This is a genomic window from Niveispirillum sp. FG148 (genome assembly GCF_057809655.1).
On record NZ_JBMDKJ010000008.1, the window covers coordinates 56,593 to 167,688 of the forward strand.

108 protein-coding genes, 1 tRNA gene and 2 pseudogenes (2 of these 111 cut by a window edge) are annotated in these 111,096 nt (G+C 65.4%); 56 read left to right on the forward strand and 55 right to left on the reverse strand.

The window, feature by feature from the left end; translation table 11 throughout:
* Nucleotides 1–279: the 5' end (the start) of an EI24 domain-containing protein gene (locus ACODTW_RS11020; RefSeq protein ID WP_488946046.1), read on the reverse strand. The gene continues 402 nt to the left of window position 1, outside the view; 279 of the gene's 681 nt are visible here — the first part of the coding sequence; its start codon is at nt 277–279; its stop codon lies off the left edge, out of view.
* A 186-nt stretch (nt 280–465) separates the two neighbouring features.
* On the opposite strand from ACODTW_RS11020, the gene ACODTW_RS11025 reads away from it, so the two are divergent.
* Nucleotides 466–1,425, forward strand: a complete 960-nt coding sequence (locus ACODTW_RS11025; RefSeq protein WP_488946206.1) for an adenosine kinase — start codon at nt 466–468, stop codon at nt 1,423–1,425.
* Between the two features lie 68 nt (nt 1,426–1,493).
* Here ACODTW_RS11025 and ACODTW_RS11030 read toward each other — a convergent pair whose 3' ends face one another.
* Nucleotides 1,494–1,847 carry a hypothetical protein gene (locus ACODTW_RS11030; protein ID WP_488946047.1) on the reverse strand — a complete coding sequence of 118 codons (354 nt, stop codon included), beginning with the start codon at nt 1,845–1,847 and terminating at the stop codon, nt 1,494–1,496.
* Nucleotides 1,848–1,960: 113 nt separating this feature from the next.
* Nucleotides 1,961–2,036 (reverse strand) — tRNA-Ala (locus tag ACODTW_RS11035).
* A gap of 303 nt (nt 2,037–2,339) precedes the next feature.
* On the opposite strand from ACODTW_RS11035, the gene htpG reads away from it, so the two are divergent.
* Nucleotides 2,340–4,220, forward strand: coding sequence for a molecular chaperone HtpG (gene htpG / locus ACODTW_RS11040; RefSeq protein WP_488946049.1), 1,881 nt, complete (start codon nt 2,340–2,342; stop codon nt 4,218–4,220).
* 40 nt (nt 4,221–4,260) lie between these two features.
* Here htpG and ACODTW_RS11045 read toward each other — a convergent pair whose 3' ends face one another.
* Nucleotides 4,261–4,860 (reverse strand): LysE/ArgO family amino acid transporter, encoded by a 600-nt coding sequence (locus ACODTW_RS11045; protein WP_488946050.1) that lies wholly within the window; start codon nt 4,858–4,860, stop codon nt 4,261–4,263.
* 104 nt (nt 4,861–4,964) lie between these two features.
* On the opposite strand from ACODTW_RS11045, the gene ACODTW_RS11050 reads away from it, so the two are divergent.
* Nucleotides 4,965–5,849: a LysR family transcriptional regulator ArgP gene (locus ACODTW_RS11050; RefSeq protein WP_488946051.1), complete on the forward strand. Its 885-nt coding sequence runs from the start codon at nt 4,965–4,967 to the stop codon at nt 5,847–5,849.
* A gap of 4 nt (nt 5,850–5,853) precedes the next feature.
* Here the strand turns inward: ACODTW_RS11050 and ACODTW_RS11055 are convergent, their stop codons facing one another.
* Nucleotides 5,854–6,303 (reverse strand): DUF488 domain-containing protein, encoded by a 450-nt coding sequence (locus ACODTW_RS11055; RefSeq protein WP_488946052.1) that lies wholly within the window; start codon nt 6,301–6,303, stop codon nt 5,854–5,856.
* Between the two features lie 154 nt (nt 6,304–6,457).
* Between ACODTW_RS11055 and rpmI the strand changes: the two genes are divergently transcribed.
* From rpmI to ACODTW_RS11115, 12 genes are all read left to right on the forward strand, one after another.
* The gene (gene rpmI, locus ACODTW_RS11060) at nt 6,458–6,658 is read left to right on the forward strand and encodes a 50S ribosomal protein L35 (protein WP_488946053.1); all 201 of its coding nucleotides are present in this window, start codon (nt 6,458–6,460) and stop codon (nt 6,656–6,658) included.
* A 12-nt stretch (nt 6,659–6,670) separates the two neighbouring features.
* Nucleotides 6,671–7,033: a 50S ribosomal protein L20 gene (gene rplT, locus ACODTW_RS11065; protein WP_488946054.1), complete on the forward strand. Its 363-nt coding sequence runs from the start codon at nt 6,671–6,673 to the stop codon at nt 7,031–7,033.
* Between the two features lie 129 nt (nt 7,034–7,162).
* Nucleotides 7,163–7,408: a hypothetical protein gene (locus ACODTW_RS11070; RefSeq protein ID WP_488946055.1), complete on the forward strand. Its 246-nt coding sequence runs from the start codon at nt 7,163–7,165 to the stop codon at nt 7,406–7,408.
* Nucleotides 7,405–7,857, forward strand: a complete 453-nt coding sequence (locus tag ACODTW_RS11075; RefSeq protein ID WP_488946056.1) for a type II toxin-antitoxin system VapC family toxin — start codon at nt 7,405–7,407, stop codon at nt 7,855–7,857. Before ACODTW_RS11070 ends, ACODTW_RS11075 begins: the two co-directional genes overlap by 4 nt.
* 12 nt (nt 7,858–7,869) lie before the next feature.
* Nucleotides 7,870–8,946: a phenylalanine--tRNA ligase subunit alpha gene (pheS, locus tag ACODTW_RS11080; protein ID WP_488946057.1), complete on the forward strand. Its 1,077-nt coding sequence runs from the start codon at nt 7,870–7,872 to the stop codon at nt 8,944–8,946.
* Between the two features lies 1 nt (nt 8,947).
* Nucleotides 8,948–9,196, forward strand: a complete 249-nt coding sequence (locus ACODTW_RS11085) for a DUF4160 domain-containing protein (RefSeq protein WP_488946058.1) — start codon at nt 8,948–8,950, stop codon at nt 9,194–9,196.
* 10 nt (nt 9,197–9,206) lie between these two features.
* Nucleotides 9,207–9,500 (forward strand): DUF2442 domain-containing protein, encoded by a 294-nt coding sequence (locus tag ACODTW_RS11090; RefSeq protein ID WP_488946059.1) that lies wholly within the window; start codon nt 9,207–9,209, stop codon nt 9,498–9,500.
* Nucleotides 9,501–9,537: 37 nt separating this feature from the next.
* Nucleotides 9,538–9,687, forward strand: a complete 150-nt coding sequence (locus ACODTW_RS11095; RefSeq protein WP_488946060.1) for a hypothetical protein — start codon at nt 9,538–9,540, stop codon at nt 9,685–9,687.
* 267 nt (nt 9,688–9,954) lie between these two features.
* Nucleotides 9,955–12,348, forward strand: a complete 2,394-nt coding sequence (pheT, locus tag ACODTW_RS11100) for a phenylalanine--tRNA ligase subunit beta (protein ID WP_488946061.1) — start codon at nt 9,955–9,957, stop codon at nt 12,346–12,348.
* 494 nt (nt 12,349–12,842) lie between these two features.
* On the forward strand, nt 12,843–14,528 hold the full coding sequence (locus ACODTW_RS11105) for a methyl-accepting chemotaxis protein (RefSeq protein ID WP_488946062.1): 1,686 nt from the start codon (nt 12,843–12,845) through the stop codon (nt 14,526–14,528).
* A 77-nt stretch (nt 14,529–14,605) separates the two neighbouring features.
* A complete protein-coding gene (locus ACODTW_RS11110) occupies nt 14,606–15,160 on the forward strand; it encodes a YceI family protein (RefSeq protein WP_488946063.1) in 555 nt (184 codons plus the stop codon).
* Nucleotides 15,161–15,266: 106 nt separating this feature from the next.
* Complete coding sequence (locus ACODTW_RS11115) at nt 15,267–18,626, forward strand: SIS domain-containing protein (RefSeq protein ID WP_488946064.1); 3,360 nt, start codon at nt 15,267–15,269, stop codon at nt 18,624–18,626.
* 268 nt (nt 18,627–18,894) lie between these two features.
* Here the strand turns inward: ACODTW_RS11115 and ACODTW_RS11120 are convergent, their stop codons facing one another.
* The 3 genes from ACODTW_RS11120 to ACODTW_RS11130 all read right to left on the reverse strand — a co-directional run bounded on the left by ACODTW_RS11120 (nt 18,895) and on the right by ACODTW_RS11130 (nt 19,969).
* On the reverse strand, nt 18,895–19,056 hold the full coding sequence (locus ACODTW_RS11120; RefSeq protein ID WP_488946066.1) for a hypothetical protein: 162 nt from the start codon (nt 19,054–19,056) through the stop codon (nt 18,895–18,897).
* Nucleotides 19,057–19,145: 89 nt separating this feature from the next.
* Nucleotides 19,146–19,586, reverse strand: coding sequence for a hypothetical protein (locus tag ACODTW_RS11125; protein ID WP_488946067.1), 441 nt, complete (start codon nt 19,584–19,586; stop codon nt 19,146–19,148).
* A 44-nt stretch (nt 19,587–19,630) separates the two neighbouring features.
* Nucleotides 19,631–19,969: a group III truncated hemoglobin gene (locus ACODTW_RS11130; RefSeq protein WP_488946068.1), complete on the reverse strand. Its 339-nt coding sequence runs from the start codon at nt 19,967–19,969 to the stop codon at nt 19,631–19,633.
* A 172-nt stretch (nt 19,970–20,141) separates the two neighbouring features.
* Between ACODTW_RS11130 and pip the strand changes: the two genes are divergently transcribed.
* From pip to ACODTW_RS11145, 3 genes are all read left to right on the forward strand, one after another.
* A complete protein-coding gene (gene pip, locus ACODTW_RS11135; protein ID WP_488946069.1) occupies nt 20,142–21,092 on the forward strand; it encodes a prolyl aminopeptidase in 951 nt (316 codons plus the stop codon).
* Nucleotides 21,093–21,197: 105 nt separating this feature from the next.
* Nucleotides 21,198–22,025: an SGNH/GDSL hydrolase family protein gene (locus ACODTW_RS11140; RefSeq protein WP_488946070.1), complete on the forward strand. Its 828-nt coding sequence runs from the start codon at nt 21,198–21,200 to the stop codon at nt 22,023–22,025.
* Between the two features lie 60 nt (nt 22,026–22,085).
* On the forward strand, nt 22,086–24,944 hold the full coding sequence (locus ACODTW_RS11145; protein WP_488946071.1) for an ATP-dependent DNA helicase: 2,859 nt from the start codon (nt 22,086–22,088) through the stop codon (nt 24,942–24,944).
* A gap of 195 nt (nt 24,945–25,139) precedes the next feature.
* Here the strand turns inward: ACODTW_RS11145 and ACODTW_RS11150 are convergent, their stop codons facing one another.
* Nucleotides 25,140–25,304: a hypothetical protein gene (locus ACODTW_RS11150; protein WP_488946072.1), complete on the reverse strand. Its 165-nt coding sequence runs from the start codon at nt 25,302–25,304 to the stop codon at nt 25,140–25,142.
* A gap of 269 nt (nt 25,305–25,573) precedes the next feature.
* Here ACODTW_RS11150 and ahcY point away from each other — a divergent pair, with 269 nt between their 5' ends.
* Nucleotides 25,574–26,869 carry an adenosylhomocysteinase gene (gene ahcY / locus ACODTW_RS11155; protein ID WP_488946073.1) on the forward strand — a complete coding sequence of 432 codons (1,296 nt, stop codon included), beginning with the start codon at nt 25,574–25,576 and terminating at the stop codon, nt 26,867–26,869.
* Between the two features lie 99 nt (nt 26,870–26,968).
* Here ahcY and ACODTW_RS11160 read toward each other — a convergent pair whose 3' ends face one another.
* Entirely contained in the window at nt 26,969–31,153 is a 4,185-nt protein-coding gene (locus ACODTW_RS11160) for an SIR2 family protein (RefSeq protein ID WP_488946074.1), read from the reverse strand.
* Between the two features lie 980 nt (nt 31,154–32,133).
* On the opposite strand from ACODTW_RS11160, the gene ACODTW_RS11165 reads away from it, so the two are divergent.
* On the forward strand, nt 32,134–34,572 hold the full coding sequence (locus ACODTW_RS11165) for a PAS domain-containing sensor histidine kinase (RefSeq protein WP_488946076.1): 2,439 nt from the start codon (nt 32,134–32,136) through the stop codon (nt 34,570–34,572).
* Nucleotides 34,573–34,852: 280 nt separating this feature from the next.
* On the opposite strand, the gene ACODTW_RS11170 is transcribed toward ACODTW_RS11165, so the two are convergent.
* Nucleotides 34,853–35,752, reverse strand: a complete 900-nt coding sequence (locus ACODTW_RS11170; protein ID WP_488946077.1) for an NAD(P)/FAD-dependent oxidoreductase — start codon at nt 35,750–35,752, stop codon at nt 34,853–34,855.
* A 90-nt stretch (nt 35,753–35,842) separates the two neighbouring features.
* Between ACODTW_RS11170 and ACODTW_RS11175 the strand changes: the two genes are divergently transcribed.
* Together ACODTW_RS11175 and ACODTW_RS11180 are read left to right on the forward strand one after the other, a co-directional pair.
* Nucleotides 35,843–36,319, forward strand: a complete 477-nt coding sequence (locus ACODTW_RS11175; RefSeq protein WP_488946078.1) for an Rrf2 family transcriptional regulator — start codon at nt 35,843–35,845, stop codon at nt 36,317–36,319.
* A gap of 215 nt (nt 36,320–36,534) precedes the next feature.
* Nucleotides 36,535–37,164: a Smr/MutS family protein gene (locus tag ACODTW_RS11180; protein ID WP_488946079.1), complete on the forward strand. Its 630-nt coding sequence runs from the start codon at nt 36,535–36,537 to the stop codon at nt 37,162–37,164.
* Nucleotides 37,165–37,193: 29 nt separating this feature from the next.
* Here ACODTW_RS11180 and ACODTW_RS11185 read toward each other — a convergent pair whose 3' ends face one another.
* The 3 genes from ACODTW_RS11185 to ACODTW_RS11195 all read right to left on the reverse strand — a co-directional run bounded on the left by ACODTW_RS11185 (nt 37,194) and on the right by ACODTW_RS11195 (nt 39,625).
* Nucleotides 37,194–37,988: a lysophospholipid acyltransferase family protein gene (locus ACODTW_RS11185; RefSeq protein WP_488946080.1), complete on the reverse strand. Its 795-nt coding sequence runs from the start codon at nt 37,986–37,988 to the stop codon at nt 37,194–37,196.
* Between the two features lie 34 nt (nt 37,989–38,022).
* A complete protein-coding gene (locus ACODTW_RS11190) occupies nt 38,023–38,841 on the reverse strand; it encodes a GNAT family N-acetyltransferase (RefSeq protein ID WP_488946081.1) in 819 nt (272 codons plus the stop codon).
* A gap of 364 nt (nt 38,842–39,205) precedes the next feature.
* The gene (locus ACODTW_RS11195) at nt 39,206–39,625 is read right to left on the reverse strand and encodes a Ros/MucR family transcriptional regulator (protein ID WP_488946083.1); all 420 of its coding nucleotides are present in this window, start codon (nt 39,623–39,625) and stop codon (nt 39,206–39,208) included.
* 106 nt (nt 39,626–39,731) lie between these two features.
* Between ACODTW_RS11195 and ACODTW_RS11200 the strand changes: the two genes are divergently transcribed.
* Nucleotides 39,732–39,971, forward strand: coding sequence for a sulfurtransferase TusA family protein (locus ACODTW_RS11200; protein ID WP_488946207.1), 240 nt, complete (start codon nt 39,732–39,734; stop codon nt 39,969–39,971).
* Here ACODTW_RS11200 and ACODTW_RS11205 read toward each other — a convergent pair whose 3' ends face one another.
* Both ACODTW_RS11205 and tsaB read right to left on the reverse strand, forming a co-directional pair.
* Nucleotides 39,972–40,457, reverse strand: coding sequence for a GNAT family N-acetyltransferase (locus tag ACODTW_RS11205; RefSeq protein ID WP_488946084.1), 486 nt, complete (start codon nt 40,455–40,457; stop codon nt 39,972–39,974).
* A 4-nt stretch (nt 40,458–40,461) separates the two neighbouring features.
* Nucleotides 40,462–41,154: a tRNA (adenosine(37)-N6)-threonylcarbamoyltransferase complex dimerization subunit type 1 TsaB gene (gene tsaB, locus ACODTW_RS11210; protein ID WP_488946085.1), complete on the reverse strand. Its 693-nt coding sequence runs from the start codon at nt 41,152–41,154 to the stop codon at nt 40,462–40,464.
* A 67-nt stretch (nt 41,155–41,221) separates the two neighbouring features.
* On the opposite strand from tsaB, the gene ddpX reads away from it, so the two are divergent.
* Nucleotides 41,222–41,773: a D-alanyl-D-alanine dipeptidase gene (gene ddpX, locus ACODTW_RS11215; protein ID WP_488946086.1), complete on the forward strand. Its 552-nt coding sequence runs from the start codon at nt 41,222–41,224 to the stop codon at nt 41,771–41,773.
* Here ddpX and truA read toward each other — a convergent pair.
* Nucleotides 41,766–42,536 (reverse strand): tRNA pseudouridine(38-40) synthase TruA, encoded by a 771-nt coding sequence (gene truA, locus ACODTW_RS11220; protein ID WP_488946087.1) that lies wholly within the window; start codon nt 42,534–42,536, stop codon nt 41,766–41,768. The two genes, ddpX and truA, sit on opposite strands and share 8 nt — an antisense overlap.
* Before the next feature lie 156 nt (nt 42,537–42,692).
* Between truA and ACODTW_RS11225 the strand changes: the two genes are divergently transcribed.
* On the forward strand, nt 42,693–43,346 hold the full coding sequence (locus tag ACODTW_RS11225) for a calcium-binding protein (protein WP_488946088.1): 654 nt from the start codon (nt 42,693–42,695) through the stop codon (nt 43,344–43,346).
* A gap of 12 nt (nt 43,347–43,358) precedes the next feature.
* Here the strand turns inward: ACODTW_RS11225 and ACODTW_RS11230 are convergent, their stop codons facing one another.
* The 3 genes from ACODTW_RS11230 to ACODTW_RS11240 all read right to left on the reverse strand — a co-directional run bounded on the left by ACODTW_RS11230 (nt 43,359) and on the right by ACODTW_RS11240 (nt 45,394).
* Nucleotides 43,359–44,198, reverse strand: coding sequence for a carbon-nitrogen hydrolase family protein (locus ACODTW_RS11230; RefSeq protein WP_488946089.1), 840 nt, complete (start codon nt 44,196–44,198; stop codon nt 43,359–43,361).
* 3 nt (nt 44,199–44,201) lie between these two features.
* A complete protein-coding gene (grxC, locus tag ACODTW_RS11235) occupies nt 44,202–44,471 on the reverse strand; it encodes a glutaredoxin 3 (RefSeq protein WP_488946090.1) in 270 nt (89 codons plus the stop codon).
* A 101-nt stretch (nt 44,472–44,572) separates the two neighbouring features.
* Complete coding sequence (locus ACODTW_RS11240) at nt 44,573–45,394, reverse strand: double zinc ribbon domain-containing protein (protein WP_488946091.1); 822 nt, start codon at nt 45,392–45,394, stop codon at nt 44,573–44,575.
* 207 nt (nt 45,395–45,601) lie between these two features.
* Between ACODTW_RS11240 and ACODTW_RS11245 the strand changes: the two genes are divergently transcribed.
* Entirely contained in the window at nt 45,602–45,877 is a 276-nt protein-coding gene (locus ACODTW_RS11245; protein WP_488946092.1) for an usg protein, read from the forward strand.
* A gap of 8 nt (nt 45,878–45,885) precedes the next feature.
* On the opposite strand, the gene ACODTW_RS11250 is transcribed toward ACODTW_RS11245, so the two are convergent.
* The 6 genes and pseudogenes from ACODTW_RS11250 to ACODTW_RS11275 all read right to left on the reverse strand — a co-directional run.
* Entirely contained in the window at nt 45,886–46,806 is a 921-nt protein-coding gene (locus tag ACODTW_RS11250; RefSeq protein ID WP_488946093.1) for a hypothetical protein, read from the reverse strand.
* Between the two features lie 66 nt (nt 46,807–46,872).
* Nucleotides 46,873–49,062 (reverse strand): xanthine dehydrogenase family protein molybdopterin-binding subunit, encoded by a 2,190-nt coding sequence (locus tag ACODTW_RS11255; RefSeq protein WP_488946094.1) that lies wholly within the window; start codon nt 49,060–49,062, stop codon nt 46,873–46,875.
* 14 nt (nt 49,063–49,076) lie between these two features.
* Nucleotides 49,077–49,535 (reverse strand): (2Fe-2S)-binding protein, encoded by a 459-nt coding sequence (locus ACODTW_RS11260; RefSeq protein ID WP_488946095.1) that lies wholly within the window; start codon nt 49,533–49,535, stop codon nt 49,077–49,079.
* A 143-nt stretch (nt 49,536–49,678) separates the two neighbouring features.
* The gene (locus ACODTW_RS11265; protein ID WP_488946096.1) at nt 49,679–50,545 is read right to left on the reverse strand and encodes a hypothetical protein; all 867 of its coding nucleotides are present in this window, start codon (nt 50,543–50,545) and stop codon (nt 49,679–49,681) included.
* A 667-nt stretch (nt 50,546–51,212) separates the two neighbouring features.
* Nucleotides 51,213–52,784, reverse strand: a complete 1,572-nt coding sequence (locus tag ACODTW_RS11270) for a hypothetical protein (RefSeq protein ID WP_488946097.1) — start codon at nt 52,782–52,784, stop codon at nt 51,213–51,215.
* A gap of 225 nt (nt 52,785–53,009) precedes the next feature.
* Nucleotides 53,010–53,315: pseudogene (locus tag ACODTW_RS11275) on the reverse strand (winged helix-turn-helix domain-containing protein); the annotation flags it as partial.
* A 217-nt stretch (nt 53,316–53,532) separates the two neighbouring features.
* Between ACODTW_RS11275 and ACODTW_RS11280 the strand changes: the two are divergent.
* A complete protein-coding gene (locus ACODTW_RS11280; protein ID WP_488946098.1) occupies nt 53,533–55,356 on the forward strand; it encodes a DUF885 domain-containing protein in 1,824 nt (607 codons plus the stop codon).
* Here ACODTW_RS11280 and ACODTW_RS11285 read toward each other — a convergent pair.
* From ACODTW_RS11285 to cmk, 4 genes are all read right to left on the reverse strand, one after another.
* Nucleotides 55,346–55,738 carry a nucleotidyltransferase domain-containing protein gene (locus tag ACODTW_RS11285; RefSeq protein WP_488946099.1) on the reverse strand — a complete coding sequence of 131 codons (393 nt, stop codon included), beginning with the start codon at nt 55,736–55,738 and terminating at the stop codon, nt 55,346–55,348. The two genes, ACODTW_RS11280 and ACODTW_RS11285, sit on opposite strands and share 11 nt — an antisense overlap.
* Nucleotides 55,728–56,129: a HEPN domain-containing protein gene (locus ACODTW_RS11290; protein WP_488946100.1), complete on the reverse strand. Its 402-nt coding sequence runs from the start codon at nt 56,127–56,129 to the stop codon at nt 55,728–55,730. Before ACODTW_RS11290 ends, ACODTW_RS11285 begins: the two co-directional genes overlap by 11 nt.
* Nucleotides 56,130–56,255: 126 nt before the next feature.
* On the reverse strand, nt 56,256–57,950 hold the full coding sequence (gene rpsA, locus ACODTW_RS11295) for a 30S ribosomal protein S1 (protein WP_488946101.1): 1,695 nt from the start codon (nt 57,948–57,950) through the stop codon (nt 56,256–56,258).
* Between the two features lie 417 nt (nt 57,951–58,367).
* Nucleotides 58,368–59,033 (reverse strand): (d)CMP kinase, encoded by a 666-nt coding sequence (gene cmk / locus ACODTW_RS11300; protein ID WP_488946102.1) that lies wholly within the window; start codon nt 59,031–59,033, stop codon nt 58,368–58,370.
* A 232-nt stretch (nt 59,034–59,265) separates the two neighbouring features.
* Between cmk and ACODTW_RS11305 the strand changes: the two genes are divergently transcribed.
* Nucleotides 59,266–60,204 carry an alpha/beta fold hydrolase gene (locus ACODTW_RS11305; RefSeq protein WP_488946103.1) on the forward strand — a complete coding sequence of 313 codons (939 nt, stop codon included), beginning with the start codon at nt 59,266–59,268 and terminating at the stop codon, nt 60,202–60,204.
* 166 nt (nt 60,205–60,370) lie between these two features.
* Here the strand turns inward: ACODTW_RS11305 and ACODTW_RS11310 are convergent, their stop codons facing one another.
* On the reverse strand, nt 60,371–62,143 hold the full coding sequence (locus ACODTW_RS11310; protein ID WP_488946104.1) for an ATP-binding protein: 1,773 nt from the start codon (nt 62,141–62,143) through the stop codon (nt 60,371–60,373).
* Nucleotides 62,144–62,522: 379 nt separating this feature from the next.
* Here ACODTW_RS11310 and ACODTW_RS11315 point away from each other — a divergent pair, with 379 nt between their 5' ends.
* The 5 genes from ACODTW_RS11315 (at nt 62,523) to prfA (ending at nt 66,529) form a co-directional block, all read left to right on the forward strand.
* Nucleotides 62,523–63,284: a class I SAM-dependent methyltransferase gene (locus ACODTW_RS11315; protein ID WP_488946105.1), complete on the forward strand. Its 762-nt coding sequence runs from the start codon at nt 62,523–62,525 to the stop codon at nt 63,282–63,284.
* Nucleotides 63,285–63,750: 466 nt separating this feature from the next.
* Nucleotides 63,751–63,969, forward strand: a complete 219-nt coding sequence (locus ACODTW_RS11320; protein WP_488946106.1) for a hypothetical protein — start codon at nt 63,751–63,753, stop codon at nt 63,967–63,969.
* A 41-nt stretch (nt 63,970–64,010) separates the two neighbouring features.
* Nucleotides 64,011–64,472, forward strand: a complete 462-nt coding sequence (locus ACODTW_RS11325; RefSeq protein WP_488946107.1) for a spore coat protein U domain-containing protein — start codon at nt 64,011–64,013, stop codon at nt 64,470–64,472.
* A gap of 369 nt (nt 64,473–64,841) precedes the next feature.
* Entirely contained in the window at nt 64,842–65,303 is a 462-nt protein-coding gene (locus ACODTW_RS11330; protein WP_488946109.1) for a spore coat protein U domain-containing protein, read from the forward strand.
* A 143-nt stretch (nt 65,304–65,446) separates the two neighbouring features.
* A complete protein-coding gene (prfA, locus tag ACODTW_RS11335) occupies nt 65,447–66,529 on the forward strand; it encodes a peptide chain release factor 1 (protein ID WP_488946110.1) in 1,083 nt (360 codons plus the stop codon).
* 9 nt (nt 66,530–66,538) lie between these two features.
* Here prfA and ACODTW_RS11340 read toward each other — a convergent pair whose 3' ends face one another.
* Nucleotides 66,539–67,576 carry a DUF2125 domain-containing protein gene (locus ACODTW_RS11340; protein WP_488946111.1) on the reverse strand — a complete coding sequence of 346 codons (1,038 nt, stop codon included), beginning with the start codon at nt 67,574–67,576 and terminating at the stop codon, nt 66,539–66,541.
* A gap of 106 nt (nt 67,577–67,682) precedes the next feature.
* Here ACODTW_RS11340 and ACODTW_RS11345 point away from each other — a divergent pair, with 106 nt between their 5' ends.
* From ACODTW_RS11345 to ACODTW_RS11355, 3 genes are read left to right on the forward strand one after another with little or no spacing between them, the layout of a single operon-like run.
* Nucleotides 67,683–68,252 (forward strand): gamma-glutamylcyclotransferase, encoded by a 570-nt coding sequence (locus tag ACODTW_RS11345; RefSeq protein ID WP_488946112.1) that lies wholly within the window; start codon nt 67,683–67,685, stop codon nt 68,250–68,252.
* Nucleotides 68,253–68,263: 11 nt separating this feature from the next.
* Nucleotides 68,264–68,860 (forward strand): hypothetical protein, encoded by a 597-nt coding sequence (locus ACODTW_RS11350; RefSeq protein ID WP_488946113.1) that lies wholly within the window; start codon nt 68,264–68,266, stop codon nt 68,858–68,860.
* 4 nt (nt 68,861–68,864) lie between these two features.
* The gene (locus tag ACODTW_RS11355) at nt 68,865–69,536 is read left to right on the forward strand and encodes an MBL fold metallo-hydrolase (protein WP_488946114.1); all 672 of its coding nucleotides are present in this window, start codon (nt 68,865–68,867) and stop codon (nt 69,534–69,536) included.
* Between the two features lie 146 nt (nt 69,537–69,682).
* Here the strand turns inward: ACODTW_RS11355 and ACODTW_RS11360 are convergent, their stop codons facing one another.
* Nucleotides 69,683–70,276, reverse strand: a complete 594-nt coding sequence (locus tag ACODTW_RS11360) for an outer membrane protein (protein WP_488946115.1) — start codon at nt 70,274–70,276, stop codon at nt 69,683–69,685.
* A gap of 745 nt (nt 70,277–71,021) precedes the next feature.
* On the opposite strand from ACODTW_RS11360, the gene ACODTW_RS11365 reads away from it, so the two are divergent.
* The 6 genes from ACODTW_RS11365 (at nt 71,022) to leuC (ending at nt 76,992) form a co-directional block, all read left to right on the forward strand.
* On the forward strand, nt 71,022–72,398 hold the full coding sequence (locus ACODTW_RS11365; protein ID WP_488946116.1) for a peptidoglycan DD-metalloendopeptidase family protein: 1,377 nt from the start codon (nt 71,022–71,024) through the stop codon (nt 72,396–72,398).
* Between the two features lie 149 nt (nt 72,399–72,547).
* Nucleotides 72,548–73,120 (forward strand): NUDIX hydrolase, encoded by a 573-nt coding sequence (locus ACODTW_RS11370; RefSeq protein WP_488946117.1) that lies wholly within the window; start codon nt 72,548–72,550, stop codon nt 73,118–73,120.
* 81 nt (nt 73,121–73,201) lie between these two features.
* Nucleotides 73,202–74,212, forward strand: a complete 1,011-nt coding sequence (locus ACODTW_RS11375) for an alpha/beta hydrolase (protein ID WP_488946118.1) — start codon at nt 73,202–73,204, stop codon at nt 74,210–74,212.
* Nucleotides 74,213–74,216: 4 nt separating this feature from the next.
* Entirely contained in the window at nt 74,217–74,561 is a 345-nt protein-coding gene (locus tag ACODTW_RS11380) for an RNA-binding S4 domain-containing protein (protein WP_488946119.1), read from the forward strand.
* 29 nt (nt 74,562–74,590) lie between these two features.
* Entirely contained in the window at nt 74,591–75,358 is a 768-nt protein-coding gene (locus ACODTW_RS11385; protein ID WP_488946120.1) for a hypothetical protein, read from the forward strand.
* A 224-nt stretch (nt 75,359–75,582) separates the two neighbouring features.
* On the forward strand, nt 75,583–76,992 hold the full coding sequence (gene leuC / locus ACODTW_RS11390) for a 3-isopropylmalate dehydratase large subunit (protein ID WP_488946121.1): 1,410 nt from the start codon (nt 75,583–75,585) through the stop codon (nt 76,990–76,992).
* A 97-nt stretch (nt 76,993–77,089) separates the two neighbouring features.
* Here leuC and ACODTW_RS11395 read toward each other — a convergent pair whose 3' ends face one another.
* The 7 genes and pseudogenes from ACODTW_RS11395 to rph form a co-directional block, all read right to left on the reverse strand.
* A complete protein-coding gene (locus ACODTW_RS11395; protein ID WP_488946122.1) occupies nt 77,090–77,860 on the reverse strand; it encodes a heavy metal-binding domain-containing protein in 771 nt (256 codons plus the stop codon).
* The gene (locus ACODTW_RS11400; RefSeq protein WP_488946124.1) at nt 77,857–78,270 is read right to left on the reverse strand and encodes a YbjQ family protein; all 414 of its coding nucleotides are present in this window, start codon (nt 78,268–78,270) and stop codon (nt 77,857–77,859) included. Before ACODTW_RS11400 ends, ACODTW_RS11395 begins: the two co-directional genes overlap by 4 nt.
* A 57-nt stretch (nt 78,271–78,327) precedes the next feature.
* Nucleotides 78,328–78,705, reverse strand: a complete 378-nt coding sequence (locus tag ACODTW_RS11405) for a VOC family protein (protein ID WP_488946125.1) — start codon at nt 78,703–78,705, stop codon at nt 78,328–78,330.
* A 76-nt stretch (nt 78,706–78,781) separates the two neighbouring features.
* Nucleotides 78,782–79,405, reverse strand: a complete 624-nt coding sequence (rdgB, locus tag ACODTW_RS11410; RefSeq protein ID WP_488946126.1) for an RdgB/HAM1 family non-canonical purine NTP pyrophosphatase — start codon at nt 79,403–79,405, stop codon at nt 78,782–78,784.
* A gap of 11 nt (nt 79,406–79,416) precedes the next feature.
* Nucleotides 79,417–79,716: pseudogene (locus tag ACODTW_RS11415) on the reverse strand (CcdB family protein).
* Entirely contained in the window at nt 79,716–79,883 is a 168-nt protein-coding gene (locus ACODTW_RS11420) for a type II toxin-antitoxin system CcdA family antitoxin (protein WP_488946127.1), read from the reverse strand. Before ACODTW_RS11420 ends, ACODTW_RS11415 begins: the two are co-directional and overlap by 1 nt.
* A gap of 189 nt (nt 79,884–80,072) precedes the next feature.
* Nucleotides 80,073–80,792, reverse strand: coding sequence for a ribonuclease PH (gene rph / locus ACODTW_RS11425; RefSeq protein ID WP_488946128.1), 720 nt, complete (start codon nt 80,790–80,792; stop codon nt 80,073–80,075).
* A 161-nt stretch (nt 80,793–80,953) separates the two neighbouring features.
* Between rph and hrcA the strand changes: the two genes are divergently transcribed.
* A complete protein-coding gene (gene hrcA, locus ACODTW_RS11430; protein WP_488946129.1) occupies nt 80,954–81,991 on the forward strand; it encodes a heat-inducible transcriptional repressor HrcA in 1,038 nt (345 codons plus the stop codon).
* Nucleotides 81,992–82,136: 145 nt separating this feature from the next.
* Nucleotides 82,137–82,718 carry a nucleotide exchange factor GrpE gene (grpE, locus tag ACODTW_RS11435; RefSeq protein ID WP_488946130.1) on the forward strand — a complete coding sequence of 194 codons (582 nt, stop codon included), beginning with the start codon at nt 82,137–82,139 and terminating at the stop codon, nt 82,716–82,718.
* 170 nt (nt 82,719–82,888) lie between these two features.
* On the opposite strand, the gene ACODTW_RS11440 is transcribed toward grpE, so the two are convergent.
* Nucleotides 82,889–83,686: a substrate-binding periplasmic protein gene (locus tag ACODTW_RS11440; protein WP_488946131.1), complete on the reverse strand. Its 798-nt coding sequence runs from the start codon at nt 83,684–83,686 to the stop codon at nt 82,889–82,891.
* 328 nt (nt 83,687–84,014) lie between these two features.
* On the opposite strand from ACODTW_RS11440, the gene ACODTW_RS11445 reads away from it, so the two are divergent.
* Entirely contained in the window at nt 84,015–84,689 is a 675-nt protein-coding gene (locus ACODTW_RS11445) for a RibD family protein (protein ID WP_488946132.1), read from the forward strand.
* On the opposite strand, the gene ACODTW_RS11450 is transcribed toward ACODTW_RS11445, so the two are convergent.
* Nucleotides 84,655–85,224: a hypothetical protein gene (locus ACODTW_RS11450; RefSeq protein WP_488946133.1), complete on the reverse strand. Its 570-nt coding sequence runs from the start codon at nt 85,222–85,224 to the stop codon at nt 84,655–84,657. The genes ACODTW_RS11445 and ACODTW_RS11450 overlap by 35 nt on opposite strands.
* A 224-nt stretch (nt 85,225–85,448) precedes the next feature.
* Between ACODTW_RS11450 and ACODTW_RS11455 the strand changes: the two genes are divergently transcribed.
* The gene (locus ACODTW_RS11455; protein WP_488946134.1) at nt 85,449–86,507 is read left to right on the forward strand and encodes a Fe(3+) ABC transporter substrate-binding protein; all 1,059 of its coding nucleotides are present in this window, start codon (nt 85,449–85,451) and stop codon (nt 86,505–86,507) included.
* A gap of 58 nt (nt 86,508–86,565) precedes the next feature.
* Here the strand turns inward: ACODTW_RS11455 and ACODTW_RS11460 are convergent, their stop codons facing one another.
* Both ACODTW_RS11460 and ACODTW_RS11465 read right to left on the reverse strand, forming a co-directional pair.
* Nucleotides 86,566–87,804 (reverse strand): alginate export family protein, encoded by a 1,239-nt coding sequence (locus tag ACODTW_RS11460; RefSeq protein WP_488946135.1) that lies wholly within the window; start codon nt 87,802–87,804, stop codon nt 86,566–86,568.
* A gap of 247 nt (nt 87,805–88,051) precedes the next feature.
* Complete coding sequence (locus ACODTW_RS11465) at nt 88,052–88,438, reverse strand: VOC family protein (protein ID WP_488946136.1); 387 nt, start codon at nt 88,436–88,438, stop codon at nt 88,052–88,054.
* A gap of 104 nt (nt 88,439–88,542) precedes the next feature.
* Between ACODTW_RS11465 and ACODTW_RS11470 the strand changes: the two genes are divergently transcribed.
* Genes ACODTW_RS11470 through ACODTW_RS11480 form a run of 3 tightly spaced genes read left to right on the forward strand, consistent with a single transcriptional unit; the run spans nt 88,543 to nt 94,032 of the window.
* Complete coding sequence (locus ACODTW_RS11470; RefSeq protein ID WP_488946137.1) at nt 88,543–89,280, forward strand: ImuA family protein; 738 nt, start codon at nt 88,543–88,545, stop codon at nt 89,278–89,280.
* Nucleotides 89,213–90,832, forward strand: coding sequence for a Y-family DNA polymerase (locus ACODTW_RS11475; protein ID WP_488946138.1), 1,620 nt, complete (start codon nt 89,213–89,215; stop codon nt 90,830–90,832). Before ACODTW_RS11470 ends, ACODTW_RS11475 begins: the two co-directional genes overlap by 68 nt.
* Nucleotides 90,829–94,032 (forward strand): error-prone DNA polymerase, encoded by a 3,204-nt coding sequence (locus ACODTW_RS11480; protein ID WP_488946139.1) that lies wholly within the window; start codon nt 90,829–90,831, stop codon nt 94,030–94,032. The genes ACODTW_RS11475 and ACODTW_RS11480 overlap by 4 nt, the downstream gene beginning before the upstream one ends.
* A 14-nt stretch (nt 94,033–94,046) precedes the next feature.
* Here the strand turns inward: ACODTW_RS11480 and ACODTW_RS11485 are convergent, their stop codons facing one another.
* Nucleotides 94,047–94,955 (reverse strand): LysR family transcriptional regulator, encoded by a 909-nt coding sequence (locus ACODTW_RS11485; protein ID WP_488946140.1) that lies wholly within the window; start codon nt 94,953–94,955, stop codon nt 94,047–94,049.
* A 117-nt stretch (nt 94,956–95,072) separates the two neighbouring features.
* Here ACODTW_RS11485 and ACODTW_RS11490 point away from each other — a divergent pair, with 117 nt between their 5' ends.
* Entirely contained in the window at nt 95,073–95,867 is a 795-nt protein-coding gene (locus ACODTW_RS11490) for a DODA-type extradiol aromatic ring-opening family dioxygenase (protein ID WP_488946141.1), read from the forward strand.
* 82 nt (nt 95,868–95,949) lie between these two features.
* Here the strand turns inward: ACODTW_RS11490 and ACODTW_RS11495 are convergent, their stop codons facing one another.
* The 3 genes from ACODTW_RS11495 to ACODTW_RS11505 form a co-directional block, all read right to left on the reverse strand.
* Nucleotides 95,950–96,903, reverse strand: a complete 954-nt coding sequence (locus tag ACODTW_RS11495) for an acetyl-CoA carboxylase carboxyltransferase subunit alpha (RefSeq protein ID WP_488946142.1) — start codon at nt 96,901–96,903, stop codon at nt 95,950–95,952.
* A gap of 131 nt (nt 96,904–97,034) precedes the next feature.
* Nucleotides 97,035–97,808 (reverse strand): MOSC domain-containing protein, encoded by a 774-nt coding sequence (locus ACODTW_RS11500; RefSeq protein WP_488946143.1) that lies wholly within the window; start codon nt 97,806–97,808, stop codon nt 97,035–97,037.
* Between the two features lie 90 nt (nt 97,809–97,898).
* Nucleotides 97,899–98,465 (reverse strand): methylated-DNA--[protein]-cysteine S-methyltransferase, encoded by a 567-nt coding sequence (locus tag ACODTW_RS11505; protein WP_488946144.1) that lies wholly within the window; start codon nt 98,463–98,465, stop codon nt 97,899–97,901.
* Between the two features lie 164 nt (nt 98,466–98,629).
* Between ACODTW_RS11505 and clpB the strand changes: the two genes are divergently transcribed.
* Nucleotides 98,630–101,269: an ATP-dependent chaperone ClpB gene (gene clpB / locus ACODTW_RS11510; protein ID WP_488946208.1), complete on the forward strand. Its 2,640-nt coding sequence runs from the start codon at nt 98,630–98,632 to the stop codon at nt 101,267–101,269.
* Between the two features lie 107 nt (nt 101,270–101,376).
* Here the strand turns inward: clpB and ACODTW_RS11515 are convergent, their stop codons facing one another.
* The 7 genes from ACODTW_RS11515 to coaBC all read right to left on the reverse strand — a co-directional run bounded on the left by ACODTW_RS11515 (nt 101,377) and on the right by coaBC (nt 106,745).
* The gene (locus ACODTW_RS11515; RefSeq protein WP_488946145.1) at nt 101,377–101,526 is read right to left on the reverse strand and encodes an entericidin A/B family lipoprotein; all 150 of its coding nucleotides are present in this window, start codon (nt 101,524–101,526) and stop codon (nt 101,377–101,379) included.
* A gap of 75 nt (nt 101,527–101,601) precedes the next feature.
* Nucleotides 101,602–102,147 carry a nucleotidyltransferase family protein gene (locus ACODTW_RS11520; RefSeq protein WP_488946146.1) on the reverse strand — a complete coding sequence of 182 codons (546 nt, stop codon included), beginning with the start codon at nt 102,145–102,147 and terminating at the stop codon, nt 101,602–101,604.
* A 54-nt stretch (nt 102,148–102,201) separates the two neighbouring features.
* Nucleotides 102,202–103,356: an energy transducer TonB gene (locus ACODTW_RS11525; protein WP_488946147.1), complete on the reverse strand. Its 1,155-nt coding sequence runs from the start codon at nt 103,354–103,356 to the stop codon at nt 102,202–102,204.
* Nucleotides 103,357–103,405: 49 nt separating this feature from the next.
* Nucleotides 103,406–104,368, reverse strand: a complete 963-nt coding sequence (gene cysK / locus ACODTW_RS11530) for a cysteine synthase A (protein ID WP_488946148.1) — start codon at nt 104,366–104,368, stop codon at nt 103,406–103,408.
* A gap of 206 nt (nt 104,369–104,574) precedes the next feature.
* Complete coding sequence (locus ACODTW_RS11535) at nt 104,575–105,030, reverse strand: RrF2 family transcriptional regulator (RefSeq protein WP_416574738.1); 456 nt, start codon at nt 105,028–105,030, stop codon at nt 104,575–104,577.
* Between the two features lie 9 nt (nt 105,031–105,039).
* Complete coding sequence (dut, locus tag ACODTW_RS11540; RefSeq protein WP_488946149.1) at nt 105,040–105,510, reverse strand: dUTP diphosphatase; 471 nt, start codon at nt 105,508–105,510, stop codon at nt 105,040–105,042.
* A 2-nt stretch (nt 105,511–105,512) separates the two neighbouring features.
* A complete protein-coding gene (gene coaBC / locus ACODTW_RS11545; RefSeq protein ID WP_488946150.1) occupies nt 105,513–106,745 on the reverse strand; it encodes a bifunctional phosphopantothenoylcysteine decarboxylase/phosphopantothenate--cysteine ligase CoaBC in 1,233 nt (410 codons plus the stop codon).
* 489 nt (nt 106,746–107,234) lie between these two features.
* Between coaBC and petA the strand changes: the two genes are divergently transcribed.
* The 5 genes from petA to ACODTW_RS11570 form a co-directional block, all read left to right on the forward strand.
* A complete protein-coding gene (gene petA / locus ACODTW_RS11550) occupies nt 107,235–107,780 on the forward strand; it encodes a ubiquinol-cytochrome c reductase iron-sulfur subunit (RefSeq protein WP_488946151.1) in 546 nt (181 codons plus the stop codon).
* Nucleotides 107,781–107,806: 26 nt separating this feature from the next.
* On the forward strand, nt 107,807–109,090 hold the full coding sequence (locus tag ACODTW_RS11555) for a cytochrome b (RefSeq protein ID WP_488946152.1): 1,284 nt from the start codon (nt 107,807–107,809) through the stop codon (nt 109,088–109,090).
* A gap of 13 nt (nt 109,091–109,103) precedes the next feature.
* Nucleotides 109,104–109,886 (forward strand): cytochrome c1, encoded by a 783-nt coding sequence (locus tag ACODTW_RS11560; RefSeq protein WP_488946153.1) that lies wholly within the window; start codon nt 109,104–109,106, stop codon nt 109,884–109,886.
* 265 nt (nt 109,887–110,151) lie between these two features.
* On the forward strand, nt 110,152–110,445 hold the full coding sequence (locus tag ACODTW_RS11565) for a DUF2798 domain-containing protein (protein ID WP_488946154.1): 294 nt from the start codon (nt 110,152–110,154) through the stop codon (nt 110,443–110,445).
* A gap of 72 nt (nt 110,446–110,517) precedes the next feature.
* A protein-coding gene (locus ACODTW_RS11570; RefSeq protein ID WP_488946155.1) for an RluA family pseudouridine synthase crosses the window boundary here: on the forward strand, nt 110,518–111,096 show its 5' portion. Its footprint extends 198 nt past the window's final position; the window shows 579 of its 777 coding nt (coding positions 1–579); its start codon is at nt 110,518–110,520; the stop codon falls past the right edge of the window.

Consider the following 111,096-nt stretch of genomic DNA (forward strand, 5'->3'; position numbering starts at 1 on the left):
CACGGCATCGATGATGCCGTCCAGCATGGTGGCGGAAACAGCCACCATCACGGCCGGAAACATCAGCCAGGACAAAGCCAGCGTCGCCAGCCCGCCCAGCAGATCAATGCCGGTATCGACCCAGGCGATGTCGAACAGCGCCGTATGGGTCAGCAGCCAGCCGAACCCCGACAGCAGGCCCGCAAACAGCAGCAGCGTGCCCAGCGCCGATCCGATCAGCACGCGCAGGAAGGACGGGTCGGGCATTTGCGCCATGGCGCGCGCCAGATGCCGGATCATGATTTCTACCAGCCTCCCATGCCTGCTGCCGCCAGAAGGCGACGGCGCTGCCGCGACCCATGCGCGGCGCTGCATCATATGGGGATATCAGCGCACTTGCCGCAAGGCGCCGCCTGCCTATACTCCCGGCCAATTCCTTTTGCTTGGTGGAGGCCATTCGTGGCGGCTGTTTACGATGTAGTGGGTATGGGCAATGCGATTGTCGATGTGATCGCCAAGGCCAGTGAAGAGTTTCTGACCGCCAACGGCCTGTTGAAGAACGCCATGCGGCTGATCAGCGCCGAAGAGGCGGATGATCTCTACAACAAGATGGCCCCCGGCCTGGAAATGTCCGGCGGATCGGCCGGCAACACCATGGCTGCCCTGGCGTCGCTGGGCGGCAAGGGCGTGTTCGTGGGCAAGGTCGCGCATGATCAGCTGGGCAAGGTCTATCGCCACGACATCCGCGCCGCCGGCGTGCGTTTCGACACGCCCGACCTGACCGACGGCAAGCCGACCGGGTCCTGCCTGATCCTGGTGACGCCGGATGGCCACCGCACCATGAACACCTTCCTGGGCGCCTGCCTGGACCTGACGCCCGGCGATATCGACGCGGAAATCATCCAGTCGTCCAAGGTCGTCTATCTGGAAGGCTATCTGTGGGATCCGCCGGCCGCCAAGGAAGCCTTCCTGAAGGCGGCTTCCCTGGCCCATGCTGCCGGCCGCAAGGTGGCGCTGTCGCTGTCCGACCCGTTCTGCGTCAACCGCCACCTGGACAGCTTCCGCGACCTGGTCAAGAACCATGTCGACATCCTGTTCGCCAATGAAAGCGAGATCATCGCCCTGTTCGGTGGCGATTTCGACAGCGCCGCCGCCGAAGCGGCCAGGAATGTGGAAGTGGCCGTGCTGACCCGCGGCGAACAGGGCGCCACCGTCCTGACCGGCGGACAGGCCTATAACGTCCCGGCGGAGAAGGTCGAAGCCGTGGTCGACACCACGGGGGCGGGCGATCTGTTCGCCGCCGGTTTCCTCTACGGCTACACGCAGGGCCGCGACCCGGCCACCTGTGCCCGTCTGGGCGCCATCTGCGCGGGTGAAATCATCGGCCATTACGGCGCCCGGTCGGAAGTGAACCTGGCCGAGCTGGTGAAGTCCAAGGGGCTGTGAGATGTCCCGGCATCGGGATTGAGGGGGAAAGGGCGGGGGCGACTCCGCCCTTTCTTCTTTCCCGATCTTCAGCCCACGCGCGCGCCGGGGCGGTCGGTCTGAGCCGTCTTGTGGACGACCAGGGCCACCTTGTCGTTCATCATGGTCAACTGCTTGGCCGATTTGGTCGGCAGCGGGATGCGCTGGTTGATGCAGAAGAAGATCAGGCAGGCGGCCAGGGTCGGGTTGTCCACCCAATGCACCTGCCGCGCCCCGTCATCCAGCCCGATATGCAGGGCGCAGCGCACCATGGGTTCGGTGATCAGCTCCAGCCGGATGATGCTGCCCGACGGCAAGGGGCTGCCCGACCGGCGGTGATAATCCACCACGGCCCGGATCACCTCTTCATTGCTGAAGATGATATGACGGATTTCAGTCGGCATGGTTAACCATACCCGTCCGCAGGACACCCGTCACCAGGGTCACGAGCGTACGTGGGGCGATGTTGGTCATCGGCCGACCCTGGACCCGACATGTTCGATTGGGAATGGAGGAATGGTGGAGCCGAGGAGGATCGAACTCCCGACCTACGCATTGCGAACGCGTCGCTCTCCCAGCTGAGCTACGGCCCCACACCATCGATATCCACCAGAGCGGCGGACCTCCGAAGTGGCGCGGATAATGCTGATCCGACCCGGCCCTGTCAAGCATGGCATCGCACCCCTGGGTTCGATCCTGTGCATGGACCGGTGCTGCGTCACCATTCCGCCCGATGCCCCTATCGGCGACGCATCGCGGTGATCAGGGTCGACGGTTGCAACGACCCGGCAGCCCGTCAAGCCAGACACTTGCGCAACTTCTCGCCTTGCCCCATATCCGTCACCGGCTTTCAACAAGCCCGTGACGGACCCCGAATTCATTGAATGGTGAGAGAGATGAGTGAGGAACGGCTCAGTTTCCAGGCCGAGGTCAGCCGCCTGCTGGATATCGTGGCGCATAGCCTCTACTCGGAGAAGGAAGTCTTCCTGCGGGAACTGATCTCCAACGCGTCGGACGCCTGCGACAAGCTGCGCTATGCCGCGCAGACCGATGCGTCGCTGATGGAAGGCGACCCCAATTTCAAGATCAGCCTGATCATCGACAAGGATGCCGGCACCCTGACCGTGACCGATAATGGCATCGGCATGAACCGGCAGGATCTGGTCGACAATCTGGGCACCATCGCCCGGTCGGGCACGTCGGCCTTCGTCAAGAACCTGTCGGGCGACAGTAAGAAGGATGTCAGCCTGATCGGCCAGTTCGGCGTCGGCTTCTATTCCGCCTTCATGATCGCCGACAAGGTGGAGGTCTATTCCAGCCGTGCGGGGGAAAAGCATGGCTGGCTGTGGGTCAGCGATGGCAAGGGCAGCTTCACGGTGGCCGAAAGCACCGACGCGCCGGCCCGCGGCACCCGCATCGTCCTGCATGTGAAGGCGGACGAGAAGGATTTCCTGGAGGAACACCGCCTGCGCACGGTCGTGAAGAAATATTCCGACCATATCGCCGTGCCCATCCATCTGGGCGCCGACAGCGCCGAATCGGTGAACGCGGCCAGTGCGCTGTGGACCCGGTCCAAGTCGGAAGTGACCGAGGAGCAGTACAAGGAATTCTATCATCATGTCGGGCACAGCTTTGACGAGCCGTGGCTGACCCTGCATTGGCGCGCCGAGGGCGTGATCGAATATACGGGCCTGCTGTTCGTGCCGCAGCAGCGGCCCTTCGACCTGTTCGATCCGCGCCGTGCCCATCATGTGAAGCTGTATGTCCGCCGCGTCTTCATCACCGACGAGGCGGAGGGGCTGGTGCCCCCCTATCTGCGCTTCCTGCGCGGCGTGGTCGACAGCGAGGATCTGCCGCTGAATGTCAGCCGCGAGATGCTGCAGCACAACCCCGTACTGGCCAAGCTGAAGGCCGGCGTGGTCAAGCGCGTGCTGGGCGAGTTGAACAAGAAGGCCGCCGATCCGGAGCAAGCCGCCGATTACGCCCGCTTCTGGGACGCGTTCGGGGCCGTGCTGAAGGAAGGGCTGTACGAGGACTTCACCCACCGCGACGATCTGCTGAAGCTGCTGCGCTTCCGCACGACGGAGAGCAAGGGCGAGCTGGTCAGCCTGGCGACCTATGTCGGCCGCATGAAGGAAGGCCAGGACGCCATCTACTACATCACGGGTGACGAGAAATCGGCCCTGGAGAAAAGCCCGCAGGTCGAAGGTTTCCGCGCCAAGGGCGTGGAGGTCATCCTGCTGACCGACCCGGTGGACGAATTCTGGCTGGGTTCCGTGCGCGAGGCGGAAGGCAAGCCGTTCAAGTCCGTCACCCGCGGCGGGGCCGACCTGTCCAAGATCAAGGGCGAGGAGAAGCCGGAGGAGGCACAGAAGGACAAGGCCGCCGATGGCGACCTGTCCTCCCTGACGGCCCTGCTGAAGCTGACCCTGGGCGACACGGTGAAGGATGTGCGCCGGTCCGAACGCCTGACCGACAGTGCCGTCTGTCTGGTGGCCGATGATGGCGACATGGATATCCACCTGCAGCGCCTGCTGAAGCAGCATGGTCAGCTGGGGGCGGATGACACCGCCAAGCGCGTGCTGGAGATCAATGCCAGCCACCCGCTGATCCGTCGTCTGGCCGAAAAGGCCGGGCAGGACGGGGCCGCCACGGCGCTGGAGGATGCGGCCTGGCTGCTGCTGGATCAGGCGCGGATCGTGGAAGGGGAAGCCCTGCCCGATCCCATCGCCTTTGCCCGCCGCATGGCCGCCTTTGTCGAGAAGGGCCTGGGCTGATCACTCCCTGGATGACGCCGGCGGTCTTGGATCGCCGGCGTCACATCACCAAACCCACCGCCAGACCCCACATGGTGATGGCCACCCCGCCATCCAGCACGCGCCAGGACAGGGGCCGCGCGAATAGGGGCCGCAGCAGCCGCGCCCCATAGCCGAGCGCGAAGAAGAAGCTGAAGGAAGCGGCAATCGCGCCCAGCGCGAACAGGAACCGCGCCTCACCGAATCGGCCGGCCACGGAGCCGACCAGCAGCACGCTGTCCAGATAGACATGCGGGTTCAGCCAGGTCAGCGCCAGACAGACGCCCAGCGTCGCCACCAGCCCCTTGCCCGCCCCGGCCGCCGGATCCAGCACCCCGCCCCCGCGCCAGGCCGACGCCAGACTGCGCAGCCCATAGGCCGCCAGGAACAGGGCGCCGCCATAGCGCAGCCCGCCGGCCAGCCCCGGCAGCCAGCCTTCCAGCCGGGACAGGGCGAACACGCCCGCCAGCATCAGCACGGCATCGGACAGGGCACAGGCCAGACAGACCGCCCAGACATGTTCCCCCCGCAGCCCCTGGCGCAGGACAAAGGCGTTCTGCGCTCCGATAGCGGTGATCAGCCCCAGGCAGAGCAGATAGCCGGAGAGGAAGGCGGTTTGCATGGGCGGGCGGCTCCAAAAATGGCACAAAGGCCCCATCCAGCTATCACCCGGCATCGGATTAACGTAGTTAAAGAACTTAAATCTGATTAAGAAATGCTAATTCCATGCTGGATTATTCCCTGTTGGAAGCCCTGGCCGCCGTCATCCGCAGCGGCAGTTTCGAACGGGCAGCAAGAGAGCTGCACGTAACGCCCTCGGCGGTGTCGCAGCGGATCAAACTGCTGGAGGAACGGGTGGGCACGGTGCTGGTGCTGCGCGGACAGCCCTGCACGGCCACGCTGGCCGGCCAGACCCTGTGCCAGCATGTCGAGCAGGTTGCCCTGCTGGAAAGCGAACTGCCGGCAGCACTACCCGGCCTGGGGCCGGTGGCGACACGCCCGACCCTGCGAATCGCCGTGAATGCTGACAGTCTGGCCGGCTGGTTCATCCCGGTCATGGCAGCCCATCCCGACCTGCTGTTCGATCTGGTGCTGGATGATCAGGACCACAGCGCCGACTGGCTGCGGCAAGGTGAGGTGTTGGCCGCCATCACCGCCAGCGACCGGCCGGTGACGGGGTGCGACTGCTTTGCGCTGGGGTCGTTGCGCTATGTCGCGGTCGCCAGCCCTGCCTACAGGCGCCAGCATTTCCCCGATGGCGTCACGGCCGCCGCGCTGACCGATGCCCCGTGCCTGACCTTCAACCGCAAGGACGGGCTGCAGGCTGAATGGCTGCGCCGCCTGCTGGGACGGGACCTGGACGTGCCGACCCATTGGCTGCCCTCCTCCCAGGCCTTCTTGGATGCGGCCCTGGCCGGTATCGGCTGGGGCATGAATATCGCCGATGTGACGGCCCCATGCCTGGCGGATGGTCGGCTGCTGCCGCTGGTGCCCGGTACGGAGCTGGACGTGCCGCTCTATTGGCAGCGCAGCCGAATCGCCAGCAAAGCGCTGGCGGCTTTGACCACAACCGTGCGGCGCGTGGCGGCTGCCCATCTGCGGGCAGGGTGATCCGTCAAAACCCCGGATCGGGCCGCAGGTGCGTCACATCCATTCCGTGCGTCGCCACCAGCCTGTCCGCCACGGTCAGCCGGTGGCACTGCGTATGGTCGGCCTCAAAACACAGCAGGCAGGCCGGTTTCTCCAGCACCAGACCACCGGCCAGTGCCAGTTCATATTGTGCCTCCGGCCGTGCCAGCCCCTCCTCCACGATTGACCAGAATTCCGCCATCCGCCCGGCGCGGTTGGCCAGCCGCCCTTCCTTGGGTGTGCCCAGCTTCTTCAGGTGCAGATAGTCGATCCCTTCGGCCTCCAGGCTGGCACGCAGCGGCGATTTGGAAAAGCCGGCACGGCGGGAGGAGGGCAGTTCGCGCACATCCAGCAGCAGCCGGACCCCCGCCGCCTTCAGGGCCGCGATCACCGCCCCTTGCGACGCGCCCTCATATCCGATGGTGAACAGGGTCATGCAACCTCCTTCGCCGGGCCGCCATGCCGGCCGCGCGGGCCTGCGGCCTTGCCAACCCGTGCCCACTCCACTATACACACCCGCTCTATCGAACGGTGAGGCCGGGCGTGATGCCCGGGGCATGCCCGCCGTTCATATGTTAGAAGGACCGAAAATGCCCAAGTTGAAAAACCATTCTGGCTCGAAGAAGCGGTTCAAGTTCACCGCTTCGGGTAAGGTCAAGGCCCAGGCCGCCGGCAAGCGCCACGGCATGAGCAAGCGTCCTCAGAAGATGAAGCGTACCGCGCGCGGCACGTTTGTCATGTTCAAGGCCGATGGCGAGAAGATCGCCGAGAATTTCCTGCGGGTTAAGTGAGGAGGCTGACCTATGGCACGCGTTAAGCGGGGCGTCACCACCCACGCCCGTCACAAGAAGATCCTGAAGCTCGCCAAGGGCTACCGTGGTCGCGGTTCCAAGTGCTATCGCGTTGCGATTGAAAAGGTCGAGAAGGCGCTTCGTTACGCCTATCGCGACCGTCGCAACAAGAAGCGCGATTTCCGCGGCCTGTGGATCCAGCGTATCAACGCCGGTGCGCGTCTGCACGGGCTGAAGTACAGCACGCTGATCCACGGCCTGAAGCGCGCCGGCGTCGAGCTGGACCGTAAGGTCCTGTCCGACATCGCCGCCCGCGAGCCGGAGAGCTTTAAGAGCCTGTGCGAAACCGCCCAGGCTGCTCTCAAGGCCGCCTGATTTCCGGTAACGGATTTCAGACCGGTTGCAAGTTGAAGGGGGAGCAGGCCCGGCGGGCCCGCTCCCCCTTTTGCTTATGCGCCTGGCATCTGTGCTATCATCGGAACCCGACCGGAACCGGAGAACGCCATGGGATCGCTGACCATCCGCATCGACGACGAAGCCCTGATCAAGGGTTTGGAAGACCGCGCCCTGCGTTCCGGCCGGACGGTCGAAGAAGAGGCGACGGCTGTCCTGGCGGCGCAGGTGAGTTGCATCGGCCAATCGCCGGAACTGATCGCGCGTCTGGCATCCCTGCGGGCCGCCAGTGCCGGCATGTGCCATACACCATCGGAGGTGCTGTTGCGGGAAGACCGCGACAGCGACCACCGATGAGATATGTGCTGGATGCGTCCGTTGCCATCAAGCTGGCCCTTGCCGAACCGGATTCGCCGCTGGCCGAGCCATTGCTCCACGCCGAACTGCATGCACCCGACCTGATGTTCGCCGAAGTGGCGAATATCCTGTGGAAGAAGCTGGTGCGTGGTGAGGCAACTGAACCCATCGCGGCGCAGGCTCTGGAGGCCATCGGTCAATTGAAACTGGCCGTGACACCCTCAAAGTCGCTGCTGACGGATGCGATGTGGCTGGCGCGGGCGACCGGGCATCCGGCATACGACATGTTCTATGTCGCGTTGGCGCAAAAATTGCCGGCTCCGCTGGTGACGGCAGATCGGCGACTGGCCGAGAAGGTACGACAGATCAAACCCTTGCCGCCCTGGGCCAGCCTCATCATCCCGCTCACCGAATTCCAACCGGGCGCTTGCGCCCCCACCCCTTCCTGATCCGGATCCATCATGGACACGCTCGATACGCTCAAGGCCGAAACCCTGGCCACAATCGCCTCTGCCAATGACAGCGCCGCCCTGGAAGAGGTGCGGGTTGCCGTCATGGGCAAGAAGGGCAAGATCACGGCCCTGATGGGCGATATGCGCAACCTGACCCCGGACGAGCGCAAGGCCCGCGGGGCGGCGCTGAACGCCGTGAAGACCGCCGTGGAAGCTGCGATCGAGGCCCGCCGGGGTGAGCTGAAGAAGATCGAGCTGGAGGCCCGCCTGGCGGCCGAGCGCATCGACGTCACCCTGCCGGCGCGTCCCGAGGTCCAGGGCCGCATCCACCCGATCAGCCAGACGGTGGACGAGATGGTGGCGATCTTCGCCGCCATGGGCTTCACGGTGGCCGAGGGGCCGGATATCGAGACGGACTTCAATAATTTCACGGCGCTGAACATCCCGCCGGAACATCCCGCGCGCCAGATGCACGACACCTTCTATCTGCCACCATCGGCAGAAGGCGCGGCGCGGGTGCTGCGCACCCATACCAGCCCGGTGCAGATCCGCACCATGCTGAAGCAGAAGCCGCCGATCCGCATCATTGCGCCCGGCCGCACCTATCGGTCCGACTATGACCAGACCCACACGCCCGTCTTCCATCAGATCGAAGGTCTGGTGATTGGCGAGGATATCCATATGGGCCATCTGAAGGGCTGCATCCTGGAATTCTGCCGCGCCTTCTTCCAGATTGATGACCTGCCCATCCGCTTCCGCCCCAGCTTCTTCCCCTTCACGGAGCCGTCGGCCGAGGTGGATATCGGCTGTTCGCGCAAGGGTGGGGAACTGAAGCTGGGCAACCATGGCGATTGGCTGGAAATCATGGGGTCGGGCATGGTCCATCCCAAGGTGCTGGAAAATTGCGGCATCGACAGCAGCAAATACCAGGGCTTTGCCTTCGGCATGGGGATCGAGCGCGTGGCGATGCTGAAATATGGCATCCCCGACCTGCGTTCCTTCTTCGACGCCGACCTGCGCTGGCTGCGCCATTACGGCTTCGTGCCGCTGGACCAGCCGAATCTGGCCCAGGGCCTTACCCGCTGAGATGCCGCTGATCGCGGAATTCGACGGGATCAAGGTTCTGATGTATTATCGGGACCATGATCCTCCCCATTTCCATGTGGAGTATGGGGAGGAGGAGGCATTGCTGCGAATTGCGGATATGCAGGTCATTGCCGGGCAACTGCCCGCCCGTGTGTTGCGCCAGGTGATCGGCTGGGCGCAACCGCGACAGCCGGCCCTGGCACTGAACTGGGTGAAATGCCGCAGCCATGCCGTCCCGGACCGCTTGTGAGGTTTGTCCCATGCCTGGATTGCTGCTGAACCGGATTGTTGATGTGCAGGTTGCCAGCGGGGCGCCTTGCCTGACCCTGACCTGGGAGAATGGGCAATCGACCCGCTTCGACATGGCCCCGGTCATTGCGCAGGGGGGCGTGTTTGCGGCCTTGTCCAGGCCCGAATCGTTGGCGAATGTGGCGGTCGGACCGCGCGGTCGCTCCCTGGTCTGGCCCGGGGAGATCGACATGGATGCCGATGCCCTGTGGTTCGATGCCCACCCCGCCGACAATCCCTTCAACCAGCCGGTAGCGGCGGAGTGAGCAGGCTTCTGAAGCGGTGCAAGGAGGCCCGGGCGACATGACCGACGATCAGGGCATGACTGTCGACGGAAGTGAAGGCGGAAAGCCTGACCGTGAGAAGGACTTAAGGCATTCGCTCCTTTCCCGCCTTGAACAGCAGCCGATCAAGATCGGTGCTCCCTGGTCCAGGGAGGAACTATATGACTGATGTCCTCTCTGGCTATTGCTCAATCAGCACGTATAGCTCCCGATAAACGGGACATGGTCGATGTTGGGGGCGGCGGGTGACGTTTGGGAGCCAATATGTCGTCCACATTCTCGACGCTATGGCCACCTACGATATCCTGTCATCCTCGGCATCCTGAGCGTACCACCCGCGCAGGCGCGGGCGTTGATCACCTGCGCCTAAGCCGCTAATCATACAGCCCCTGGCGGGGTACCGCCGGCCCATCATGCTGCTGCGAACGGTTTCCCCATGAAGTTCACCCTTTCCTGGCTGAAGACGCATCTCGACACCGATGCCACGCTGGACCAGATCACCGACGCGCTGACAGCCCTGGGGCTGGAGGTCGAGGGGGTCGAGGATCGGGGCGCCGCCCTGGCCGCCTTCCGCATCGCCCATGTCGTGTCGGCGGAAAAGCACCCCAACGCCGACAAGCTGCGCCTGTGCATGGTCGATACCGGCGCCGGTGAGCCGGTGCAGGTCGTCTGCGGCGCACCCAATGCCCGGGCCGGCATCAAAGTCGTGTTCGCCGCCCCCGGCACGGTGATCCCCGTATCCGGCGACACCTTGTCCGTGGGCTCCATCCGTGGGGTGGAAAGCCGCGGCATGATGTGTTCGGAACGCGAATTGCTGCTGTCGGACGAACATAACGGCATCATTGAACTGCCCGAAGACGCGCCCGTGGGCGGGTCCTTCGCCGATTGGCGCGGCCTGTCCGATCCCGTGATCGAGATCGCCCTGACGCCGGACCGCGTGGATTGCGCCGGCGTGCGCGGCGTGGCCCGTGATCTGGCGGCAAGCGGCCTGGGCACGCTGAAGCCCCTGCCCGTCACCCCGGTGGCGCCCGCCTTCGACAATCCGTTGAAGGTGACGCTGGATCATCCCGGCTGCCCACAGATCGCCTTCCGCCTGATCCGCGGCGTGAAGAACGGCCCCAGCCCGAAATGGCTGGCCGACCGGTTGCTGGCCGTGGGTCTGCGTCCGATCAGCGCCCTGGTCGACATCACCAATTATTTCAGCCTGGACCTGTGCCGCCCGCTGCACGTCTTTGACGCTGCCAGGCTGACGGGCGGTATCAGCCTGCGCCCCACGGCGGAAGGCGACAGGCTGCTGGCCCTGAACGGCAAGGAATATGCCCCGCCCGCCGGCCTGATCGGCATCTATGACGACGCCCACATGATCTCCATGGCCGGTGTCATGGGCGGGGAGACGACGGGGGTGACGGCCGACACGACCGACGTCGTGCTGGAAGTGGCGACGTTCGAGCCGGTGCGCATCGCCGAGGCTGGCCGTGCCCTTCAGCTGGACAGTGATGCCCGTTACCGTTTCGAACGCGGCGTCGACCCGGCCAACATCCTGGAAAAGGTCGAGCTGGCCACCGCCATGATTCTGGATCTGTGCGGCGGCGAGGCCGGGTCCGTCAGCCTGTCCGGCGCGGAGCCGGCTTGGGCGCGCAGCTTGACCCTGCGCCCGGGCCGCGTCGCCCATCTGGGCGGCGTCGATGTGCCGGTGGAGGAACAGGTTCGTATCCTGACCGCGCTGGGCTTCACCGTTGCGCACCGTGACGATGGCGTGCTGGCGGCCGAGGTGCCGTCCTGGCGCCGCGATGTGGAGGGTGAGGCCGATCTGGTGGAGGAGGTGTTGCGCGTCAACGGCTTCGACAAGATCCCGGCCACGCCGCTGCCGCGCGAGGTGGGTACGACGGCCCCGGCCCTGTCATCGGAACAGCGCCGCCGGTCCAATGCCCGCCGCGCCGCCGCCGGCCGCGGGCTGCTGGAAAGCGTCACCTGGTCCTTCGTCGATCCCAAGGTCGCCGCCCTGTTCGATGGCGACAAGGATGAATTGCGCCTGCTGAACCCGATCAGCGCCGATCTGGCCGTCATGCGCCCTTCCATCCTGGGCACCCTGATCCCCGCCGCCGGCCGCAATGCCGCCAAGGGCTTCAAGGATGTCGGCCTGTTCGAGGTCGGCCCCGCCTTCCGCGATGGCAGCGAAAAGGGCCAGGATCTGGTCGTGGCCGGCGTGCGCGCCGGTGCGGCCGTGCCGCGCAACTGGTCCAAGGGCGAACGCCCCGTCGATGCCTTCGACGCCAAGGCCGACGCCCTGGCCATCCTGGAGGCCGCCGGGGCGCCGACGGCCAACCTGCAAGTCACGCGCGACGCGCCGGGCTGGTACCATCCGGGTCGGTCGGGCGTTTTGCGTCTGGGCCCCACGGTCCTGGGCCGTTTCGGCGAAGTGCATCCGGCCCTGCTGGAGGCCCTGGGCGTCACCGGCCCCGTTGTGGCGTTCGAGTTGTTCCTGGATGCCGTGCCGGCACCGAAGAAGAAGGGCGGCACGGCCAAGCCGCTGCTGGCCCTGTCACCGTTCCAGCCCGTGGATCGCGACTTCGCCTTCCTGGTGGCGTCGGCCACCGACAGCGACAAGCTGGTGAAGGCGGCCAAGGGGGCCGACAAGCTGCTGATCAGCGACGTCGCCATCTTCGACGTCTATGAAGGCAAGGGCGTGGATCCGGGCTTCAAGTCGGTCGCCCTGACCGTCACGCTGCAGCCGGTCGACAAGACCCTGACGGATGTGGAGATCGAGGCGGTGGCGACCAAAGTCGTAGGTGCCGTCGCCAAGGCCACCGGCGCGGCGCTGCGCGGCTGACCGGTCACAGCAGCCGCTTCTTTTCGTTGCCTGCGGGGGCGTCGCCACACGCGACGCCCCCTTTATTTTCAGGGCATACATGCGATTATCGCAGGTCAAAGGTGCCCGATTACGCAGACGTCATCAACACCTTACGTTAACGTCATGCTCTAAATTTCCCGCACCCTTACTGAACTCCTACCTCGATATTCTAAGAATGAATTTAGAAATTCTTTCATATATCTACAAAAATAACGAAAGCTAACTCAGTAACACTCAGCGCAATGTCCATTTGGCTTATCATGAATTAAATTGTCTATGCATTATGCCAAGTTGCATACAAATTGATCACCAGAACAGCGGTGCAACAAACCCGTCACATCCCTTGCACAAAAGCAGGCCATCTCTATATCTCGATCATGAAAGGCTTTGCGTTATTATGGGCGCCCTTTCACAATGCCCGTCCAACAAGGACCCACGCTTAACGATGGGCCATGAAGTGCTTGGGAGGGAAAATGCACGCGCTGAAAAATCTGCCCATCGTGTGGAAACTGGTTCTGCCACTGCTGCTGATGGGCATCTTGACCATCGGCACGTCGCTGTACGCCCTGTCGCAGATGGAAGCGGTCGGCGATGAATATCGTGGCATTCTGGGCCGCTCGGAAAGCAGCAAGGCCATCCTGAAGGCGCGGGAAACCGCGACGGACCTGGGGCGCCTGGGCTACACGATGGTAGCGGAGACGGACAGCTTCATCCTGGAAAGCATGACCGACGAAATCGGCCTGAAGCGCGACCAGCTGTTGGGCTTCCTGGATGAAGTGCAGAAGCTGCTGCCCGAGCGCAAGGCCGATATCGACCAGATCCGCGACGATGCCAAGCGCATGCTGGACATCGTGGAACAGGCCCGCCAGTTGGCGCTGGCTGGCAAGGGCAATCAGGCCGCCCAGGTCCTGGTCGACCGGTTCGATGTGAAACTGTCCGACGTGCTGGACAAGCTGGAGGTCACGACAGGCGATGTGCAGGCCGCCATGGATAGCGGCAAGGCCAAGGCCCAGGCCCGCTTCGATCGTGCGCTGATCGTCACACTGATCGTCGGCCTGTCGGGCACGGCCATTGTGCTGGCCCTGGGCATCGCCTTGGGCATGGCCGGCATTTCGCGCCCCCTGCGCCGCATCGTCACCACCATGACCCGTCTGGCCGATGGCGACCTGTCGGTGCATGTGTCGGGCGGCGACCGCAGAGACGAGATCGGCTCCACCGCCCGCGCCCTGGCCGTCTTCCAGAAGGGCATGCGCGAGGCGGAGCGGATGCGCGATGAGCAGGCGGCACTGGAAGCCCGTGTCGAGGCGGAGAAGCGCCAGGCCCTGGTCCGTCTGGCCGACGATTTCGAAGGCAGCATGAACGAGGTGGTCAGCGCTGTTGGCGGGGCGGCCGACCGCATGCGCGGCACGGCGCAGGGCCTGAACAGCGTTGCCGACGAGACCAACCGCCAGTCCGAAGCCGTGGCCAGCGCCGCCGAACAGGCGGCCGAGAATGTGAACACGGTGGCCGCCGCGGCGGAACAGCTGACCGCATCGATCAACGAAATCTCCCGCCGCGTAGCCGAAAGCGCCACCATCGCCCACGATGCCGTGGCAGAGGCTGAACGGTCCAACAGCACCGTCGCCGGTCTGGTCGATGCCGCCCAGCGCATCGGGGAGATCGTGCGCATGATCGGGGATATTGCCAGCCAGACCAACCTGCTGGCGCTGAACGCCACGATCGAGGCGGCAAGGGCCGGAGAGGCCGGCAAGGGCTTCGCCGTTGTCGCGTCAGAAGTGAAGGCGCTGGCCACCCAGACGGCCAAGGCCACGGACGAGATCGGCAGCCAGATCGCCGCCATGCAGTCAGCCGCCGGCAATGCCGCCGGTGCCATCCGCGGCGTCGGCGGCACCATCGACCGCATCAGCTCCATCGTGTCCACCATCGCGGCAGCCGTGGAGGAGCAGGGAGCAGCGACACGGGAGATCGCCAGTTCCGTCGCCCAGGCGGCCAACGGCACCCAGAATGTCAGCACCACCATCGGGGAAGTGACGCGGGCGGCGGCCGAAACCGGCACCATGGCGGGTGACGTGCTGAGTGCCGCCAATGACCTGGTTGACGAAAGCCGGGCCTTGAACCGGCAGGTGGCGCAGTTCGTGGCGAAGGTGCGGGCGGGCTGAAAAAGCCCTGCCCCACCTGCGGGGCCGGCCCTTCCGCGACGTCTTCCATGGTAAACCCATCCAGGGGAATTCTATCCATGGTCCGTCGGACGCTTGCCCTTCTTCTCTGCTTTCTGCTGCCGGCATGGTCGGGGGCCGTTGCCGCCCCTGTCGATTATCGGGTCGGGGCCGAGAATGTCGGCGTGGGCTTTTCCATCCGCTATCTGGCGATGGCCCACGCCACGGGCCGTTTTACCGATGTCGCAGGCAGCTACCGGTTCGATGCTGAAACCGGCACGCTTGATGCCATTGATGTCAGCATTGGCACGGCCAGCGTCGATACCGGCAGCCCCCGCCGTGATGCCGATCTGCGCAAGCCCGGCTTCTTCTGGGTTGACCAATACCCGACCATGCGCTTCCACAGCCTGCGCGCCGTGCGCACGGGTCCCCATGCCGGCCGGATCGAGGGCGAATTGACCCTGCGCGGGATCACCCGCCCGATCGTGCTGATGCTGGCGCTGGCGGATGGAAATGCCACCGCCACCACCCACATCCGGCGCAGCGATTTCGGCCTGCGCGACGGCTTGATCGGCTTCTTCATCGCCGACAATGTGGATATTCGCATCGATATAAGGCAACTCCCCCTGCCTTGATCCTTCGCGACCGCATTTCCGCCAGGATTTGCCGCCATGGAACGACATTTGCGCCAGGACCCGGCATCGGGGTATCAAGGCCATTCAGCAATCAGGGACCGGAAAAATGTGCGGTATCGCAGGCTTTCTTTCCAATCTGGCTTGGCACCGGGACGTTCCGTCCGCCTGGATCGGCGCCTTGTCCGACGCCTTGCGCGCGGTCACGATCGATGATCTGGCCGGGATTGATGAAGCCCTGGACCAGCTGCATGCCCGTTTCGACGATCTGATGGCCTTTGCCACCCATCTGGCCCTGATCCAGCGCCCGGACCTGCGCACCCGCCTGTCGGACGCCGCCACCCGGATCGAAGGACTGGAGGCCGCGGTCAAGGCCAGCGCCTTTGCCCGTGAACCCGCCGCCGAACGTACTGCCGAACGGCTGCGCGATTATGGCTGGCAGTTGCGTAACGAGGTGCTGGCCAATATCGACCGCACCACCGCCCTGATCGGCGGCGTGCCGCAGCCCACCCGTGCCCAGCATTTCACGGCCTGGGCCGTGGAGCAGGTTCTGGAGAATCTCGACCGGCTGGAAGTGCGCGGCCGCGACAGCGCCGGCATTGCCGTGCAACTCCGCCTGCCGGGGCCATTGTCGGATGCGCAACTGACCGATTGGCGCCGGCAGGTGGCCGCCACCGGGCGCGACGCCTTCGACGCTGATGGCGCCGTCACTTTCCATGCCCTGCCCGATGGCGGGGCCACGGCCCGCTTCATCTATAAGGTGGCGCAGCTGATCGGCAAGCTGGGCGACAATGGCGCCACCTTGCGCGCCAAGGTCAGGGCCGATGCCATGCTGTGGGACATGGCCACCCGCACCGATCAGGTGGGTATCCTGGCCCATACGCGCTGGGCTTCGCACGGGGCCATCAACCTGCCCAACTGCCACCCGCAGAATGGCCGTCTGGCCGGTGACAATGCCGCCACCTTGCCGGCCGATGCCGACATCGTCTGCGTGCTGAACGGCGATATCGACAATTATATCGCGCTGCGCGAAGGCCCCGTGCGGGTTGCAGGCCACACCATCGCCCCGCAGGTGACGACGGATGCCAAGATCATCCCCGTGATCTTCCGCCTGACGCCCGGCAAATCGACGCGCGACCGCTTCCTGTCGGCGCTGCGCCAGTTCGACGGGTCGGTGGCCATCGGCCTGCTGCACCCGACCGACCCGCAGCACCTGTATCTGGGCCAGAAGGGCAGCGGGCAGAGCGTGTTCGTGGCCGAGGTCCGCGACGGGCTGATCTTCGCGTCGGAGAATTACGGTCTGGCCCCGCGCGCCCGCGCCTCGGCCGGTATGGCCAAGGTGGAAAAGGGCGGGCTGCAGGTGACCCTGTCCACGGTGGAAGGCGAGCCGGCACTGGACGCCCGCACCATCGATGATGGCGCACCCACCACGATGAAGGCCGACAGTATCGAGATTTTCAGCCGCGACATCTTCCGCGGCGATTTCGAGCATTTCTTTGAAAAGGAAGTGCATGAAAGCGCCTCGTCGGTGCGCAAGACGCTGGTCGGCCGCTATACGCGCGCCGGCCGCGCTGCCAGCTTCGACCTGGGGGCCGACGGCATCTGGGCCGGCCTGCGCCGCCGTCTGGCCGACCCGGCCAAACCCGCCATCCGCCGCATTTTCGTGACGGGCCAGGGCACGGCCGCCATTGCCGGCATGGGGGTGGCCCATCTGCTGCGCCAGGCCCTGGCCGGCACGCCCATCCATGTGGAAGCGGCCAAGGCGTCGGAACTGTCATCCGACCTGGATGGCGTGCGCCTGGATGATGCGCTGGTCATCGCCATCAGCCAGTCGGGCACGACGACCGACACCAACCGCACCGTCGATCTGGCCCGCAGCGCCGGCGCCTGGATCCATGCCATCGTCAACCGCCGCAACAGCCCCCTGGTGCGCAAGTCCGACAGCCACCTGTTCACCAGCGATGGCCGCGACATCGAAATGGCCGTGGCCAGCACCAAGGCCTTCTACAGCCAGGTGGCGGCCGGCAAGCTGACGGCGCTGTGCATCGCCGATGCGCTGGGCACCCTGGCGTCGGTGCAGGTCCATGACGAGCTGGTGGCCCTGGAAGGCCTGCCCGCCCGCATCCAGGAAGTGCTGGATGACGAGGCTTTGATCGCCGCCTGTGCCGAACGCTATGCCCCGCAGAACCGTTATTGGGCCGTGGTCGGCAATGGCCCCAACAAGATCGCGGCCGAAGAGATCCGCATCAAGCTGTCGGAGCTTTGCTACAAGTCGATCCCCGTGGATTTCACGGAGGACAAGAAGCATATCGACCTGTCGACGGAGCCGCTGACCCTGGTCATCGCCAATGACCTGCCGCCGCTGCTGGCCCAGGACACGGCCAAGGAAGTGGCCATCTTCAAGGCCCATGCCGGCAAGCCCATCGTTGTCGCCGCCAAGGGCGAGACCTGCTTCGACAATTATGCCGAAACCGTCATCCGCGTGCCGTCGGCCGGTGCGGGGCTGGATTTCGTGCTGGCGACCGTGGTCGGTCACCTGTGGGGCTTCCACGCCGCCCGCGCCATCGACCGCCGGTCGCAGGGTTTCCGCGCCCTGGGCGTGGCCATCGAACAGGCACTGGTCGAACCGACGCAGCCCCTGACCCCGATCATTGATGCCATCGCCGTGGAAATGCGCCGCATCGCGGAAGGCGAACAGGATGCAGCATTGCCGCCGCGTGCCGTGGCCCAGCTGGCGGCCCTGTCGGCCAGCCTGTCCGGTGCCGATGCCGGCAACCGGGCATCGCTGCTGACCGACGCGTCGACCCTGATGCGCAAGCTGTTCGAGGAGACGAGCCGCCCCGTCGACACGATCCGCCATCAGGCCAAGACCGTGACCGTGGGCATTTCCCGCCCCGCGCGGGAAGTGGCCCCCGCCATCCTGTCGTCCCTGTCGGCACTGGGTGTGTCGCATGAGGCACTGGCCGAGGCCGACCGCCAGACCCTGATTGCCTTCTCCTCCGTCCTGACGGGCGTGACGGGCGCCATCCTTTACAGCCTGACGGGCGAGGGCAAGGACGGCGCGCCCGTGCTGGCCGCAGGGGCCCGCGTGGGCGTGTCGGAAGGGCGGGTGTCGGGCTATGATGGCGGCCGCATGGCCGAAGGCAGCAAGCGCCGCGCCCTGCGTCTGGGCCGCGTCATCTTCTCGGCCGGCGCCAAGGATGGGGAAAATCTGGTGCTGATCCCGTTCTTCACAGGGGCGGAATGGCGCGTGGCGGGGCTGGCCATGCTGCACACGCAGCTGATGGAACAGGCATCCTTGCAGCAGAAGACCGCCCTGCTGAAGGAACTGCACCTGTACGAGGACCTGTTCGACGCCTATCACGACGCCGTGCATGGGGAGGCGCGCGACTTCGCCGCCTTCATCGCCAATGTCAGCCCGCGCGACCTGCTGTTCCGCACCCCCGCCGATCTGGCCAGGCGGGGGTGAGGTGCCTGCCGCCATCCCGGTCGGGGCCCATAGGCGCCAAGTTAAGCTTTGGGCACTTCGTTTTCCGCCCCTTTTCCCGTCACCCCGGCGAAGGCCGGGGTCCAGCGTAAGGCGCGGTCAGCGCCGATAAGACTCATGTCGTGGCTGACGCCACTCTATCCCTGGACCCCGGCCTTCGCCGGGGTGACGGAAAAGGTGAACGGAACAAGGGGAACGGACCTATTGAGCGCCTACCGTTCACATCCGGGGTGGCGGCAGAGAACAGCCTTCAAAGCTGGCGGCCGGTACCATCGGTGCTGGCAAAGACGCTGTGCAGGAACCAGAAGATGAAGGTGGCCAGGAACAGGAAGCCACCCCACTGGCGGCTGACGGTGGCAACACCACCGGCGGCGGCCAGGGCGACGGCATAGACAATCAGGGACTTTTTCATCGGTAACGGCTTTCCATGGGGGCGGTCGCGCGCGGGCACATCAGGCCGCCGCATCGACATCGCCGGTCGATCGGATCAAGGGGACTGGATCAGATGGAAAGCCGGGTGGGCGGACCCGTGGGCATACGGGTGTCGTGACCCGCGCGCGGGTGCGACAGGACCAGCGGTGCAGTGGGAAATGTGAGGCCGGACGTCGCCGGCGCCGGTGGCACGATGCCAGCCGAGGTCAGCGCACGCGGCACCGGATCGCCACCATCCCCGTGGTCGGGATGGCGATCCTCCGTATGGCCCGCCAGCATCGTGACTGGCAGGTCGGGCAGCGATGCGCGCAGGCCACTGCTGGCATGGCCGATGCCTTCGCGGGCCGTGCCGGTATCGCCGGCACCGCCCGTTGTCATGCCCAGCACCCCGCCGGCCACGGCCAGCAGCACCAGCAGGGCCAGGGCCTTCACCCGGTCCGACCATTGGCCGATGCGCCCGCGATGGCGGGTCGGCTTCAGTTGGTCATCAAGGATGGGCAGATCGAACATCGCGCAGAAATGGGAAGTGCCACCCACATGTGCAAGGGGCGGCGTTAACCCGCCCGCGCCATGGCGATGCCCTGCTGCAACGCCTGCGCCATGCGCTCAGCCTTGTCGCGCAGGAAGGCGGCGGCGGGCGGAATGAACAGCCGGTCGGCCGTTTCCGCGAACAGCGCCAGCCAGCGCTGGAAATGCGCGCTATCCAGGCCGGGAATGGCGGCATGCACCTGCATCGGTCGCCCCCCATAACGGCCCGTGCCGCTGGTCACCGACGACCAGAAATCATGCACGCGGCGCAGATGATCGGCCCAGGCTGCATCATCGTCCCCCACCATGGTGGAAAAGACGGGACCCAGCAGCGGGTCCAGCCGGGCGGCCGCGTAGAACTCCACGATCAGCGCGGCCAGACTGGTATCATCGATGCGGACATAGGGGGGGGATCGGATCGCGGCTCATGCCGGTCATCCTACCCCATACTGATGGTCTCAGCCTTGCCCGCGCGGACGGTTTGCGTTGCGCGCGATGCTTGCCTACAATCGGTTTAACAACAAACTGGAAGCATCCATGCCCCGTGGTGACCTGTTCTCCCCGCTTGACCCGTATCAGACCGGCCGACTGAAGGTTGATGACCTCCATACGCTTTATTGGGAACAGTGCGGGAACCCGGACGGGGTCCCTGTGATCTTCCTGCATGGCGGGCCGGGGGCGGGGGCGTCGCCGACCCATCGGCGATTCTTCGACCCCACCTTCTATCGCATCATCATCCTGGATCAGCGCGGGGCCGGCCGGTCCACGCCGCTGGGAGAGTTGAAGGACAACGACATCCCGCATCTGGTCGCCGATCTGGAAGCGCTGCGCACCGCACTGGGCATCCAGCGCTGGATGGTATTCGGCGGGTCCTGGGGATCGACCCTGTCCATCGCCTATGCCGAAACCCATCCGGACCGGGTGATCGGTCTGGTGCTGCGCGGCATCTTCCTGATGCGCCGGCAGGAGATTGACTGGTTCCTCTATGACATGCGCCAGATCTTTCCGGAGGCCTGGAACCAGTTCAACAATTACATCCCCGCCGACGAACGCGGCGACCTGTTGGAAGCCTATTGGAAGCGGCTGGTCCATCCCGACCCGGCCGTGCATATGCCGGCCGCCCGGGTATGGAGCATGTATGAAGGGGCCTGTTCCACCCTGATGCCCAGCCCGGAACTGGTTTCGGCATCGGGGGAGGATAACCACGCCCTGGGGCTGGCCCGGATCGAGGCGCATTATTTCCGCAACAACGCCCTGGCCCCGGAAGACAAGCTGTTGCGCGATGTGCGCAATATTCGGCACATCCCGGCCGTGATCGTCCAGGGCCGCTACGACATTGTCTGCCCCATCCGCACCGCCGACGAGTTGCACCGCGCCTGGCCGGAAGCCGACTATATCGTCATTCCCGACGCGGGCCACAGCGCCATGGAACCGGGCGTCCGCACGGCCCTGGTCCAGGCCACCGAACGGTTCAAGTCCCTGCGCTGAAGTCGGTCACGGCCAGGCTGTGGACAGGCTGACCGTTTTCCTGGCACCGGCGGCCGGGCGTGGGAAGATGCACCTTCTTCCCAGGCTGGCCACCGGATAAAGCTGATGATACGTGGAACTGTCGCTCCCGCCCTGCTGGCCGCCCTGGTCCTGCTGACCGGCTGTACCGCCGGGCGTTCCGTGCTGCCCGCCGGGTCGAAATATGTGGCCCTGGGCAGTTCTTATGCCGCCGGTCCCGGCATTCCCCCGTTCGAGCCGGCGGCCCCTGCCCGCTGCACCCGGTCGGTCCATAATTATGCGCACCAGCTGGCGGCCCGCCGGGGATTGGTGCTGACCGACGCTACCTGTTCAGGCGCCACCAGCGCCGCCGTGCTGGAACCCTGGAAGGAGGTGCCGGCCCAGATCGACGCGGTGGACGCCGATACGCGGCTGGTGACCATCACCATCGGCGGCAATGACGTGTCCTATATCGGCAATCTGATGTCCCTGTCCTGTCAGGTCACGGGCAACAAGGCCGAACCCTGCTGGCCGGTGAAATGGCCGGCGGACGTGGATTTCACCCGCATGCAGGACGGGCTTCGCCACATCGCCGATGCCGTGCGCGCCCGCACCCCGTCCGCCCTGCTGGTCATTGTCGATTACCCCACCGTACTGCCGCCCAGCGGGACCTGTGATGCCACCCCCCTGCCGGACGGGGCCGCCGACCGGTCGCGGGCCACGGCCGACCGGCTGGCGGCGGCCACGGCGGAAGTGGCCAAGGAGAAAGGCGCCCTGCTGCTTCGGGCCGGGGACCTGTCGCGCGATCACGGTGTCTGTGCCGCCGATCCCTGGATGGTGGGCTATCCGGCCGGGCCGGGCGGTGCCGCCTATCACCCCAATCGGACCGGGATGAATGCCGTGGCCGTGGCCTTGGACAAGGCCCTGCCGCGCTGACGCTGTCATGTTCCTGTTTTGTTGATGCATGGCGGCGACAGTTCCCTATACTCCGCCGCCATGAGCGAGATCGTTCCCTTCCGCCGGCCCGGCGGTGCCGCACCGGATGCGGCCGCCCCGCTGCGCACGGCGCCGCCGCGCCTGCTGCTGCCCGACGCGCCGGCCATCGTGGTCGGCGCACGCGGTGTCACCTGGGTGACGCCGGATGGGGAGGTGGACCTGCTGCCCCATGACGAGGCGGCGTATCGGCTGCGGCATCAGAATGTGATCCTGGCCCATGCCCGCGCCGTGGGGCGCCGGTTGAAGACGGACCGGATGGCCGATCCGTTCGACCTGTTGGAACTGTTCGCCTTCGTCCGCCCCGCCCGTTTCTGCCTGCCCACGCCCAAGGGGCTGGCCGAGGCGACGGGCCAGCCCATGCCCCGCGACGCAGAGGCCGAAGCCCTGTCCCTGATCGACAGCGCCCGCGCGCTGCTATCCGAACTGGCGGAGAACAACCAGCCCGAGGAAGTGCTGGAAAAGCGCAAGATCCCGCGGGAAAAGTCGGACCCGGCCGGCATCGCCTGGTTCATGGGTCAGGCCGGCTGGTCCTGGGCCCCGTCGGTGATGGCGGCCCTGGGCCTGCCGCACGGGCCGGGCGACGGGCGGGCGCGGCGCGGCCTGATGGTCTGGAACCAGTTGAAGGAATGGCAGGCCGAAGCGCCGGAACCCCCGCCGGGCCATGTGCCCGTGGAACCGGCGGAGGCGCGCTGGCGTCTGGCCGAACTGGTGGGCAGCGGGGCCGCGGCCGAACCGCGCCCGCAGCAGGCCGACTATGCCAGTGCCGTCTCCACCGCCTTCACCCCGCGCGACGAACAGGGCGTGCCCAATATCGTCCTGGCCGAAGCGGGCACGGGCGTGGGCAAGACGCTGGGCTATCTGGCGCCCGCCACGCTGTGGGCGGAAAAGAATAACGGCCCCGTCTGGATATCGACATATACCCGCCAGTTGCAGCAGCAGATCGACAAGGAACTGGACCGGCTGCACCCCGACCCGCTGGTCAAGGCCCGGCGTGTGGTCGTGCGCAAGGGGCGGGAGAATTACCTGTGCCTGCTGAACCTGGAAGAAGCGACCAACATCGCCCATACCCAGCCGGCCTATGCCAACGCCATCGGCCTGATGGCGCGCTGGGCTGCGGCCACGCGCGACGGCGACATGGCGGGCGGGGATTTCCCCGGCTGGCTGGTCGATCTGCTGGGCAAGGGGCGCACGCTGGGCCTGGCCGACCGGCGGGGCGAATGCGTCTATAATGCCTGTGCCCATTATTCGCGCTGCTTCATTGAGAAGTCCGTGCGCCGGGCGCGCAAGGCCGACATCGTGGTCGCCAACCACGCCCTGGTCATGGTGCAGGCGGCCCTGGGCGGGGGCGACGATGCCTATGTGCCCACCCGCTATGTCTTTGATGAAGGCCATCATGTGTTCGATGCCGCCGACAATGCCTTTGCCGGGCATTTAACGGCGGCAGAAGCCGCCGAGCTGCGCCGCTGGCTGCTGGGGGCCGAAGTATCGGGCCGCAGCCGGGCGCGCGGTCTGCGCCGGCGGGTGGAGGATCTGGTCGGCGGCGACAAGGTGGCGCTGGAGCTGTTGCAGGAGATCACCCAGGCGGCCCAGATCCTGCCCGGCGAGGCCTGGTCACAGCGCGTGCATGGCGGGGAGACCAAAGGCCCGCTGGAGGCGTTCCTGGCCGGCGTGCGCGGACAGGTCTATGCCCGCGCGCAGGGCGTGGACAATCCCTACAGCCTGGAAACCGACTGCAAGCCGGTGGTCGAAGGGCTGGTGGACCTGGCCGAAGATCTGGACGGCGCCCTGCTGAAACTGGCGACACCGCTGGAAAAGCTGGCCGAGCGGCTGCGGGAGATGCTGGACGAGGAGAGCGACGAGCTGGAGGCGGAGACGCGCCGCCGCCTGGACGCCATCTCCCGCGCGCTGAAGCGCCGCGCGCAGAACGAGGTGAATGGCTGGCGGCTGATGCTGCAAAGCCTGAAGGACGAGACGCCGCGCAAGTTCGTCGACTGGTTCGGGATCGAGCGGGTGGAGGGGCGGGATTTCGATCTGGGCATGTATCGCCACTGGATCGACCCGACCATCCCCTTTGCCGACACGGTGGGCACGGCCGCCCACGGGCTGGTGCTGACCAGCGCCACCCTGACCGATGGGACCGGCGATATGGAGCAGGATTGGCAGGCGGCCCATATCCGCACGGGCACGGTCCATATGGCCGCCGCCGCCCTGCGCGCCGCCGTGCCCAGCCCGTTCGATTATGCCAGGCAGACGCGCGTGCTGGTGGTCAATGACGTGCGCAAGGATGATCTGGCGCAGGTGGCCGCAGCCTATCGGGAATTGTTCCTGGCCGCGGGTGGCGGCGGGCTGGGCCTGTTCACGGCCATCCAGCGCTTGCGCGGCGTGCATGAACGCATTGCCGAACCGCTGGAGGAAGCGGGCATTCCGCTGCTGGCCCAGCATCTGGACGGCATGGACGTGCCCACCCTGGTTGATATTTTCCGGGGCGAGGAGGATGCCTGCCTGCTGGGCACCGATGCCGTGCGCGACGGGGTGGATGTGCCGGGCCGATCGCTCCGCCTGATCGTGTTCGACCGCGTGCCCTGGCCCCGGCCCGATATCCTGCACAAGGCGCGGCGGAACTATTTCGACAAGATCGCGGGGCGTCGCGGCTTTGATGACATGATTACCCGCCTGCGCCTGCGTCAGGCCTTCGGCCGGCTGGTCCGCCGCGCCGATGACCAGGGGGTGTTCGTCCTGCTGGACCCGATGATGCCATCCCGCCTGATCGGTGCGTTTCCCGACGGGGTGGAGGTGCGCAAGGTCGGCCTGGCCGAGGCCGTTCGGGCGACGCGGGCGTTTCTGCACCCCACGCCGTAGGGTTTGTCAGGTCTCGATGGAATTACCTTTTCCCCGTCATCCCGGCGAAAGCCGGGACCCAGGGGCCAGACGCCCGACCTATCGGCAGCCTTTGTCGACGCAGCGGCAACGTTTGTTCCTGTGACCCTGGGTCCCGGCTTTCGCCGGGATGACGGGAGAGAATGCTTCACCGGAAACCTGACAGTCCCTGATCGCTCATTCCCCCTGCTTGCGCGAGAACGCGGCCGCCCCGCGCATCAGCCGTTCCATATCCCGGATACGCTCTGCCTGACGGGCCAGACGACGCTGTTCAGCACTGTCGTCTGCCGCGTCCGCCACCAGGGGCCGCCGCCCCTCCATCTCCGGATCACCCATGTCCATCAACGCCACCCACCACCAGAATACCCGCCACCACATACGATAGTCAGCCAGCTTTCCGGGGGTGGCAATCGGTCACATTCACATGGCAGGTGTCAAATGGTCGCGGGCGGCCTCACACCAACAGATGCACACATAAAGATATCTTTATGCTTGCTCCCGATCGCTCCGCCTGATACATCCTGGCCCAGGAAATACGGGACCATGCCGGCCCCGCCTTCACCTTCATTCGTCACCCCAAGACCCGCGCATCGGCGCGACAGGGAGCCAACATGACCGCTTTCACTGACTACAAGGTCGCCGACATTTCGCTGGCCGGCTGGGGCCGCAAGGAAATCACCATCGCCGAGACGGAGATGCCGGGTCTGATGGCCCTGCGTGCCGAATATGGCGCCGCCAAGCCGCTGGCCGGGGCCCGTATCGTCGGCTGCCTGCACATGACCATCCAGACGGCCGTGCTGATCGAGACGCTAACGGCGCTGGGCGCCACCGTGCGCTGGTCGTCCTGCAACATCTTCTCCACCCAGGATCAGGCCGCCGCCGCCATCGCCGCCGCCGGCATCCCCGTCTTCGCCTGGAAGGGTGAGACGGAGGAAGATTTCTGGTGGTGCATCGAGCAGACGCTGCGCGGTCCGGACGGCTGGACGCCCAACATGATCCTGGACGATGGTGGCGACGTCACCCAGATCATGCACGACAAGTATCCGGAAATGCTGGCCGACATTAAGGGCCTGTCGGAAGAGACCACGACGGGCGTGCATCGCCTGTACGAGATGGTGAAGGCCGGCACCCTGAAGGTCCCCGCCATCAACGTCAATGACAGCGTCACCAAGTCGAAGTTCGACAACCTGTATGGCTGCCGCGAATCGCTGGTGGACGGCATCAAGCGCGCCACCGACGTCATGATCGCCGGCAAGGTCGCCGTCGTCGCCGGCTATGGCGACGTGGGCAAGGGTTCCGCCGCCAGCCTTCGCACCCAGGGTGCCCGCGTCCTGGTGACGGAGATCGACCCGATCAACGCCCTGCAGGCCGCCATGGAAGGCTATCAGGTCGTCACCATGGAAGACGCCGCCCCGCTGGGCGACATCTTCGTGACCTGCACGGGCAACGTGGATGTCATCACGCTGGACCATATGCGCGCCATGAAGGACCGCGCCATCGTCTGCAATATCGGCCATTTCGACAGCGAGATTCAGATCGCCTCGCTCCAGAACTATGTCTGGGACGAAGTGAAGCCGCAGGTGGATGAGGTCGTGTTCCCCGACGGCAAGCGCCTGATCGTTCTGGCCAAGGGCCGTCTGGTCAATCTGGGCTGCGCCACCGGCCACCCCAGCTTCGTGATGTCCGCCAGCTTCACCAACCAGGTGCTGGCCCAGATCGAGCTGTGGCAGAACCATGCCAAGTACGAGAACAAGGTCTATGTGCTGCCCAAGCACCTGGACGAGAAGGTGGCCCGCCTGCACCTGGACAAGATCGGCGCCAAGCTGACCGTTCTGTCGCAGAAGCAGGCCGATTACATCGCCGTGCCGGTGCAGGGCCCGTTCAAGCCCGACCATTACCGTTACTGATATCGACACCTGTCACCGGTGATCATCCGCGATCACCGGGGCGTTGTCGCCGCAGTGGCAGATCGGGCCGCGTCCAGCAGGGCGCGGCCTTTTCTTCGTTCACCACGGCTTGCTGCCGGGCATGTGATAGCCAACGCGCCGGGCCGACCGTTCGGCCAGGGCCTGCATGCGATCGGCCGCCAGCAGATTGCCGCGCCGACGGAAGATGCGGGATAGAAGCTCCGTCAGGCTGATGCGGCGCAGGACCAGATCGTTCAGCTTCGCCAGCCGCATGGCACCGGCCGCCATCTCGCCGGCAAGGCGCGTTTCGCCCTGGGACAGGAAGACCTCCGCCCGGGTGCGCAGCGCCTCGATCTTCAGCCGGGGCATGTCCATGCGGTCGGCATAGCGTTCCGCCTGATCCACGGTTGGCAGCAGATCAACCAATTGTGCGCTGGTCGCCAGGTTCAGCCGCACTTCCGACAATTGCGAGAAGTGATAGTAATCGTTGAAGCCGCCCGCTTCGGCGATACGCAAGGATTCCTCCAGCGCCTGCTTGGCGTCATCATTCCGGCCGACACGGCGGAACAGATCCGCCTCCGCCCGTCGCAGATAGCTCACGGGCCGCCGATGGTCCAGTTTGCGAAGGTTGCGGATGGCCTCGGCATATTGCTTCTCCGCCAGCACATAGTTGCCGCACAGATGCTCGACCTGCGCCGTATAGCCCTCCGCCAGAGTACGCAGCAGCAATTCCTCGTCATCCTGGTATCGGACTTCATCGAAACAGTGTCTGGCGACCGTCAGACGTCCCAGATCAATGGCACAGAGGCCCCGATTGAGCTTCATGCGCCGGGACATGGTGCCTTCAAAACCCTCTGCCACGATGCTGGTGTTCAGGGCCAGTGACACGAACGTGTCGGCTTCACGGCATCGGCCCTGGATCAGCGACAGGACCCCGATCTCGTTCAGCAGCCAGGCCGTCTCATCCTGATAGAAGGGCGGGGCCGGCTTGCCTTCAGGCTTGGTATCTGACGGGTCCGCCGGGTTTTTATCCGGCACTCCCCGGACATCCGGGCAGCGCGTGGCGGCGACCAGCATCCAGCGCAGCAGCAGCCGGTGCCGCTCCAACTGCCCGATTCCGCCCTGCCCCAGGGCCGGCAATGATTGCAGGTTGGCGAAGCGACAGACGGTGCCAAAGGACAGGAGCGTTCGGACCACCCCCATCGCCGCGCGCAGATTGAAAGCCATTACCCCCGCCCGGGAACCGGGACCGTTGGTGTTGGCCGACGGATAGCCGGACAGCTTATGGACCAGATCGTAAAGGAAGATATAGGCGTCCGCATTGAGCTGCGGCATGCTGCGGGCCTGGGATGTGGGCAGGGAAGGCGTGAAGAATATCCCCTCCACCGGCTCCACCACCTGGGCGCCCAGGCGGTTATAGACAAAATGCTGCAACCCCCGATGAACCTGATAGCGGCGCGGCAGGGAATGCTTCCGGCTTCCCACCGAGTCGGTGTCGACCGGGTCGATGCAGAAGACCATCCCCTTCAGCTGCACCATTATATGAAGGGCGAGCGCCACCAGCAGATGCAGCCGCTGTGCATGCCAATGCCGGTCCTGCCCGTTAAATTCGGGGTCCCTTCTCTCGTCGTAAATCTGCTGGATCGCCGGGCAATCGGCCAGGACAATGGCCGGCACCGGAATGGATATCACGGCCAGGTGACGGATCAGCGCTTCATGCAGATGCGCGCTGGCCGCCAGTTCTTTTTCCGGCAGCGTGGGAAAATCCTGGAATACTCTTTCGTCCAATTCGTTTTTTTTGTCAGACACCGTCCTCTCAGCAATTTTTATTTCATCCAGTAGGATTTTATCAAAATCAGAAACACAATCCGAAAGCCTATTTTCATCGATCTTGTTGAAATACCAGTAATCCGTTACAGCATCAAACACCTTCATCAAAGAATAACTTTGACCTAACCGCCCCGTCTCCAAGGACGATAATAGCCTGTCTTTATCGTTCGGGGTGTTTCTGTTGTTCAAATCGATCATATGCAGCATATATCGCGAATAAAGCGACATACGCGCAGTGTTATTGGGCGGCTTTGGCATCTCCAGCTTGAAATGGATGTTCGAACGATCGCGTGGCTTCTTCAGCGATATAGTCAGCGCAAGGCTGTCCCCCGTGCCGGCGGCCCCGCCGATCTCCCGCATCGGGACATCATGCCCCCATGGCAATGGCGTGACCTCATCAAAGACAAGCGGCCGAATGCTCTGCTTGTACCGCTTGACGGGCGATTTCCGCGCCGCGTCTTGCGCCAGCAGGAACTGCGGACAACGGTCCTTGCGAACAAGGATGATGATATCCAGCACGGGGGCTGCGTCTGCCCCGAACAGCACCTGCATGATGCTGTGGATTTCGGCGTTCTTCGCCTCCCCATTGCGATGAAACAGCATGTCGATGGAATTCATCACGATGAGCAGGCGTTGACCCGCGGCCTTGACCCGCTTCAGCGCCTCGGTCAGCCGCGCCGCGCGGGATTGGCTGACGGGTGCGGACACCACCCCGGTTTCCCCGCCGCGTTGGGTTGACAGGGGTGCCGCGGTCGCCCCGTCCCTGCCCTGCGCCTGCACCCTCACGCCCTGTGGCCGCAAGGAGGGGTCGATAAACGTGATAAGCGCGTCCCAGACTGAGGCCACTTCGCAGGAAAAACTGAAACCGGCGAAGAAGAAGCCCGCGTGGGAGCTGGGTCGTGTCTTGTCGATCCAATCCAGCAGGGAGGCGAACAACAGCCCCTTGCCCGCCCCCTTGTCGCCGCTGATCAGCACCACCTGCTGCTCACGGCACCAGTCAGGTGCCGGTTCGGTATTGGCTGGCGGTCCGGAACCCGCGGGTGGCGTGGACGGAGAGTTCGCCCCCGCGTTGATGGTATTGATGATGAACGCCGATATCGGGTCGTCGATATAAGCCGTGCCGGGCGCGGCCCGCCGCATCGGCCCGACCGAATAATGCCGGACGATCACCGGGGGTACCGGGTTACGATCCGGCTGCTGGTAGGGCAGGTTGGTAAAGGGCAGCGACTTGTGTCGCGCATCGGGGATCTTCTTCCAATGCTCCCACCATTTGTCCCAGGACTTCCTGGTGCCCAGCAGCGCGCCGCACAAGGACTTGGTCAGCACCGCCGAGACGACGCTGAAAGTCCAGTTGCGCAGGGCCTCCAGCATTTCTTCGCGATGCGGGGCTGACTTGTCCAGCAGTTGCCCCATGACGTCCAGGATGCAGCCGATCGCCTCCAGTTCCAGGCGCAGGTCCACCGCATCCTCTTCCAGACTGTCATCCAGGGGCTTGAAGCTGAGCATGTCCAGCCTGGAAAGTTCCGCCTGTGCCTTCCTCCGCCGCCTTTTCAGGCCAGCCGGCGGGCTGTCGCTCTTGGCGTCCTTCAAGATGCCGCAGATGCTCTTGCACAGGCTGTCGATCTGGTGAAGCCAGTCGGTCGTGCCCCAAAGGCCGTGATGCAGCACGTAAATGCCGTACCGGGCGAAATGCTTGATGGTGGTCGCCCGGCAGTCGCGCTCCGATGACAAGGCGGGCATCAGGGCCAGCACCGGTCGGTTGCTGTCAGGTTCCAGGCTGAGGAACTCGCGCAGGGGCCGCAGCAAATCCTCCTCGTTCAGGCCGACACCGATGAACAGGACCGGATTGCCCCCGAACAGGATGGACAGTCCCTGGCGATAAATGTCTGAAACGTCGCCATTGTGGATATAGCTGTTGCGATAGTCGCGCTCGGTCACGACCAGATCACTGTCGGCGGTCGCACGGCCATGCAGGTGGGCGACCTGAACGGTATATTCATCCTCTGATACCGCGAAATCGATCAGGTCCGCGGCCCGGTCACCATCCAGCGCGATATCGCGGGTGCGCGCGCCCAGCGGACCCGCCCTTTCATAGCTGGCAAAGCCCGCCGCCGGCACCACCGGCTGCACGCCATACCCGGCATCGGCCAGGAACCGTTCCACCTCCAGATCGTAATTCACCGTTGCGATGCGGTCGATCTTCAGATCCTGAATCAGGCAATAGAGCGGGTCGCAAAGCTTGGGAATGACCTGCCCGCGACTCAGGGTTTCTTTGGGCGGCACCTGGACCAGGGCACGAAGCCAAGTTCCAACCGCTTCCTTATTCCCCGTGACTGCATCCTGGTAACGCAACAGGTCCAGCGCCAGCCCAACCATGAAATAGCAGGCCGGCGGCAGCGGCTGGCTGACCGTTTTCTGGCGGAGCGCCGCATATATCCGGCTGGCCTGCGCCAAAGGCCAGTCCCCATCGCGTTTGGCCGCCTCGTCCGCCAGCGCCTGTGCTTGCCGCGCAATGGCATCGCCCTGGAAGAAGGCGGCACTCTGACGGCTGCCCGGCAGGTTGATCCGATCCAGTTCACTGAAATCGCTGAGCTTTGTCGTTGCAAGAGAAGCCCAGTCAGCAGGGGTGCCGGTCGTCCGCAGCGAAGCGAAGAGATCATTGGCCGATGGCGTAAATTTCCCTTGAAGAATCGATTGTATATTCCGGCGCTCGTCAAAGGTCTCGTGCTTTATGGAAAGCTGAAAGCAGGCGCGCCCATAATCCTCCGATACAATAGGTTTGGATATTTTACTGAAATTCTTACCTATTCCCAGAATCTCCGCGAGCCTATCGACGCGATCTCGGCCAATGATTCGCATAAATTGTTCACAAATATTAAGACAGAATACCTGATCTATATCAGCTCCTGCATCATATTTTTCCTTCTGATCCATTAATATTTTGACAATCTTGTCAATATTCTCCGCCTGCCTGGAATCTGTGAAGTTTTTATCGGTTTTGCATTCCGTATTGTAAAAGCTGATGATGCGCGTTGCCTGCTTATAGGCCAGCTCGCTCCAGGAAATGCGGCCATAGGCCATGGAGGTGCCGGCCCCCAGGAACGCCACGATCTGCCGCAGGTTGAGGGCGCGGTAAAGCAGGAAGCGCCCTTGCTCGGTGATCCGATCGGGGTCGAGCCAGCCTGCCTGCGATTCATGGAGATAGGGCCAGTGATGAGGTTCGGACGACGATTTCACTGTGCCACCGCCATTTCGCACCCCAACGTCAAGATTGAGATATTTAACGCTAACACGGCCATTCTGGGTGTCAATCGCCTGTTCTAATCATCCGTTGGTTGGTGGAACGATGACCGGTTGGTGGGTCTGGGGTGTGGCAACATGACGAGTGCCGAACCGCTTGCCTTGCGACAAGCCAGCCCCCTACACTGCGGCCCGTGAAACCCGCTGTCGTCCATCTTGTCGCGATTGCCGGTGCTGCCCTGCTGGGGCTGGCCGGCCTTGGTTGGATGTTGCTTCCCCTGTGGGAGGCGCAATCGCCCGTGTTCGGCCTTTTGGCGCTGGCCCTGCTGGCCACCGTGGCGGCCTGTCTGCTGCGCCTGCTGGCCTGGGGCCGCGGGCAGGAGCGGGAACTGGCCGTCGCCAGGGCGGAGACGGCACGGATGGCCGCCCTGCTGGACGGGGTGCCGGAACCCTGGTTTGCGCTGGGCCCGGCCGGTGATCTGGCCGTGGCGCCCGGTTTCGCGCGGCTGCTGGGGCTGGAACAGGTGCGGCGGCTGGATGATATCGAACAGGCGCTGGCGCCCAGCGATGCCGCCGCCCTGCACGGATCCTTCCGCCACCTGACCGACAGCGGTCAGCCCTTCCAGATCCATGTGCGCCTGGCCGACGGGTCGCGCTTCTTCCAGGCCAGCGGCCGGCGTGGTGAAGGGCCGGACGGCACCGTCCTGCATCTGCTGTGGCTGCGCGATGTCACCGTGCAGGGGCTGGACCATGTGCGGCGGGTGGAAATGGCGCAGGCCCAGCAGGCGGAGCTGGACCGGCTGCGCCTGCTGCTGGGCGAACTTCCCGTGCCGCTGTGGCGCCGCAATGCCGATCTGGTCATCGACTGGTGCAACAATGCCTACGCCGCCCTGCTGGACAGCACGCCCGACGAGGTGATGGCGACAGGGCGCGAACTGTCGGCCAGCGGCCTGTTCGGCGCACCGCGTGATCTGGCGCAGCGGGCGCGTGACACGGGGGCGCCCCAGGGGGAGGACCGGTTCCTGGTCGTCGACGGCGACCGTCGCCTGTACAATCTGACGGAAATGCCCCTGTCCCCGGGGGGACTTGTGGGCATGGCCGTAGACCGCACAACGGAACGGTCGCTGCGTGACGAGCTTTCCCGCCATATCGATGCGCATGGGGAAGTGCTGCACCAGTTGGGTTCCGCCATCGCCATCTATGGCCCCGACACCCGCATCAAGTTCCACAACCACGCCTATGCCAGGCTGTGGGACATGGATACGGCCTGGCTGGCCGAGGAACCGACCTATGGCGAGGTGCTGGAGGATCTGCGCGCCCGGCGCAAGCTGACCGAAGAGGCGGATTTCCCACGCTGGAAGAAACAGCAGCTGGGCCTGTTCACCTCGCTTCTGGAACCGATGGAGGAACTGATCCATCTGCCCGACGGGCGGACCCTGCGGTCGCTGTCGGTGCCGCATCCGTTCGGCGGACTGATGTTCGTGCTGGAGGATGTGACCCATACGCTGGCGCTGGAAAGCTCCTACAACACCCTGATGGCCGTGCAGCAGGAGACGCTGGACAATCTGGCCGAAGGGGTGGCCGTGCTTGGCGGCGATGGGCGGCTGAAGCTGTGCAACCCCGCCTTCCTGCGCCTGTGGGGCGTGACGGAAGAGGCCGTGCGCGGCGAGCCACATGCCGCGCGGCTGGTGGAGATGGTGCGCGCCCTGCTGGACGAGGGCGGGAATTGGGAAACGGAGCGGGAGCGGCTGGTCGGCCGCCTGCTGGAGCGGGAGGGCGATGCCGGGGTCATGCGCCGCGTCGACGGATCGGTCCTGCGTTATGCCCTGGTGCCGCTGCCCGATGGGGCCGTGCTGTTCTCCTGTCTGGATGTCACCGACAGCGACAAGGTGGAGACGGCGCTGCGCGCCAGCAACGAGGCGCTGGAGGCAGCCGACCGGCTGAAGGCGGAGTTCATCGCCAATGTCTCCTACCAGCTGCGCACGCCCTTGAACGCCATCATGGGCTTCGCAGAAATCCTGCATAACCAGTATTTCGGGCCCCTGAACAGCCGGCAGCAGGAATATGCCAAGGGCGTGCTGGAGGCGAGCCGGCGGCTGCTGTCGCTGGTCAACGACATCCTGGACCTGGCCACGATCGAGGCCGGGTTCATGGTTCTGGAACATGACCGGTTCGATATTCCCCAGTTGCTGCATTCGGTGGCCAGCCTGACCCGCGACTGGGCCCGCAAGCAGAGCCTGGACCTGCGGGTGGAAGTACCGGACCAGATCGGCAGCATGGAAGGCGACGAGAAGCGCCTGAAACAGGCCCTGTTCAATCTGGTCAGCAACGCCATCAAATTCACCCCCGCCGGCGGCCGCATCACCCTGGCCGCCACGCGGGAGGGGGATCAGGTCGTGCTGTCCGTTGCCGATACCGGCGTGGGCATCGGCAGCGACGAGCAGGCCCGCGTCTTTGAACGGTTCGAACGCGGGGCCGCCGGGCAGACGGCATCGGCCGGGGCCGGCCTGGGCCTGTCGCTGGTGAAAAGCTTCGTGGAACTGCATGGCGGCAGCGTGGAGATTGTCAGCGACGGTCAGTCGGGTTCCATCATCCGCTGCCGCCTGCCGGCCTTGCAGACCTTGCCGGCCTGATACCCCGTCCCAGTGATCGAAACCGATCACCGGGCTGCAATCGCCAGCGCCGCCGGCTCGGTTACGCCGCACGAGCGGCGCGACGGCAGCCGCCGCAGTACCAGTTCCCGATTATACCAAGCTGCGGTGAGTGAAACTCATCGTAGCCTGGTTGGCGCATTGAGCGCCCGCGACCTGATGGTCGCGTGAAGCCAAGCCGCCGGATGGCGGCGCCCGGCGCCTGAGGACTGCATGGATCCGAACCGCAGGTTCTGATCAATGCAGATCAGTATCAGTCGTTTCAGGCCATCACCAGCGACTGGTGGGCGCCAACACCGGCCATCAGGCCGGATGCCGCCGCCAGCAAGCCATTATGCATGCCCATGACCGCATCGCCGGCCGCGAAGACGCCCGGCACGCTGGTCGCCCGGCGGCCGTCGCTGTGCAGAAAGGCGCCGCTGGGCCCCTCCTCCATCGCACAGCCCAACTGTTGTGCCAGCGGGCTGGACAGTTCCGTCTTCGGGGCAACGAACAGCGCGGCCAGTGGCACGATGCGCCCATCCGCCAGCCGCACGGCCTCCAGCGCCGGGGCCGGCCCCAGCAGTTCGACGATGGGCGTCGTTTCCACCTGCACGGCGCGGGCGGCCAGCCTGTCCAGCATCGGTGCGTCCGGCAAGGGGCCGCCCTGGGTGAACAGGGTTGTGGGCCGCCCCCAATCGGTCAGCAGCAACCCGCGGTGATCCTGCGGCACTGCGGAAGCCAGTACGCCCAGGGGCCGATCCGCCACTTCATAGCCATGGCAATAGGGACAATGCAGGACGGTGACGCCCCAGCGCTCCCGCAGGCCCGGCAGGTCCGGCAGGTCATCCCGCACGCCCAGGGCCAGGATCAGCCGTCGCGCCCCGTGGGTATCCCCTGTTTCCAGGGTCACGACGAACCGGTCCATCTGGCCCTCCACCTGCCGGGCAACGGCGTCGATAACGCTGAAGGTCGGGTAGGCCAGGAGTTCGCGGCGACCGCGCGCCAGGATCTCGGCCGGCGGTACCCCGTCCTGTCCCAGGAAGCCGTGCGAGGCTTCGGCAAAGCGGTTGCGCGGCTGCCCGGCATCCACCAGCAGTACCCGGCGGCGCGCCCGGACCAGCGGCATGGCTGCTGCCAGACCCGCAAAGCCGCCGCCAATAACGATGACATCATGATCCATGATCGCTCTTCTCCGCATTATCGTAACTTCATGAATTACGAATAACCCTCTCCGATGGTTCTCGCAACTCCTCTTGTTACGTAACCTCACATGACGTATGAGAAGGCCATGCGCAGTGACAGCCGCCTTTCCCGTATGCTTCATGCCCTGATCCACATGGATCGGCTGGACCGGGCCGCCACGTCGGATACGCTGGCCCTGATGCTCAACACCAATCCGGTGGTGGTACGGCGGACCATGGCGGGCCTGCGCCAGCATGGCCTGGTGACCTCGGAAAAGGGACCGGGCGGGGGCTGGGCGCTGGGGCGGCCGCTGGATGCGATCACGCTGCTGGACATCTATCAGGCATTGGGGGAGCCACCGCTGTTCGCCATCGGCCTGTCGGTCGACAACCCGGCCTGCCTGATTGAACAGGCCGTCAACGCCGCCCTGGATGCCACGCTGGCGGAGGCGCGATCGGTGCTGCTGCGCCGGTTGGGACAGGTGACGCTGGGCGATCTGGCCCGGCAGTTCGATGCGGGCATGCGCCAAGGATGCCATCCCGCCGCCGCCTTCCCCTCTTCCTGAGGCGGCGGCATCTGCATGGCCGCCCGGCGTTCCACGGCTTGTCACGAACGTGGATGCGCCCTATGTCCCCGCCGGGACCGGCTTTCATTTGCCTGCCCGGGCCGCGGGTGATACCTGCTGCGCCATCCCCCAAGCCCAGGGCTGTCCCTCACCGTGTCTGCCGCGCCCCCCCGTCCCCAGCCCGCCACACCGCGCCGGTCGCGCGGGGTTGGTGCATGGTGAGCGGACGGCGTCCCAAACTGCCCACGGAGGCGGAACTGGACCTGTGGCGGACCGTTGTCCGTGACGCCACGCCCCTGCCCGGCAAGGCACGCGCCGCAGGCAAGGGACGCAAGCCTGTCCCCGCCGCAGCACCGGCCCCAGCACCGGTCATTGCAGCACCCGCGAAGCCCCCTCCCGTGCATGTTCCCACCCCGGCGGTGGAGCGGCTGGCGGAAATGCTGCGGGGAGCGCCCCTGTCGCAGAAGGGCAAGGTGCATGTGCATCTGGCACCATCCGCGCTGGGCCGCGTGGCCGGCGTGGACAAGCGCACGGATGAAAAGCTGCGCCGGGGCAAGATGGCCATCGACGGGCGCATCGACCTGCATGGCATGACCCAGAGCGAGGCGCATGACGCGCTGATCGGCTTCATCCGCCGCAGCCATTCCGCTGGCCGGCGCAATGTCCTGGTCATTACCGGCAAGGGTCAGATGCCGCGTGGAGAGGGCGTGCTGCGCCTGTCGGTGCCGCGCTGGCTGCGCGAGGCGGCGATTGGCCGGCTGGTGCTGTCGGTGCATCAGGCACAGCCGCAGCATGGCGGCGGCGGCGCCTATTACGTGCTGCTGCGTCGACGGCGGGACGATTAGCACTGTTTCCGGTTTACCGGAAAAGCGCGCTAGGCGGCGCGGCCGGTAACCGCGCGTTCCACGCCACCCGCTACCGATTTCCAGCAGACATCGGCCAGCGTCTTGCGGCTGCCGGCGGTTTCCAGCGACAGCGGTGTGTGGAATTCGACCAGGATGCGCAAGCGACCCGCCCGCATCATCCGCCACAGGTGCGGCGGCAGTTCCATGTCGCCGTACCAGGCATAAAGCTGGCGCCAGACATGGCCCAGCGGGATGTCGTCCAGATGTGTGGCCGTGACGCTGACGGGCTGTACAGTCAGCGGCCGGTCACCAATGCGGGTGGAGGCCACGGCGAACAGGGCCGTCTTGAAAGGCAGCGTGCGGTTGCCATCGCTGCTGGTGCCTTCCGGGAACAGCACCAGATTGTCGCCGGCCAGCAGCCTTCCCTGGATCGTGTCGCGCTGTTCATCGGTCTTATGCCGGGCCGTACGGTCCACGAACACCGTACGCTGCAGCCGCGCCAGCAGGCCGAAGACCGGCCAGCCGTCGACATCGGCCTTGGCGATGAAGCTGGCCGGCAGGATGGAGCCGAGGACGGGAATGTCCAGATAGGAGGAATGGTTGGCGATGAACAGCACAGGCCGGTCACCCACCGGCGCGCCCTTCACCACCACCTGCATGCCCAGGATGCGGCAGCAGAAGCGATGATAGACGCGGGGGAACCAGACGGCAGCGCCCCGCGGCGAAAAACGCAGCAGCAGCATCTGCACGGGGATGCTCAGCAAGGTCCAGGTCCCGTAGACCGCCAGCCGCACCATTCCCAACAGCGTCGAGCCGATGTCCATGTCTGCCTTGCCCGCCCGCGCCGTTCCGCCGCCGTCAGAGCAGCGAGGTTCCCCGGCGCTCGTAATGGCGCAGGTATTTGTCGGTGATCATGTCGGTCTTCACCACGATGGACACGTCCGTCGTGTTGAACTGATGGTCGACGACGGCCCCTTCGCCCACGAAGCCGCCCAGGCGCAGATAGCCCTTGATCAGGGGCGGCACCTCGTTCAGGCCGCGGCGCGGGTCGATCGCATGTTCTTCCATCATCGCCATGTCGACATAGCGGTGCGGCAGGGCCACCGGGCGCAGGGCCGGCGGGGCCAGATGATGGTAGTAGAGATAGGACAGCGGCAGGGCCAGGGCCTTGGCGTCCGTCCCCGGCAAGCTGGCGCAGCCGAACAGCAGCTTGATGTCGTAATGCGCCACATAGGCGGCGATGCCGCGCCAGAGCAGCTGCATGGTGCCCCGGCTGCGATAAGCCAGATCCACGCAGGACCGGCCCAGTTCCAGCACCTCGCCCGGATATTCCTCGATCCGGGAAATGTCGTATTCATCTGAGGAGTAGAAGGAGCCTGCGCGGGCGGCCGTGGCCCGGCGGATCAACCGGTAGGTGCCAACCACACTGTCGGCCCCGCTGCCGGCGGCGTGGTCGATTACCAGCAGATGGTCGCACAGGCCGTCGAACATGTCGAAATCGCGGCGCTGGGCGGCCATTTCGGCCGACGGCTTGGCCAGCATCTCCTCATAGAAGACGCGATAGCGCAGGCGCTGGGCGGCGGTGACTTCGGCGGCACTTTCGGCAAGCCGGACTTCCAGATTGCCGGAACGCAGTTCGCCGGAAATCAAGGCATCGGTGGCAATGATATCAGCCATGCTCTCACATTTTCTGGGTCGCTGGCGTGGTCGGCCGGCATCCATCCCGGTTCAGGCGGGCATCCCGGCCTTATACGGGCCGGGTGCGGGGCGACTTCCGGGCGGGGCGCCGTTCCTCGTGCATTGGCATAACACGAAGCGCCGCGGGACGGTCAACCCACTGTGTCACAGTCCAAGGGGGGATCACGAAAGTTTCATGCCCCTGTCCCGCAACTTTCAAAGACCTGCGGGGCCCTGCGGGTAGGTCCGCGCCGGTGCCATGCGCAAATCACAGAGGTGCAGAGCACCGTTCCCACGACCAGGGCCGACGAAAAAGGGGCGACCCGATGGCCGCCCCTTCCCCATGCGAACTTTAAGAAGCCGCTTACTCTTCGTCGCCGCGGCGGGCACGGGTGCCCAGACCGATCTGCTTGGCCAGACGCGAGCGCTGCTTGGCATAATTCGGGGCGACCATCGGATAGTCGGGCGGCAGGCCCCAACGATCGCGATATTCTTCCGGCGACATATTGTAGGCCGTCTTCAGATGGCGCTTCAGCATCTTCAGCTTTTTACCATCTTCCAGGCAGACGATATATTCCGGCGTCACCGACTTCTTGATGGCGACCGCAGGCTGCGGCTTTTCGCTCTGCACGACCGGCTCAGTGCCGACGTTCGACAAAGTGCGGTATACCTGCTCGATCAGCGCAGGAAGATCGTTGATGGCGACTATATTGTTGGAAACATGGGCGGCGACGATTTCCGTCGTCAGAGACAAAAGTTCGGGCGAGGACGATGCGCTGGTCATGTATCATTGCTCCGGGCGAGAAACTAGATGGTCATATAAGTCTTATCGGCGACCCATGCAATATCCATTTGGCAAGATATCAAAGGAATCAGCAACTGTGGAAAACATGCCAGACCAGTTCCTGGATATCACGGCACTTGTCTGTCCAATGACCTTTGTCAGGACAAAACTTGCCGTGGAGCGGCTGCAATCCGGGCAAGTGCTTGAAGTTCGTATGAATTCCGGAGAGCCAAGTCGGAATGTCCCTGCCAGTTTGCGCGAGCACGGCTATCAGGTGAACGAACTTCAACCAGAGAACCCCGACAATCCCACGGGAGTTCAGCGTCTTTTGGTCAGAAAACCTTAATCATTTTTTACCATGGACCAAGTCGAGCATCATGATGTTCGCATCGGTCGAGACGCCTGCATGCTGGTAATACCCCTTCCGGCGACCGGTCACGATGAAGCCGACAGAAGCATAGAGTCGGATGGCTGCTGTATTCGTGACGGCGACCTCAAGGAATGCCGTCGCCACACCCAATCCAGACAGGTGTTCCAGTCCCGCCAGAAGAAGGGTGCGGCCCAGGCCGCGGCCACGCGCGTCAGCATCCGTGCCGACGGTCAGCAGTTCCGCCTCGTCCAGAACGGTACGCCACAGGGACAGGGCACGCGGCGTCCCCCCCTCCATCAGGATCCAGCCCTCCACCCCCGGCAAGGCCAGCAGGCTGGCAAAGGAGGCGGCGTCCCAGGCCGGACCGCTGACCGTGGGATCGGCAAAGGCCGAGGCATGCAGGGCCGCCAGCACATCGGCATGGGCGGGACCGGCGGCAATGATGCGTGGGGTTTCAGCCATCGGATCAGCGTGGATTGGGCAGGGTGACGTCGGGCGGGCGCAGGTAGAACGGGTCGGCGATACGCTGTGCGATGCCGGCTGCGTCCTGCGCCGCCGCGATCCGGGCTGCGGCCAGTGCCTCTGCCGCCCCTTCGGTCACCACCAGTTGCACGGGCGCCGGCCAGGTGCCCAGCGTATCCGCCGCCCGCTGCGCCGCGTCGCCGACGATCAGCAGGGGCCCCGCCGGCAGATGCCGTGCCGCCCACGCGGGCAGGTCGGCCGGCAGCACGTCCGCCGGATCGCCCAGCGGGTCCAGCCCGTCGGTGAAGGCCTGCAGGAACAGATCGTCACGCCGGCTTTCGATGGCGGCCAGCAGCGTCCGGCCCGGACGGCGGACAGGGTCCAGCCCGGCCACCGCTGCTTCCAGCGTCGTCACCCCCACCAGCGGACACCCGGCGGCCAGGGCAAAGCCTCGGGCGGCGGCCAGCCCGACACGCAGGCCGGTAAAGGTGCCGGGCCCCACGGTCACGCCGATGCGGCCGATATCGCCATAGGTAAGGCCGGCATCGGCCAGCACCTGATTGACCATGGGGACCAGCTTTTCAGCCAGGCCACGCTGCATCTGTTCGGCGCGCACAGCCAGGGTACTGCCGGTTTCGGCGTCCCACAGGGCCACGGCGCAGGCGCTGGTGGCCGTATCCAGGCCAAGCGTGATCATTGGCGCATATCCATGTGCTTCAGGCTTCGCTATCAAGGTCCGATCCAAAACGACAGGGGGCCGCCCGATGCGGTTCGTCACCATCGCTCCGCCGGATTTCGACGTCGATCTCGATCTCCGCTATGCCACGGCCGACAATCTGACGGGAAGACCGATCTTCGCGCGTCCGATCTGCCTGCTGCACCCCGCCGCCGCCGCGGCCCTGCGCCGGGCCATTCGCATCGCCGGCGCCCAGGGGCTGCGGCTGCATGTCTTCGACGGCTATCGCCCGCCCGCCGCGCAATGGGCCCTGTGGAACGTGCTGCCCGACCCGACCTTCATTGCCGATCCGCGCACCGGGTCCAACCATGGGCGCGGTGTGGCCATCGACCTGACGCTGGCCACACCCGACGCCACGATGCTGGATATGGGGACGGATTTCGATGATATGCGGCCCGTCGCCTATCATGCCGACATCACCATCCCCGTGGCGGCCCAGCGCAACCGCGCCATCCTGGCCGGGATCATGGCGGCCGCCGGCTGGCGCCACCATCCGTTCGAATGGTGGCATTACCAGTTGCCGCAGGCGGAGACCTATCCGCTGGTTGAAGATGGAGTGCTGGGTCCGGCGGTTATGTGACGGGATCGGCGAAATCATCGCCGGGATAGAAGGCACGGGTGAAATACAGCCCGTCGGCCGGCGCCGTCTGTCCGGCCGCCGACCGGTCGCGGGCGGCCAGAATGGCGGCGACATCATCGGCATCCCAGCGCCCCTCCCCCACCATTTTCAGCGTGCCCACCATGTTACGCACCTGATGATGCAGGAAGGAGCGGGCGCGGGCGATGATGCGGATCTCCTCCCCCTGCCGGCTGACGGCCAATTCGGCCAGGGTCTTCACGGGGCTGGCCGCCTGACAGAGCGAGGCGCGGAAGCTGGTGAAATCATGCTTGCCGATCAGGCGCTGCGCCGCTTCATGCATGGCGTCCGCGTCCAGCGGATGGCTGACCAGCCAGGACCGGCCGGCATCCAGAGCCAGCGGCGCCCGCCGGTTGGTGATGCGGTACAGGTAGGACCGCCCGATGCAGGTGAAACGGGCGTGAAAATCACCCTCCATCGCCTCCGCCTTCAGCACGGCGATGGGATGGGGCTTCAGGTGGTAATTCAGGGCGTCGCGCACCTTCTCCGCCGTCACGCTTTTTACCAGATCAAAGCTGGCGACCATGCCCGTGGCATGCACACCGCTGTCGGTGCGACCGGCGGCATGCACCGTCACCGTTTCCTGGGTGAAGCGGCGCACCGCCTCCTCCAGACAGCCCTGGACGGAGGCGCCATGGTCCTGGCGCTGCCAGCCTACGAAGGGACGGCCGTCGAATTCGATCAGGATCTTCCAGCGCTGGGACATGGGGGGATGGCGGTTCGATTGCGGACAAGGGCCCAAGCGATGCCGTCCGGGACAGGGCGGCGTCAATACGTTTCACGATCTATGACGGGTGTCACAGCCGTGCGCCATGATATAGGCTTCATTCTTGAACGATGATCAAAATGCGGGGGACGGAAAATGGCAAGTCCGGGACAGTTTGGTGAAATCATCGGCCGCGGCTTGGCCGAAGCCTTGGTGAACACCATCATTTCCGTCTTCAGCGAACTGGGCCAGGATCTGGTCGACAGCGTGAAGCGGCTGGATTTCAAGCTGATGCCGGGCACGTTCCTCCCGGACAAGATCACCGGCACGGATGGCAACGACCTGTTCTATACCGGCGGCGGGGCCGACACGGTGCGGGGCGGAGCCGGATCGGACGTGATCTTCGCCGAGAAGGGCGATGACGTCATCGATGGCGGCACCGGTTCGGATTTCATGTCCGGCGGATCAGGCAAAGACCGTTTCGTCTTCGCCCTGGCCTCCCTGCAGGGCGGTGACCGCGACATCCTTATCGACGCCGCCGCAGGGGACCGCATCGATTTCGACAGCGCGGCGGAAACGGCCCTGCGTATCGGCGGCACCAGCCTGACGGCGCTGACGGGCGATACGGCCATGCCGACGGCCCTGGTGGCCGGCGTGACCAACATCGCCATCATCAATGGCAACATCGTCATCGACCTGAACAATGACGGCCGCTTCGATGCCGATCTGGATCAGGAGATCGTCATCCCGGTCGGCATCACCCTGCAGTACGACGCAGGCCGGGACTGGTTCCAGATCAGCGCCGGCTGATCCAGCGGCGCTTCACGGCCCCGCAAAAGTGCGGTCGTGCCCCAGGCTGGGCACCATGCGCCGGGCCTCTGCCACCTTGGACAGGTCCAGGTCGGCCAGGATGATGCCCGGCTCCTCGCCCGCGTCGGCCAGAACCTCGCCCCAGGGACTGATGATGACGGAATGGCCATAGGTGCCGCGCCCGCCATCATGGATGCCGGTCTGGGCCGGGGCCAGGATGAAGGCCCCCGTCTCGATAGCCCGCGCCCGCAGCAGCACATGCCAGTGCGCCCGGCCCGTGGGCACGGTGAAGGCGGCGGGCACGGTGATGACCGACGCCCCGGCCTTGGCCAGCGCGCGGTAGAGATAGGCGAAGCGCACATCGTAACAGATGGTCAGGCCCAGCCCGCCCCACGGCGTCGGCGCCACCACGGCCTGTTCACCCGGCCGGTAGGTGGCGCTTTCGCGATAGCTTTCGCCGCCCGCCAGATCCACATCGAACATGTGGATCTTGTCATACCGCGCCGTGATCTGCCCTTGCGGGTCGATGACGTAGGCCCGGTTGGCCACACGCCCGTCGGGCAACAGGCAGCCCAGCGTGCCCGTCATGATCCAGGTGCCCGTCTCCTTCGCCAGATCGCGGAAGAAGGGGACGCCGGGATGGCTTTCCTCCGGCTTCACGCGGGCCAGGATCTTCTCCCGCCCCTGCGCCATCAACGACACGTTTTCCGGCAGGCAGACCAGTTGCGCGCCCTGGGCCGCGGCCTGACGGACGAAGATGCCCGCCTGTTCCAGATTGGGGCCGATCTCCGGCCCGGCATTGACCTGGACCAGGGCGACGCGCAGCGGGGCAACGGGAGCAATGTCGGTCATGGATCAGGCCCCGATGCCCAGCAGCGGGTCCAGCTTGCCCGCCTTGTCCAGGGCATGGGTATCGTCGCAGCCGCCAATATGCTGCCCGTCGATGAAGACCTGCGGCACGCTGGTGCGTCCGCCGGCGCGCTGCGTCATCTCTGCCCGGCGCGCCGGCTCGGCCATCACGTCGAATTCCTCATACGCCACACCCTTGCTGTCCAGCAGGCGCTTGGCACGCGTGCAGTAGCCACACCAGGGGCTGGTATAGATTTCGACCTTGGGCGACGACATCGGGGGTTCCTGCGCTGATGAATGTTCGGTGACAACAATATGGACATAAGGGAAGCGGTGGCAAAGCCGTTCTGACCGCATTGCACCTTTCGACCGGGCGCTTAGCCGGAAATATCCGCCTGTTCCACCTGATCCAGCATCACCGGCTTCACCACCCGCGCCAGGGTAGCGACATCCACGGCCCTGGCGCCAACCCGGCGCAGCACACGGGCGCATTCCCCCACCGTGGCCCCCGTCGTATAGACATCATCGATCAGCAGCACCCGCGCCCCCTTCGCCCGGTCGCGCCAGCGCGGATGCAGGGTGAAGGCACCGGCAACATTGCGGGCCCGGCCCTTGGCCGTCAGCCCACCCTGGCTTTCCGTGGCCCGACGGCGGACCAGCAGGTCGGGAATGACCGTCCGCCCCGTCAGCCGGCCCAGCGCCAGCGCCATCAGGGCCGACTGGTTGTACCGCCGTTTCAGCAGGCGCCAGCGATGCAGCGGCACCGGGGCGATCAGCGTATCGGGTTCGACCAGCAGCGCCGACGCCGCCCGCGCCAGCCATTGCGCGAAGGCCGGGGCGCAGTCGGTCCGGTCGCCATGCTTGAAGCCCAGCACCAGCAACCGGCTGCCGTCATCATAGGCGAAGACCGACCGGCAGCGGTCGAAGGCCGGAGGACGGGCGATACAGGCGCCGCAGATCAGATCGCCCGCCCCCTCCCCCGTCGGGTCATACTCGAACGGCAGCCCGCAGCGGGCGCAGTGCGGGGCGGCGATGAAACTGATCCCCTGCCAGCAGGTCGGGCACAGGCTGCCATCACCCGCCACTTCCACGCCGCATCCCAGGCAGCGCGGCGGCAGGACAAGGTCCATCACCCGGCGCAACAGCGCGCCGGCCGGCAGAACCCACCCACCGATGCGTGTGTAAATATCGACAACCATATAAGAATGGTAGCGGACACCATTCCCGACCGCAAGCCGGCCCGTTTGGCAGCACTCCGCCCAATATGCTACCAATGCATTGAAATAAAACAAACATCTTCACATAATGACAGATCGGTGACAGGATTTTCTCTGGGGGCGGCAGGACCGCTCCGGATTGGAGCCTGAGGGACGGCCTGACCGTCCCGAATTGGAGAGGGAGGTCACATGATCATTTCCCGGTCCAACCTGGCGCGGCAGCTCCAGGATTACCGCCTGACGACGGCGGAAATTCTGTACCACATGCCCGATCATCCGGGCCTGTTGCAGACCTATATCTGGCAGGAACTGGATCTGGCCCCCCGCTTCCCTGTCCTGCGGCAATTCCTGGATTTCTGGGGCCGCCACCTGGACGGCAAGCTGCATTCGGTGCGGGTGGCGCATCTGGACATGGTCAGTCCCGGACGGCTCCGCCATGTCGACGCCCTGCTGACCCTGCAATAGGGGCTGGGTCAGGGTTCGTCCTTGCCCGTCGCCATGCGGCGCGTGATGGCGTGGCGCTGCTGGGCGGCGCTGATATCGGCCTTGGTGGCGTAAAGCGCCCGCAGCAGCGCCCGGTCCCAATCCGTAAGGCCGGCGGGACGGGCCCCCTCTCCTGCACGGAACAGGTTCAGCACCGTGTCCAGGCCATTGCCGTCAAAATCCGTTTCGAACGGGCCCAGCGCCAGCATGGCGACATGGTCGGCGACGGCGGTCAGCGTCAGCCCCTGCACCCGCCGCACATCCAGAATGATGACGGTCCGTCGCAGCGACAGGCGGATCGGGGAACCGATGCGGGTGGCATTGCCCGGATCGGCCCGGACCTGCAGGCTCATCCCGCCCTGGCCGTTGCTTTCCATCTCCAGTTCCTGGCCCTTGGCGGATTGCGCCGCCTTGTCATACCAGACGCGGACCGGGTCCCCGTTTGTGCGGGCCAGGGCACGGCGCACGTCCAGCAGCGGCTGCGGCGCGAAGAGGGCGCCGTATTTTTCCAGCAGCGTGTCGATCAGCAGATCGGGCTGGTCCGTCAGCAGCAGGACGACATTGGGCTTGCAGTCCGGCTTGGCAGCCGGCAACCCGGTCTCGCCCACCACCGCGTTCATGCGGGCCAGGATGGCCTTTTCCTGTTGGGGGAAGAACCCGCGCGCCGCCGTGCAGATGGGTCCGTGCCAACGGGCCAGTTGCTTGCCATGGGCCGCCGGCAGCGCCTTGTTCACAAACCCTGGCAGCGCTTCCAGCAGGGGCGCCGCCTCGACGATGATTTCCTGCTCAAGCGCAGCGGGCGCCCCGGTGGGGGCCGGGTCGGCCGGGGCCTGCTGAGCCCCGGCCGATGCCGCCGCCAGCGACACCATCGTCAACCCCGCCAGCAGAGCAATGGAAAGGCGCCGAACCATGGCGTGGGTCGTCCAACATGTTGGTGCAACCCAAGCCAAACACAATCGTGACGCGCTGTAAACCGCTTAAGTCTCCACCTGGAAACCATGATCTGTCAGCGGCAGGCCGCGCAGCCGCCTGCCCGTGGCAGCGAACACGGCATTGACCAAAGCCGGCGGCAGCGGCGGGGTCATGGGCTCCCCCACCCCACCGACGGGCGCATCGGGACTTTCCAGCAGGATGATGTCGATGGGTGGCACCTGGTCCAGACGGATCAGACCGTAGCGGTCAAAATTGCGGCTGGTGACGGCGCCCTTCGCCAGTTCCACCTTCTCCGCCAGAGACGCCGACAGCGCCATCAGGATGGAGCCTTCGCCCTGGGCCCGGGCGCTGTCGGGATTGACGACCGTGCCGCAATCGAACGCGCACCAGACCTTGACCACACGCAGCCTGTCGCCTGTCACGGACACCTCCACAACCTGGGCAGCGATCGACTGGAAGCTGTTCCAGATGGCGATACCCAGCCCGTGACCCGGCGGCAGGACCCGACCCCAGCCAGCCGCGGCCGCAACCGTATCCAGGACACGGCGGGCGCGGGGGTTGCTGTCAAGCAGCCGACGGCGATAGGCGACGGGGTCCTGTCCCTGGTGATGGGCCAGTTCGTCGATGAAGCTTTCAAAGAAGAAGGCCCCCTGCGTGCTGCCCGGTGCCCGCCAGGGGCCGTTGGGCACGGGCAGCCCGCCTTCGGCCATGGTGGTCAGCGGGGCCGGCAGGTAATAGCTGGGCTGATGGTCGGGCTGGCCTTCCGTGCCGGTGGCCGCCATGGAAATCCAGACATTGCCCGATGCCGGCACGCAATGCGTATGCATGGCCGTGGGCAGCCCGTCCCTGTCCAGCCCCGCGCTGATCCGGGCCGCCGTGGCGGGACGGTAGCGCCCCTGCGACAGGTCCTCCTCCCGGCTGTAGATCAGTTTCACCGGGGCCACGGCCTGCCTGGACAGAAAGGCCGCATAGGCGACATAATCATTCAGGTAGCGCCGGCCGAAACCGCCCCCCGAACACAGCACATTCACCGACACCTTGTCCTCTGCCAGACCCGACAGGGCGGACAGGATGCGGGCCACGCCGGTGGGGAACTGGCTGCCCGTCCAGGCCTCCGCCCGACCGGGGCGCAGATCGGCCACGGCGGACAGCGGCTCCATCTGGGCATGGGCCAGGGCCGGGACGCGGTAGTCGCGACTGAACCGGTCCGTAGCCCTGGCAAGCCCGGCCGTGTAGGCGGCCCGGATATCCGCCTCCACCGCCTTCGCCCCCATGCGGATGCTGCCGGGATCGGACAGCTTCGCTTCCAGTATCGCCTGCATCCCTTCCGTATCCAGATCGCCATGACCCGCCAGATCCCAGTCCGGCGACAGGGCCAGCAGCCCCTGCCGGGCGGCCCACCAATGGTCGGCCAGGACGGCGACGGCATCGACCAGGGTCACCGGTTCCTTCTGGCCCGGTACGGCAAAGCTGACACCCTGGATGGGGACAACCCGACGCACGCCGGCCACGCGCAGCGCCGGGGCCGGATCGACCGACCGCAATTTGCCGCCAAAGACCGGGCACTGCATCAGGGTGGCCGACAGCAGACCCGGCAGCCGCACATCGGTGGCGTAAAGGGTGCTGCCATCGGTCTTGGCCGGGATGTCCTTGCGCAGCAGGGGACGGCCAACCAGCGTCCAGTCCGATCGCGGCAAGGGGGTGGGGGCCACCGGCACCGGCAATCGGGCCGCCTGTTCCACAATGGCGCCATAGGCAACACGCCGACCGCTGGGCCCATGCTGCACATGGCCATCCACGGCCCGGCATTCCGCCACCGGCACCATCAGGGACGCGGCCCCGGCCGTGACCAGCATCTCCCGCGCGGCGGCCCCGGCGCGGCGCAGCTTATCCCACTGGCTGCGGATGGACGAACTGCCCCCCGTCCAATGCGTCCTGCCGGCAGACATGCCCATGTCCGGGTCCAGGGGTGCTGTTTCCACCCGCACCTTCTCCCAGGACAGGCACAATTCATCGGCCAGCAGCTGCGCCACGCCGCTGAACCCGCCCTGCCCCATCTCCTGGGCGTTGGAGTAGAGCGTGGCCACGCCGTCGGCGTCGAGATGCAGCCAGTGCTGAAGATTGACGCCCTGGCCGGGTTTGGGGGCGGCCAGGGCGCCGCCGGGCAGCAGACCCAGCACCAGACCGGTGCCGACGCCCCCCAGCAGGACACGACGGGAAAGTGCGATGGTCATCGGCCCCTCCCCCGTCAAACAGGGTTCATCCCGGCCGCCCGCCGGATGGCGCGGCGGACCCGGGGAAACGTGCCACAGCGGCACAGATTGGTCATGGCGGCGGCGATGTCGGCATCGTCGGGCTGCGGCTTTTCCCGCAGCAGCGCGTCGGCCGCCATCAGCATGCCCGCCTGGCAATAGCCGCATTGCGGCACCTGTTCGGCGATCCAGGCCTGTTGCAGGGGGTGCGACCGGTCGGGCGACAGACCCTCCACCGTTGCCACCTTCTGTCCGGCATATTGTTCCATGGGGAACTGGCAGCTGCGCACGGGCTGCCCGTCCAGTTGCACCGTGCAGGCCCCGCACTGGGCAATGCCACAGCCGAACTTCGTGCCCGTCAGGCCCAGTATATCGCGCAGGACCCACAGCAGGGGCATGTCCGGGGCGACATCCACCTGTCGGGGCGTACCGTTCACCACCATCGCGTACCGCATCCAACCACCCGTTTCCCGACGGCCGGCATCAGGACCGACCTGTGGCGGAAGGGTGCGGCAGGGGCTGGAAAGACGGAAGTGCGACGGGCCGACGGCCTGCCGATGGAACGCCGATATTCTGCCGATGGCCGGTGTGGCGGGGCTCAGTCGCTTTTCAGTTTGCGCTTGATCAGGGCGATGCCTTCCCGTCCCTGGGCCTGGGATTGGGTGATGCCCATGCCGCGCAGGACATTTTGCCCGTCCGGGGTAGCGGCATTCTGGTGCAATGCCTGGGCGTGACGGTCGCGATCCACCCCCAACGTGCCCGCGCGCTTCTTTTTGATATGGCGATAGGCCTTGTAGGCCCCAAGCCCAACGGCCGCAAGGCCACCCAACCCCGCCAACGCCAGCCCCACAGGTCCCAGACCGGCCAGCATCAGCGCACCGCCGATGGTGCCCGCTATGGCCCCAGCGGTGCCGATACCAGCCTTCCACCGGCGGCGGTTCAATTGGTCGTGATGGAAATCCGCCGCGTCTTTGACCGTCCCCGGCCCCATACCTGCTGCTGCCTGATCGACAGCATTCTGCTGCGCCCGCGCCCGCCACCAGCGGCGGGCGGTGCGGGCCGCCACCAACCCTGAGACGCCCGCCCCGACACCGCCGGCAACCGTACCCACGACGGGCGCGACATTGCTGGAAAAAGTGGCGGCCGCCGACGCAACCCGGCTGCCCAGATCGACGGTGGACAGACCCAGATTGGCGCCCGCCGTCTCGTTGGTGGCGTTGATCTGACGCATTTCAGAATCGTCATGCTGGGTCGGGTCGGCAGTGGGATTTTTATAAAGGTCGTGGAGGGCAAACGCAGCACTACCCAGATCGGCAGCGCCGGAGATGATGCCCAGCCCCCCGCTGGCACCGGCATGTGGTGTCGCCTGCGTACCGAACCCACCCAGATTGGTGCCCAACTGCGCCGTTCCGGCAAAGCCCGTCGACGGCGCGGGCGAGTCAGCCTCCACGGCATTGCGTACCATGCCCGCCAGATTCCATGGCTGCGGACCATGGGCCGGCATTGCATCGTCAGCTGCAACAACATGTGGGGCGTCATCTACTATTGGCTGATCAATCCCCAGCCCACCGTCATGTGCCAGTGCAACCGGGGCGACCAGTGGGTCTACGGCCGGCGGGTCCGGGGGTGGAGGAAGATGAAACGCGGCCGGTTCGATGGCCGGCAATGCGGGCGCATGCCCCTCGTTGCCCTCAGGGACCGCAAATGGATGTGGCTGGACCTCCCCCTGCGGAGCCAGCGGATGCACCACCACCGGCGGCGGCTCTTGCTCCTGCCGATCCGCGACCGCAGCCACCGCCGCATCCTGCACCCGGCCTTCCCCTTCCTCCAGGTCCGGTTCCACTATCGCAGCCTCACCGCCCCCACGCCTCACCGGGATGCGTTGTACGGTAACCGACGGCCCCAGAATGGGAGCAGATCCAGCACCTGTGCCCATATCGCGCAGATTGGCACGGATATGCGGCGATGCCACTTGGTCCGCCAGCCCAGGAGTGGACAGTCGCGCGACAGGCTCCGCGGCCGGGGGACTGGATCGGGAAAGGGGCGGGACACGAAGCATCTACGCACTCCCTTTGGAATTGCGTGCAACAACCCCGCAAATTAACCATAAAAATTGAAACAGGGATATGCCATTACGGCGCCGTCGGTCGCACCTCCACCAGATCGACCATGGTGCCCCGGTACTGCCCCACCAGCAGCCGGCCCTGGGGGTCCAACGCCAGGGAGGATTTGTAGAGCGGGTCTGACAGGCTGGCGGCCACCTGGACGGGACCACCATCGGCGGGCAGCAGCAGGATGCGGCTGGCCTCCGCCTGCGTCCGGTCGATCACATAGGCGCCCTCTGGCCCGACGACCCAATTCTCCGCGTCATAGGGTGCTGGAAGATCGCCGATCTTTTCCGGCCTTCCGCCATCGGCAGGCTGTCGCCACAGGCCCGGCTGGCTTTCATGCACCAGATAGAGCCAGCGACCGTCGGCACTTTCCTTGGCGGCCCGCCAGCCCATGTCCGTGATCGGCATCGCCTCCTCATAGGGCGGGCGCGTGATCCAGATGCGCCATCCCCCTTCGCGGCTGGAGGCGAAATAGAGCCGTTGCCCATCCCTGGACCAGGACGGGGCCCGATCCTCGCCCCCTGCCTCCGGGGCCACCCGCTTCAGCTTGCCATTGGCCCGGTCCAGGATAAACAGACCCGGCGCCCCGTTGACGACGGAAACCAGGGCGATGCGCCGCCCGTCCGGTGCCCAGCGCGGTGACTGGGTGAAAGGGCCGGCAAAGCGGGTGACAGGAACCGGTGCCGCACCGGGATCGGCCACCCAGATTTCGAACATGCCCGACCGGTCGGATGCGAAGGCCAGGGCGCCACGCGCGCTGACATCAGGGTCCCAGTCCAACCGGTTGGCGGGGGGTATGGCCGGGATGGGCCCCGTCTGCGGGTCCAGCCGCAGCAGCGCGCTGCGGTTGATGCGCACCTCCACCACCACCCGGTCGCCGCCGGCCGCGACCCGCCCCAGCTGGTTCAGGCCCGGTGCCAGACGCAGCGGCGGTTCCACCCCCATCGGGTCCACCCGCCACAGGCCGAAATCGCCGGCCCGGCTGGACACCACATACAGCCAGCGCCCGTCGCCGGACCAGTCCAGCCCGTGCAGCTTGCGCCCGTCATCCGTGACCTGCCGTTCCTGTCCCGTGGCCAGATCGCGGACGCGGATATCAGCCACGCCGACCGCGCGTTGGCGCATATAGGCCAGGTGCTTGCCATCGGATGACAGGGCGGGATCGCCATCCCCCAGAATGCCGGGCGGCGGATCGGTCAGGGCGGCGGGCATCCCCGCCTGCGGCCCGGACAGGGGCAAGGACCAGAGACGCGCCCCCTCGCCCGCGGTCACGCGGTCACCATAGACCAGCCGGTCCGCATCCAGCCAGGCCAGCTTGGTGGCACCCTGCGTGGCACAGGCCCCCACCTCTCGTTCCGGTCCTGACGGGACGGGGCGGACCAGGATGCGACAAGGCTGGCCCGGTCGGGCACGGACAAAGGCGATGCGCCCGCCATCGGGCGACCAGGCGGGTGACAGGTCGTCATCCGCATCATCGGTCAGGCGGATGGCCGTCCCTGCGGCCAGCGACTGCACCCAGATATCGAAACCGTGCCCGTCACGATCGGCAGCATAGGCCAGCTGCCCGCCGCCGGGGCTCAGCGCCGGTTCCACCTCCCGCCCGGGATCACTGGTGACGGGCAGAACCTGCATCGACGGCACCTCGTCCCGTCCCGCCGGTCGCCATAGCACTGCGGCGGCCACAGCCATGGCCAGCACCAAGCCGGCCACGGGCAGCCAGGGCCTTGACCCGACTGCCGGTGCCGGCTCCGGCGGAGGAGTTTCTTCCGTTTGCGGAACGACATCTTGTTCCGGAAACGAAACCATCAGTCGGTAGCCGATCTTCGGAAGCGTCTCGATTCCCACCACGCCCGCAACGGACAGGACGGCACGCAGCCGCGCGACACAGCGGCCGATGGCATCGTCACTCACCTCCAGCCCCCAGGCGGTGCGCATCAGTTCGGCCCGCGATACGGTACGGCCATCCGCGCGGGCCAGGACGACCAGGGTCTGCATGACGCGTGGTTCCAGCCGCACTTCCGCGCCATCGCGGATCACCAGCCCCAGCGACGGGCGGACCTGCCACGGGCCCAGCGCAAAATCGGGTTCGGCCGCCAGATCGATGCTGCCCATCGCCATGCCCATGAAATCCGCGCCCGTCCGTCTGTTCTTCGCCTGTTGCGGTCAGAGAGTGCCCGCAACAGGGTCGATTGGCAAATGGCTGGTCCCCCGCCCCGACACAGGAATGGTCCGTCCGCCGATGCCGCAGGACTGGCGCAGGACGGTTAACGCATTGTAGCCTTCACCCCAACCATCGCCGGCAATCGGACGGCCGCGTGGAACAGACAACGGGGGTATCAAGGTGAAACTGAAGCGCATTCTGCTGGGCACGGTCGCGGGCATCGCGGGTGTGGCGGCCGTGGCTGTGGGTTGGGGCCTGTGGGGTCCGCTGCCGATCCATCCGACGATCGAGCGTCAGACCATTTCCCAGATCCTGAAAAGCCCGGAAACCCTGACCCAGCTTGGTTTCATCGACGGCACCATCTTCGATTTCCATTCCGGCAAGCTGGACGAGATCCGGCCGGAGGACCTGGCCGAGGGCAAGGAGTTCCTGACCAAGGCCGTGGCCGAGATCGAAAGCTATAAGGGCCTGACGGGCCAGCAGGCCGTGTCGCAGCAGGTGATGCTGGAATTCTACAAGGCCCAGCTGGGCATGATGGATTTCCCCTGGGTGACGGCGGCCGGCAATCTGTACCCCATCGACCAGATTTTCTCCGACCCCGTGCGCTTCCCGCAATTCATGACAGACGCACATGCGGTGAAGGACCGCAAATCGGCCGAGCGCTATGTCGCCCGTCTGCACGAGCTGCGCCGCAAGTACAAGGAACTGGCCCAGGCCGTGCGCGACCAGGCCAAGGCCGGCGTCGTCCCGCCCGACTTCGTCATCGACAAGTCGCTGGTGGTTCTGGACAATTTCACCAGCACGTCCGTGGCTGACAACCCGCTGGTCTCCACCTTCAAGACCCGGCTGGACAAGGCCGAGGGGCTGAGCGCCGATGACAAGGCCAAGCTGATGGCCGCCGCGACGGAAGCGGTGGAGAAGGATGTCTATCCGGCCTATCAGGATCTGGCCAAGCTGCTGCGCGAGGAGATCCGGCCCAAGGCGACGGCCGACGCCGGCGTCTGGCGCCTGCCCGATGGTGCCCGCTATTATAAGGCGGCCCTGCGCGCCAATACCTCCGTCGACATGGATCCTGAAACGATCCATGAGATCGGCCTGTCGGAAGTGGCCCGCATCACGGCCGAAATGGACACATTGCTGAAAAGCCTGGGCAAGACCGACGGCACGGTGGGCGAGCGTGTGGCCGCCTTGGGCCAGGACCCGGCCCAGAAATACGCACCGGGCAAGGAAAGCTATGCCGAGGAACTGGCCGACCTGAAGAAGATGACCGACACGGTCATGCAGAAGGCGCCCCAATGGTTCAACAAGCTGCCCAAGCAGCCGTTGGATATCCAGGCCGTGCCCGACTATGCGGAGGCCACCTCCCCCGGCGGTTATTACACCCCGCCCTCGCTGGACGGCAGCCGTCCCGGCATCTTCTATATCAATCTGGGGGAGAAGTCGCGCTCGCCCAAGTTCAGCCTGCCGACGCTGGTCTATCACGAGGCCGTGCCCGGCCATCATTTCCAGCTGGCGCTGGCCCAGACGATCGAGGATGTGCCCACCTTCCGCAAGGTCTTCCCCTTCACCTCCTATGCCGAGGGCTGGGCGCTCTATGCGGAGCGGCTGGCCGTGGAAATGGGGATGTATGAGAACGACCCCTACGGCAATGTCGGCCGCCTGCGCGATGAACTGTTCCGCGCCGTGCGTCTGGTGGTGGATACCGGCATCCATGCCAAGCGCTGGACCCGCGACCAGGCCATCACCTATATGCGCGACGTCACGGGCATGAGCGAAGGCGGCGTGACGATCGAGATCGACCGTTACATCGTCACCCCCGGCCAGGCCTGCGCCTATAAGCTGGGCCAGCTGAAGATCCTGGACCTGCGCGACAAGGCCAAGGCAGCCTTGGGCGACAAGTTCGACATCAAGGCCTTCCACGACGTCATCCTGGGCTCCGGCGGCCTGCCGCTGACCGTCCTGGAAAGCCAGGTGGATGGGTGGATCAAGCAGGTTAAGGGGTAGGGGAAGGAAGGGCGGCCGGCGCGGGACGGCACCACAGCTCCACCGCGTCGGCCGCCACCTTCGTATGGAACGGGTGCCCTTCCGCCGCCTGCCGTGCATGCAGGGCTGCCGGCACCTGGGCGATGTCCAGGCGGGCGGCGTCAGGCAGGTGGGTACTGTCGAACAGACCTGCGTCCCCGTCGGTCAGGACCAGCAGGTCGATATCCGACAGCCCGTCGAAATCCCCCCGTGCCCACGACCCGAACAAGCGCACAGCCTGGACGCCAGGGCCTGACGGGTGGTCGCGCAGTGCAGCGCGCAGGCCCTGGATCAGTGCTTCCCGCCGCCGCGCACGGATCGCCGAGAGCGGGGATGCGGCGGGCTGGTGCAGGTCAGGCGCCATCGACATGCTCCCGTACCCAGTCGCGCAGGGCGGTGGTTGCGGCAATAGCCGTCATGGCCTGATCTTCCAGCAGCAAGTCCACCGGGGCCGCATCCATGTCACCCATGGGATAGCGCGCCAGCACATTATATTGCGACAACAGCTTCGCCCCATTGACCAGGGCGTACGTCGTTTCCAACCCGGCAATCTCTGCCAGTCGCGCCAGCAGCGCCGACAGATTGTGCCCCCAGATCTCCGCACTGCCAACAGCCAGCAGCCCGGCCTTCAGCGCCTTTACGGCCGCCTGCATGGCGGCATAACAGGCCCAATCCCACTCGCCACGCGCCAGAGAGGTCTGGGCATGCTGGAAATCATGGTCCGACTGACGCTTCCAGGCGGCGGCGCGGCTCAAGCCCTGTCTCCTGCATAAGATCGTCGGAAATTTACCAGCGCTGGTCCCCCAAAGCAAAAGGCCGCCGGGTCACCCCGACGGCCTTCGCAATACTCAACCCTGACAGAGGGCTGATCCGTTTCCGGATCAGTCGTTCTGCTGCTTGCGCTTCAGGGCCGCACCCAGGATGTCGCCCAGGGAAGCGCCCGAGTCGGACGAGCCGTACTCCTGCATGGCGGTCTTCTCTTCCTCGACTTCCTTGGCCTTGATCGACAGGCCGATCTTGCGGGAACCGCGATCGATCTGGGTGACCTTGGCATCGACCTTCTCGCCCACGGCGAAGCGGTCGGGGCGCTGCTCCGAACGCTCGCGGGACAGGTCGGACTTGCGGATGAAGCCGGTGAAGCCTTCGCCCACTTCCACCTCGATGCCACCTTCGGTGACCTGGGTGACGGTGCAGGTGACGACTTCGCCCTTCTTCACGCCGGCAGCGGCCTGCTCGAACGGATCGCCGGCCAGCTGCTTGATGCCCAGGCTGATGCGTTCCTTCTCAACGTCAACGTCCAGGACCTTGACCTTGACCTGATCGCCCTTCTTGTAGTTCTGGATGGCGGTTTCGCCCGGCGTGGACCAGTCCAGATCGGACAGGTGCACCATGCCGTCGATGTCGCCCGGCAGACCCACGAACAGACCGAATTCGGTGATGTTCTTGACTTCGCCTTCCAGCTCCGTGCCGCCCGGGAACTTCTCGACGAAGGCTTCCCAGGGGTTCTGCATGGTCTGCTTCAGACCCAGCGAGATGCGGCGCTTCACCGGATCCACGTCCAGCACCATCACTTCCACTTCCTGCGAGGTGGAAACGATCTTGCCCGGATGGACGTTCTTCTTGGTCCAGCTCATCTCGGAGACGTGGACCAGACCTTCGATACCGGGCTCCAGCTCCACAAAGGCGCCGTAGTCGGTGATGTTGGTGACGCGGCCCTTGAACTTGGCCTGCGGCGGGTACTTGGCTTCCACGCCTTCCCACGGATCGGCTTCCAGCTGCTTCATGCCGAGGCTGATGCGCTGGGTCTCCGGGTTGAAGCGGATGACCTGGACTGTGACGGTCTGGCCGATCTGCAGGGCTTCCGACGGGTGGTTGATGCGGCGCCAGGCGATGTCGGTGACGTGCAGCAGGCCGTCAACGCCGCCCAGATCCACGAACGCACCGTAATCGGTGATGTTCTTGACCACGCCCTGCAGAACCTGGCCTTCCTTGAGGGAGGCGACCAGCTCGGAGCGGGCTTCCGCACGGCTTTCTTCCAGCACGGCGCGGCGGGAGACGACGATGTTGCCGCGCGAGCGGTCCATCTTCAGGATCTGGAAGGGCTGCGGCGTGCCCATCAGCGGGGCGATGTCGCGCACCGGACGGATGTCGACCTGGCTGCCCGGCAGGAACGCCACAGCGCCATTCAGATCGACGGTGAAACCACCCTTGACGCGGCCGAAGATGATGCCGGTGACGCGCAGCTGGTCCGTGAAGGACTTTTCCAGCAGGGTCCAGGCTTCCTCGCGCTTGGCCTTTTCACGCGACAGGACGGCTTCGCCGTTCTTGTCTTCCATGCGCTCCAGGTAAACTTCGACGGTGTCGCCGACCTTCAGTTCGACCGGCTGGCCGGGAACCGTGAATTCCTTCAGGGCAACGCGGCCCTCGGACTTCAGGCCAACGTCGATCAGCACCTGATCATTGTCGATGCTGAGGATGCGACCCTTGACGACGGTGCCTTCCAGGCTGTCGGCGGAGCCGAACGATTCTTCGAGCAGAGCGGCGAAGCTTTCCTTCGCGGCGGAAACCTGTGCCATTTGAACTCCAATGGGCAAACTGTTTCGGGTTGAAGACAACGGCAACGCCGCCCCCCGTCACCGGCACGCCCGAGCCGGCCGCAGGGCCTTGTCACCGCCGCACCGGGCACCACGCCCGGCGACTTGGCCACACACATCCCGAAGAGATCGGCCGCGACGCCGGCGGAATACCGGACAGGCGGGTCGATGAAGGCCATGGTGGCACCGGGGCAGACCCCGGCGAGGACGTTTTTCCCAAGCAAAAACGCGGGCACCGTCCGGCATCGGGTCCCTTGCGGGCTCCCTTTGCGGCCGTGGCTCGCGTCACGATCCTTCATGTCCTTCGGGACAGGCGGCTTATATAGCCGCGATGGGTCTCCCCCGCAACCCAATGAGTCGCTTAAGCGCCGGCATTGTGCGGCGCTTTGCGCATGGGTGTCAGGCGGGAAGCCGGGCCCGGATGATCTCCATGGCCTTGTCGAACGACTGCCGGGCATCCAGACCGGAATTGTCCAGCAGGACGCTGTCGCGCGCCGGGATCAGGGGGGCGATGGCGCGCTGGCTGTCGCGTTCGTCGCGCGCCTGCATGTCGGCCAGCACCTCCTCATAATCCGGAGTCTCCCCGCGCGCGGTCAGTTCGTCGAACCGGCGTCGGGCCCGCACCTCCACGCTGGCGGTGACGAACAGCTTCACCGGCGCGTCGGGGCAGATGACGGTACCGATGTCGCGCCCGTCCAGCACCGCGCCCTTGGCCCCGCCCGGCGGGTTGGCGGCAAAGGAGCGCTGGAATTCCAGCAGGGCCAGACGCACGCCCGTCACGGCCGACACGCGGGACGCCCCGGCGGCCGTTTCATCCGTGCGCAGTTCGGCATCGGCGGTCAGCCGCTCAATATCAGCCGGGGTCAGGGCGCGCGCCGCTTCCGCTGCTGCCACGGGGTCATCCAGGTCCGCACCGGACTGCCGCATCGACAAGGCTACGGCGCGGTAAAGCGCCCCCGTATCCAGCAAGGCAAAACCCAGGGCCTCGGCAATGCGGCGGGCGATCGTGCCCTTGCCGGACGCGGCCGGACCGTCGATGGCGATGACAGGAAGGGAGCGGTTCATGGTTTGGTTGTTTCCATTAACGGGATCGGCATCCGGTGCGCGCAGGGATGCGCCACCCCCGGTCGCCCGTCAAGTAGGGCCTTGGTCGGAGGTGGAAGCGATTCCACACATGAATATTCAGACGCCATCATCATCCAACCGAACAGTGATTCATCTTTCATTTCTCTTGCCCAAACCGCGCGCTTTTGACACATGCTGAAGGCCAAGCCACAAGTGAGCTGGGGAGGAAACGATGCGCCTGTTAGGCCGGATAGTGATGGTGCTGGTGCTGCTGCTGCTGGTGGGTGGCGGCGGCTTCGCCTGGTGGGCCTACACGCCCGACCTGCCGCGGGAAACGGTGGCGGCGCGCTTCGTCGCCCCCGGCGACCGGTTCGTCGCGGTGGAAGGCGTCAATTTCCATGTGCGCGAAGAAGGGCCGGAGGGGGCGCCGACCCTGGTGCTGATCCATGGCAATGCCTCCATGCTGCAAAGCTGGGATGGCTGGGCCGGCGATCTGGCCAAGGATCATCGGGTCATCCGCTTTGATCTGGCCGGTCATGGCATGACGGGGCCGGACCCGGCCGGTACCTATTCGCCCGAACGCGACGTGGTGCTGCTGTCCGGCCTGCTGGACCGGCTGGGCGTGGCCAAGGCGGTGCTGATCGGCAATTCCCTGGGTGGTCAGATCGCCTGGAACTTCGCGGTGGGCAATCCGGACCGTGTGGAAAAGCTGGTGCTGATCTCTCCCGGCGGCTATCCGCGGCCGGGCTTCGACTATGACCAGAAGCCTGTCCTGTCCAACACGACCAAGGCCCTGCCCTATACGCTGAAGCGGCCGGCCGTGAAGACCATCATCGGCTCACTTTATGGCGACCCAGCCAGGTTCACCGAGACGATGCTGGACAATTACTACCTGTCCTGGCTGGCGCCCGGTGTGCGCAAGGCGCAGGTGGCGCGCCTGTCCAATTACGTGCTGCAGCCGCCCGATGACAGGCTGCGCAGCATTCAGGCGCCGGTTCTGCTGATCTGGGGGGAAAAGGACTGGCTGGTGCCGTTCGCCACCGATCCGGCCAAATTCCTGGCCGCCCTGCCGCATGCGCGGCTGGTCAGCATCCCCGGCGTCGGTCATATGGCGCAGGAGGAAGACCCTGCCGGCACCCTGCCGGCGGTGCGGGCATTCCTGGCGGAGTGATCCCAAGAGCCATGGGACATGGCTCTTGGGATGTCCCATGTTTCCTCATACGCCGGGCGCCGCCATCCGGCGGCTTGGCTTACGCGGGCACGAGCCCGCGGGCCAGCGGCCGCTGGCCTCCAAGGGTCATGTTCCTCAGGCGCCGGGCGCCGCCGTCCGGTGGCCCTCAGGCGCTGCGGCGCTTGGCGGCCAGATCGATCGGGGCGGGCGGGGGCGGCGCCTCCTGCCCGTCGCCGACGGGCAGTGGCGGGGCACAGGCGGGGAAACGGGCCAGAAAACAGGTACCGCGACCGGCCTCGCTGGTGACGCTCAGGCTGCCACCCAGCTTTTGCACCACCTGCGTATAAGCCAAGTAAAGGCCAAGACCGGAACCGCCGCGGTCCCGCTGTGTCGTGAAGAACGGCTCGAACACGCGATCCAGAAGGTCGGCATCAATGCCCCGCCCATTGTCGCGGATGCGCAGTTCCACCCAATCCTGATCATCGCCACGCAAATCCACCTCAACCCGCCCCGGTTCCCCGTCGGGAAAGGCGTGGGTGACGGCATTGACCAGCAGATTGGTCACCAGTTGCGCCACGGCATCGGGATAGGTGTCGACGGACAGGCGGGTGGCGCCGGTCAGGGCGATGGCGTGCGGGGTTTTGCGCGTCTGCGGCCGCAGCGAGATCACCACCTCCTCCAGATATCCCGCCAGATCGAAGCGGCGGCGGTCCTGGCGCGTGCGGTCAACGGCCACATGCTTGAAGCTTTCAATCAGGCGGGCCGCGCGTTCCATATTGGATTGCAGGATGCGGGCGGCCAGGGACGTGCTGTCAATATAGTCATTCATCTGTTCGCGCCGCAGTGTCGCCGTCGCCAGCGCCTGTTCGACGCCGCGCGTTTCGCCGGCCAGCCTTGTTGCTGCCGACAACGCCGTGCCCACAGGTGTTGCGATTTCATGTGCGATGCCGGCAACCAGCCGGCCCAGCGACGCCATCTTTTCGGCCTGGACCAGATCATCCTGGGTCTGGCGCAGCCGCGCCAGCGCCTGCTCGGCCTGCCGTCTCGCCTCCCGCTCCGCCTGTACGGACCGGCGCAGGCTGGCCATCACCGTGGCCACGATCAGCCCGGCCACGGCCAGGATGGCCAAGGCGGCCAGCAGCGTGGCGAACCGGGCGTGATAGGGGTTGCCGGCAAGCAGACCCATGTCCAGCGCCGTCATCCAGGTCAGGCCCGCCGCCATCAGCAGGGTGTAGAGGGTGGAGCCGAGCAGGCCCAGCCGCAAGGCGGCAACCAGGATAAGGCAGAACAGCGCCAGCCGCCCGACCTCCCGCAGCCAGACGACCTGGGGCAGCGACAGTCCCAGCAACAGCAGGGCCCCGGCAAGCAGCAGCAGCACCGCCTCCCGCCAGCGGGCACGCAACAGCCGCCGGGCGCCGGCTTCCGTCGCCAGGATCAGGGGCGGCGCCACCAGCAGCACACCCATGGCATCCCCCAGCCACCAGGAGGCCCAGGCGATAAACGTCCCCTGCCCCAGATCGGTCTGCCCGGCGACAGCCGCCAGGTTGCCGACAGATGCGCTGATCAGCGGCGTGATCAGAACGGCGATGGCCAGAAAGGCCAGCACGCCCTGCACCCCCTCGAACAACGGCCGGCCACCGCGCCAGCGGCGCAGCGCCAGGCGCGCCACCAGGGCGGGCAGGGCGCTGCCCAGACCCGCCATCAGGGCGAAGGTGACATTGTCGAAATTGAACAGGTTCAGGGCAAAGCCGGCCAGGATGATCCCGGGCAGCAGGGCCGGCCCCCAGAGCCAGATTGCCGCAAAGGCAATGCCGCTGGGTGGCCAGACAAGGGTGATGGCTTCACCGGAAAAGGGTGTCAGCAAGCCCAGATGGCCGCTGCCGGCATAGGCCAGCGCCACCACCAGGTTCGCCAGAAACAGCCTTCTGCCGTTCGTCATCCACGCCCCCACGTGGCCATGCGCCTGACGCATGGTTTGTTCACCCACGAATAGGAGTGTATGGATTTACCATCCGAATGAAAGGCTTGTTTGTCCTGTCGCCCGTGTTCATTGCGCCGCACCATGTTGCACAAATGTGACGTGGCGTCCAAATGCTCTCATACCCTTGTCATCGTGGATGGCGGGGCGTCGGGATTGGCGTATTGTCCGGCTTGCCGTGGGGTGATTGGGAAACCAGCGCCACACCGGGATGGAACCCTGGACGTGTCTCGCCGATCCGGGGATGATCATCTACAGCCGGCGTGCCAGGCACAGCCGGCTTTTTCTTTGCCCGATTCCGGGGGCTTGTGCGGCGGGACATTGTGGTATCCTTCCCGCCATGTACAGCGACGTCCTTGATCTTCGCGAATTCTATCGCAGCAGTACGGGCCAGGTGGTTCGGCGGCTGATCCGCCGTCGCATCCGGCTGATGTGGCCGGACATGCGCGGGCAGCGCGTGCTGGGTATCGGCTACGCTACGCCCTATCTGGGCATGTTCGCGGAAGAAGCGGAACGGGTCATGGCTGTGATGCCGGCCAGCCAGGGTGTGGTGTTCTGGCCCCCGGAAGGCCCGGGCCGCGTCGCCTTGGCGGATGAGGCTGAATTGCCCTTCCCCGACATGTCGATCGACCGCATCCTGCTGGTTCACGGGCTGGAATGCACCGAGGAGCTGCGGCCCCTGATGCGGGAGATCTGGCGCGTCATGGCTGGCGGTGGCCGTCTGATCGCCATCACCCCCAACCGCAGCGGCATCTGGGCCCGGTCTGACCGAACGCCCTTTGGCCTGGGCAGTCCGTTCTCCCCGTCACAGCTGCGCCGGACCTTGCAGAACAACATGTTCGTGCCGGAGCGGGAGGATTGCGCCCTGTTCCTGCCCCCGACCCAGCGCCGCTTCCTGCTGGCCAGCGCGCCGGCCGTGGAAGAGGTAGGGCGCCGCTGGTTCCGCGCCTTCGCCGGGGTCAACATGATCGAGGCGTCCAAGCAGATCTATGCCAGCGCCGGCCGCGTCAAGGTACGCGAACGTCAGCGCGCCATGGCACCCCAGGCACAGCCCGTATTCGGCCGCCTGGCGGCTGAACGCAAGCCGGTGGATCAGCCGTAGCAGGTTGCCGCGTTCAAATGCCAGCATTTGAGCCCAGTCCCACAAGACACCCAAACGCCTGGAACCCGCCCGGTGCCTCTTAAGGGCAGCAGCCCCCCGGCCGTCGCTGCATCCGGAGCAGCCATCGCTAATACTAGGTTGCGGTGAGTGGAACTCACCGCAACCTGGTTGGCGCGGTACGAGCGCCCGCGCGCCCATGCGCGCGTGAGCCAAGCCGCCGGATGGCGGCGCCCGGCGCATGAGGGCTGCATGGATCAGGACCGTAGGTTCTGATCCATGCAAATAGGTATAAGTCGCGATCCCCCGTAGACAAGGTCAGGTCGAGGGCGCAGCCCGAGCCCTGACAAGCGACAGTACCTGCTGAATGTCAGGGCTCGCCTCCGGCTCGACCTGACCTACGGTTGATCCCGCCGATGGTCCAACTTATCGCTGGACGCTCTGGCCCGCCCCCCCTGGACCTGCATTCATGTCGCCCATCCTGTCATCGTCGGTAATGAAAGGTTGCAGCCAGGAGTCGGTGTGGATTGCATTATGCATGGAATTTGAAAAATGCATCACCTTCGGGTGTGTTTTTGCATTCCGCAATATGACGTCGGGATGTGCCGACAACCGGAAACCCGCTGAAATCCTGAATTCCTCCGCCCGGCAGGTGTTGGCACGTTCGCTGCTTCTAAGGTTGGCATGACGGCAACAATGCCGCAAACAAATGAACCGATGGAGACCGACATGACCAAGTTCTTCGCCAAGGCCGCCGCCGCCGCCCTGATCGCCGCCGCTGCCGCCTCCCCCGCTCTGGCCCAGAACGCTTCCGGCAATTTCCAGCTGAAGGGCAATGTCGCCCTGTCCTGCACCATCGCGGTCCAGGATCTGGGCCAGTCCCTGTCGCTGAAGGCCGGTGAGACCAACAAGACCGTCGGCTCCGTCACCGAAACCTGCAATTCCGGCTCCGGCTACCGCATCACGCTCGCCTCGGCCAATGCCGGCAAGCTGAAGAGCGGCAACTTCACCATCGATTACAGCGTCAATTACGACAGCTACACCGGCGCGCTGACCAGCCAGGCCGTTGTCGACCGCGCCAACGCCCAGTTCGGCAAGAAGTCCGACCTGAAGGTCTCGGTCGCCGCTTCGGACCAGTATATCGCCGGCGATTATGCCGACACCGTCACGGTGACCATCGCCGCCAAGTAATCACGTCCTTCATCGGGCAGTACCGCCTGTACCCCCGTTCGGGAAACCGGACGGGGGTCTTTTTGTTCCGGCCACGCGCGACAGACCACGCTGCCCGACGATGGCGGGGGCTCGCCGTCAATCCTGACCGAAAGGTTAGGTTGAGTCCGATGAAGTACGTTTCGTTGCATAGTGCAATTTTTGCATAATGCACGATGCATATTCCAACGAATTACATATAAACGTATGTAAACCGTCTATAAACACGGTCAAAAGAGCCGCGGAATCCCTCAACTTCCAGGCATGCCATAACCGTTGGCATGTGGGCTGCAATCCTAGGTTCCCATGACGGCGATAACGCCGCGAACCAACGAACCGATGGAGACCGACATGACCAAGTTCTTCGCCAAGGCCGCCGCCGCCGCCCTGATCGCCGCCGCCGCTGCCTCCCCCGCCCTGGCCCAGAACGCGTCGGGTACCATCCAGCTGAAGGGCAATGTCGCGCTGTCCTGCACCATCGCGGTCCAGGATCTGGGCCAGTCCCTGTCGCTGAAGGCCGGCGAGACCAACAAGACGGTCGGTTCCGTCACCGAAACCTGCAATTCCGGCTCCGGCTACCGCATCACGCTGGCCTCGGCCAATGCCGGCAAGCTGAAGAGCGGCAATTTCACCATCAACTACAATGTCGCCTATGACAGCTTCAGCGGCGCCCTGACCAGCCAGGCCGTCGTCGATCGCGCCACCGCCCAGTTCGGCAAGAAGTCCGACCTGAAGGTCACGGTGGCCGCCTCCGACCAGTATATCGCCGGCGATTATGCCGACACCGTCACGGTGACCATCGCCGCCAAGTAATCCCAAGAGCTTCATCGGGCAGTTCCAGCCTGCACCCCCGTCCGGGCAACCGGGCGGGGGTTTTTCAATTCCGGGGTGACCGGGGACGCCTTATCGCCTATATCCACGGCCCAAGGCATGTTGATCGCGAACGGGCGGACCCATTGTCGGATTTTGAAGCGAGATTTGGTGAACCGCTGGCCAAGGTGATGCTGCGGTTCGATGAGCTGCGCGACGGGCTGGCCTCGGGCGCGCTGACGGGCGACGCCTTCGTCAAGGCCAGCCAGGAATATGCCGAACTGGAACCCGTCGCCGCCGCCATCAACGAGATGCGCCGCGCCCATGCCGACATGGCCGATCTGGAGGCCATGGCCCAGGGCGACGATGCCGAGATGCGCGACCTGGCCGTTGAAGAACTGGCCGAAGCCAGGCGCCGCCTGCCCGACCTGGAACGCCGTATCCTGCTGTCCCTGCTGCCCAAGGATGAGGCGGACGAGCGCAACGCCATCCTGGAAGTGCGCGCCGGCACGGGCGGGGATGAGGCCGCCTTGTTCGCGGCCGAGCTGTTCGAGATGTACAAGCGCTATGCAGCATCCCAGGGCTGGCGCTTCGAGACCATGGATGTCAGCGAGACGGGCATCGGCGGCTATAAGGAAGCCAGCGCCACCATCACGGGGCGCAGCGTGTTCCGCCGGCTGAAGTTCGAGTCCGGCGTCCACCGGGTGCAGCGCGTGCCGGCCACGGAGACGCAGGGCCGTATCCACACCTCTGCCGCCACCGTTGCCGTGCTGCCGGAGGCGGAAGAGGTGGACATCCATATCGACGAGCGCGACCTGCGCATCGATGTCTTCCGCTCGTCGGGCCCCGGCGGGCAGTCGGTGAACACGACCGACAGCGCCGTGCGCATCACCCACCTGCCCAGCGGCATCGTCGTCAGCCAGCAGGACGAGAAAAGCCAGCACAAGAACAAGGCCAAGGCCCTGAAGGTGCTGCGCGCCCGCCTGTACGAGGCCGAGCGCCAGCGTCTGGCGAGCGAGCGTGCCGCCGATCGCAAGAGCCAGGTCGGCTCCGGCGACAGGTCGGAACGCATCCGCACCTATAATTTCCCGCAAGGCCGCATCACCGACCACCGCATCAACCTGACCCTGTATGGCAAGATTGACCGGTTCATGGCGGGTGAAATGGACGAGGTTATCGAAGCCCTGATCGCCCAGGAAGAGGCGGAGCGGCTGGCCGAATTGCAGTGATGCCCCGCTTCAATTCCAGGGAATGACGGGCAGGACCGCCACCTTCATCGGGCCGATGGAGAGTTCACGGTTCTGAAGCGTGACAGGGACGGACACGTTGCGCCGCCCGTCATCGCCGGTCTTCGACAACAGCCCCAGGGCCGCCTTCACACCCGTCGCCTGATCGGGCTTCATGGCACCTGCCTGGGCCAGCATGTCAATCAGCACTTCGCCGCCGGAAAGCTGCGCCGTCCCCGCCCCTTCCGGCTGCATCTGGCTATCCAGCGCCAGGGTGGCGTTGGCGCGCAGGTCCAGCCCGCTCCACATCAGGTGAAACGCCAGCAGTTCCAGCGTACCGCCGCCATCGCGCCAGGCCGTCATCGTCTCCACGCTGGGTTTGGCCGGCATCGGCCCGCGCGGTTCCAGCGACAAAGTCAGTTGCTCGATACGCGGCTTCAGCGGCGGCAGAACGGCACCGGGCAGGTCGATGTCGCTGAACAGCAGGCTGATCATGCCTTGGCCGTCGGTGGGGCCGACAGGTGGCTTGGGCGGGGCCAGCCAGGACAGCGTCATTTCGCGCGCCGCCAGCGGGCCCAGACTTTCCGTCGCTTCCGTCCGCGGCTGGTCCAGGGTGACGGCCACTTCCTTCGCCTTGCCATCCATGCCCAGGACCAGCGTGCCGCCCAGGCCGGCGGCCATGCCGCTGATCGGGGCATGGCGTGCCGATCCCGCCAGATCCAGCCTTAATGGTCCTTCGGACGCCAGTTCAATCTCCAGCGGCGACCAGGCCCAGGCCGTCAGCTCCACCGTACCCGTGGTCAGCACCGTGCCGCTGGGCCATTGCGCCCGCACGCCCGGCAACCGCGCCGTCAGCCGCAGGGGGAAGCCTTCCACGACCGCATCCTTCAGATCCAGCGTGATGCCCTTCGCCGTCATGGCCCGGTCCGGCGCGTCGGCCAGCAGGGTGCGCATGCGTGCCGCGGCCGTGGCCCAGAAGGCCGTGTAAGCCAGCAGCAGCAGAATGAACACGGACAGAGCCAGGAACAGGGCACGATATCGGTGCAGCATCTTGTGTCCGTCTCCAGAAGGGAGCAGGCCGGCATCAAGGGCGGTTCTCCCCGGCATCGGCTTGCGTTACCATTTTGCGATTGCGAGATGGAATCGGCAACCCGGAATGACCGACACAGCCCCCGACAACACCCCCGACGGCACCCCCGGTTTCGACCATCCACCCGGCACGGATCTCTGGGTCTTCGCCTATGGATCGCTGATGTGGAATCCGGGCTTCGATTTCGCTGAGAAGCGGGAAGGTCTGCTGCGTGGTTATCACCGCGGCTTCTGTATCTACAGTCATCAGCATCGGGGCACGCCCGAACGGCCCGGTGCCGTGCTGGGGCTGGATCGCGGCGGATCGTGCCGGGGCATGGTCTACCGCATCGCCGCCGACCGGGTACCCGATGTGCTGGCCTATCTCTGGCAACGCGAAATGGCCTATCGCGTCTATATCCCCCGGCGCCTGCGCATCGTCACGGGACAGGGCGACGTACAGGCATTGACCTTCACAGCCGACCCCAACCATGCCCAATATTGCGGGCGGCTGGGTCTGGACGGCACGGCGACCCTGATCCGACAGGGGGTGGGGCAGTCGGGCCGCAATGTCGATTACCTGACCAGCCTGATCGCGCATCTGGCCGAGTTGGGCATTCATGACCAGGGCCTGGGGGAACTGGCGGCACGGATATAGGGGGGTGTGCGATGGGACAGGAGGCCAGCGTCACCGGCACCTGGATGGGCAAGGCCAGTCCGGGCAAGGCCCTGCTGGAAACGGATCATCTGCTGTTCCGCGGGGATGTGCGGGTGAAGCTGATGCTGGCCGACCTGCTGTCGGTGGAACAGGTGGGCGAGGCCCTGGTCCTGACCACGACGGATAGCAGCCTGTCCCTGGACTTAGGGGCGAAGAAGGCTGCCGACTGGCTGAACCGCATCCGCAATCCAAGGACAGTGCTGGACAAGCTGGGCATCAAGCCGGGGGTGACGGTCGCCCTTTACGGCACACCGGACCCGGTTCTGGCCGCCGAACTGGCACGGGCCGGGGTGGCGGGCGATGACGGGGCCGGGGCCGACCTTATCCTTCTGATTGCCGATCAGGCCGCCAAACTGGCGGCCGTGACCGATATCGCCCCCACCCTGGGGCCCAAGGCCGGGCTGTGGGTCGTCTATCCCAAGGGCCGGCGTGACATCACCCAGGATGATGTTTTCGCGGCCGGACGCGGTGCGGGCCTTGTTGACAATAAGGTGTGCGGGGTGTCACCCACGCATACGGCATTGAAATTCGTGCGACGGAAGGCATGACGGGATGAGTGCGACCCCACCGATGAAGGCAGTGATCATCCCGGTCACGCCGTTCCAGCAGAATTGTTCCATCATCTGGTGTACCCGCACCCTGCGCGCCGCCGTCATCGATCCCGGCGGCGGGGTGGCGCAGATCAAGGAGGCGGTGGCCAAGAACGGCCTGACCGTGGAGCGTATCCTGGTCACCCATGGCCATGTCGACCATGCCGCCGCCGTGGCCGATCTGAAGGATGCACTGCATGTCCCGGTCGAAGGGCCGGCGATTGAGGATAATTACTGGATTCTGGCGCTGAAGGAACATGGGGCCGGATACGGCATGCCCTATGCCCGCCCCTTCACGCCCGACCGCTGGTTGGTCGAGGGTGATACGGTCAGCGTCGGCGATCTGGTGCTTCAGGTCATCCATTGCCCCGGCCATACGCCGGGCCATGTCGTGTTCTTCCACGAACCGTCGCGATTCGCCGTGGTCGGCGACGTGATCTTCGAAGGGTCCATCGGCCGTACGGATTTCCCCGGCGGCAATCTGGATGATCTGGTCCGGTCCATCCGGGAAAAGCTGTTCCCGCTGGGTGATGACATCACCTTCCTGCCGGGTCATGGCGGCCTGTCCAGCTTCGGCCGCGAACGCCAGTCCAACCCCTATGTCGGCGACCGCGCGATAGCCCGCCGGGGTTGAGGCTTGGGTCAAGGAAAGCGCCAAAATAAAACCCCCGGCACCTGGGGAGGGTGCCGGGGGTGTATTGGCGGGTCCGGATGAGGGCGGTTGGACCCGCCATCATCCCGGCCGTCTGGTGGGGACGTACGGCCGGGATGGGGGAGCGATCAGAACCGGTAGGCGACGCCGACGCGGATCTGGTTCTGCTTGAAGTTGGTATCGTTGTAATTGGTGTAGTCGTATTCCAGACGCGCCAGGACATTGTCGGTCACGGCATATTCCAGACCGGTGCCCAGACGGTAGCCATCCAGATTGTCGCCGACCTTCACCTTGCCCGTGCCGGTGCCGACCGTGACGTCATAGTTGGTGCGCTGCCAGCCAGCGCGGCCATAGAGCAGCACGTCGTCATTCAGCAGGTAACCGGCACGGGCCGACAGGCCCCAGCTCTCGTTGGTGTCCAGCTTGGACCGCAGGCCGGCAACAGTGCCGGAACCGCTCAGGTCGGCACTGCCGATCTCGGCTTCGCCACCCAGATAGATCTTGCCGAAGGTCTGGCCATAGCCGGCATAAGCGCCATACAGCCAGCCATCAGCGTCGAAATCGGCCGTGGCCGTGCCGGACTTGGCGGAAGCATCGTCATTCGTATAGCCGGTGAAGACGCCGACATAGGCGCCGTCGAAGGGCGACTGCGCCAGTGACGGCGCGGCGCCAACGGCGACCAGGGCAACACCACCAAGCAGGGCAGAAGCAATACGGGACATTTCTTTCTCCATTCGCGGTTCAGACAGACACAGTTCATCTGTGGCGCCAGATCAGGCGCAATGTCGGAACAGCGTTCCTTTCACTTGTTATTGCGATGGCGGCGATCTCTTCCGTAGGATCGGCCGGTTCATCGCGGTGAGAACTGTCTAACCCAATTTGAACGATGTTCGATGTGCGGTTCGTCACACTAGCCATGCGACAACGCGATAGCGGCCATCCGGCTCTACACCCTTGATGTCACAACCGGGTGACACGAATACGCCCGTCCCGCGCAATGCCGATCAGGGCACCTGCTGCTGATGAATGCTGTCGTGACAGAATGGCGAAGGCGGGGGGGGGCACGTGGCGGCGGCGGCCACCGGCCCTTCTGCTGAACCATGAGCCGGATGTACAGTTGGGACCTGTGAATGAACCTGGCCGATCCCACCACCTTTACGTGCCTAATGTTTCACACCGTCGCCAATGCCCGCGGATCGGCGGCGTGGAACAGGAAGCTGCCCGTTTTTCCAGCATTTTTTTTTGCTTATGCGGCTTCTTTTCGCTCGCATTCCGCATGCGGGATAAGGATTATCGCCGGGCACATCGGTGCTGGAAGCACGGGTCGCCTGCGCGCCATGCATTCACTACGCAAAGTTGGCGTATTGACTGTGACGCGGGAAGCACTTCCAGCCGACATCCGCCGGATTGAACAGGCCGGCACCAAAGGGTCGAACCAGAGGGGAGCGTCAGGATGGAGGGTCATCGGTGCTGAGGCGTTTTGCGATCATTGCCATTGGCTTGGCTGCCCTGGGCGGTGTCACCGTCGCGACCCTTCGCGACAGCACCTCTCTTTCCACCGCCTCCGGCAGCGTTGCCGATGATCGCCCTGCCCTTGCCGCCCTTGACACTATCCAGGGACCAGCCGTCGTTGCCGACGGCTGGGGCGACACGGAAAAGGCCGCCGATCCGGTTGAACGCCGTCTGGTCAATCTGGGCCGGGGCGAAACCCTGATGCAGGTGCTGCTGGATGCCGACGTGCCGCAGGCCAATGCGCACGAGGCCATCCTGGCCTTGAAGGCCGTCTATGATCCCCGCCGCATGAAGTCGGGCCAGCCCGTGGAGGTCGTGTTCGACCGCACGGGTGGTGAGGACAAGTTCATCGGCTTCGAATTCCAGCCGGCCGTGGAACGGTCGGTGTCGGTCAGCTTCAACGGTGTGCGCTTCCAGGCCGCCGAAACCGCCAAGAAGCTGAACCGCCGCGCCGTGGCTGCGCAGGGTGAAATCCGGTCGTCGCTGTTCGAATCGGGCCGCGCCGCCGGCGTGCCCATGAATGTGCTGACGGAACTGATCCGCAACTACTCCTATGATGTCGACTTCCAGCGCGACATCCAACCGGGCGACCGGTTCGAGATCCTGTACGAGCAGGTGGTGACGGAAGATGGCGAGGTCGCGGCCGGCGGCGGCACGATCCTTTACGCCTCCCTGACCCTGTCGGGTAAGGAACAGGCCATCTACCGCTACGAGGATGAGCAGGGGATGGCGGAGTTCTTCAACGCGCAGGGCTCCTCCATCCGCAAGGCCCTGCTGAAGACGCCGATCGATGGTGCGCGCCTGTCCTCGGGCTTTGGCATGCGCCGTCACCCGGTGCTGGGCTATTCCAAGATGCACAAGGGTGTGGATTTCGCCGCCCCCACGGGCACCCCGATTTACGCCGCCGGCGCCGGTGTGGTGGACGAGGTGGGGCCCAACGGGTCATACGGCAACTATATCCGCATCCGCCACAATAACGATATCTCCACCGCCTATGCCCACATGTCCCGATTCGGGGCGGGCATGCGCAAGGGTGTGCGCGTCGGCCAGGGCGATATCATCGGCTATGTCGGCACGACCGGGCGGTCGACCGGCGCCCATCTGCATTATGAGATCGTGAAGGCCGGGCAGCAGGTGAACCCCCTGTCGGTCGCCGTGCCGACGGGCCGCAACCTGGAAGGCAAGGAACTGAGCCGGTTCAAGGGCGTGGTGGCCAGCCTGATGCAGCGGTTCGACGCCGGTGGCGACAGCGACGGCGTGGCCATGGCATCGGCCAAGGGTCCCGTTGCCAAGCCGTCCAAGGCCGGCTGCGACCGCAAGCGCGGCTGCTGAGGCAGAGCGGTCGCAGGCTTTCGCCCTCATTGAACTGTCTTTCTCCCGCACAGTGACAGGTGGCGGCAGCGTCTGCTGGATAGCCACCGTCGCCCTGTGCCGCCGAACCGCTGCTTGATGCGGCGGGCGGTTGGCGTCATGGTGAATGCATGACCCAGACCCCGCCGATACGCCCGTCCGCATCCCCCGTCCCTGCCAGGGGACCCCGCCTGCGCATGGTGCCGGCAGGGGAAGATCGGGAACGGCTGGTCTGCCCCGACTGCGACTATATCGCCTATGAGAACCCCAAGATCGTCGTCGGCGCGGTGGTGACGGACGAACAGGGCCGGTTCCTGCTCTGCCGCCGCGCCATCGAGCCGCGCAAGGGCTACTGGACCCTGCCCGCCGGCTATATGGAGCTGAACGAGACGACCGAGTCGGGCGCCGCACGCGAGGCGTGGGAGGAGGCAACGGCGCGCATCGCCATCGATGCCCTGCTGGCCATCTACAACATCCCGCGCATCAGCCAGGTGCAGATGATCTATCGCGCCCGGCTGGCCGATCCCGCCATCGCCCCCGGCCCGGAAAGCCTGGAGGTGGGCATGTTCGCCTGGGATGACATTCCCTGGAACGATCTGGCCTTTCCGTCCGTCATCTGGGCTCTGCACGAATGGCGCCTGCGGGAGGGCCAATCGGGTTTCGCGCCCGGGACCAATCCGCCACCGCCCGTCGACGGGCTGTAGCCGCGGACTTGTAAGCAGTATGCCGGCTGGGTCAAGATGCGGGCCACAAGCATAACGACAACAAGCCGGACCCGACACCCCATGCGCCGTTCCCCGCATGCCGCCCGCGGCACCGTTCATCGCCTGACGATCGACAGCAAGGTCCTGGAAGGCAATCTGCTGGGCGATCCGACCACGCGGGAGGTGCATGTCTATGTGCCGGCCGGGCATGACGGAAGCGACCTGCCGCTGCTGGTCGATATTGTCGGCTATACGGCCGGCGGTCCTGCCCATACCAACTGGAAGAATTTCGGGGAGAACCTGCCCGAACGGCTGGACCGGCTGATCGACAGCGGCGCCATGGCCCCGGCTGTCGTCGCCTTCCCGGACTGTTTCACCCGGCTGGGTGGCAACCAATATATCAATTCAGCGTCCCTGGGCCGCTGGATGGATTTCCTGTGCGACGAGATGGTGCCCTTCGTCGAAGAACGCTTTGCCTGTGGCGGCACCGGTCGGCGGGCCATTTTCGGAAAAAGCAGCGGCGGCTATGGCGCCATAGCCCATGCCTTCCTGCGTCCCGACATCTGGGCGGCTGCCGCCTGCCATTCCGGGGATATGGGGTTCGAGCTGTGCTACCTGCCCGACATGCCGGGCGTGCTGCGCACCCTGTCGCGCCATGGCGGATCCATCGAGCGGTTCATGAATGCCTTTGAAACGGCGCGCAAGACCGACGGCAAGGACACCCATGTCCTGATGATCCTGTGCATGGCCGCCACCTATGATCCTGACCCGTCCCACTATCTGGGCATCCGCCTGCCCGTGACGGCGGATACGTGCGAGATCATTCCCGAACGCTGGGACCATTGGCTGGCCTGGGACCCGGTGCGCATGGTGGAGACCCATGGCGACGCCTTGCGCAGCATGAAGGGCCTGTTCATCGATTGCGGCGACCGCGACCAGTATAATCTGGTCCATGGCGCCCGCCGCCTGCACCGCCGGCTGGACCAGCTGGGCATCCAGCACCGGTACGAGGAATTCCCCGACGATCATTCCTCGGTCGATTACCGGATGGATGAAAGCCTGCCCTTCCTTGTCCGTGCGCTGACCGCCTGACCCCATGGCCGACCAGGATATCACCAGCCCCGATCCCTCGGATGCCGCCGATATCGCCAAGGGCCGGCTGCGCCTGGACAAATGGCTGTGGTACGCGCGCTTCCTGAAGACGCGCAGCCAGGCGGCCAAGCTGGCGGGATCGGGTAGCTTGCGCCTGGGCGGTGCGCCCGTGTCGAAGGCCAGCCAGACGGTGAAGGTGGGCGATGTGCTGACCTTCCCGCTGGGCCCCTATATCCGCGTCATCAAGGTCAAGGCACTGGCGGCGCGACGCGGCCCCGCGCCGGAGGCACAGACCCTGTATGAGGATCTGGACCCGCCGACGCCAGAGGCGCGGCTGCCGCGGGGGTGAAAACAGTCAAGAAAAAGGCGATATGAAATATGGAAGAGGAAATTTTTGGTAATGCTTTTCGGAGATTGGCTAGAGCTGAAAAGCACTTATCGGACATCAGGTCTATTTGCAATTCTTTGCCAGATTATTTTTATAAACTGCATGTTACAGATGCATATGATAATTTGTTGGTAAAAAAGAGCGCAGGATTCTGTTTGAGATATGAGCCACTCATCCCCGTCTCTGAGGAAATTGGGGATATAGTTGCTGATTTTGTTGTAAATCTTCGGTCTTCATTAGATATTTTTGCCTATAAAACTATATCGTATTTTACCGGAACCGCTCCCAAAAAGTTGGTTTTCCCCGCCGCAGCTGAAAGAGGGGATATGCTTTGTCATTCAGATTTAAATGAACTTGAGAAGGCCCTGCCGGGATCAAGAAAGTTGATTGGAAACATCATTAGACCAAAGGACGATATTCTTGGTAAGTATTGGTGTTTTTCAAGAATGGCAAATGATGGAAAACATCGAGATTGCATTCCTATAGTGTCAGCGGTCAGAATTAGCGGAGTTAGCGCAATTATTGATGGAAATCATATTAATGGCTTTTCATGTACGTTTAATGCAAATCACGGGTTTTCTTTAATAAGGGCGCCGAAACAGTTTGCGGTGACCGGAATTCCTTCTATTCAAGTTCGGGCGAAGTTCGGACCAGCGAGCCTGTTGGAGGACAGCGAAGTCTGTGAGTCTTTAGAAGGAATGCTGAGAGTGGTTAAGTTCACCTTAGATTCGTTCAAGGAAATGATTGGCAGATTATAAAAGTCATCCTGACATGTTCGTTGTCGACGATTCGCGCCCCGCAGACTGGTACAAATCCTACCAATCATGCGCCGCCTTTGACGCTGCCTTGCACAGGCCGGTTCGGGGCATCGTCGCGGGCCGCTTGCCGTGTCCGGGTCCTGTCGCTATGCTCCGCGACCACGTAACAAAGTGACCGTAAAGCCACCCCCGTCTTTGCGGTTCGATCCTTGACCCCCAGGTGAGTGACCATGGCCCGCACCCTCTATGACAAGATCTTCGACAGCCATACCGTCCATCGTCAGGAGGACGGCACCGCCGTGCTGTATATCGATCTGCATCTGGTGCATGAGGTGACGAGCCCGCAGGCCTTTGAAGGTCTGCGCATTGCCGGGCGCAAGCTGCGTCAGCCCACCAAGACCCTGGCCGTGGCCGACCATAATGTGCCGACCAGCAAGGATCGTCTGGCCGGTATCAAGAACGAAGAAAGCCGCATCCAGGTCGAACAGCTGGCCATCAATGCCAAGGAATTCGGCGTCGAATATTTCGACATGAGCGATATCCGCCAGGGCATCGTCCATGTCGTGGGGCCGGAGCAGGGCGTGACCCAGCCCGGCATGACCATCGTCTGCGGCGACAGCCACACGGCCACGCATGGCGCCTTTGGCGCGCTGGCCTTCGGCATCGGCACGTCGGACGTGGAGCATGTGCTGGCCACGCAGACGCTGCTGATCAAGAAGTCGAAGAACATGCTGGTGAAGGTCGATGGCGCCCTGCCGCCCGGCGTCACCGCCAAGGACCTGACACTGGCCGTGATCGGCAAGCTGGGCACGGCCGGCGGCACCGGCTATGTCATCGAATATGCCGGGCAGGCGTTCCGCGACCTGTCCATGGAAGGCCGCATGACGGTCTGCAACATGGCCATCGAAGCCGGTGCCCGCGCGGGCCTGATCGCCCCGGATGAAAAGACCTTCGACTATCTGCGTGGCCGCAACCGCGCCCCGCAGGGGGCCGATTTCGACCGCGCCGTCGACTATTGGAAGACCCTGCCGACGGACGAGGGTGCCGTCTATGACAAGGTCGTGGAACTGAACGCCGCCGACATCGTGCCGCTGGTCACCTGGGGCACCAGCCCGGAAGACGTGGCCCCGATCACGGCCAACGTGCCCAGCCCGGCCGATTTCAAGGACCCGAACAAGGCCAAGGCCGTCGAACGCTCGCTGGCCTATATGGGCCTGACGCCGGGCACGCCCCTGTCGGAAGTGCCGGTGCAGAAGGTGTTCATCGGTTCCTGCACCAACAGCCGTATCGAAGATCTGCGCGCCGCCGCCGACGTGGCCAAGGGCCGCAAGGTGGCCGATGGCGTCTATGCCATGGTCGTCCCCGGTTCGGGTCTGGTGAAGAAGCAGGCCGAGGAAGAGGGTCTGCACACCATCTTCACCGAAGCCGGTTTCGACTGGCGGGAACCCGGCTGCTCCATGTGCCTGGCCATGAATGACGACAAGCTGAAGCCGGGTGAGCGTTGCGCCAGCACGTCCAACCGCAATTTCGAAAGCCGTCAGGGCCCCGGTGGCCGCACCCATCTGGTCAGCCCGGCCATGGCCGCCGCCGCCGCCATCAAGGGCCACCTGACCGACGTGCGCGCGCTGGCCTGATGCCATGCGCCCTCAGGCGCCGGGTGCCGCCATCCGGCGGCTTGGCTTGCGCGGGCATGTGCCCGCGGGCCGCCGGTCGGCGGCCTGCACCATTGCGTCACGGTGTTTTCGGTTCAGGAGAGGGCGTCCCGGTCGGGGCGCCCTTTTCCTTTTCGGCTTTCTGTTCGGGCTTCAGCTTCGTCGACAGATATTCCTGCACAAAGTCATTGGCATCCTTGCCGAAGCGCATGGCCGCCTGATCAATCCACATGGCCAGCAAGGCCAGCCCGGCAACCAGGATGACGGCCAGGGCCAGTTCCCGGCGGGACCGCGGCGGCAATGTCCCCACGGCCTCCGTCACGCCCACGGCCGGTGCGCCGGGTGCCGGGGCACCCACCAGGGCTGTGGCCGTGGCCATGACGCCGACCTGATGCTTGCCAAAGGCCACATGGGTGATCTCCAGCCCGGCGGCGATCCCCGCCCCCAGCGCCTGCACCTGTTCACGCAGCCGCATCAGCACTTCCCGTCGCGCGCGCTCCACCAGCCGCTGATCATGGATCAACCGGCCGCCCAAAAGGCGGCGGATGCGGGCATGGAAAAGGCCCAGCGGTGCCGGTGACATTACCACTTCGGCCTGGACCAGATGCGGCCGCCCACCTGTTCCCGCCGGTGGCGGACCGGGCAGCAGCAGGATACCGGCCAGCACCCGCCCGGCCTCCGCCAGCCGCCGGTCATGGCGGCGTTCATGCCCGATCCCGATCAGCACGAACAGGCAGTTGAACAGCAGGATGAAGGCGACGATCAGTACGGCCCACCAACCGGCGCCGAACTGCGTCCAGTCGAAGGTGAACCAGAACAGCAGCCAGTCGATGACGGTCTGGTTGTTCATGGGCTGGCCGTTTCGGTGACCGGCGCCAGTTCCACGGCCGTGCCATAGGCAAGCACCTCGGCCGCGCCATTGCCGATGTTGGCCGTGCCATAGCGGATGGACAGGACGGCATTGGCGCCCAGCTCTTCAGCCGCTGCCCACATGCGGGCCGTCGCCTCGTCCCGCGCTTCGTTCAGCAATTCGGTGTAGCCGCGCAGTTCCCCGCCGACCAGTTCCTTCAGGCCGGCCATGATATCCCGGCCCAGATGCTTGGACCGGACCGTGCTGCCCTGCACCAGCCCCAGATGACGCACGATGCGAAAACCCGACGGCGCATCCATCGTCGACAGGATCATGTTTTCCCCGCTGCCCCAGCCGTTCTTGTCATTGGCCGTCAGCATGGCAGCATCGGGCGAAGGCAGCAACGGCATGCCCCCCGGTGGACCGGCGCCCACCGGGGGAAATTGGCCCGACGACAGGGTGCCGGATCAGCCGGCAGCCGTCATCAGGAAGGCGTTCAGCTTGTTGCCGTCCGGATCGCGGAAATAGGCGGCATAGAAGCTGTCGCCGCGCGGGCCCGGCGGGCCTTCGCAGGTGCCACCCAGCGACAGGGCCAGATCATACAGGCGCTTCACCTGATCCTGGTCCTTCGCCTCGAACGCCACCATGACGCCGTTGCCGACCGTGGCCGGGTTGCCGTCATAGGGCTTCATCAGCGCCACACCGGCCCCGCCGTTGGGCGTGCCCCAGGCGATGCCGGTGGGGAATTCCATCATCCGGCCGGTGCCCAGTTCCTTGGCAATGGCGTCATAGAAGGTGGCGGCCCGCGCCAGGTCGTTGGTGCCCAGCGTCACATATCCGATCATTGTTTCCCCCAATTCCTGCTCCGGTACAGCACCGGGCGTGACGGGAACAATACGCGAACATTGCGACGCTGCCGAGTCATTTCACCGCAGAAACAAAGCACCGTGCCTTCAGCTTGGCAAAGGCATCGGCGCGGTGGCTGATCTTGTGCTTCAGGTCGGGATCCATCTCCCCGCAGGTGATGTCATAGCCATCGGGGATGAAGATCGGATCATAGCCGAAGCCGCGGGTGCCGCGTGCCGGAAAGGTCAACCGCCCTTCGAATCGGCCTTCCACCGCCTCCACATGCCCGTCGGGCCAGGCCAGCGCCAGGGCACAGATGAAGGCGGCACGGTCGCCCTTGCGGTCAGGTGATGCCGCCAGCGCCGTGCGCACCTTTTCCATGGCCAGCGTGAAATCCTTGGTCGGCCCAGCCCAGCGCGCGGAATAGACACCGGGATCGCCGCCCAAGCCCTCCACCGACAGGCCGCTATCATCGGCCAGCGCCGGCAGACCGGAGGCGATGGCGGCGGCCCGTGCCTTCAGCGCGGCATTGCCGGCATAGGTCGTCTCCGTCTCTTCCGGCTCGCCCAGGCCCAATTCCCCGGCGCTGGGGAAGCGGGAGACATGCTCCTTCAGCAGGGCCGCGATTTCCGGGACCTTGCCCTTGTTGTGGGTGGCAATCACCAGCGTGTCGCCGGTGAAGGGACGGGGGATGGTCATGGGGGCTCCGGTCAGATTCCGCCAAAAAGGAAGTCCAAGGCGGCGGTGATGGCGGTGTCCTGGTGGGACAAATTGTGAAGGGGTGTGCCCAGCACGTTCAGGGGGACCGCAGCCAGAAACTGTGTCGCCATCACCTATTCGGTCCCGTCCAATAGGAATGTCGGGTTCAGGCGGGTGGCCGGTTTCGGCGCCAGATCCTTTGGCAGCAGCGGCACGACGACGCGCGTATTCAACCCGCGCAAAAGATCTGCCTGCACATCCAGCAGATATCCCGGACCGCCCTTGTTGGCAAAAATCTCGAAGCGCGCCATCAGAACAGCCGCTGGTGTTCCAGCGGCAGCCCGTGGGCGTCAACATAGGCGTTGGAGCTTTCCAGTGCCTCGCGGTTGCGTTCCAGCCAGTCGCGCTCGGCCTTGGTCCGCACGGCTCGTTTGGGCGTCTTGGTTGTCGATGAGGCGGCGGGGTCTGCGGTCTGCATGACAATCTCGAACGGGAGAGGGCGTGCGCTTGACTATAGAATTAAATGGGGGGCAAGCCAACGGGGTTGCGGCTGGCGGCGGCTCCCGACCGTTGGCGAATTTAACCTGCGGGACGGCCGGAGGCTATGAGGAACCCTCGTCACATGCTGCGGCACGCCGCAGCATGTGACCCTACACGACTTGGCGGGTTACAGCCCCAGCGCCTGACGCTGCAGCACCGTCAGTTCGGCGATCCCCTTGCGGGCCAGGGCCATCAGGGCCATGAACTCGGCTTCCTCGAACGGCTTGTCCTCGGCCGTGCCCTGGATTTCCACGATGCCGCCCTTGCCGGTCAGCACGAAATTGGCGTCGGCACCGGCATTGCTGTCTTCCGCATAATCCAGGTCCAGGACAGGTTCGCCCTGGTACAGACCGCAGGAAATGGCGGCCACCTGGTCGATCAGGGGGATATGGGCCAGGGTGCCGATGCGCACCAGATGCTGGAAGGCCAGATGCAGGGCGACATAGGCGCCGGTGATGCTGGCCGTGCGGGTGCCGCCATCGGCCTGGATGACGTCGCAATCGACCTTGATCTGCACCTCGCCCATGGCCTTCAGGTCGGTGACGGCGCGCAAAGACCGGCCGATCAGGCGCTGGATCTCCTGCGTGCGGCCGGACTGCTTGCCCTTGGCGGCCTCACGGTCGGTGCGGGTGTGGGTGGACCGGGGCAGCATGCCATATTCGGCCGTCACCCAACCCTGGCCCTTGCCGCGCAGGAAGGGGGGCACCTTCTCATCGACGCTGGCGGTGCACAGCACATGCGTGTCGCCGAACTTCACCAGGCAGGAACCTTCGGCGTGGCGGGAGAAATTGGTTTCCAGGCTGACGGTGCGCAGCTGGTCGGCCAGACGGCCGGACGGGCGGGACATGGTGGCTCTTCCGTTCTTGTCACGATCCTTGAAAGCCATTCCTCTTAGCAATGGCGACGCCCCTTCGTCCATCCCGACGGCCAGCGTCGCTCCATTGATTTGCACCGCCGCCCCCACTACTCTTTTGCCTGTCGCGTCACGGAAGGAACCCGAAGGGCCGGATGATCAGCGAGCTGAACCAGCGGTCGCGGGAAATTTTCCGCCAGATCGTCGAAGCCTATGTCCAGACGGGTGAACCGGTGGGGTCGCGGACCCTGTCGCGCCGCCTGTCCGCCAGCCTGTCGCCGGCGACCATCCGCAATGTCATGGCCGACCTGGAGGAGCTGGGCCTGCTGATGGCTCCCCACACCTCGGCTGGGCGCGTGCCCACCGATGCCGGCCTGCGCCTGTTCGTCAATGGCCTGCTGGAGGTGGGCGACCTGACGGAGCGGGAGCGGGAGGATATCGAGGTCACCTGTTCCGCCCGTGGCCGTTCCGTGCCGGAGGTGCTGGAGGAGGCGACGAACCTGCTGTCGGGCCTGTCGTCCTGCGCGGGGCTGGTGCTGGCGCCCAAGACCGACCGGCCGCTGAAGCATATCGAGTTCGTCAACCTGTCGCCCGGCCGCGCCCTGGTCGTGCTGGTGACGGAGGATGGGCTGGTGGAAAACCGGGTGGTGGAGGTGTCCACGGGCCTGCCGCCATCGGCCCTGCAGATGGCGTCCAACTATCTGAATGCCCGCGTCGTCGGCCGCACCCTGTCGGAAGCCCGCGCCTTCATCCAGAAGGAGATGGAGGAGCAGAAGACCCAGCTGGACGAACTGACCCGTAAGGTCGTGGAGACGGGGCTGGCCACCTGGTCCGGGGCGCGGGGCAGCCAGGGCTATCTGATCGTGCGCGGTCAGGCCAGGCTGCTGGAGGATGTCACCGCCATTTCCGACCTGGAACGCATCCGGTCCCTGTTCGAAGCGCTGGAAACGCGTGAGCAGATGGTGAAGATGCTGGACGCGACCGGCAAGGCGGAGGGTGTGCAGATTTTCATCGGGGCGGAGAACAACCTGTTCTCCCATGCCGGCTGTTCGATGATCGTCAGCCCCTATGCCAACACCAAGGACCAGATCGTCGGTGCCATCGGCGTCATCGGTCCCACCCGCATCAATTACGCCCGCATCATTCCCATGGTCGATTATACCGCCAAGGTCATCGGCCGGTTGATGGGCTGACCCCTTGCGGGTCATGGGGGTCCGACCCTATTTCTGGGTGGACACTCTCGACAGAATGTTTAATCCCGCCTAAACCAGGGGGCCGCCGGGCATTCACCCCTTGTCCGGCGCCCGCACCAGGTAAATTCCGAAGGCTCGATCCGCTATGACCGATACGATCAATACCCACGACAGCGACACCAGCGCCGCCGCCGAAACGGTCAATCCGGCGTCCGAGGGCGCGGCCGATCCGGCCCGCGTCGCCCAGCTGGAGGCGGAGGTCGCGTCCCTGAAAGACCAGATTCTGCGCGCCCTGGCCGAGACCGAGAATGTGCGCCGCCGCGCCGAGCGGGAGCGCGAGGACACGTCCAAATATGCCGTCTCCAAGTTCGCCAAGGAACTGCTGGCCGTGGCGGACAATCTGCGCCGCGCCGTGGAAGCGGTGGCCCCCGACGTGCGTGAGAGCAACCAGGCCGTCGGCAACCTGCTGACGGGCGTGGAAGCGACGGAGCGCCAGTTGCTGGCCGCCTTCGACCGTGCCGGCATTGCCAAGGTGGAGGCGCTGGGCGCCCCGGCCGACCCGAACTTCCATCAGATCATGATGGAGATCGAGAATACGGGTAAGCCCGCGGGCACCGTGGTGCAGGTGCTGCAGGCTGGCTACACGATCCATGGCCGCCTGCTGCGCGAAGCCATTGTCGGCGTCGCCAAGGGCGATGTCGGCGGGCATGTGAACACCAGCGCCTGATTCGCCTCCCCCCCGTAGCGGATGCGTTCGCCCGGCGGTCGCCAGCCCGCCGCGCGTGCGGCGTAAGCCAAGCCAACGGAGTTGGCGCCCGGCGTTTGAGGGAACATGAATATAAAAGGCCCCCGCCGATATCCGGCGGGGGCCTTTTATATTCACCACGCAAGGACCGGTCACGGCTGCCAGTCGCGCACCCCGTATTTGGCCAGGATGGTGGCCAGCTGCCCGCTCTTGCGCAACTCCACCATCTTGGTGTCGATCAGCTTCACATAGGTGGCGCTGTTCGGATCCTTGGGTGAGAAGCCGATGGACACGTCCGACTGGTCGCCCAGAGAATGATAGGTGAACAGGTTGCGATAGCCCTTCGATTCCAGCAGGAAATCGATCACGTTGCTGTCTTCGACCATGGCGTCGATCTTGCCATCAATCAGCAGGTTGACCAGTTCCTCGGTCACGTCGTCGCCCGACACCTGCACCATGTTGGGCGAACCCTTGTTGGCGTCGATGAAGGCGTTGACGGCGTCGCTGTAGAAATAGTCCTTGATCGAACCAAAGCGCAGGCTCTTCAGTGATTCAAGGTTGGTGATCTTGAAATCCTTGGTTTCCTTGCCCTTGCGGATGACCAGCGTCGGGCTGGACAGACCCATCGGCGTCTTTGGATAGATCAGATCGCCCGCTTCTTCATGCGTGGCCCCCACGGCGGCAGTCACGGTACCGGCGCGGGTGGCCGCCAGCGCGTCCGTCCATGGCATCAGCGCATAATCGACCTTGTGGCCAGACGACTCCAGCGCCGCCTTGGCGATTTCAACAAGATAGCCGGGACGCACGCCCGGCGCGCAATTGTAGGGGCACCAGCTGTCGGCACGCAACTTCACCTCTTCCGACCGGGCGGGGGCAGCAACATTGCCGGCCAGAAGCAGGGACAGGCCGGCCAAGGCGCAAATTTTCGTGGGAGTGGTCCAAATCTTCATGAAAAGTGCCCCTTGCATCCTGACTGAAAACGCGTTGGCGTCATTACGGTCTGGTCACGGCGAAGTCAATTGCACGCGACTGCCTGGGGGATCATCTATGCTTTTGCACTGAAATGCGGCAATCGCTTTTTCCGCCAGCGTTCCGGCAACAGCGCCGGTCCTTTATCCGCAGCCGATGCGGGCATCGGCCGTCGGGGAACGATCGGTTGCCCTGATCCGTTCGCTTGAAAGGGGATGGGGGAGGAAATGGGCCGTTGATCGGATACCGGTACTGGACGGGGTCGCATCGCGCCCCACCCTTTCTGCAACGACAAGGATGAAGGGGCGCATGGAACGGGTGCATCTGTCGGCCTGCATGTCACTGGATGGCCATATCGACATGGTTGGCGGCAGCAGGCCGCTGGTTCTGTCCAGCGAGGAGGATTGCCGCGACATGCATGGCCTGCGCGCAGAGTGCGACGCCATTCTGGTCGGCGCCGGTACCGTGCGGCGGGACGCGCCACGCCTGACCGTGCGCTATCCGGACCTGCTGGAACGCCGCCGGCAGGCGGGATTGCCCGACCATCCGTTGAAGGTGACGGTCACGCGCACGGGTGAACTGGACCCGGCGTCCGCCTTCTTCACCCGGGGTGGGGAGCGGGTGGTCCTGTGCCCTGAACCGGTGCTGGCCGCCACGCGGGCGCGACTGGGCAATGTGGCGACCGTGGCGGGTCTGGACGGGACGGACAGCCGCGCCATCCTGGACCGCCTTTCGGCATTGGGTGTGCGCCGTCTGCTGGTGGAAGGGGGGACGGAACTGCTGACACGGTTCCTGGCCGATGGCGCTTTCCACCATCTGCGTCTGGCCGTGGCACCGTTCCTGGTCGGGCAGGATGCGGCCCCGCGCCTGGCCGGGTCCGGGCGCTTTCCCTTCGGGCCCGACCACCGGCTGCGCATCCGCGCCACCCGGCTGCTGGGCAATATCTGTGTCATCGATATGGATAATCCCGACCGGGTTCCGTGAAGGGGCTGGGTCCGCGCAGCGGCAGCGTGACCGCCCCCAGCGACAGGCAGGTTGCCAGCGTCAGCAGGGGTGCCGCCAGGTCGCGGCGACGGGCCGGGGGAAGCAGCCGGGCCAGCAACAGACCGGGCGACAGACGGCTGCGCGGCCGTTGCAGAACGGCCAGAATGGTCAGCAAGGCGCGTTCATCCAGCGACAGGGCGGAGCGGCAGCCATTGCCGATATCGGGTCGCCCGGCAGGATAGAGATGCAATTGCTCCAGCGCCTCTTCCCAGGCCAGCAGGGCATCGGCCCAGCCACCGGGCAGCAGGCGCCGGAACTCCAGCTCCACCTCCTGCCAGCGGAACCGCCCATGACGCCAGCGCCGCGCCGACCAGAGCAGCAATTGTTCCCCCCGCGACAGGGTGAAGACGGTGCCGCCGGCCTGCTGTTCGGTCAGCGACGCGACGCGGGCCGCGTGGCTGTCGGGATCTGGTGCCGGTGCCGTGCCGGGTGCCGCCGCTGCCAGATCGGGCCACCACAGGGCTTCGCCATTCATTGACGCCTCCATCTTCGGGGTTGATGGAAGAAGCTTATTGCGAGTCATTCGCAATTGCAAATCATTCTCAACAGCCAACTGCCTCTCGCCATACTATGCGAATGGCTCTCATTGGCATCTTGACAGCGACCGGATGGCTGCCGACATATCGGGCAGTCCCCGCCGCTTGGCTGGATGTATCGCCCCGGCCGCACGGCCGGCACTGTCGCCAGGAGCCGAAGAAGATGAAGATGTTTTTCCGCCGCACGCTGCTGCGATCGCTGGCCCTGCCCCTGCTGGGTGCCGGTCTGGGTCTGTCCCTCATTGCGGGACCGGCCGCGCGGGCGCAAGCGGCGGAGGTGAACATCTATTCCTCGCGCCATTACGACGCCGACAAGTTGCTCTACGCCGCCTTCGAGAAACAGACGGGCATCCAGGTCAATGTCATCGAAGGCAAGGATGACGAGCTGATCGAACGGCTGAAGGCCGAAGGGCGTAACAGCCCGGCCGATGTGCTGCTGGCTGTGGATGCCGGCCGCCTGTGGCGCGCGCAGAATGCCGACGTGCTGCAAGCGGTGAAAAGTGCCGTGCTGGAAAAGGCGGTGCCCGCCGCCTATCGCGAGAAGGACGGTTACTGGTTTGGCCTGTCGGCCCGCGCCCGTGTCATCATCTATAACAAGGCCACGGTGAAGCCGTCGGACCTGTCGACCTATGAGGATCTGGCCGATCCGAAATGGAAGGGCCGCGTCCTGGTCCGCAGTTCCACCAGCGTCTACAATCAGTCGCTGACCGGCTCCATTCTGGCTGCCCATGGTGCGGAGAAGACGGAAGCCTGGGCCAAGGGCCTGGCTGGCAATTTTGCCCGCAAGCCGCAGGGCGGCGATATCGATCAGATCAAGGCTGTGGCGGCGGGAGAAGGCGATGTCGCCATCTCCAACACCTATTATTTCGCCCGCATGCTGAATTCGACCAACCCGGCGGAAAAGGCGGCGGCGGAAAAGGCGGGCCTGTTCTTCCCCAATCAGGGGGATCGCGGCACGCACATGAACATCTCCGGTGCCGGCGTGGCCAAATACGCCCCCAACCGCGCCAATGCCGTGAAGTTCCTGGAGTTTCTGTCCACCCCGGAGGCGCAGAAGATCTTCGCGGAGGCCAATTATGAATTCCCCGTCGTGGCCGGCATCCCTTCGCATGCGACGGTGGCCGCCTGGGGCGAGTTCAAGCGCGACAGCCTGAATGCCGCCATCTATGGCGAAAACAATGCCGAAGCCCTGAAGATCATGGATCGGGCCGGCTGGAAGTAAGCTGCGCAGTCAAAAAAAGGGGGAGGCGGATCGAACGACCCACCTCCCCCTTTTTTCATCACATCACATAATCGACCGACAGCCAGATCTTGCGCCGGTCGGCAAGCGCCCCGCGCCCGTCAAAATCGGCATATTTCACGCCCGCCGTGATCTTCGGCCCGAATTTCAGGGCCAGTTCGGCATCCCATTCCGTGCCCTGCCTGGCCCCGCCGCGTTCCGCCTCAAAATCATGGTACCAGAGGGCGGCCGACAGGCCGGTGATGCGGCCCCAGCTCAGCTTGGCGTCATGGCCCAGCTTGCCATAGGTGTCGACGACGCCATTGGCAGGCGTGGTCAGGAAGGCATCGGCATAGCCCTGGAACTTGTGCAGCGTGGCCAGCGGCGTGGCGAAGCCGCGCACCCCGTCGCCTTCCAGCGACTCGACGCCGACGGTCAGGCCCGTGCCGCCGATGCTGCCCGTCAGTTCACCCGCCAGATAATCCAGCGCGATATTACGGGGATTATGCTTGTAGTCGGTCTGGTGGGCATATTCGCCGACATAAGCCAGGGTCACCGTCCCCAGCGTCTGCTTGCCCGCCAGCCGCGCGCCCACGGTGCGCGTGGTCAGCAGCGGCTGTTCGTTCAGGTCCAGGAAATAGGCATAGCCCGTGATCTTGCCCACAGGCGCCAGGGTGACGGCGGCGTTCAGCAGGTGGGACGTGCCCTCATACTCACCTTGCGGGCTTTCATTGCCGAAGATGCGGTTCACCTGGGTAACCAGGGCATAGTTCAACTCGACATTGGGGATGCTCTTGTTGACCACCCGCAGGGCGTCGAAGGTCTGTTCATTCTGGCGGAAGCCGACGGCGCCGATGAAGCGCTGATTGTCCAGATTGATGCGCTGGCGCCCCAGCGTGACCTGGGTGCCGGGCAGGTCCGTGTAATCCAGTTGCAGGCGGTTCAGTTCCGCGCCGTCCGGGTCGGTGATCAACGGGCGCTTGGTCTTGCCGTTGATGCTGTCATTGAAGGCGCTGTTCAGATGGGCCACGCCCTCCATCTCCGCCAACAGCGACAGGCCCTGCACGGCCGCCGTCTGATAGCCGACACGCGCCCGCATTGTATGGGCCTGTGCGCCTTGCGGCAGCCCGGCCTGATCCACATCCTCAAACCGGTAGCGGGCGTCCAGCAGGAACTTGCCATTGGTGAAGGCATCGGTCAGGTCGGCCGCCTGTGCCGGCAGGCAGGTGAGGCAGAGCGCCAGCGACAGACCGGCCAGGGTGCGCAGGGATGCGGATGACGCCTTGTTCTTCTTGGTCATGAAAGGCTCCCATAAAAAAAGGCGTCCGAACAGTCCAGGCGGTCAGCCTGGCTGTTCGGACGCCATTGTCCCGGTGGGCCGTCATCGGCCCGGTTGAAGGGCGCCATCGTGGCGCCACCCCGGTCCGGATTTCAGCAATCCCTGTGCCAGGGCGACGAATGTCGGGATTGTCCGGGAAATAACCGTTTTGCGGGCGCACAGATGAATGCTGCGCCTGCGAAATGGGCAAAGGACGTGAGCAATATGGTTAACGTAATTGCAATAAATCCCATTTGTTGCCGTACAGATCCTGGAACACGGCGACGCTGCCATAGGTCTCGTGCCGCGGTTCTTCCAGGAAGGTGACGCCGGCGGCGACCATGGCGGCATGGTCACGGACGAAATCGTCGCTATGCAGGAACAGGAAGACGCGGCCGCCGGCCTGGTTGCCGATGGCGGCCTGCTGTTCCGGCCCCGACGCCCTGGCCAGCAGCAGGCGCGATTCGGTGGCACCCGGCGGGGCCACCAGCACCCAGCGCTTGCCCCCACCCAGATCATCATCGGCCACCAGGGTGAAGCCCAGCTTCTCGCGATACCAGGCAATGGCCTCGTCATAATCGCGGACCAGCAGGGAAAGGGCGCCGATATGGGGCATGGGGGCGTGTCCTGTCAGGAAGGGGCAGCCAGTTCTAACCGCTGGCACCCCCGGATGCCAGATTCAGCACTTGCCAAACAGAACAAAACAGGAACAATTACCCCATGACCGACAGTATCCCCACCATCGCCGCCCTGCGGGAGCGGCTGTCCATCATGGACCGCATCCGCCCGCCCAAGGGAAGGACGGCACTGTCGCTGGGCCATGGCGCGCTGGACGCGGCCCTGCCGGGCGGCGGGCTGGTGCGGGGCGGGATGCATGAATTCTGGCCGGCACCGGGGGATGCGGCGGCGCATGGCTATATCGCCTCCCTGCTGTCGGGGCTGGCAGGGGATGGCCCGATCCTCTGGTGCCGGCTGCGTGACCGGGGGGATGCGCTGGGCCTGGCCGACATGCCCTATGGGCCGGGGCTGGCAGCGATGGGTCTGGACCCGTCGCGCCTGATCCTGATCCGGCCCGACAGCCTGGACGACGCGCTGTGGGCGGTGGAGGAGGCGTTGCGCTGCCGGCCGCTGGCAGCCGTCATCGGCGATGGCTTCCTGCCCGGGCCCGTGCCGGGGCGGCGGCTGCAACTGGCGGCAGAGGATGGCGGGATGCTGGGCATCCTGATCCTGCCGCCGCTGGCCCGACCGCCGCCTTCCACGGCACTGACCCGCTGGCGGGTCACATCGGCGCGCGACCGCCCCCCGCATGAAGATGGTGGGGGGCCGCGCTGGACCGTCACGCTGCTGCGGGCACGGGGCGGGGGATCGGGTTCGTGGGAGGTCGCGTGGGATGACACGGCGTTTCGTCTCCGTCTGGCTCAGCCGCTGGCCGACGGACCAGTGGCGGCGGCGGAATAGGGATCAGAAGCTGACGGGCCCGCTGGTCCTGACCCTGGCGGGACAGGGCGGCATCCGGCTTCATGCCGTGGACCCGCTGGCTTCGGCGGACGGGTTGCGGCCCGGCCTGCTGCTGGCCGATGCCCGCGCCCTGGCACCGGGGCTGGTCGCCATGCAGGCTGATCCCGCCGCCGACCGTTCCGCATTGGCCCGGCTGGCCGTCTGGGCCCAGCGCTACACGCCACAGGCCGCCAGCGACGGGCCGGACGGGCTGATCCTGGACATCACGGGCTGTGCCCATCTCTGGGGTGGGGAGGCGGGCCTGCTGGCCGACCTGTCGGCCCGGCTGGGCAAGGCCGGCTTCACCCATCATCTGGGGCTGGGCGACGGGCCGGCCGCCGCCTGGGGCTGGGCCCGGCATCGGCCCGCCGGGTCCGACCCTATCCTGCCGGAAGGCAAGCGCGCCTGGACGCAGCTTCTGCCCCTGCCCATGGCGGCCCTGCGCCTGGATGACGGGCTGGTGGCCGATCTGGCGCGGGTGGGGCTGGTGCGGGTGGGCGATGCACACCGGCAGCACCGGGCCCCGCTGACGGCCCGCTATGGCACGGGCATCGGCCGTCGGCTCGACCGCATGCTGGGCCTGTCAGCCGAACCCGTGGCACCGCAGGCCGCACCGCCGCTCTGGCGTGTGCGTCTGTCCTTTGCCGAGCCTATCGCCACGCGCGACGCGATCGAGGCGGCGACCCTGTCGCTGCTGCGCGATCTGTGCGTCCGGCTGGAAGGGGCGGGCCGGGGCGCGCGCCGGCTGCTGCTGACCTGTTTTCGCACCGATGCCAGTGTGCAGTCCGTGACCATCGGCGCTGCCCGGCCCAGCCGCGATGCGCCCGCCCTGCTGAAGCTGTTCCGCGAACGGTTCGACCAGGTGGAACCCGGCTTCGGGATCGAGATGATGGAGATGCAGGCGACCTCCACCGATGCCTTCACGGCCGAACAGGCCGGGCTGGCCGTGGGCGGGGGCGATGCCTTCGCCCTGACCGCCCTGCTGGACCGGCTGGTCAACCGGCTGGGGGAGGATCGGGTGGGCCGCCCCTGCCCCCGCGACACGCATCGGCCGGAACGGATCATGGAACTGACCGGGGAGATGGAGGGACCGGAGTTGCCGCTGGACCCCGCCCCTGCCCCTCTGGCCCCTTCCCCCCTGGCCCGCCCGGAACGGGACGCGGGAGAGGATGGGGGCGACGGGGCCAGGAAGCCCTGGCCCAAGGCGGCGCCCCGCCGGCCCACGCCCACCCGCACCCGCATCTGGCGGATGGAAGGGCCGCGCCCCCTGCTGCTGCTGCATCCGCCGGAGCGGGTGGAGGTGGCGGAACCCGCCCTGTTGTCCTGGCGCGGGCGGCCCTTGCGGCTGGACTGGCTGGAGGGGCCGGAACGCATCCGCCCCGACTGGTGGCGGGCCCGCACCGGCCCGACGCGGGATTATTACCGCGCGCAACTGGCCGATGGCCGCCGCGTCTGGCTGTTCCGCACGGCCGATGACCGGGGCCATTGGTACCTGCACGGGCTGTGCGCATGACCATCCCCGATTATGTCGACCTGCAGGTCACCAGCAATTTCAGTTTCCTGCGCGCAGGATCCCACCCACATGAACTGGTGCTGGCCGCCGCATCCCTGGGCCGGAAGGCCATCGCCATCACCGACCATGACACGCTGGCCGGGGCCGTGCGCATGCACACGGCCTGCAAGCAGCAGCGCATAAGGCTGGTGGTGGGCTGCCGGCTGACGCTTTCCGATGCGCCGCCCGTGCTGTGCCACCCCACCGACCGCGCCGCCTATGGACGGTTGACGCGGCTGCTGACGCGGGGCAAGCGGCGGGGCGGCAAGGGGGAATGCCACCTGACCCTGGCCGATCTGGCCGACGCGGCGGAAGGGCAGATCCTGTCCGTGCTGGCGCCTGAAGGCCGCGCGACGCCCAAACGGCTGGAGGAACTGGCCCGACAGCTGGAGCGGTTCAGGGCGCTGCCGGCGGCGGGGCTCTATCTGGCCGTGGCCCCGCTCTATCAGGGATATGACCGGTCACGCCTGCTGCGGCTGGGGGAACTGGCCGACCGGATGGGGGTGGGGCTGCTGGCCACGCAGGATGTGCGTTATCACCATCCGGACCGGCAGCGGCTGCACGATATCCTGACCTGCATCCGCCATGGGCGCACGCTGGCCGATGCCGGCCGCACCCTGTCGCCCCATGCCGAACATTATCCCAAGCCGGCGGACGCCATGGCGGCCCTGTTCGCCGACCGGCCCGACGCGCTGGCCAATTCCGTCGCCATCGCCGATCGCTGCCGCTTCAGCATGGACGAACTGCGCTATGACTATCCCATCGACCCCATCCCGTCGGGCCTGACCCCGCAGCAGGAGATGGAAAGGCTGGCCCTGGAAGGGGCACAGCGGCTTTATCCGCAGGGCGTGCCGGAAAAGGTACGCAAATTGCTGGATTATGAATTCACCCTGATCGGGGAACTGGACTACGCGCCCTATTTCCTGACGGTTCATGACATTGTGCGCTTTGCCCGGTCGCGCGACATCCTCTGCCAGGGGCGGGGATCGGCGGCCAATTCCGCCGTCTGCTTCTGCCTGGGCATCACGTCGGTCGATCCCACCGTCAACGACCTGCTGATCGAACGCTTCATCTCCAAGGAGCGCGGCGAACCGCCCGACATCGATGTCGATTTCGAGCATGAGCGGCGGGAGGAGGTGATGCAGTACATCTACACCAAGTATGGCCGTGACCATGCCGGACTGGTGGCCACCGTCATCTGCTACCGCTCCCGCATGGCCATCCGGGAGGTGGGCAAGGTGCTGGGCCTGTCGGACGATGTCATCGGCGCCCTGGTCCGGCTGGGCTGGAACCGCCATGGCATCAGCCATGAAGGCGTGGCGCGGGAGGCGGGGCTGGACCCGACCGACCCGTTGCTGACCCTGTGCATGGACTTGGCTTATGACCTGCGCGGCTTTCCCCGGCATCTTTCGCAGCATGTGGGCGGCTTCGTCATTTCCCGGTCGCGCCTGGACGAACTGGTCCCCATCGAGAATGCGGCCATGGAGGACCGCACCGTCGTCGAATGGGACAAGGATGATGTGGAGGCGCTGGGCCTGCTGAAGATCGATGTGCTGGCGCTGGGCATGCTGTCCTGCCTGCGCCGGGGGCTGGACATGCTGGGCCAGCGCCTGGGCCGGCCGCTGGCCCTGACCGACATCCCCGATGGGGACCGGGACACCTATGACATGATTTGCCGGGCCGACACGATCGGCGTGTTCCAGATCGAAAGCCGGGCGCAGATGTCGATGCTGCCCCGGCTGCGCCCACGCATATTCTATGATCTGGTGATCGAGGTGGCCATCGTCCGGCCCGGTCCCATCCAGGGCGACATGGTCCATCCCTATCTGCGCCGTCGGCGGGGGGACGAACCTGTCACCTATCCCAAACCGGAATTGGAAGAAGTGCTGGGCCGGACCCTGGGCGTGCCGTTGTTCCAGGAACAGGCCATGCGCATGGCCATTGTCGCCGCCGGTTTCTCCCCCGGCCGGGCCGACCAGTTGCGCCGGGCCATGGCCACCTTCAAGAAGACGGGCGGGGTGGAGGCATTCAAGGCGGAATTCATCCAGGGCATGATCGGCCGGGGCTATGATCCCGACTATGCCGCCCGTTGCTTCAAGCAGATCGAAGGTTTCGGCAGCTATGGCTTCCCGGAAAGCCATGCCGTCAGCTTCGCGCAGCTTGCCTACGCCTCCTCCTGGCTGAAATGCCACCACCCGGCCATTTTCGCCTGCGCCCTGCTGAACAGCCAGCCCATGGGTTTCTACCAGCCGGCCCAGATCGTGCGCGATGCCGTGGAACATCGGGTGGAGGTGCGGCCCGTCGATATCAACCGGTCGGAATGGGATTGCACGCTGGAGGAAGGGCGCGGCGGCCCGGCCCTGCGCCTAGGGTTTCGGCAGGTGAAAGGCATGCGCGAAGATGCGGCCATCGCCATCGCGCGCGAACGGGCCGGTGGTTATGACACGATCCGCGACCTGTGGCGGCGCACCGGCCTGCCCGTCGGTGTGCTGGAACGGCTGGCCGATGCCGACGTCTTCGCCAGTCTGGGCCAGGACCGACGCCAGGCCCTGTGGGAGGTGAAGCGCCTAGGCGGCAAGCCGCTGCCCTTGTTCCAGGCGGCCGACCTGTCCCGCCGCCTGGGCGACAACCGCCCGCCCGTCGATATGGGGGACGAACCGGAGGTGGAATTGCCGGCCATGAGCCTGGGCGAACAGGTCTGGACGGACTATCGCACCCTGTCCCTGACCCTGCGGTCCCACCCGCTGGCCCTGCTGCGCCCCGCCATGACAGGGCTGGGCATGGGCACGACGGAAGGTTTGCGCCATGCCAAGCCCGGCACCATGGTCACCGTCGCCGGCCTGACCCTGGTGCGGCAGCGGCCGGGTACGGCCTCGGGCGTCATCTTCGTGACGCTGGAGGACGAAATGGGCATCGCCAATCTGGTCGTCTGGCCCTCGGTGATGGAACGCAACCGCCGTACCCTGATGACGGCCACCCTGATGGGCGTGCGCGGGCGGTTGCAGCGGGAGGGCGAGGTGATCCATGTCGTGGCCGACCGGCTGTTCGACCTGTCATCGCACCTGTCGGCCCTGAGCCCCGGCGGCGCGCCCGCCAACGACGTCCCCCTGCCCGATGCCATTCCCGCCCAGGTGTTTGGGGAGGGGCGGAATTTTCACTGAGGGAGAGCGGGAGGTTACAGCCCTCGCACGCCCGTCCGTTCGGCCTGTTCCAGGAACCATTGCCCGGCCGGCCCCGGGGCCTGATCGGCGCGGCGGATGGTGACCAGCGGCAGGCGCGGCATGCCGGCGGCCCCGTCCCAGCTGCGTACGGGCAAGGTCACCAGCCGCCCCGCCGCGATATCGGCCTGCACCATATGCAGCGGCATGCTGCCCCAGCCCAGTCCCGCCAACAGCAACGCGTGCTTGGCCCCCAGATCGGCGATGCGCCAGGTGGTGGTGGCGGCGACACCATAATCCCGTCCTTCCGTCATCTCCGACCGGTCGGTCAGCACCAGTTGCAGATGGTCGCGCAGGTCATCTTCCGTCAGGGGTCGGGCCAGACTGGCCAGCGGATGGGCGGGGGCCGCCACCGGCACCAGCCCGATTTCCCCGATCGGTGCACGGACCAGGGCCGGCGTGTCGCTGGCAAAGGCGGTGACGATGCCGATTTCCGCCGCCCCGCCGATCACCGCCTGGGATGCCGCGCCCAGCGTTTCCACCAGCACCCGGGTGCGCACCGACGGGAATTGCCGCTGCAACCCGCCCAGCATGGACACGGCCAGGGTCATGGGCACCATGCTGTCGATGACGATGGCCAGTTCCGCCTCCAGCCCCCGGCGCAACCCCACCGCCTGGGCGCGGAAGGCGTCCACCTCCGCCAGCACCCGCCGGGCGCGCGGCAGCAGGGCCGCACCCGCCGGGCTCAGGATCGGGCGATAGGCGCTGCGGTCGAACAGCGTCACCTGCACCTGATCCTCCAGCTTGGCGATGCTGTAGGTGACGGCCGATTGCGCGCGGTTCAGCTGTCGGGCGGCAGCGGAAAAGCCGCCCGCATCGGCGACCGTGACGAAGACCAGGAACTGGTCCAGCGACAGGGCATCCATCGCCGCAACTCCATCAGATAATCAGATGATCTTCTGCAAAACATTATCAGTTATCTGGCGGGACCGCGTGCCTATCTTAGGTCTTGAGAAACAGACACCCTGTCTGCGGAGGATTTGATGACCGCGCACCGCCAGCCCGCCCTGTTCATCCCCCATGGGGGTGGGCCCTGCTTCTTCATGGATGACCCGCACGGCATGTGGAAGGGCATGGGCGATTTCCTGCGCCATCTGGCCGACAGCCTGCCGGAACGGCCCACGGCCATCCTGGTCGTGTCCGGCCATTGGGAGGAAAAGGGCTTCGCCTTCACATCCGCCAAGGCGCCGTCGCTGGTCTATGATTATTACGGCTTTCCGGCCCACACCTATGAACTGCGCTATGACGCGCCGGGGGCGCCGGAACTGGCGGCCCGTGCCGTGGACCTGCTGACCAAGGCCGGCTTTGCGGCCAAGGTCGATGCCGATCGCGGCCTGGACCATGGCGTTTTCATCCCGCTGAAGGTGGCCTTCCCCGATGCGGACATTCCCGTGGTGGAAATGGCGCTGGACCGGTCGCTGGACCCGGCCCTGCATGTCGCGGTGGGCCGGGCGCTCGCCCCTTTGCGCGACGAAGGCGTGCTGATCGTCGGCTCGGGCATGAGCTTCCATAACATGCGCGCCTACGGCGACCCGCGCGCCACGCCCATGTCGCAGGCCTTCGACGCCTGGCTGACCGGGGCTGTGGAACAGGATGCGGCTGGTCGGGCCCAGGCCCTGGCCGGCTGGGCGCAGGCGCCGGGCGGCCGTTTCTCACACCCTCGGGAGGAACATCTGCTGCCGCTGATGGTGGCGGCAGGGGCCAGCACCGAACCGGGACGGAAGATCTATGGCGAGGTCGTGATGCGCACGGCCCTGTCGGGCTTCCGCTTCGATTGATTGAGGCGGGGGCCCAAGAAAAAGGGCAGGTTGGACGCGCCAACCTGCCCTTTATTCGTACCGCATGCAAAAGGTCGGGGCGTCAGCCCAGGCCCTTCTGGCCCATATCCAGGAACTTCTGGCGGCGGTTCTGGCGCAGCGTGGCACCGTCCTGGCCGCGCAGACCTTCCAGCGCATCCTCGATGGCGTTGCCCAGGGCGCTGATCGTCTCTTCCTGGCGGCGATGGGCACCGCCGATCGGCTCCATCACCACACGGTCGATGACGCCCAGTTCCTTCAGGTCCTGTGCCGTAAGGCGCAGGGCCTGGGCCGCGTCGGCGGCATTGGTGGCCGACCGCCACAGGATCGACGCGCAGCCTTCCGGCGAAATCACCGAATAGATCGAATGTTCCAGCATTAGCACGCGGTCGGCGGCAGCGATGGCAATGGCCCCGCCCGATCCGCCCTCGCCGATGATGGTCGACACCATGGGCACGGTCAGACGCAGGCAGCTTTCGATTGACTTGGCGATGGCTTCCGCCTGACCGCGTTCTTCGGCCGACACACCGGGGAAGGCGCCGGCCGTATCGACCAGCGAGATCACGGGCAGGCCGAACCGGTCGGCCATGGCCATCAGGCGCTGGGCCTTGCGATAGCCCTCAGGCTTGGCCATGCCGAAATTGTGCCGCACGCGGCTTTCGGTATCGTTACCCTTTTCCTGCCCGATCACGACGACGGAACGGCCGCGGAAACGGCCCAGCCCGCCGATGACGGCGCGATCCTCCCCGAACAGGCGATCGCCGGCCAGCGGCGTGAAGTCGGTGATCAGCGCCTCGACATAGTCAAGGCAATGCGGCCGGTTGGGGTGGCGTGCCACCTGCACCTTCTGCGCCGGGGTCAGCTTGGCATAGGTGGCGCGCAGCAGCTTGTCCACCTTGTCCTGAAGCTTCTTCACCTCGTCAGCGATGTTCAGGTCGCCGCCATCGGCAAGGTGGCGCAGCTCCTCGATCTTGGATTCCAGCTCCGCGATCGGCTTTTCGAATTCCAGGAAATGCATCGACGTGACTGTTCCGCCCTTGGCACTGAAGCGGGCTGATTAGCATGAGATGGGGCCGAGGGCCATAGTGTGCGTGCGCAGAGGTGGGCTGAGGCAGTTTCCGTTACGGAAGGCCTTCATCCCAGGGGGCATTAATCCAGCAAGCGCACGGGATCGCCGGCCTTAATGGTGCCGCCCTGTTCCACGCGGGCATAGACGCCGCAGACGACATGATCGAAACCGCTTTTCAGCGCCTTCAGCAGGGCCATGTCACGTTCGCCATTGGCGGGGTTCACCTCCACCGCCGCGCAGCGGGTGGTGGTCTTGAACACGGACAGCACCGTGTCGCCGATGGCGATGCGCCTGTCGACCCAGCCCATTTCCGCCCAAGGGCCCAGACCGGCCAGATGCAGGTTGGCGCGGAAGCGCAGGGGATCAACGGGGCGCTGTGTCACCCGGCCGATATCCTTGACCGAGGCCAGATTGATCAGGGACACGGCCTTGTCCGGGATGTCGGTGAAATTATGGCCGGGGCTTTCCACAATCTTGTAGGGGCCGGGCACGGCGGCACCGGTCATATAGGCCGACAGGAACTGATCGATCAGCAGCCGGCCCGTGGCCGTGTCGATGCGCCCGCGTGCCACACGCTTGCCGCCGCGCTTCAGTTCCAGCATGCAGGTGTCGGGATCGAAATCCGCCTGCAGGGTGGCCAGCTTCTCATCCCGCAGCAGGACCAGGAAATTCGTCTTGGGTTTCCAGGCCGGTTCCAGCGGGTCGAACTGCGTCGCCCGGTGCAGGATGGCGAAACGGCGGTCATGTGGCAGGCAGCCGCCGGGCGTCAGGGAAACCTGCGTCAGCGTCTGGGCCGAAAGCCCCTTGACCGGATAATAATGGATGGCGTCGAGCGTGGCGGACATGATGCCCATAGATTACCCATTGGACAGGTCGCAACGCAACATATCCAACGGGTGATTTCGGTAATTTGATTTCATGGCAGATGTTCGGTGACGGAAACATCAGAACAGGCCCAGTTGCTGGGCAGGCAGCGCCGCCCCCTCGATGCGCAGCAGGGTCAGTTTGGTATCCACCCCACCGGGTGCTGAAAAGCCGCCCGTGCCGCCACCGGCCGCCATGACCCGGTGACAGGGCACCACGATGGGCCAGGGATTGCGTCCCAGCGACTGGCCCACGGCGCGGGGAACAGTGTGCGCGGGCATCCCGCCCAGCACGTCCGGCGGCAGACGCCTGCCCACCTCGCCATAGGTCAGGGTGCGCCCGGGCGGGATGGCCCGCGCAATGGCATAGACGGCGCGGTCGAAGGGGCCGGTGGCCGCCATATCCAGCCGGACCTCCAGCAGGTCCCGCTTCTCCCCCGACAGCAGCGCCCGGATGCCGGCGATGGCGGCGGCGGTGGCCGCGTCCGGTTCCCCTGGCTCCGCTCCCGGCACGGCCTTGCGCAGGCGGCTGGCCAGATCGCCCCCCTCCACGGCCGGCAGGCGCACGGCCAGCAGACCATCGGGACCCCAGGCGATGCCGCAGGGGCCAAGGGCCGTGTCGAACAGGTGATAGCGGGGCGTTTCCATCGGGGCAGGATAGCGGTTGCAACTTTTCGCGTCACGATCCCCTTGTGACCATCATCACCCCGCCCCACATCCAAATCGATCCTCCCGGATCGCACATGACGTGGATCATCGCATTCGTCGGGCCCAGCGGGGACGATGGGGGCAATGTTGGGGAGCATATGAATATGGACTTCAAGAATTACACCGAACGCGCCCAGGGTTTCATCCAGGCGGCGCAGGGGGCGGCGGTGCGCGCCGGCCATCAGCAGCTGACGCCCGAACATCTTCTGAAGGCGCTGCTGGAAGACCAGGAGGGCATGGCCGCCAACCTGATCGCCAGTGCCGGCGGCACGGCCAAGACGGCAGAAGCCGGCGTCGATGCCGCCCTGCGCAAGCTGCCCAAGGTGGAAGGTGGTGGGGGCACGCAGCTTTTCGTGACCCGCGAACTGGCCCGCGTCTTCGATCAGGCGTCTGAACTGGCCAAGAAGGCCGGGGACAGCTTCGTCACCGTCGAACGGCTGCTGCTGGCCCTGACCCTGACCACCGGGACGGACGCTGCCAAGGCCCTTTCCGATGCCGGCGTGACGCCGCAGAAGCTGAACGAAGCCATCAACAGCCTGCGCAAGGGCCGCACGGCCGACAGCGCGTCGGCCGAACAGGGCTATGACGCCCTGAAGAAATACGCCCGCGACCTGACCCAGGCCGCGCGCGACGGCAAGCTGGACCCCGTCATCGGCCGTGACGAGGAAATCCGCCGCACCATCCAGGTGCTGGCCCGCCGGACCAAGAACAACCCCGTGCTGATCGGCGAACCCGGCGTGGGCAAGACCGCCATCGTCGAAGGGCTGGCGCTGCGCATCATCAATGGCGACGTGCCGGAGGGGCTGAAATCCAAGCGGCTGCTGTCGCTGGATCTGGGCGCCCTGGTGGCCGGTGCCAAGTTCCGGGGCGAGTTCGAGGAACGGCTGAAGGCCGTGCTGTCGGAAATTCAGTCGGCGGCGGGTGAGGTCATCGTCTTTATCGACGAGTTGCATACCCTGGTCGGGGCCGGCAAGGCCGATGGCGCCATGGATGCGTCCAACATGCTGAAGCCCGCCTTGTCGCGCGGCGAGCTGCATTGCGTGGGCGCCACGACGCTGGACGAATATCGCAAATATATCGAGAAGGACGCGGCGCTGGCCCGCCGGTTCCAGCCCGTCTTCGTGGCCGAACCCACGGTGGAGGACACGATCTCCATCCTGCGCGGGCTGAAGGAGAAGTATGAACTGCACCACGGCGTGCGTATCACCGACAGCGCCATCGTGTCGGCCGCCACGCTGTCCAACCGCTATATCACCGACCGGTTCCTGCCCGACAAGGCCATCGACCTGATCGACGAGGCGGCCAGCCGCCTGCGCATGATCGTGGACAGCAAGCCGGAAGCCATCGACGAGCTGGACCGCCGCATCATCCAGTTGAAGATCGAGCGCGAGGCGCTGAAGCGGGAGACCGACCAGGCATCGAAGGACCGGCTGGAGAAGCTGGAAGGCGAGTTGGCCGAGTTGGAGCAGAAGTCCGGTACCCTGACTGCGCAGTGGCAGGCGGAAAAGGACACGCTGACCAGTGCCCAGAAGCTGAAGGAGGAACTGGACCGCGCCAGGGCCGAACTGGAACAGGCGCAGCGGTCGGGCGACTGGGCGCGGGCGGGTGAGATCACCTATGGCCGCATCCCGGACCTGGAGAAGCGCCTGACCAATGCCGAGGCCGCCAGCCAGAACCGCATGCTGAACGAGGCCGTGCGCGAACAGGATATCGCGTCCGTGGTCAGCCGCTGGACCGGCATCCCCATGGACAAGATGCTGACCGGCGAGCGCGAGAAGCTGTTGAAGATGGAAAGCCATCTGGGCAGCCGCGTCATCGGGCAGGAGGAAGCGGTCGTGGCCGTGGCCAACGCCGTCCGCCGGTCGCGCGCCGGGTTGCAGGACCCCAACCGCCCCATCGGCAGCTTCCTGTTCCTCGGCCCCACGGGCGTGGGCAAGACGGAGCTGACCAAGGCGCTGGCTGAATTCCTGTTCGATGACGAGACGGCGATGGTCCGGCTCGACATGTCCGAATATATGGAAAAGCACGCGGTCAGCCGTATGATCGGCGCGCCCCCGGGCTATGTCGGGTATGATGAGGGCGGGGCGCTGACCGAAGCCGTGCGCCGCCGGCCCTATCAGGTCGTGCTGTTCGACGAGGTGGAAAAGGCCCATCCTGACGTGTTCAACATCCTGCTGCAGGTGCTGGATGACGGCCGTCTGACCGATGGTCAGGGCCGCACGGTGGATTTCCGCAACACGCTGATCATCATGACCTCCAACCTGGGCTCCGAATTCCTGGCCAGCCTGCCGGATGGGGAGGACAGTTCGGCCGCGCGGGCGCAGGTGATGGAAGTGGTGCGTGGGTCCTTCCGGCCGGAATTCCTGAACCGTCTGGACGAGATCCTGATCTTCCACCGCCTGTCGCGCGGCAATATGACGGGGATCGTGGAGGTGCAGCTGGGTCGCCTGACCAAGATGCTGGCCGACCGGGAGCTGGCCCTGGAACTGACCCCGGCGGCCAGGGAATGGCTGGCGGAAAAGGGCTATGACCCCGTCTATGGCGCCCGGCCGCTGAAGCGGGTGATCCAGCGGGAGCTTCAGAACCCGCTGGCCAGCCGCATCCTGGAAGGAAGGGTCGCGCCCGGCACGCCGGTCAAGGTGGATGCCAACGCGGATGGCCTGCTGATCCAGGGCGAACCGGCCCATGGCCCCATGCCGGCCGCCGGCGAAAGCGCCTGGGGTCAGGCCAAGACGCTGCATTGACAGACAGGTTGAACCTGGGGGCGGGTGGACCGGCCCCAGGTTCCGACCGTCAGCGACCCGGCTGCGACCCGCGAGGGACCCGGCCGGGCCCGCGCCCCTGCCGGGTCCTATTTGTTCTTGGCATCCTGGGCCGTGTTCTCGATGGCCTTGCCGCCGGACTTCACGTCCTTGCCGACCCCTTCCACCGTATTGCAGGCAGACAGGGCCAGCAGTGACAGCAGCAAGGGGGCGGCAACGGCCAGGGGGCGCTTCTTCATGACAGCCTCTCTTCACGATGCCGGGCAATGCCGGCGGACAAAGGCTGAACAGTCCGACGCCGTGGTTTGTTCCCCCTACCCTTCCCGCAACCAGGGCCAGCGCGCGACATAGCTTTCGACCTTGGCCCGGTACTGGGGTGGATTGTCCGTGCGGGGATTGGGGCGCAGGATACCGGCTGCCAGATCATCCAGGCCATAGGGCGCGTACACCGCGCCATCCGGAGTCAGGCCGATGCAGGTGCATTGGACCAGAAACCCCTCGATCCCGTCACGCGTGCTGGTCAGCGGCCGGATGGCCCGACCGAAGCGCTGCGGATACCAGAGATGAACCCGCGCCTGATTGCGCAGTTCAACCTCTACCCCCAGATCGGCAAACAGGGCGGCGGCCCGACGGATGGCAACATCCTCCGCCGCGTAGCTGGTATCGGCATCAAAATAGAAAATGTCGTAATCCTTGACGCCCCAGCCGGCGGACCGTCCGTCGCGCGCGTTCCAGACCGCCTGATAGAGACAGCCCGCCACCAGGAAAGCCTGATCCAGCCCCAGGGTGGGCAGCCTCTCCAGGATAGCGGCGTTCACGGGGTTGGCCAGGGCCAGGGTGCGCAGGTCGTCGGGGGTCATGGCGCCGATCCTACCCAGCGCCCCGCCTTCTGCACCAGCCCTTCCGTTTCCCGTTTATCCGGGCGGCGTCTCGTCAATCAGGGTGAAGGTCGTTCCCGGTTCACCACTGACGGAGAAACGGCAGTTCCCCCATTTGGCGGGAATGGTCCAGGTGACATCCGCCGCGGCCTTTGCCGCGTATGTCTTGCGATCACAGCGGATGGATACCGTGTCCACCCGCCCCTTCACATCGGTCAGCGACAGTGTGCGATGGCTGGGGATGTAGGACCAGTCCGGCCGGGCCGGATCACAGACAAAGGGCCGACATTCGGCCGAAATGCGGCCGGACACGGCCAGCGGCTGACCGGATTGACGGATCGCGCGCAGCCGCGTCAGCGCGTCCTGCAAGGGATCTCCCTTCAGATCGCCCCCCGCCTGCTGCAATTTTTCTACCGTCTGCTCGGCGGCGGCAGCCAGCCCCAGGGACAATTCCAGGCCCAGCCGCGTCCGCAGAAGCTCAACCCGTTCGGCCGTGGCCAGCACGGAGTCCCCCGGAATCTGCTCAATATAGCGAAGCGCCATGTCGGGCCGGCCGCGTTTGGCGATAATCGCCGCGCGCCGCAACAAGATATTGGCAAATTCGTAAAGGCGGGTGCTGTCGGCTTCGGCCTTATCCAGGGCCGCGTCCGCCCCGTTCAGATCGCCGGCGGCGATAAGGCCTTGCACTGTCTGCATCTGCGCGGCGATTCCGGGCGTCCCCCGACGGTCCGGCGCCATGATCCTGTAGAAAAAACGAAACGGGACGTTCGCGGTATCCACCGCAATGCCATTTTCCAGTTGTGGATTGATGATCCGGCACTTCCCCAGGCCGCGCACCGCCGCTTCGGCGAAATCCTGACTGCCGAAAAGGTTCATCACCTCAATATCGGCAATGCTGCCATCGGCCTTCGAGGTAAATCGCAGGTTCACCCACCCTTCACGCTCACCCCTGGCTTCGATATCCGGGTACGATCGGTTGCCATTGCACTTGAAATCGAACCCGGCGACGGTGCCCCGCAACGGCACCGGGATACGGCTCGCCGACGAATCGATCTGCGCCAGAACCGGCAGGGTCCCGAGCACGCAGGCGGCAATAGCAGACACAATTACAAGGCGCATCTGCCCCTCACGACGTCCCCTGCTGCTGATGCTAGTAAGTCGTGAGGATGATGCAACAGTTAATATTGGCAATATCGGACGGGGCAGGGCCGGAAGTCTGGCCGCACCCCGTCCACATCCGTTACTCCAAACCCTCGAACAGGGCCGTCGACAGGTAGCGCTCGGCGAAGCTGGGCAGGATGACGACGATCAGCTTGCCCTTGTTCTCGGCCCGTGCGCCCACCTCGAACGCAGCGGCCAGGGCCGCACCCGACGAGATGCCGGCCGCGATACCTTCCGTCCGCGCCGCCTCACGCGACAGTTCAAAGGCGCGGACGTTGGAGATGCGCAGCACCTCGTCGATCAGGTTCTTGTCCAGGATATCGGGCACGAAGCCGGCGCCGATGCCCTGGATCTTGTGCGGGCCGGGCAGGCCGCCGGACAGGACGGGGCTGTCCTCCGGCTCCACCGCCACGACCTTGAAGCCGGGCTTGCGCTGCTTCAGCACCTGGGCCACGCCCGTCAGGGTGCCGCCGGTGCCGACACCGGAAATCAGGATGTCGGCCTTGCCCGCCGTGTCGTTCCAGATTTCCTCGGCCGTCGTGGCGCGGTGGATGGCCGGGTTGGCCGGGTTCTTGAATTGCTGCAGCAGATAGGCGCCGGGCGTGGCGGCCACCAGTTCTTCCGCCTTGGCAATGGCGCCCTTCATGCCCTGCGGGGCTGGCGTCAGCACCAGTTCGGCGCCCAGCAGCTTCAGCATCTTGCGCCGTTCGATCGACATGCTTTCCGGCATGGTCAGGATCAGGCGATAGCCCTTGGCGGCGGCGACGAAGGCCAGCGCGATGCCGGTATTGCCCGATGTCGGCTCGATCAGGACGGTGCGGTCGGGCGCGATCTTGCCATCGGCCTCGGCCGCTTCGATCAGGGCCTTGCCGATACGGTCCTTCACGCTGGACAGCGGATTGAAGAATTCCAGCTTGGCGACGACATCGGCGACGACGCCATGCTTGGCCGCCAGCCGGTTCAGCCGCACCAGCGGCGTGGCGCCGATCGTGTCCAGGATGCTGTCATAGATCTTGCCACGGAATTCAGGGCTGGCGGACATTTCACATCTCCATTGTGGTATTTATCGGAAATACCGGGTCAATGATGTGTATATAGGGCGCGACCGGCGGTGTCAAAGCAGTCTACCAACCTGCAAGGTTGGTTGGCGCATTGAGCGCCCGCGACCCCATGGTCGCGTAAGCCAAGGCGGCGGATGCCGCCGCCCGGCGCCTGAGGGAACGCGAAAGCAGCATTTGATCGGAACGATCAAATGCTGAAATCCAGCTTGGACGCCGCTTCACTGGCCACACCGGCCTGATGGGCACGCACGCACAGATCCTCGATGCTGGTCTGTTCCAGGCGCGCCATCACCTCTTCCTGCAATTCGGCCCAAAGCGGGCGGACGACCTGGCGGCCCAGTTCGGCGCCCACCTCCTCCTCAATCGGGTCAGTGGCCTGTTCCAGGGCGCGGACGACGCGCACGATCTCCGCCACCGTGATGCGGCGGCGTTCCTTGGCCAGGCGGTAGCCGCCCTTGGGCCCGCGCACGCCGGCCAGGACGCCGGCCCGGACCAGGGCCTGCAGCACCTGTTCAAGATAGCGCTTGGGAATGCCCTGGCGCTGGGTGATCTCGGCCGACTGCACCGGGGCGGAGCCGGCATTGTAGGCAATGTCCAGCACCGTCTCGATGGCGAACATCAGTTTCTTGGATATGCGCAGCATGGTCTGGCCTCACCCTTTCGTGCCGGTCGTCTTGATGCCCGTGGAACCGAAGCCACCGGCCCCGCGTTCCGTCTCGTCCAGGCTTTCCACCTCGGTCCACACCGCGCGTTCATGCCGCGCGATCACCATCTGGGCGATGCGCATGCCGCGTTCGACGGTAAAGGGCAGGTCGGACTGGTTGGTCAGGATCACCCCCACCTCGCCCCGGTAATCGGCATCAATGGTGCCGGGGCTGTTCAGGACGGTGATGCCATTCTTCAGCGCCAGGCCGGACCGGGGGCGCACCTGCGCCTCGAACCCCGCCGGCAGGGCGATGGCGATGCCCGTGGGCACCAGGGCGCGGGCGCCGGGCGCCAGCACAATGGGGGCGGCCACGGCAGCCAGAAGGTCCATGCCGGCCGACAGGGCCGTGGCATAGGAAGGCAGGGCCAGATCGGCGCCATGCGGCAGACGGCGGATGGAAATGCTGATCTCTGACATTCTTATTTCTTTCCGTTTTCGAAATGACTGGCGATGGCGGCGGCCAGACGGGCCGCCACCTCCGCTTTTGGCAGGTCGGTCCATGCTTCCTCCGCCCCATCGGCGCGGATGACATGCACGGAATTGCGGTCGCCACCAAAGGTGCCGGTGGCAGGCGACACATCATTGGCCACGATCCAGTCGCAACCCTTGCGCAGCCGCTTGGCCCGCGCATAGGCCACCACATCATTCGTTTCGGCAGCAAAACCAATGACAAGGGTCGGGCGTTGCGGGCCGGCGACTGACAGGGTGGCCAGGATGTCGGGATTTTCCGACAGTTTCAGGCTGGGCGGGCCGCCACCATCCTTCTTCAGCTTCTGCCCCGCCGCCCCATCGACGCGCCAGTCAGCGACGGCGGCAGCGGCAACGAAGATATCGGCCGGCAAGGCAGACTGACAGGCCGCCAGCATCTCCGCCGCCGTTTCCACGGGCGCCACCTTCACCCCGGCCGGATCGGGCAGGCGCACGGGCCCGCTGACCAGGGTCACCCGCGCGCCCAAAGCGGCCAGTGCGGCGGCCACGGCATGGCCCTGCTTGCCACTGGACCGGTTGGCGATATAGCGCACGGGGTCGATCGGTTCATGCGTGGGCCCGCTGGTCACCAGGGCATGGCGTCCGGCCAGCGGCTTGGGCGCGTCACGCCCGGCAAACCAGTCGATCAGCCGGGCCACGATGGCCAGCGGTTCCACCATGCGGCCCGGCCCATATTCGCCACAGGCCATGGCCCCTTCGTCCGGGCCGATGATGCCCACCCCGCGCGATGCCAGCAGGGCCAGATTGGCCTGGGTGGCGGCATGTTCATACATGCGCACATTCATGGCCGGCGCCACCAGCACAGGCTTGTCGGTGGCCAGCAGCACCGTGGTCGCCAGATCATCGGCCAGACCATGGGCCATGCGGGCCAGGATATTGGCCGTGGCCGGCGCCACCAGCACCACATCCGCCGCGCGGGACAGTTGGATATGCCCCATGGTCGACTCGTCGGTCAGCGACCAGAGATCCTGATAGACTTTGTCTTCCGACACGGCCTGCAGAGTCAGCGGCGTCACGAACTTCGCCCCGCCATCGGTCAGGACCACGCGCACGGCCGCGCCGCGCTCGCGCAGACGGCGGACCAGATCAGGCGTCTTGTAGGCCGCAATCCCCCCCGCCACGATCAGCAGCACGGTGCGGCCGGACAGGGGAAGGGCGGTCACTGGCTGTTCCGTCAGCTTTTCCGTCAAGGGACAATTCCCGTCGGTCGGTGCGGCCAACGCCGCACGGATTTATGCGAATTGGGGCTGGGCAATGCCAACAATGCACGGCAGCACAGCTGTGAAATCAGGGATATTCCCAAACGCGCGACGATGCAAGTCTGCGGCTATGCGTTCGTGCCGGGTGATCGATGCCCCCACGCGACAGATTGTCCAGAAGCATGCGCTTCCCAACCGTTGGCGGGGCATGTATATCGATCATCCGCGACCGGGGGATTCTCCGGCCGCACCGTTCGTGTTGGCTGTTCCTCGGCCGCGCCGGACCCGCACCCTTGCGGGCGATGCGAGATGCCATAGATGGGATGGGGGATGCGGGCGGACAAGAACCAATTCGGCCCGGCCCCCGCCGGGCCAATAAAACCAAGTCGTTCCAGTCGGGGCGCGGGTCCGTTGGGGGCCACGCCCGGTTCGCTCTTTGAGGAGACGAGAGGTATGGCGGACACCATGCATGCGGGCGACGGCCAGACCCGCCGTGATTTCATCTATCTGGCTGGCGCCGCCATGGGTGGCGTTGGTGCCGTCACCGCCCTGTGGCCCTTCATCCACAGCCTTAACCCCGCTGCCGACACGCTGGCTCTGGCGTCGATCGAGGTCGACCTGTCGCCGATCCAGTCGGGCCAGGCCATCAAGGCCATGTGGCGCGGCAAGCCGGTGTTCATCCGCAACCGCACCACGGAAGAGGTCGAGGCTGCCCGCGCCGTCAAGCCCGCCGAAATGATCGACCCGCAGGCCGATCAGGAGCGCGTGAAGGAAGGCAAGGACAACTGGCTGATCCTGGTCGGCGTCTGCACCCATCTGGGCTGCATTCCGCTGGGCACGTCCTCGGGCGAAGCACGCGGTGACTTTGGCGGGTGGTTCTGCCCCTGCCACGGCTCGCACTACGACACCTCCGGCCGCATCCGCAAGGGCCCCGCGCCCAAGAACCTGGCCGTGCCGGAATACAAGTTCCTGACCGACACCCGCGTCAAGATCGGCTAAGAACAGATCCAGTCAGGGAGTGCCAGATGGCTCACGCCCCACAGTCCAATTTCGAGAACCCGGTAGTGAACTGGATCGACCAGCGCCTGCCGATCTTCACGATGATGAGCAAGGAGTACGGGGTTTTCCCGACTCCGCGTAACTTCAATTACTTCTGGAATTTCGGCGCCATCGCCATGGTGGTGCTGATTACCATGATCCTGTCCGGTGTCGTGCTGGCGATGCACTACACCAACAACACGGGTCTGGCCTTTGACAGCGTCGAGCGCATCATGCGCGACGTGAATTGGGGCTGGTTCATCCGCTATCTGCACGCCAACGGCGCGTCGATGTTCTTCATCGCCGTCTATATCCACATTTTCCGCGGCGTCTATTACGGCTCCTACAAGGGCCCGCGCGAGATGGTGTGGATCTTCGGCGTCATCATCCTGCTGCTGATGATGGGCACCGCCTTCATGGGCTATGTGCTGCCCTGGGGTCAGATGTCCTTCTGGGGCGCCACGGTGATCACGAACCTGTTCTCGGCCATCCCGGTGGTGGGTGAGAGCATCGTGACGCTGCTGTGGGGTGGCTTCTCGGTCGACAACCCGACCCTGAACCGCTTCTTCGCGCTGCACTTCCTGCTGCCGTTCGTGCTGATCGCGGTCGTGTTCCTGCACGTCGCCGCCTTCCACCAGACCGGGTCCAACAACCCGCTGGGCATCGAGCCGAAGGGCCCGCAGGACACGCTGCCGTTCCATCCGTACTACACGACCAAGGACATTTTCGGCGTTGTCGTCTTCCTGATCGTCTTCAGCGCCTTCGTGTTCTTCGCCCCGAACTATCTGGGTCACCCGGACAATTACATTCCGGCCGACCCGCTGGTGACGCCGGCGCATATCGTACCCGAATGGTACTTCCTGCCGTTCTACGCGATCCTGCGTTCGATCACGTTTGCCATCAGCCTGCCCTTTACCGACGTGGTGCTGATCCCGGCCAAGCTGGGCGGCGTGCTGGCCATGTTCGGCTCCATCGCCATCATGTTCGTGTTGCCCTGGCTGGATACGTCGCCGGTTCGTTCGGCCCGTTTCCGCCCGATCTTCAAGTGGTGGGTGCTGCTCTGCCTGGTCCCGGCCTTCCTGATGCTGGGCTATGCGGGTGGCAAGCCGGCTGAACAGCCCTATGTGCTGATCGGTCAGCTGGGCACCGTCATGTATTTCGCGTTCTTCCTGGCCCTGCCGATCATCGGCCGGATCGAGAAGCCCCTCCCGCTGCCGGCCAGCATCGCCAACCCGGTCCTGGGTGGCGGCGCCGCTGCCACGCCCAAGTGATGGAGAAGGCCTAATGCGTCGTCTTCGTACCCTCATCGCCGCAGGCGTCCTGTCCATCGCCGGTCTGACCGCCGGTGCCCAGGCCTCCGGTGACACCCACCTGCCCGAGCAGGAATGGGCCCATGGTGGCGTGAACAGCTTCCTGTCCTTCTTCAAGACCTACGACTACGCTGCCGTTCAGCGTGGTTTCCAGGTCTACAAGGAAGTCTGCTCCGCCTGCCACTCCGCGCATCTGCTGTCGTACCGCAACCTGCACGACATCGGTTTCAACGAGGAAGAAGTGAAGGCCATCGCGGCTTCGGTGGAAATCACCGACGGCCCGAACGACCAGGGTGAGATGTTCACCCGTCCCGGCCTGCCGGCCGACCACTTCAAGAGCCCCTTCCCGAACAAGCAGGCCGCGGCCGCCGCCAATGGCGGCAAGGCGCCGCCGGATCTGTCGCTGATCGTGAAGGCCCGCTCGGGCTTCGAGAACTATGTCTATGCGATCCTGACCGGCTATGGCGAGGCTCCGGCCGGCCATGAGCTGCCGTCAGGCAGCAACTACAACAAGTACTTCCCCGGCAACGCCATCGCGATGCCGCAGCCGCTGTTCGAAGATGGCGTGACCTATGCCGACGGCACCAAGGCCACGATCGCCCAGCAGGCCCATGACGTGACGACCTTCCTGGCCTGGGCTGCCGAGCCCAAGCTGGACGAGCGTCGCCGCGTCGGTCTGATGGTCATCATCTTCCTGACCTTCTTCGCCGGCATCATGTATGCCGCGAAGCGCCGTCTGTGGTCGGAAGTGCATTGATCATTTGATCATCGACGGGCGGGACGGTTTCCGTCCCGCCCCCGACAGCGAGGCGCCCTTCATCGGGCGCCTCGTTTGTTTTGGGACCTGCGCGGCCTTGCAAGAAGGCGGGAGCGCAGGCTATACAAGGGTCGCGCTTGCCCTTGCCGCAAGTCGCCGTAAGCGTTTACGTCAGCCAACGTACCAACAGGACCCTGCCTGACAGCGTGGTCCCTGCCGGTACTTGTGCGACGGCTACGGCGGGGCGGGGAAAGGAGAGCGTAAAATGATAAACAACACCATGAAGGCGACGCCTTACGGCACAAGGCGGCATTTCCGGATTCGCAAACTGCCGACGCGGTATGCTGCCATCGTCATGCCATTTGTCCTGTCGATCTTCATGACCTGCGTCGTATCGGCCATCGCCACCCTGCGCAGTGTGGGTTTCGTCGACGGCGTACAATGGCTGTGGCTTCAGAACTGGGGTTTGTCCTGGGTTGTGGCCTTCCCCACCCTGCTTGTCATATTGCCATTGGTCCGACGGGTGGTCGCCTTGCTGGTGGCCGCGCCGCAGACCTGATGTCGCCCATGCCCCATCCGCCGCAGGGCGGATGGGGCCTTGTTTTCCCACCCTGTATGGCCCGGCCCCTCTATGAACGCTGACGATCTTCTTTCCCGCCTGCTGTACCGCGACGGCTTGATGCTGGTGCTGGACAAGCCGGCGGGGATCGCCGTGCATGCCGGGCCCGACATGGCCAAAGGCAAGGGTGACAATCTGGAACGGCATTTCGATGCCCTGCGCTTTGGCTTTCCCAAGCCGCCGTCGCTGGCCCACCGGCTGGACCGCGACACGTCCGGCTGTCTGATCCTGGGCCGCCACCCCAAGGCGCTGCGCCGGCTGGGCATCCTGTTCCAGGAAGGCAAGGTGGCAAAGACCTACTGGGCCATCGTCCTGGGCCATCCGGCCGACAATAGCGGCAAGATCGATGCCGGCCTGACCAAGGTCAGCGACGCCAGACGCGGCTGGCGCATGGTCATCGACAAGGAAAATGGCCAGCCGTCGGTGACGCTGTGGCGCGTGCGCGGGCGGGGGGAACTGCCCGGCATCGGCCCCGTCGCCTTCATGGAACTGAACCCCAAGACGGGCCGCACCCACCAGATCCGCGTGCATATGCAGCATTTGGGGCACCCGCTGCTGGGCGATCCCATCTATCTGCCACCGGGAGCGCCG

What these genes read in the sequence shown, in the direction of transcription:
- ACODTW_RS11025 (WP_488946206.1), top strand. Translation starts at nt 466, where the DNA reads ATGGGCAATGCGATTGTCGATGTGATCGCCAAGGCCAGTGAAGAGTTT.
- ACODTW_RS11030 (WP_488946047.1), bottom strand. Translation starts at nt 1,847, where the DNA reads ATGCCGACTGAAATCCGTCATATCATCTTCAGCAATGAAGAGGTGATC.
- htpG (WP_488946049.1), top strand. Translation starts at nt 2,340, where the DNA reads ATGAGTGAGGAACGGCTCAGTTTCCAGGCCGAGGTCAGCCGCCTGCTG.
- ACODTW_RS11045 (WP_488946050.1), bottom strand. Translation starts at nt 4,860, where the DNA reads ATGCAAACCGCCTTCCTCTCCGGCTATCTGCTCTGCCTGGGGCTGATC.
- ACODTW_RS11050 (WP_488946051.1), top strand. Translation starts at nt 4,965, where the DNA reads ATGCTGGATTATTCCCTGTTGGAAGCCCTGGCCGCCGTCATCCGCAGC.
- ACODTW_RS11055 (WP_488946052.1), bottom strand. Translation starts at nt 6,303, where the DNA reads ATGACCCTGTTCACCATCGGATATGAGGGCGCGTCGCAAGGGGCGGTG.
- rpmI (WP_488946053.1), top strand. Translation starts at nt 6,458, where the DNA reads ATGCCCAAGTTGAAAAACCATTCTGGCTCGAAGAAGCGGTTCAAGTTC.
- rplT (WP_488946054.1), top strand. Translation starts at nt 6,671, where the DNA reads ATGGCACGCGTTAAGCGGGGCGTCACCACCCACGCCCGTCACAAGAAG.
- ACODTW_RS11070 (WP_488946055.1), top strand. Translation starts at nt 7,163, where the DNA reads ATGGGATCGCTGACCATCCGCATCGACGACGAAGCCCTGATCAAGGGT.
- ACODTW_RS11075 (WP_488946056.1), top strand. Translation starts at nt 7,405, where the DNA reads ATGAGATATGTGCTGGATGCGTCCGTTGCCATCAAGCTGGCCCTTGCC.
- pheS (WP_488946057.1), top strand. Translation starts at nt 7,870, where the DNA reads ATGGACACGCTCGATACGCTCAAGGCCGAAACCCTGGCCACAATCGCC.
- ACODTW_RS11085 (WP_488946058.1), top strand. Translation starts at nt 8,948, where the DNA reads ATGCCGCTGATCGCGGAATTCGACGGGATCAAGGTTCTGATGTATTAT.
- ACODTW_RS11090 (WP_488946059.1), top strand. Translation starts at nt 9,207, where the DNA reads ATGCCTGGATTGCTGCTGAACCGGATTGTTGATGTGCAGGTTGCCAGC.
- ACODTW_RS11095 (WP_488946060.1), top strand. Translation starts at nt 9,538, where the DNA reads ATGACCGACGATCAGGGCATGACTGTCGACGGAAGTGAAGGCGGAAAG.
- pheT (WP_488946061.1), top strand. Translation starts at nt 9,955, where the DNA reads ATGAAGTTCACCCTTTCCTGGCTGAAGACGCATCTCGACACCGATGCC.
- ACODTW_RS11105 (WP_488946062.1), top strand. Translation starts at nt 12,843, where the DNA reads ATGCACGCGCTGAAAAATCTGCCCATCGTGTGGAAACTGGTTCTGCCA.
- ACODTW_RS11110 (WP_488946063.1), top strand. Translation starts at nt 14,606, where the DNA reads ATGGTCCGTCGGACGCTTGCCCTTCTTCTCTGCTTTCTGCTGCCGGCA.
- ACODTW_RS11115 (WP_488946064.1), top strand. Translation starts at nt 15,267, where the DNA reads ATGTGCGGTATCGCAGGCTTTCTTTCCAATCTGGCTTGGCACCGGGAC.
- ACODTW_RS11120 (WP_488946066.1), bottom strand. Translation starts at nt 19,056, where the DNA reads ATGAAAAAGTCCCTGATTGTCTATGCCGTCGCCCTGGCCGCCGCCGGT.
- ACODTW_RS11125 (WP_488946067.1), bottom strand. Translation starts at nt 19,586, where the DNA reads ATGTTCGATCTGCCCATCCTTGATGACCAACTGAAGCCGACCCGCCAT.
- pip (WP_488946069.1), top strand. Translation starts at nt 20,142, where the DNA reads ATGCCCCGTGGTGACCTGTTCTCCCCGCTTGACCCGTATCAGACCGGC.
- ACODTW_RS11140 (WP_488946070.1), top strand. Translation starts at nt 21,198, where the DNA reads ATGATACGTGGAACTGTCGCTCCCGCCCTGCTGGCCGCCCTGGTCCTG.
- ACODTW_RS11145 (WP_488946071.1), top strand. Translation starts at nt 22,086, where the DNA reads ATGAGCGAGATCGTTCCCTTCCGCCGGCCCGGCGGTGCCGCACCGGAT.
- ACODTW_RS11150 (WP_488946072.1), bottom strand. Translation starts at nt 25,304, where the DNA reads ATGGACATGGGTGATCCGGAGATGGAGGGGCGGCGGCCCCTGGTGGCG.
- ahcY (WP_488946073.1), top strand. Translation starts at nt 25,574, where the DNA reads ATGACCGCTTTCACTGACTACAAGGTCGCCGACATTTCGCTGGCCGGC.
- ACODTW_RS11170 (WP_488946077.1), bottom strand. Translation starts at nt 35,752, where the DNA reads ATGGATCATGATGTCATCGTTATTGGCGGCGGCTTTGCGGGTCTGGCA.
- ACODTW_RS11175 (WP_488946078.1), top strand. Translation starts at nt 35,843, where the DNA reads ATGACGTATGAGAAGGCCATGCGCAGTGACAGCCGCCTTTCCCGTATG.
- ACODTW_RS11180 (WP_488946079.1), top strand. Translation starts at nt 36,535, where the DNA reads ATGGTGAGCGGACGGCGTCCCAAACTGCCCACGGAGGCGGAACTGGAC.
- ACODTW_RS11185 (WP_488946080.1), bottom strand. Translation starts at nt 37,988, where the DNA reads ATGGACATCGGCTCGACGCTGTTGGGAATGGTGCGGCTGGCGGTCTAC.
- ACODTW_RS11190 (WP_488946081.1), bottom strand. Translation starts at nt 38,841, where the DNA reads ATGGCTGATATCATTGCCACCGATGCCTTGATTTCCGGCGAACTGCGT.
- ACODTW_RS11195 (WP_488946083.1), bottom strand. Translation starts at nt 39,625, where the DNA reads ATGACCAGCGCATCGTCCTCGCCCGAACTTTTGTCTCTGACGACGGAA.
- ACODTW_RS11200 (WP_488946207.1), top strand. Translation starts at nt 39,732, where the DNA reads ATGCCAGACCAGTTCCTGGATATCACGGCACTTGTCTGTCCAATGACC.
- ACODTW_RS11205 (WP_488946084.1), bottom strand. Translation starts at nt 40,457, where the DNA reads ATGGCTGAAACCCCACGCATCATTGCCGCCGGTCCCGCCCATGCCGAT.
- tsaB (WP_488946085.1), bottom strand. Translation starts at nt 41,154, where the DNA reads ATGATCACGCTTGGCCTGGATACGGCCACCAGCGCCTGCGCCGTGGCC.
- ddpX (WP_488946086.1), top strand. Translation starts at nt 41,222, where the DNA reads ATGCGGTTCGTCACCATCGCTCCGCCGGATTTCGACGTCGATCTCGAT.
- truA (WP_488946087.1), bottom strand. Translation starts at nt 42,536, where the DNA reads ATGTCCCAGCGCTGGAAGATCCTGATCGAATTCGACGGCCGTCCCTTC.
- ACODTW_RS11225 (WP_488946088.1), top strand. Translation starts at nt 42,693, where the DNA reads ATGGCAAGTCCGGGACAGTTTGGTGAAATCATCGGCCGCGGCTTGGCC.
- ACODTW_RS11230 (WP_488946089.1), bottom strand. Translation starts at nt 44,198, where the DNA reads ATGACCGACATTGCTCCCGTTGCCCCGCTGCGCGTCGCCCTGGTCCAG.
- grxC (WP_488946090.1), bottom strand. Translation starts at nt 44,471, where the DNA reads ATGTCGTCGCCCAAGGTCGAAATCTATACCAGCCCCTGGTGTGGCTAC.
- ACODTW_RS11240 (WP_488946091.1), bottom strand. Translation starts at nt 45,394, where the DNA reads ATGGTTGTCGATATTTACACACGCATCGGTGGGTGGGTTCTGCCGGCC.
- ACODTW_RS11245 (WP_488946092.1), top strand. Translation starts at nt 45,602, where the DNA reads ATGATCATTTCCCGGTCCAACCTGGCGCGGCAGCTCCAGGATTACCGC.
- ACODTW_RS11250 (WP_488946093.1), bottom strand. Translation starts at nt 46,806, where the DNA reads ATGGTTCGGCGCCTTTCCATTGCTCTGCTGGCGGGGTTGACGATGGTG.
- ACODTW_RS11255 (WP_488946094.1), bottom strand. Translation starts at nt 49,062, where the DNA reads ATGACCATCGCACTTTCCCGTCGTGTCCTGCTGGGGGGCGTCGGCACC.
- ACODTW_RS11260 (WP_488946095.1), bottom strand. Translation starts at nt 49,535, where the DNA reads ATGCGGTACGCGATGGTGGTGAACGGTACGCCCCGACAGGTGGATGTC.
- ACODTW_RS11265 (WP_488946096.1), bottom strand. Translation starts at nt 50,545, where the DNA reads ATGGTACGCAATGCCGTGGAGGCTGACTCGCCCGCGCCGTCGACGGGC.
- ACODTW_RS11285 (WP_488946099.1), bottom strand. Translation starts at nt 55,738, where the DNA reads ATGGCGCCTGACCTGCACCAGCCCGCCGCATCCCCGCTCTCGGCGATC.
- rpsA (WP_488946101.1), bottom strand. Translation starts at nt 57,950, where the DNA reads ATGGCACAGGTTTCCGCCGCGAAGGAAAGCTTCGCCGCTCTGCTCGAA.
- cmk (WP_488946102.1), bottom strand. Translation starts at nt 59,033, where the DNA reads ATGAACCGCTCCCTTCCTGTCATCGCCATCGACGGTCCGGCCGCGTCC.
- ACODTW_RS11305 (WP_488946103.1), top strand. Translation starts at nt 59,266, where the DNA reads ATGCGCCTGTTAGGCCGGATAGTGATGGTGCTGGTGCTGCTGCTGCTG.
- ACODTW_RS11310 (WP_488946104.1), bottom strand. Translation starts at nt 62,143, where the DNA reads ATGACGAACGGCAGAAGGCTGTTTCTGGCGAACCTGGTGGTGGCGCTG.
- ACODTW_RS11315 (WP_488946105.1), top strand. Translation starts at nt 62,523, where the DNA reads ATGTACAGCGACGTCCTTGATCTTCGCGAATTCTATCGCAGCAGTACG.
- ACODTW_RS11320 (WP_488946106.1), top strand. Translation starts at nt 63,751, where the DNA reads ATGTCGCCCATCCTGTCATCGTCGGTAATGAAAGGTTGCAGCCAGGAG.
- ACODTW_RS11325 (WP_488946107.1), top strand. Translation starts at nt 64,011, where the DNA reads ATGACCAAGTTCTTCGCCAAGGCCGCCGCCGCCGCCCTGATCGCCGCC.
- ACODTW_RS11330 (WP_488946109.1), top strand. Translation starts at nt 64,842, where the DNA reads ATGACCAAGTTCTTCGCCAAGGCCGCCGCCGCCGCCCTGATCGCCGCC.
- ACODTW_RS11340 (WP_488946111.1), bottom strand. Translation starts at nt 67,576, where the DNA reads ATGCTGCACCGATATCGTGCCCTGTTCCTGGCTCTGTCCGTGTTCATT.
- ACODTW_RS11345 (WP_488946112.1), top strand. Translation starts at nt 67,683, where the DNA reads ATGACCGACACAGCCCCCGACAACACCCCCGACGGCACCCCCGGTTTC.
- ACODTW_RS11350 (WP_488946113.1), top strand. Translation starts at nt 68,264, where the DNA reads ATGGGACAGGAGGCCAGCGTCACCGGCACCTGGATGGGCAAGGCCAGT.
- ACODTW_RS11355 (WP_488946114.1), top strand. Translation starts at nt 68,865, where the DNA reads ATGAGTGCGACCCCACCGATGAAGGCAGTGATCATCCCGGTCACGCCG.
- ACODTW_RS11360 (WP_488946115.1), bottom strand. Translation starts at nt 70,276, where the DNA reads ATGTCCCGTATTGCTTCTGCCCTGCTTGGTGGTGTTGCCCTGGTCGCC.
- ACODTW_RS11370 (WP_488946117.1), top strand. Translation starts at nt 72,548, where the DNA reads ATGACCCAGACCCCGCCGATACGCCCGTCCGCATCCCCCGTCCCTGCC.
- ACODTW_RS11375 (WP_488946118.1), top strand. Translation starts at nt 73,202, where the DNA reads ATGCGCCGTTCCCCGCATGCCGCCCGCGGCACCGTTCATCGCCTGACG.
- ACODTW_RS11380 (WP_488946119.1), top strand. Translation starts at nt 74,217, where the DNA reads ATGGCCGACCAGGATATCACCAGCCCCGATCCCTCGGATGCCGCCGAT.
- ACODTW_RS11385 (WP_488946120.1), top strand. Translation starts at nt 74,591, where the DNA reads ATGGAAGAGGAAATTTTTGGTAATGCTTTTCGGAGATTGGCTAGAGCT.
- ACODTW_RS11395 (WP_488946122.1), bottom strand. Translation starts at nt 77,860, where the DNA reads ATGAACAACCAGACCGTCATCGACTGGCTGCTGTTCTGGTTCACCTTC.
- ACODTW_RS11400 (WP_488946124.1), bottom strand. Translation starts at nt 78,270, where the DNA reads ATGCCGTTGCTGCCTTCGCCCGATGCTGCCATGCTGACGGCCAATGAC.
- ACODTW_RS11405 (WP_488946125.1), bottom strand. Translation starts at nt 78,705, where the DNA reads ATGATCGGATATGTGACGCTGGGCACCAACGACCTGGCGCGGGCCGCC.
- rdgB (WP_488946126.1), bottom strand. Translation starts at nt 79,405, where the DNA reads ATGACCATCCCCCGTCCCTTCACCGGCGACACGCTGGTGATTGCCACC.
- ACODTW_RS11420 (WP_488946127.1), bottom strand. Translation starts at nt 79,883, where the DNA reads ATGCAGACCGCAGACCCCGCCGCCTCATCGACAACCAAGACGCCCAAA.
- rph (WP_488946128.1), bottom strand. Translation starts at nt 80,792, where the DNA reads ATGTCCCGCCCGTCCGGCCGTCTGGCCGACCAGCTGCGCACCGTCAGC.
- hrcA (WP_488946129.1), top strand. Translation starts at nt 80,954, where the DNA reads ATGATCAGCGAGCTGAACCAGCGGTCGCGGGAAATTTTCCGCCAGATC.
- grpE (WP_488946130.1), top strand. Translation starts at nt 82,137, where the DNA reads ATGACCGATACGATCAATACCCACGACAGCGACACCAGCGCCGCCGCC.
- ACODTW_RS11440 (WP_488946131.1), bottom strand. Translation starts at nt 83,686, where the DNA reads ATGAAGATTTGGACCACTCCCACGAAAATTTGCGCCTTGGCCGGCCTG.
- ACODTW_RS11445 (WP_488946132.1), top strand. Translation starts at nt 84,015, where the DNA reads ATGGAACGGGTGCATCTGTCGGCCTGCATGTCACTGGATGGCCATATC.
- ACODTW_RS11450 (WP_488946133.1), bottom strand. Translation starts at nt 85,224, where the DNA reads ATGAATGGCGAAGCCCTGTGGTGGCCCGATCTGGCAGCGGCGGCACCC.
- ACODTW_RS11455 (WP_488946134.1), top strand. Translation starts at nt 85,449, where the DNA reads ATGAAGATGTTTTTCCGCCGCACGCTGCTGCGATCGCTGGCCCTGCCC.
- ACODTW_RS11460 (WP_488946135.1), bottom strand. Translation starts at nt 87,804, where the DNA reads ATGACCAAGAAGAACAAGGCGTCATCCGCATCCCTGCGCACCCTGGCC.
- ACODTW_RS11465 (WP_488946136.1), bottom strand. Translation starts at nt 88,438, where the DNA reads ATGCCCCATATCGGCGCCCTTTCCCTGCTGGTCCGCGATTATGACGAG.
- ACODTW_RS11470 (WP_488946137.1), top strand. Translation starts at nt 88,543, where the DNA reads ATGACCGACAGTATCCCCACCATCGCCGCCCTGCGGGAGCGGCTGTCC.
- ACODTW_RS11475 (WP_488946138.1), top strand. Translation starts at nt 89,213, where the DNA reads ATGACACGGCGTTTCGTCTCCGTCTGGCTCAGCCGCTGGCCGACGGAC.
- ACODTW_RS11480 (WP_488946139.1), top strand. Translation starts at nt 90,829, where the DNA reads ATGACCATCCCCGATTATGTCGACCTGCAGGTCACCAGCAATTTCAGT.
- ACODTW_RS11485 (WP_488946140.1), bottom strand. Translation starts at nt 94,955, where the DNA reads ATGGATGCCCTGTCGCTGGACCAGTTCCTGGTCTTCGTCACGGTCGCC.
- ACODTW_RS11490 (WP_488946141.1), top strand. Translation starts at nt 95,073, where the DNA reads ATGACCGCGCACCGCCAGCCCGCCCTGTTCATCCCCCATGGGGGTGGG.
- ACODTW_RS11495 (WP_488946142.1), bottom strand. Translation starts at nt 96,903, where the DNA reads ATGCATTTCCTGGAATTCGAAAAGCCGATCGCGGAGCTGGAATCCAAG.
- ACODTW_RS11500 (WP_488946143.1), bottom strand. Translation starts at nt 97,808, where the DNA reads ATGGGCATCATGTCCGCCACGCTCGACGCCATCCATTATTATCCGGTC.
- ACODTW_RS11505 (WP_488946144.1), bottom strand. Translation starts at nt 98,465, where the DNA reads ATGGAAACGCCCCGCTATCACCTGTTCGACACGGCCCTTGGCCCCTGC.
- clpB (WP_488946208.1), top strand. Translation starts at nt 98,630, where the DNA reads ATGGACTTCAAGAATTACACCGAACGCGCCCAGGGTTTCATCCAGGCG.
- ACODTW_RS11515 (WP_488946145.1), bottom strand. Translation starts at nt 101,526, where the DNA reads ATGAAGAAGCGCCCCCTGGCCGTTGCCGCCCCCTTGCTGCTGTCACTG.
- ACODTW_RS11520 (WP_488946146.1), bottom strand. Translation starts at nt 102,147, where the DNA reads ATGACCCCCGACGACCTGCGCACCCTGGCCCTGGCCAACCCCGTGAAC.
- cysK (WP_488946148.1), bottom strand. Translation starts at nt 104,368, where the DNA reads ATGTCCGCCAGCCCTGAATTCCGTGGCAAGATCTATGACAGCATCCTG.
- ACODTW_RS11535 (WP_416574738.1), bottom strand. Translation starts at nt 105,030, where the DNA reads ATGCTGCGCATATCCAAGAAACTGATGTTCGCCATCGAGACGGTGCTG.
- dut (WP_488946149.1), bottom strand. Translation starts at nt 105,510, where the DNA reads ATGTCAGAGATCAGCATTTCCATCCGCCGTCTGCCGCATGGCGCCGAT.
- petA (WP_488946151.1), top strand. Translation starts at nt 107,235, where the DNA reads ATGGCGGACACCATGCATGCGGGCGACGGCCAGACCCGCCGTGATTTC.
- ACODTW_RS11555 (WP_488946152.1), top strand. Translation starts at nt 107,807, where the DNA reads ATGGCTCACGCCCCACAGTCCAATTTCGAGAACCCGGTAGTGAACTGG.
- ACODTW_RS11560 (WP_488946153.1), top strand. Translation starts at nt 109,104, where the DNA reads ATGCGTCGTCTTCGTACCCTCATCGCCGCAGGCGTCCTGTCCATCGCC.
- ACODTW_RS11565 (WP_488946154.1), top strand. Translation starts at nt 110,152, where the DNA reads ATGATAAACAACACCATGAAGGCGACGCCTTACGGCACAAGGCGGCAT.